An 82,351-nucleotide genomic window follows, 5' to 3' on the forward strand; every position below is an offset into this window, starting at 1 on the left:
TCACTAAACGGCTATTGCGACTACTTCCTGGAGAATTATAATATGAACTGGTCACTAAACGGCTATTGCGACCACTTCTTGAAGAATTACAGCATAAACTGGTCACTAAACGGTTATTGCGACTACTTCTTGAAGAATTACAGCATGAACTGGTCACAATACCTTCAGAGAACACTTTACCTGGACTAAACTAGCAAAGAAGCTGGGAGTTTAGTGTAACCTCAAAAAGTTAGACTTTCTGAGGTCACTATACTTTCTTCCCAGCTTCTTTAACTTTAAAATACAATTTGCTACCCTATTCGTTTTCCCACCACAATTTGATGAGTGCTTGCGTTCCATCTTCTGCATGGCCCTTCTGACTCAATTGCTCGTATAATTCTTTTGCTAACTTAGTGGACGGTAAGTTCAATCCCATCTTCTCTGCTTCATCCAGCGCTATACTCAAATCTTTTATAAAGTGTTTGACAAAAAAACCAGCCGAATAATCCTCTTTTAATATCCTCGGAGAATAATTTTCCAGCGACCAGTTACCTGCTGCACCGCCACTCAACGTTTTCACTACTTTTTTTAGATCCAGCTCAGCTTTTTCTGCATACACAAGCATCTCTGTCAGCCCAGTCATTGTGCCTGCGACCATTATCTGATTAGCCATTTTTGTATGCTGACCACTACCAGCAGGTCCATGCAGTTCCAGTGACGATGAGAAGAGCTGGAAAATCTCTTTCATATCATTGAATACTTGTTCATCCCCACCGACCATTATCGTAAGCGTTCCTTTTTTCGCACCGAGGTCTCCACCGGAAACCGGTGCATCCAAGGCCTCTGCATGCTTTTCTTTTGCTGTCTGATTGATCTTTTCTGCCAGAGAAGGTGTACTGGTCGTCAAATCGATCAGGACTTTATTCGCTACATCCGCCTTGAATATGCCTTTTTCTCCATAATAGACATCTTCTACATCTACAGGATACCCTACCATCGTAAAAATGATATCCGATGTTTCCGCAACATTCTGAGGGGTTTCAGCCCACACCGCACCTTTGGTTAAAAGTGTTTCGGCTTTTGCCTTTGTACGGTTATACACAGTAACGGCGTGATCATTTTTTAGCAGGTGCTCAACTACAGAAATTCCCATAACGCCTGTTCCTATGAATCCGATATTAGTCATATGCTCACTCCTGTATTTTTAATATAGAAAAACAGATTGAGCTCCAAATGGAACCCAATCTGTCTGATCAATCTTTTACATATTGGTTAACTAACTCAATAACTTCATCCACCGTTGTGCATTCTGTAACAGCTTTATGAGACAATTCTTTCATTTCATCAGAATCCAGCTTTTTAAGCAGACTTCTGGTTTTAAGAATACTTGTTGCACTCATTGAGAATTCATCTAATCCCAGTCCGATCAGTAATGGAACTGCGATTTGATCTCCAGCCATTTCTCCGCACATGCCGGCCCATTTACCTTCGTTATGAGCAGCATCTATAACCATTTTCACAAGACGCAGAATAGATGGGTTATATGGTTGATACAGGTAAGAAACCTGCTCGTTCATTCTGTCCGCAGCCATTGTATATTGAATCAAATCATTTGTGCCGATACTGAAGAAATCCACTTCTTTAGCGAACTGATCAGCTAACACTGCTGCAGCAGGAATTTCGATCATTATTCCGACTTCGATCGAATCAGAAACTTCCACACCTTTTTTGATCAACAAAGTTTTTTCTTCTTCCAGTATAGCTTTTGCTTCTCTAAACTCCTGCAGGGTCGCGATCATTGGGAACATGATACGTAGCGTTCCATGAACAGAAGCGCGAAGCAACGCTCTTAACTGGGTTCTGAAAATAGAATCCTGATCTAAACTGACGCGGATAGCGCGGTAGCCAAGGAACGGATTCATTTCTTTAGGCAATTCTAAATAAGGAAGCTCTTTGTCCCCACCGATGTCCATCGTTCTCACGACGACCGGCTTACCTTCCATACCTTCCAGAACTTTTTTATACGCTTCATACTGATCCTCTTCTGTAGGAAGTTCAGCAGAATCCATATATAAGAATTCTGTACGATATAGACCGATACCTTCTCCGCCGTTGTCTTTGACACCGACTAAGTCTTTTGGTGTGCCGATATTTGCAGCCAATTCGACATGTTTGCCGTCTTTGGTCACACTCGGCTCATTTAACAGCTGATCCCATTCCAGTTTCAGCTTGTCATAGTCTTCAGCTTTCTTGTTGAATGAAGATATTTCCTCTTCAGAAGGATTGATGTAAACATCCCCTTCTAAACCATCAACGATAAGCTGGTCATTTTCAGACACGCGTTCAGTGATATCTTTTGTCCCAACGATCGCTGGGATTTCAAGCGATCTGGCCATGATAGCAGAATGAGATGTACGTCCGCCGACATTCGTGACGAATGCTTTGACATATTTCTTATTTAACTGAGCTGTGTCACTCGGTGTTAAATCTTCTGCAATGATGATAACTTCTTCTTCAATGGTTGCTGGTGAAGGCAAGGTCACATTCAAGAGATTTGCGATCACACGTTTTCTGACATCGCGGATATCGGCAGCACGTTCCTGCATGTATGCGTTATCTTCCATCCCCTCAAACATAGTGATGAATGTATTCGTCACCTGTTTAAAAGCATATTCCGCATTTACGTTCTCACTGTCGATAACAGCTTTTGTCTGATCCATTAGATCTGGATCTGACAACACCATGATATGAGCATCGAATACTTGTGCTTCTTCTTCGCCTAACGATTCAGCAGCAATAGCTCTGATTTTAGTTAATTGTTCTTTAGCTTTATCAGTTGCTTCTGTTAAACGTTTCATTTCAGCATCAGTATCAGAAATTTCATTTTTCTCGATTGTTAAGTCTGGTTCAACGAGTAAGTAGGCTTTTGCGTGAGCGATTCCATCACTTGCTGCAATTCCGGATACTTTTGAAGTCATTATTCAGCCATTCCCTCATTTTTAATTGTTTCTTCGATTCCTGCGATGGCTTCTTTTTCGTCAGCTCCATCAGCTGTGATCGAAACTTCTGCACCTTTACCTACGCCTAAAGACATAACGCCCATGATAGATTTCAAGTTAACAGACTTACCTTTATAATCTAATGTAATATCTGAGTTGAATTTGCTTGCCTGCTGTACTAACAACGTTGCGGGTCTAGCGTGGATCCCTGTGTCTGCAATAATCGTGTATTCTCTTTTTTCCATTTGAACTGCTCCTTTTAAAAAAGTTTTTTTATTATGAAAAGAATAGAACCTCAGTCTGTTATGGATGTGTACTTTTTTTCCGTACTTTTCCATTAAACCGCCATTTTATTCTTTCTTCCTATACAGATTACCACTTTTCTCCTTTACCTACAACTGTTTTTTCTCAACTCATATAACTTATCCTTGAAAGTCAAAAATGGTCAATGTATAATAAATCTATCAAAGGTCAATATTGGTCAAGCTTTTTCGTGTGAACTCAAACCCTTTGAACTGACCTTTGAACAGATAATACGTATAATAAAATTAGAACTTTATATAGAAAGGAAGTTTTCTTATCATGATATGTCAACGCTGTATGGAGCGACCTGCAACAATTCATTTAACCACAAGCGTCAATGGACGACGACGAGAAATTGACCTTTGTCAGAAATGTTATCGTGAAATAAAACAGCAAGAACAGCAAGGACGTTTGAATCAGGGAAACAGCCAGGATCCGTTTGGCTTCAATCAATTTGATGACCTCTTCCGTGCCCTGTCTCAGAATCAGAATCCAAATACAGAGAGACCCACTCCCCCTAACAGGCAGTTCTCCGGCAATAATCAGCAGCCTCCGATAAACGGCGGAGGACGTGGCGGTTTACTTGGTGAATATGGTGTGGACCTCACTCAAATGGCTAAGGACGGGAAGATAGACCCGGTGATCGGGCGTGACAAGGAAATCGAACGTGTCATTGAAATTTTGAACAGACGAACTAAAAATAATCCTGTTCTAACGGGTGAAGCCGGCGTGGGTAAAACTGCCATCGTCGAAGGTCTTGCGATGAAGATAGTCAATGATGAAGTGCCGCATAAACTGCAGGATAAAGAAGTTATCCGTCTCGATGTTGCCTCCCTTGTTCAAGGAACAGGAATCAGAGGTCAGTTTGAAGAGCGTATGCAACAGTTGATGAATGAATTGAAAGATAACGACAACATTATCTTGTTCATCGATGAAGTGCATGAAATCGTCGGTGCCGGTTCTGCAGAAGGCAGCAGCATGGATGCCGGGAATATTTTAAAACCCGCTTTAGCCAGAGGCGAACTTCAAATGGTCGGTGCGACGACTTTAAACGAGTATAGAAAAATCGAAAAAGATCCCGCACTGGAACGCCGTTTACAACCTGTCAGAGTTAATGAACCGACCATAGAAGAAACACTGACGATTTTAAAAGGTATCCAGAAACAGTATGAGGATTACCACCACGTTAAGTATTCAGATAAAGCGATCAAAAGTGCAGTAGAATTATCTCACCGTTATATCCAAGACCGTTTCCTGCCTGATAAGGCGATCGATCTGCTGGATGAATCCGGATCTAAAAAGAATCTGACGATTCAATCTGTTGATCCGAAATCACTGGAAGAAAAAATTGATGAAGCAGAAAAGCAGAAACAGGAATCCTTAGAAAAAGAAGATTATGAAAAGGCTGCTTTTTATCGTGATCAAGTCACAAAATACAAAGAAATGATCGAACAGCAGACTCCTCAGTCCGAACAGCCCGAAGTGACAGAACAGGATATTATAAATATCATCGAAATAAAAACAGGTATCCCTGTAGGTGAGTTAAAAGAAAAAGAACAGGCTCAGCTGAAAGATCTGGACAAAGCGCTCAGACACCATGTCATTGGTCAAGATGAGGCTGTTGACAAAGTAGCTAAAGCCATCCGCCGGAACCGTATTGGTCTCAGACAGAAAAACCGCCCGATCGGTTCATTTATGTTCGTGGGGCCTACTGGTGTCGGAAAAACAGAATTGGCAAAAACTCTCGCTCTTGAATTGTTTGGAAGCAAAGATGCTTATGTTCGGCTGGACATGAGCGAATATATGGAAAAACACAGCACATCCAAACTGATCGGTTCGCCTCCAGGCTATGTTGGCTATGATGAAGCAGGACAGCTTACTGAAAAAGTCAGACGTAATCCATATAGTCTGATCCTGGTCGATGAAGTGGAAAAAGCTCATCCAGACGTCCTGCATATGTTCCTGCAGATCCTGGACGATGGACGCTTGACAGATGCTCAAGGGCGTACAGTCAACTTCAAAGAAACGATCATTATCATGACAAGCAATGCCGGAACGACCAATGTCGAATCAAGCGTAGGTTTTGGAGCTCAGATAAGCGGAGAACAGCATTCGATAAAAAATCGTCTTCAGGATTATTTCAGACCCGAACTGTTGAACCGCTTTGACGGAATCGTTGAATTCCATCCGCTCTCAAAAGAAAATCTGCTGGAAATCGTGGATCTGATGCTTGAAGATGTCAATGAAGCATTGAAGCAGCATGATATAACGGTACACGTCGATCAGTCAGCTAAAGAGAAACTTGTCGACTTAGGGTATGATCCTAAGATGGGTGCACGTCCTTTAAGACGGGTTATAGAAGAACACATCGAAGATAAAATCGCTGAGTTTTATATCAACAATCCAGAACCAGGTAAAATATCAGCAACAGTCGAAGATGATGCCATTGTGATCACTAAGAAATCAAAAGAACAGTCATCTAACGGCGAGTCGCAGAAAGCAAATGAAGAAACGAATAAAACTGACAGCACTGAACAGTAACCGACTTCCTGAAATTTAAAATAAAGTAAAAAACACATATCCCCTTCCGGTTCAGATGAATGAACGTGAAAAGGGATATGTGTTTTTCTGTTTTTTTATAGTAGAGAGGTCAATTCTACTTCAGGATATTTATCACTGAACCATCTCTCAGCAAACTTATTTTCGAATAAGAACAACGGCTGATCGAAACGGTCTCTGACAAGCATATTACGGCTCGATCCCATGTTCTCATCCAGTTGATCCGGATTTACCCAGCGGGCAATACGGCTGCCGATAGAGGTCATGACGACTTCAGAATTATATTCATTGCGCATGCGGTGCTGGAAGACTTCAAACTGGAGCTGGCCTACCGCTCCGATGATATAGGTTTCGGTGTGATACGATCTATACAGCTGAATGGCACCTTCCTGAACCAGCTGGTTGATCCCTTTGTGGAACGACTTCTGTTTCATTACATTTTTTGGTTCTACCTTCATGAAAAGTTCTGGTGTAAACTGTGGCAGTTCCTGGAATTCTATTTCATCTTTACCTGCGTACAGCGTATCTCCTATCTGGAAATTCCCTGTGTCATAAAGTCCGATGATATCTCCAGCAACTGCATCTGTCACTGTTTCTCTACTCTCTGCCATAAACTGAGTGGAATTGGACAACCTGATTTTCTTCCCAGTACGCGGCAGAGTAACGTCCATTCCCCGTTCAAATTTTCCAGAACAGATTCTCAAAAATGCAATACGGTCACGATGACGTGGGTCCATATTGGCTTGTATTTTGAAAACAAATCCAGAAAATGTTGGTTCTGTCGGTTTAATGATATCGTTCGCTCTCGTTTCGTGAGCAGACGGTTCTGGAGCAAACTGCAGGAACGTTTCAAGAAAAGTCTGGACCCCGAAATTAGTCAAAGCCGAACCAAAGAATACGGGGCTCAATTTCCCTGCAGCGATTGCTTCAGTTGAAAATTCGTTCCCCGCTTCTTTCAGGAGTAAAGCTTCTTCAAGCACTTGATCATAGAGTGATTCCTTTTTGATCCTGTGCTCTCCCTCTATCTCTCCCTCTTTATTCAACGGGATGAAACGTTCGCCATTATTGGTTTCTTCAGGTCTGAATGCTTCGATCCGATTGTGATAAAGGTCGTATAAGCCCAAAAGTGTCTTTCCGGAACCGATCGGCCAGTTCATGGGGTAGGCATCGATTTCAAGAACTTCTTCCAGTTCTTCTATCAGCTCAAGGGGTTCTCTACCGTCTCTGTCTAGTTTATTCATAAATGTAAAAATAGGAATGCCTCTCATTCGACAGACTTTGAATAGTTTTTTCGTCTGTTCTTCGATACCTTTTGCGCTGTCCACGACCATGACAGCCGCATCGACAGCCATCAATGTACGATAGGTGTCTTCAGAGAAATCTTCATGCCCCGGAGTATCCAGGATATTGATCCGTTTATTCTGATACTCGAACTGCATGACAGAACTCGTTACTGAGATCCCTCTTTGCTTTTCGATTTCCATCCAGTCAGATTTGGCGAATTTACCCGATTTCTTGGCCTTTACAGTTCCAGCCTGTCTGATTGCTCCGCCAAACAGAAGCAGCTGTTCGGTAATTGTCGTTTTCCCTGCATCCGGATGGGAGATGATAGCGAATGTCCGTCTTCTTTTTACTTCTTTAGTCAATTCATTACTTTTATTATCAGTCAATATAAACGTCCTTACTCTTTAAAATTATTTTTGTCTATTGAATACTTAATCAGTTTCTGTTCATGATACATTTTGATCAGGTATGTCCCGATCGTTTTCAGGATCGCAAAAACAGGGACCCCGACCAGCATACCGATAAGCCCTGCTATATTGGCAGATGCCAGCAGTACCAGTATGACAGTCAGCGGATGGATAGCCAGGGACTTCCCGACAAGGAACGGTGTGAATAAGTTACTATCCAGCTGCTGTGCAACGAGTACAAAAACAGCAGCCAGTATGGCCCGTGCAGGAGATTCGATCAGTCCGACAACGATTGCTGGTCCTGCTCCGATAAACGGACCGACATATGGTATGAAATTAGTGATAGCGGCAAAAAATGACAGCAGGAAAGCGGAAGGCAAACCTATGATGGAATACATAAAAAAGAGCAGTGCCCCAACCAGTAAAGAGGCCAAACCTTTTCCGCTGATATAGCTTGAAATGGTATTGTCTGTCTGAATGATCATTTCTTTTATATTTTTTTTGTATTTTGCAGGAGTCATGTCTACTACAAGAGGCAAAAATTTATGACCATCATGAAGCATATAGAATAAGATCACCGGTACTGTAATAAATAGAAAAGCCAGTTCCGTGAAGGCCTGGATAGCACTGCCGACACCTGAAGCCATTCCAGACAGGAAACGCGATCCGATATCTCTCAACCATATTTCAAGATTGTCAAGAGCCATAGTGATATCGATCTGCTGCATCCATGGCTCTTCAGCTAAACGATTAGCGTATATTTCCAGTTCACTGATAAACATTGGTATACCGGAAATCAGATTGGAAGTCTGTTCAATGAGCATAGGTATGCCGAGAAGGATCGATAGAGCAATAAATCCGATCAGTAAGATCATCACGACAGCCACGCCGATGATCCGTTTTACTCTAAAACGTTCCAGCAGTTCGACTAAAGGATTCAATAAATAATACAGAAATCCCGCTATCAGCAGTGGCATAAATAACGCAGTTAGAATGCCGACTAAAGGATTTAATATAAAATCAATACGTTGAAGCACGTAAATGAGTATGGCTGCTGCTAAGAGCCATACTGTCCAGAACATTAATTTAGATTCTCTCCAGTTGATCACTTTATCCCCCTCTTTTACTTGTTTCTCTTACATTATAAGCGACACAGCCTTCTATTGAAAGAGTAAGTTCGGTGATACATTGACGACAAACGTAAATATTGCTATAGTAAGACATAATTTCAGAAAAGAGGGATAGTATGGATTTTAAAACAACCACAGATATATTATCTGAAGTCTATCGTGATTCAATCGCTATCAGAGCAGAAGTATTTATCGAGGAACAAAAAGTGGATCCGTCCTTGGAGATAGACGAATTAGAAGATCAGACGCTGCATATCGTCGGTTATGAAGATGATAAACCTGTCTGTACCGCTCGTTTACTGAAAAAGGCTGATAATTCTGTCAAGGTTCAGCGGGTAGCCGTTCTTTCACCTTATCGTAAACGAGGTATGGGAAGACTGTTGCTTAAACATATCGAGAAAATCGCCAAAGAGCAGTTGCATGGTTCAAGCCTTATTCTGGATTCACAAGACCACGCCATTTCTTTCTATGAAAAAGAAGGATTTACAGTCCACGGTGAAGGTTTTTTAGATGCCGGCATCCCTCATCATTTTATGCAGAAAAAAATATAATCAGTGTTTATCCGGTTTCTTATTAAGTGACTTATTAAGAAGCCTTTTTCTTTTACAGCGGTTGACCTCAAGTCTTCTTTCTTTTTCTTTGATATCTCTCTTCAAGTAAACAGCTGCCCGGTCCTGTTTCTTCTCAACGAGAAAAACATCCCCGAGTTCGTAATCTTCGGGGAGTTCCCCAACCGGTACATATAGAGGCTCTTTAGATGAATCGGGAACGAGACGGGCGGTTTCGCCTTCTATTTCTTCTAACACCACATACATCAGTTTCCCTCCTCAGTTAAAATCTCCAGCTGATCATCCTTTGTCACGTTGATTTGGATCGTCCCATGTGTGTCTGTTCCAAATAACGCAGCGGAACGATCAGTAAATTTCTCTATCGTTTCTTTGTGAGGATGGCCATAATGATTATCAGGGCCTGCCTGATAGTCAGCCACTCTAGGCTCAACTGCTTCCAGCCACTCTATACTTGTACTGGTGCTTGAGCCGTGATGCCCTAAAACCATGATATCCGACTGCAGCGAGGCTGGATTATCTAATATCATGCGTTTTTCCACTTGCGCATCCACATCTCCAGAATGCACAAGAGATGCATCCCCTATTGCGATTCGCGTAACGATCGACTCGTCATTCTGATTCTCTTCTGTTTCATTTAAAAGAGGATGCAGGACCTGAATCGAGAAAGGTCCCACTTCGGCTTCATCTCCGGCTTTGGGTTCTCTGTATGCTACGTCTGTGTCCAGCATTGCATCCAATACATCACTGTAGGTTTGAGAGGTATGATCCATGCCATTCATCCAAACTTCTTCTACTTGAAAATATTCCAGGACGATATCCCCATTACCAATATGATCGGCATCATTGTGAGTGAAAATCATAAGGTCGATCTTACCCCCTACACCGATCTCATCATTAAGATAATTGATGATCCTAGGCTCGCTGTCATCATATCTTCCGGTATCGATCAGAATAGTTGTTCCGTCATGGGCCTGCAGCAGTGTCGCTGAACCTTGGCCAACGTCAAAAAAATGCAGTTCAGCTGTATTTCCTTTTATCTCATCGTCAGTAAATGGAATAGGGATGGACCTTATATACACTTTTATTTCACTTACATAAGTATCGATCCATTGAAAGGATAGGTTACTCCTTTCTGCCCACGATCCCAATAAAAAAGCAACACTAACAAGTAGTGTTGTCAGCAGAACAGATCGTTTGCCACTTTTCGTTGTTTTTTTTCGTTTAACTTTTCTTTTCACTGCTCACACTCTCCAATTGATTAGATAATCTCTTTAAATCATCTGGTAAGGGGGATTCCACTGAAAGTTCTTTGCCAGTGAATGGATGGTCAAAAACGACTTTAGCACAATGAAGAGCCTGTCTGTCTATCCACTTTTCAGCCGATCCCGGATTATAAAGGGTGTCCCCCAGCAAAGCATGGCCGATATCAGAAAAATGCACTCTGATCTGATGTGTGCGTCCCGTATGCAGTTGAATTTTAACCAGTGTCGAGTCCCTGTACCTCTTTTTTACCCAGTATTCAGTTTTTGAAGGTTTTCCGGTTTCAACCACTTGTCTTTTTATTATAGAATCCTCCATACGACCGATCGGTCTGTCTATGAGGTCCCATCGTTTCTCGAGTTTCCCATTTACAAACGCAACGTATTCCTTGTATAATTCTTTTCCTTTTAAGAGCTGGTCCAGATAAGAGTGTGCTAAGCCATGTTTGGCAAAAATCATAACTCCTGAAGTATCTTTATCTAATCGTGTAACGATGTGTATCGTTTTATGACGATAATCCTTTTTTTCAATATAACCTTTTACCCGGTTAGCCATCGTGTGATTCCTGTAAAGTGATGAGGGTACAGAAGGAACGTTGCTTGGCTTGTCGACCAGAAGAAAATGTTCGTCCTCAAACAAGACAACGATTTTCTTGTCTGAGATCTCCAAGTGGTCATTTGCAGGCTCATCCGGCAAGCTAAGAGAAACGAGATCCCCTTCTGACACCTGTTTTCTGACCCTGCTCAGCTCCTGATTAACTTCCAGACGACCTCCCTGAAACTTGACTTTCGCAAGCAGACGCTTGGAAATACGTTTCGTTTTTAAAAATGATTTTAATGTCATAGGGGACTGACTAGTGACTGTCCATTCGATTTTCATTATTCGTTTTAGCTCCTAAAAATGCGTCTTCCACACGATCCCAGAAATGCGTATGCTGATATTGAGCAAATCGGATACGTTCTTTTGCAATTTGAAAACGTATGTAATCAACATCAGTTTCTGATGAAACTAACTGATCTATCGTTAAAGTGAATGTGTTCGTATCGATCGGTTTGATTTTTATCCATTCATCCGGTGCTATGATCATCGGCGAACTGAGTGTTCGAAAAATGCGATTATTCAAAGACGCGATTTCAGTCAGCTGTAGGGCTTCCAGTCTTGGATGGAGGACTGCTCCACCGATCGATTTATTATAGCCGGTTGAACCTGTTGGCGTAGAAATACATAAGCCATCACCTCTAAACCGCTCAAAGTGTTCTTCTTTGATATAGACATCTCCAACAAGTGTGCCGTCAGTGATTTTGACGATGGATTCATTCAATGCCAGAAAATGCTTATTCTTGTGTCTACTTTTATATACGACCTCAACATCCAGAAGCGGATACTGGATGAATTCACCGTTATCGTTTTCCAGACTGTTGACTAGTTCTTTCAGGTTGTACTGTCTCCAATCGGTATAGAACCCTAAATGTCCTGTGTGCACACCGATGAAACGAACACTGTCCAGTAAATGTGCGTAACGGTGAAAAGCGGACAATAACGTCCCGTCTCCGCCAACTGAAATGATGATATCCGGTTTTTGAGTTACGATTTCCAATTCTGATTCATTTAGCAGTTCTCTAAGCTGCCTTACGACAGGTAATGATTCCTGAGTATTATTCTGTACAATGGCTATTTTCACGTTGATTTTCCTTCCTTTACGTCAATTACTCTTGAGAATAACGGAAGTTTTTTTGGATTTCTTTGATTTCTTCTCTGATCGTAGACATTTCTTCATCTAACTGAAAAGCTGATTCTGCCGCTTTCTGTAATCGGGTATTGATTTCTTCAGGAAATTCTCCCTGATATTTATAATTCAGCGAGTGCTCGATGGAAGCCCAGAAGTTCATAGCAAGGGTTCTGATTTGGATTTCCACTAAAACCACTTTTACTTCATCGATCAGCTGGACAGGATATTCACATATCAGATGGTAGGAACGATACCCGCTGTCTTTTTTATTGGTGACATAATCTTTTTCATAAACAACTGTTAAATCATTCCGGTTCTTCAGCATAGATACGACGTCATGAATATCTTCCACGAACGGGCACATGATCCTTATGCCTGCCAGATCCTCCATATCAGTCTCCAGTTTATCTAAAGAAATACCTCTTGTTCTTGATTTCATTATAATACTTTTTATCGGTTTCACTCTTCCGGTGACGAATTCAATCGGCCCGTGTTCTTTCCTCAACTGATACATTCCTCTCAGGCCGCGAAGTTTAACTTTCAGTTCATCCACTGTCTGTCTGTAAGGAAGCAGGAAAAGTTCCCAATCTCTATTCATATCCTATACCTTCTTTACTTTAATTTAGTCAATATTATTGATATCATTGTAACATATTTTTAAAAAATACCGTAGCAAGGGGTTTAATAATCAATATGAGACAAGAAGTAGAAATCGAGTACAAAAACCTTTTAACTCAGCAGGAATACGATAAACTAAAGACCATTTTTTTTGCTGATGTGTCCTCTCCTGTTATTCAGGAAAATTATTATTTCGATACGCAAGACGCCAAGTTAAAAGATGCACGTTGCGCACTCCGTATCCGTATAAAAGAAAGCTCAGCTGAAATGACGCTCAAAACACCTTTTGAAGGACATCACACTGAAACGACCCTGGATATGACTCCAGTAAAAGCCAGGGAACTGATTACAGCCGGATCATTTTCTCTTCCTGAAGCTATTCACAACGTTCTGGTTCAGGAAGGTATTAAGATCGATCAGGATGTTTTCAAGATTGCCCAGCTTAAAACCGAACGTCTTGAAGCTGAAAACCCCCATTCCATTATTGTACTCGATAAGAGTTATTACTCGAATCAGATCGATTATGAACTTGAAGTGGAATCCGATTCAAAATCTACGGGTGAAAAATTGTTTGCTCAGATCCTAAAAGAACATGCTATTCCAAAAAGAGAGACTCAAAATAAAATTGCCCGTGCCTTTAATGCTGCCCACTAGATTTCATACATTTATGATGTTTGTGACATTTTAGTCACAATAACAGTCTTTTTTAGGCTGTAATCAAGCAGAACATTACAAAATACCTGATATATTTGTTAGTCTATATAATGTAATCAACAAGATTTTACAGCTTACATTAAATAATCGAAACTCTATTACTACTGCCCGAGAATCCGTTTCATTTTAATCTGTTGGGTATCGGAAGTATATTAAGCAACCATTAAGAATCACAACTGTTATGACTGACAAAAATACAAATTAGGTGTGTGCTAAAGATGTTTTTTAATAATATGATCGAAGTTTTCTTATTTGTAAATCCCTTGGGGACAACATGTTATGAAACCGAAAAAATTATAGAGTCATTTTCCAATGAACGAGACGAAAAAGTTAAGGTGCGTTTTATTCCATTACTCAATTTCCATACAATAGGTAATATTATGAAAGAAAAAGAGAACCAAACGTTATCCAATCGCAATCAGCTTTACACTGATTCTTTTCATGCCAGCTTAGCTTTTCAGGCCGCTTCGATGCAGGGCAAGAAAAAAGGCAGAAAATTCCTGATGGCGCTGCAGGATAAAGTCATCAATGAAGGCAAAGATGTTACCAAAGAATTATTTACTCAGATCGCCGAGTTGATCAAACTGGATCTGGAAATGTTCGAAGAAGATTTCGAATCAGATTTTACAAAAGCAGCATTCAAAAAAGATCAGAAACTGGCACAGGAAATGGATATACAAAACGCTCCCTCCTGTGTATTGTATCCTAGTGGCGATGACGAATATGGTTATCGTTTAGATACCGTCATTACTAAACAGATACTTCACGGTTTCTCTGATGAAAAGATCCAGCTCAAGAAAACGACGCCAAAGCATCTGTCACTGATTCAGATGGTATAGGATCATTGATCTAAATATATAAAAACAACCCGCCTCAGCTATTGCGATCAGCTCGAGACGGGTTGTTTATTGTGTTCAAAAGATATAAAAGAGAAAACTAACTCATTGATGATTTAATGAGTTAAATAGAGTCCAGCGCTTTTTCCAGTTCATCCAGTCGTTCTTCAAAGACTTTCATGGCTCTTTCCAGATACTCTCTTTCCGTCATATCCACGCCTGCTTTTTTCATTACTTCGATTGGATAGTCACTGCTTCCTGCTTTCAGGTAAGACAGATATTTATCCAATGCCCCTTCTTCTTTGTTAAGGATCTTATCAGCCAAAGCTGTCGCGGCACAGAAGCCTGTAGAATATTGATAGACATAGTAGTTATAGTAGAAATGCGGGATACGCGCCCACTCATATTGAATGGCCTCATCTTTTTCAACAGCATCACCATAATACTTGCTGTTCAGTTCTCTGTAACTTTCGCTCAAATAATCGGCTGTAAGCGGCGTGCCTTTTGCAGCTTCTTCATGCATAAAATGTTCGAATTCTGCAAACTGTGTCTGACGGAATACCGTTCCTTTAAACCCATCCAGATAATGGTTCAGCACGTAAGCTCTTGCTTTAGGGTCTTCTGTTGTCTCCAAGAGATAGTCAGTCAGCAGATTTTCATTGGTCGTTGAAGCAATTTCAGCCAGAAAAATCGAGTAGTTCCCATAAACATAAGGCTGATTTTTTCTCGTGAAGTAGCTGTGGGCACTATGTCCAAGCTCGTGGACGAGTGTATATAGATGATTGAGTGAATCATGCCAGTTTAGCAGGATATATGGATTAGTATCATACATACCTGAAGAATAGGCACCACTGCGCTTCCCTTTATTTTCAACGACATCGATCCAGCGGCTGTTGAAGGCATCGTCGAGTACAGCTCTGTATTCAGGACCAAGAACATCCAGTCCCTCAAATGTTTTGTCTCTTGCTTCATCGTATGTGAACTTCAGGCTGGCTTCACCGGTGATTGGTGTATATAAGTCATACATATGCAGTTCATCCAGTTCCAGGACCTGTTTTCTCAGATCCATGTATCTGTGCAGCAGCGGCAGATGATCATTAACGACTTCTATCAGTGTATCATGCACAGCCTCTGGGATGTGATTGTCTGACAAGGCACTTTCTCTTGCAGAATTATAATGATGGACTTTAGCCTGATAATTATGATGCTTGACATTTGCTGAGAGCGTGCTGGCAAATGTATTCTTGAAACTTTCGTAAACCTCGTACATTTTTTCAAAGGCTTCTTTTCTTACTTCTCTGTCCGTGCTTTCCAGAAGTTCTCCATACATCCCATGAGACAACTGGACCTCTTCCCCGTCTTCTCCTTTGACCATTGGAAATTTCAGATCTGCGTTGTTCAGCACACTGAAGGTCTGACTGGAAGAGGTCAGGACTTCACTTGCTGCAGCCAGCAGTGCTTCCATTTCTGCTGAAAGAACATGTGCTTTGTTTGCAGTCAGCTGGGTAATATAATGTTTATATTGTTTCAGTTCTTCCTGTTCATCAAAATAACCGGATAGCTGTTCTTCAGGCAGTGCGATCAATTCAGGTTCAAACCAGGACGTCGCTTCCTGAGACAAGGCTGCAAGGTAGCGTGCCCGGTCATTCATCGCCTGATATGTACTATTCGCTGTATCCTGATCATTTTTAAGGTGCGCATAGACATAAAGAGCGCTTACTTTTCTTGACAGATTCAACATCGCTTCAAGTGCTTCAAGGAAAGTCCCGCTGCCGGAAGCTAATTGACCCTGATAGGCTTTCACTTCTTCTACTGATTTTTGAGTCTCATTAAAGTCTTCTTCCCACTTCTCATCGGATTTATAGATGACAGTAAGATCCCAAGTCTGTTCGACTGGTATTTCTTCTCGTAAGGGTAAAGCTTTTGATTCAGCCATTAAATATCCTCCTAAAATTTTATCAACATATTAATGATAACATAATTTGAAAACGAATAGAATATCTTTTTGTTTGTTAATCTTTTCGTTATCTTCACTCATTAAATATTCATAGTTATAAAATCGTTTCAGTGCGGACCCATTTACGCTCAGCTATTTCATCCAGATAACCTTTGTTACACAAAAGATCCATGAACTGAAACAATGGCTGGATCAGGACACTGTGCTCTATATCCGGCAAATAATGAAAAATGATTTCTCCCTCGTTCTCCCATTCTTTTATCTTTCGGCTGAGACCGGCGTCTGTAATGACCTGCGTCGGGTGCAGTTCGTCCAACCACAAAACGAGTATCAGTTTCCATTGATACGATAAGGTCCTGATGAACCATTCCTTTGATACACTGTAAAATAGTACATCAGGTAAGGTTTTTATATGCATATCATTACAATAGAGAAGTTCAAAAAAACGTCTTGCTCTTTTATCTTTATAAAATGAAAGTCGGTATAAGTTCTTTTCCTCATTTATTCTGGACTTTACAACAGGAACCCTGTTGTGGTTTGGTTGCTCAACTATTTTTAACATATAGACGATATCATCATCAAAATCGACTCTGCTTCTCTTAAATGCCTGTCCTGCATTGGAACATCTAATATCTGTAATAACTTCAAGCTGCTGCTTTTTTTCATTGAGCTGAAACAGAGTGAATGCCCCACTTTTATTCACGAAAAGATAGTCATAGTGACGCGTGGAAAGTGTATTATTCACTTTTAATTTTTCCCCAAGTATCCAGATCACTTTTATATTATTCTGTACATACCCAGCTGTCCTGCTTCTGATTTTTTCTATTGAGATAGGACTGCACTGGTACTCGACCGCCACAGAAACGCCGTTATATTGAATCAGCAGATCTGGTCTCTGATTCAATACAGGTAGATAGGCTTCCAGCTCAACTGTGATTTCTTCCTTTTTAAACCAGTGATACAGAAGTAATTTCCCCTCAATGTGTGCTGCTGTCTCACCTTCCGAGAACATCTGGCAGCGACTGTTGTTTTTATGAGCAAAATGAGCCTGATAGATTTCACCTTTTTTGAATATCACTTCTTCCCGGCATCCCGGGCAGTAGCATTGACTCTCTCTGGTGTACTCGTTCGCTGTTACTAAATTATGCTGCTTATCCACTGCTGTAAACATGCTATCCCTTCTTCACATTTTATTATCTTCACTTATTAATATTTACTGTTTATTTATTTTTTAACGAAAAAAGATCCCGCAGAAATAAATTCTGCAGGATCTTCATTGATTTTCAGTTTATTTGAAGTAATAGCGTGTCAATTCCAGTGCGTTTGTTTCCATTATTTTTTCAGCATATTCATTTAATACTTCAGGTGTTGTTTTGGTCTTGTTTCCATACTCAAGAGCAACTGCCAGTTCTTCATCACTTGTCTTTTCGACCATTTCTTCGACAAAGAATGTTATGTGGAGGTAATACTTGTTTTTATAGCTGTAAAGAGTCGACATCCCGCTTTCCAAATACAGAGATTTAGATAAAGCTATCAGTTGTTCAAAACTCTCTAAAGCAACCACTACTTCTTTGGTCGGGTTATTACCTTTAGTGTATTCATCAATTTCATCTAGTGTTTCCTCATTCTGATTAGCGTTCTTATTTAACTGGTCCTTCAGCGTGTCCAAAGAATTAATTTCCTCTTTAAAATTGGTCCCTTTACTGATAAATAATTCTAACCCATTATTATTCGGCATGACTTGAAAAGTGACTGCTTCAGATTCCTGAAATTCTTCATCGATATCCACTTCTTCTAATATACTATAAAAGAATTTTTCGATCTGTTTCTGATTTCCCAGCAGATCAAGAAAAGTGATACCACGTTCTTCTAAATCAGTATTTTCAATGACTACACGAATCGTATCATCGTTGATATGTTCAATTTCCATTATTCCACACCTCACATTTCCTTGGAATAAACGTCCCTGTGGGATAAATTTTCTTGTCTGGTAATGTACAGTCGAAAAGACTGCACTCCAATTATTATACAAAAGGTACAGTTTAAATACAAGTCACAACTTTCGTAATTGTCATAGCTTTCTCATTTTTATAAAAAGAATCGGCAATTGATTTGCCGATTCTTTTTTATATTCAGCTTTGTTTTAGTGCTACCAACTGCTGTGCTTTTTGAAGTTCTATTTCTCTGATTGCTCGAGGCACGAATTGGCGGATCTCATCTTCGTTATAACCGATCTGTAATCTTCTGTCATCGAGGATTATCGGTCTTCTGATCAAAGTCGGGTTTTCCTGGATCAGAACAAACAATTCTTTCATTGAAAGTTCGTCTATATCGATGTTCAGATCTTTAAACGCTTTTGAACGTGTAGATATGATATCTTCCGTCCCATCCTCAGTTAAACGCATGATTGCTTTGATTTCATTGATTTCGAGTGGTGTGTGGGCCATGTTTTTCTCTGTGTAAGGGATATCGTACTCCTCTAACCAGGCCTTTGCTTTTCGACAAGATGTGCAGCTGGGTGTTGTAAATAATGTAACCATTATGTATTTCTCCCTTCGCTTGTTTGATTAATAGTTTCTAATGAATCTGTCTACAGTTATAATAGTAGCTTAAATGTGACAAAATGTAAACCCCTATTTGTCTTTTTTTTGTCAAATTTACATATTGATTTTATATTATTTTTAAAAAAACCTTAACAACGGCGTTTATAAAATCAAATTTAAATTTGCGTGTTTTAACTATTTATAATTATTATAAATAAACGCCTATTCAAATAAAAAGAGGTGTACGCGACAGTCCATCGAATACACCTCTTCTTATTTTTATTGACGATCAGTAAAAGAGATCGACTAACTCCTCAGTTTCCACTTTACCGAAATATTTATTCACATCTACTTTACTGATTGCATCTCTTATCGCTTCTTTGGTATAGGGTATACCTTGCAGTTCTTTTTCTACGTCTTCGATTTCACCTAAGCCAAAGAAATCTCCGAAGATGCGGATATCTTCGATTTTACCTTTTCTGACATTCATCTTCACTTCCACTGTCCCTACAGATAGACGTTCGCTGCGCTCCATATCAAATGCAGGTGACTTGCCGTAATTCCAATTCCAGTTAGCTGTATATTCAGCAGCAAACGCATCGATTTTTTCCCAGTCTTCTTCTGTCAGGACATACTCCTTCACATTTTCTTTGGAATCTGTATCGTAGATATGCAGAAGCAGCTGTTCTCTGAAATCCTTGGCATTCATATACTGATATGAATCATCAAGGAAGGGTTTGATGTTCGTCACACGGCTGCGGATGGATTTTATACCTTTTGATTCCAGCTTATGCTTTTTGGGTTTCAGTGCTTTAACGACTGCCTCGATTTGAGAATCAAACATCAAGGTTCCATGCGCAGTCATTCTACCATTCTTGGAATACATGGCATTACCGGAGAATTTTTTCCCATCTATGATCAGATCATTTCTACCTTTTAATTCAGCCCCTTCTACCCCCATCTGGTGCAGAGCATCTATCACTGGCGATGTGAACTTTTTAAAGTCCCGGAAAGAATTACCATCATCTTCAGTAATGAAGCAGAAACATAAGACGCCCATGTCATGATACACGGCCCCGCCTCCGGAAAATCGACGGACAACATCTACTCCGTTCTCTTCCACATAAGCTGTATTGACTTCTTCATATGTGTTCTGGTTTCTTCCTATAATGATCGAATTGTCATTGATATAAAAGAGCAATATCGGTTCATCCAGTTTCACTTCATTGAGCAGATAATACTCTATAGCTAAATTTAATTTAGGATCGTGTATTTCCTTACCGTCACGTTCATTCTTAACATAATACATCCATATCTCTCCTCTTAAATAGTTACTGTCATATCTTTTTGTGCCAGTTGTACCGACACATCCGGTGCTTCTTCCCTTGCCTCTGCGACCAGCTGGTTCAGATCGCCTTTTTGCGGCAAATGAGTAAGCATCAGGTTCTGCACTCCGGCCCGAGCTGCAATTCTGCCACATTCTTTAGCCGTCATGTGGACAGAATGGTTTTCCATCCCTCTGAAGAAATTGCTGTCTGCAAGGAGTAAGTCAGCCTTTGTTGAAAAGGCTATAAAATCTTTTTTATAACCTGAATCAGCTGTGAACACTAATGCTTTACCTGTTTTTTCCTCCGTGATCCGAAAAGCATAGCAGGGTACAGGGTGAATCGTTTTCATATGTTCTATTTTAAATGGTCCGATCGTCAGCTCTGGTTCTTTTGTATAAGCAATTCCCTGACTGACATTTTCAAATGTCATTTTTGCAAAACTATCTTTATCTTCATCGTGACAATATATTGGCAGCAGATGGGGTTTATTCCCATGCTCGTCTTTTTTTAGTAATCGTGTGAACTGCAGAACACCCAGATCAGCAATATGGTCATGATGATAATGAGAGATCAGAACAGCATCCAGTTTTATAGGATCGACATATTTTTCCAAGGCAAGCAGACTTCCACTGCCGGCATCTAAGAGAAGATGAAATCCCTCTGATTCAATTAGGTAAGCACTCGTCCCCACGCCTTTGGTAGGATAACCACCATAGTAACCCAGCACTGTTAACTTCATAATATTGTCCCTTCTTTCCTTTATCTCTATTACTAGAATACGTTTCAGCATAAAAAAAAACAACTAAATCTCTTTTTCTTACAGAGAATTAGTTGTTTTTTTTCCATTCAACTCAATATCACGCTATAAAAATACTATATTGTTTTTTTAAGGTGTTCGAGAGCCTGCTGGCTAACTTCGTTCGCTTGAGCTATACAGTTATTGATTCCAAATCCTTTGATTCCATTCCCGGCCAAATATAGACCAGGATATTTTTCACTCAAAAACTCGAACAAGTTCTTTCTTTTTTCTTCGTGTGTCAATGTAAACTGAGGAATAGCATTCGGCCAGCGCTTAATTATCTTGTAGTTGGGTTCACTATCGATTTTTAACATGCTGGACACATCTTGGATGATTTCTTCTTCTATTTGCTTGTTACTTAAAGACATCATGACCCCGTCTACGCTACGCCCGAAGTAAATCCCCAAAAGCTCTTCGTCCTTATCTTTAAAATGGTTCCATTTTCTATTCAGCCACACAATGCTTTGAATATATGAATTATTCCTTCTGACAGACAGGACCCCGTTGCCTTTAGGCGGATTCTTCAAGGAACCTTTTGGAAAGCTGAGCAGCAAAAAACCCACGGACCCCATCTTGATTTCTTTGAAGTAATCACTTAACTCGATGTCTATGAACAGTTCATTATAAGATCCAGGATCCGTTGCCACAACGAGGGAATCTACTCTCAACTGCTCTTTCTTATTTATATCAAGGATGTACGTATTGTTGATACTTCTTTTTATTTCAGTGACCTTTTTGGAAAATCTTATTTTTCCGCTTACTTTATCGGTCAATTCTCTGGTCAGTGTTTCCAGTCCCTCTTTGAATGTAGCATACATACCATCTCTATCACGCATGTCAGGATGGTTCTCCAGAACTTTTGTCCAGGTTCCGTATTCCTGTTCCAGTTCTACGATGGGTTCATTGAATCCATGGATCCCGATCTCATCAATATCACTTGTATAGATTTTAGCAAAGTACGGTTCGGCTGCATATTCAGCCATTTCTTCCCCGATACGTTGTGCGAGGTACTCTTTGGTTGTGATTTCTTCATTCGCTTCTTTTCCGGAAAAATATGTATTCCTTAAAAAATCCAATTTCCCTTGGAACGAAATCAAGTCAAGCTTCCATATATCTGTCCGCCTGACGGGAATCCCTTTATACGTAGGACAATCAAAGTTATACAACTTATTGAAAGCATACACATCCTGTTTGCCATTCTGACTTAACTCTATCTCATCCTTGAGGCCTAATTCTTTAATCAGTTCCATTGCTTCAGGTAGCCGTGTATCGATCGACTCGGCTCCTAAATCAATAAACTCTTCTCCAAACTTCATGGTATACAGTTTTCCTCCAGAACGGATGGATGATTCTAAAACGATTATTTCCACAGGTAGCTCTTCCTTATCGACCTGCTGCTGTAAGCGATACGCAATAGTGAGGCCGGTCACTCCGCTCCCAATAATGGCGATTCGTTTTTTGTTTTTGTCCATTCGTCATACCTCACATACTATAATGATATTTTTACGATTCTACTTCATTACTAAAATCAATCCAGGCTTTCTTTATCTTATCTTAGAGCATTTGATTCTAAGAGGATTTTGAAAAGCACTTATAATTGAAGCAATCTTTTCTATTATACCATGAAGCAGATAAAATACATTAAAGTTATTTTACTATACGGTTAACATTATATTAATAAAAAACCATATGACTTTGAGCATTCGATGCTCAAAATCATATGGTCCAGTTTTATTATTTGTTTAATGCGTCTTTAGCTTGATCTGTCAATGATGTGAATGCTGCTGCATCATTGATCGCCAAGTCAGCCAGCATTTTACGGTTCATATCGATGCCCGCAACTTTTAGTCCGTGCATGAATTTAGAGTAGCTCAAACCATTCATACGTGCCGCTGCATTGATACGTGCGATCCATAATTTACGGAAGTTACGTTTGTTTTGCTTACGGTCTCTGTAAGAATACATATATGATTTCATTACTTGCTGTTTTGCAACTTTGAACAAGCGATGTTTTGCACCATAATATCCTTTAGCTAATTTTAATACGCGATTACGGCGTCTGCGAGTGACGACTCCACCTTTTACTCGTGCCATTGTTTTTCCTCCTTCAATACAATCCTAGAAATCTAAATTTTTATTTCATGTAAGCTAATTGCTGTTTGATGCGTTTGTAATCACTGTCTGAAACCATAGCAGATTTACGTAATTTACGTTTTTGCTTCTGCGTTTTGTTCGCAAACATATGGCTACGTTTTGCGTGACTTCTTTTTAGTTTTCCAGAACCTGTTCTTTTGAAACGTTTTGCTGATCCTCTATGCGTTTTTTGCTTAGGCATTATACTTTTCCTCCAATACTCTTCTCTAAAATTTTAAGCAGAATCATAAAGTGATGATTCTATTGCTTATTACTTCTCACTTTTCGGTGCGAGCATCAAGAACATGCTGCGGCCATCCATTTTAGCTTTAGATTCAACTTGTGAAATATCAGATGTTTCTTCCGCCATACGTTCTAATACTTCACGTCCAATTTCCTTATGAGTAATAGCTCGACCTCTAAAACGAATAGAAACTTTTACTTTATCGCCTTTATCCAAGAATTTACGAGCGTTACGCAATTTAGTGTTGAAATCGTGGTCATCAATGGTTGGGCTCAAACGAATCTCTTTAACATTGACGATTTTCTGATTTTTTCTTGCTTCACGTTCTTTTTTCTGTTGTTCATAGCGATATTTTCCGTAATCCATTATACGAGCCACTGGGGGTTTAGCATTAGGAGAAACAAGAACCAGGTCCATACTGGCATCTTCTGCTAATCTCAATGCTTCGTTACGTGAAATGACTCCTATCTGTTCACCGTCTTTACCTATCAACCGTACCTCATTAGCGCGAATACGATCGTTGACAATCATGTCTTTAGCTATGGTGGTCACCTCCAAAGTATTTGCGAGAAAAACACAGAAAAAGACGACATTTCTATTAGCTATAGAAATCCCGCCTTATCTCCGCATAAAAACACAAGTCATTGCGTTTAATTATATATACGTTCATATCTGCCCAGAGATTTGCATCACTTAGGCGAGAAGCGGGGGCTTCTGCTTTGTTTTCTCAACTTTCTAATAATACCATCAATGATCTGTGTTGTCAAATCATTATTTAACTCTTCATTTTTTACCTTCTGTTTTCAGTTTCTCAATGAATGCATCCAATGCGACAGTCTCTGTTTTATTCTCACCATACTTACGTACAGCAATCGTGCCCTCTTCCATCTCATTGTCACCAATGACAAGCTGATAAGGGACCTTGAGTGTCTGAGCTTCTCTTATTTTATAACCCATTTTCTCATTACGCATATCTACTTCCACACGCAGACCTTGTAATGACAATTTTTCCTGCAGGTCTTTGGCATAGTCGCCGTGGATATCCAGATTAACAGGAATGATTTTAGCCTGGACTGGTGCCAGCCAAGTAGGGAATGCCCCTTTGTAACGTTCGATCAGGTAAGCCACAAAACGTTCCATTGTCGAAACGATCCCTCTGTGGATAACGACTGGACGGTGATTGTCCTGGCCATCTTCCCCGACATATGTCAGATCAAAGCGTTCAGGGAGCAGGAAGTCCAGCTGAACGGTGGACAATGTTTCTTCTGTGCCTAAAGCTGTTTTCACCTGTACATCGAGTTTAGGACCGTAAAAGGCAGCTTCTCCCATGGCTTCAAAGTATTCCAGACCCATTTCGTCCAGAGTATCTTTCAGCATGGATTCTGCTTTCAGCCACATGGCATCGTCGTCGAAATACTTTTCAGTATTCTCAGGATCACGATAACTCAGGCGGAAACGATAGTCCGTTATATCGAAATCTTCGTATACAGCCAGCATCAAATTGACCACACGTCTGAATTCTTCCTTGATCTGATCTGGACGGACAAAGACATGCGCATCGTTCAGGGTCATTTCACGTACTCGCTGCAGACCGGATAGCGCCCCGCTCTTTTCATAACGGTGCATCTGACCAAGTTCGGCAATTCGGATAGGCAAGTCTCGGTAACTGCGAACATCATTTTTAAAGACCATCATGTGATGTGGACAGTTCATTGGACGCAGGACAAGCATTTCTCCATCACCCATGTCCATCGGCGGAAACATGTCTTCATGATAGTGATCCCAGTGACCTGATTTTTTATAGAAATCCACGTTGGCCATAATCGGTGTGTAGACATGTTCATATCCAAGGTTGATTTCTTTATCTGTAATGTAGCGCTCGATGATACGTCTGATCGTTGCCCCTTTAGGCAGCCAGAAAGGCAGACCAGAACCGACTTCCGGATTGAGCATAAACAGGTCCAGCTCTTTACCCAGTTTGCGGTGGTCTCTCTGCTTCGCTTCTTCACGCATCTTCAGATATTCTTTCAGTGCTTTTTTATCAAAAAAGGCAGTACCGTAGACGCGCTGCATCATTTTATTATCTGAATTACCTCTCCAGTAGGCGCCTGCCAGAGAAAGAAGTTTAAAGACCTGGATCCGTCCTGTCGACGGAACATGCACCCCACGGCAGAGATCGGCAAACTCACCTTGTACGTAAATCGAGATGACTTCATCTTCCGGCAAGTCATTGATCAGTTCCGTTTTATATGGATCATTTTTAAAAAATTCTAATGCCTCTTCCCGGCTGATTTCTTTTCTTACGATAGGAAGATTCTCTTTAACGATCGCCATCATTTCATCTTCGATCTTACCTAAATCTTCATCTGTGATGGGTTCGCTCGTATCTGTATCATAGTAAAAACCATTCTCGATAGCCGGGCCCACTCCAAATTTCGCATCCGGATACAGGCGCTTGATCGCCTGGGCCATCAGATGAGCTGTTGAATGGCGAAGGACTGACAAGGCATCTTCATGATCTTGTGTGATGATCTCGAGCATCCCGTCTTCGTCTAAAGAACGGCTGAAGTCTATGAGTTCACCATTCCATTTGGCGGCCAGCCCCTTCTTTTCTAAAGACTTGGCAATACTCCCGGCTATATCTTTCGGTGTTGAGCCCTGTTCCACTTCTTTAACTGTACCGTCAGGCAGTGTGACATTGATTTGTTCGACCATTTTTATTCCTCCTTATATATAAAAAACGTCCCATTGAATAAGTTTACCTCATTCAATGGGACGTCAGAATCATACGCGGTTCCACCCAAAATTTATAGAAAAGTACACGTGTACTTTCTATCTTCATTACTCGATAACGCTGAGGCTGCGACTATTTTTACTCAGGATTCAAAATAGTACTCGAAAGGGGTCTGCGGCAGTTAGTCTTAAGAATGTCCCAGCAGTCATTCTCTCTCTGAAAAGCTACGCTGTCACAGCTGTCTTTCTCTTCGTTTTATTGTAATGATCGTATCATAAGTTCATTCGTTTTACAATACTCTCACCCTATTTATGTCTTCTGTTTTCTCCGGACATCTCTACTTCTTCAGCCAGGAATCTGATTCTTTCCATGATACGCTTCGCCTTCAGCGGTTCGTTTTCTCCACGCTGTGAAAAAGTCAGGTGTTCATTCTCCAGCTGGTCCATATCGAAATTCGAAGTAAAGAACGTCGGAAGTTCTTCCTGCATACGGTATTGAAGGATCACACCTAAAACATCATCTCTGATCCAGGACGACATGGAGTCTGCTCCAATATCATCGATCATTAGGAGTTTAGCCCTTTTGAAGCTATCTAACTTGTCTTCTGTGGTATTTTTACCAATAGAATTTTTCATTTCAACAGCGAATGTTGGAAAATGGACGATTGTTGATGCAAATCCTTTTTCTGACAACTCGTGTGCGACAGCCCCGAGCAAATATGTCTTGCCAACACCGAAAGATCCATGAAGGTATAGTCCTTTGTGGAAAGCTTTAGGATTGCTAACGTATCTTCCAGTAAACTCCGTTGCTTTTCTTAAAGCAAGACGGCGATTTTTTGTTACTTCAAAAGAATCGAATGTTGCATTTTTTAAATCCTTCGGTAAAAAGACAGAATTGATTCTATTCTTGATTTTTTCTTCAGTTCGTCTGTTGATCAATTCAGGGGTGGGCTCATACGTCACATCTATACGATGATTATTCAAAATCAGCTTTGGCTCATACCCCGGAGCAAGACCCCCACTCATGTTTTCTGCTTTCTGCTTTTCAGAAACGAATTCATACAGTTTTGAGGCACTTCTTTCGATCGCGGATTTATCCAGTACCTCTTTATTTTCGGCAAGGAATCTTCTGACCTCAGGATCTTTAAATACCTGATTTTTCATTATATCCTGATAGGTTTGGTTTAATTTATTCTGATCCATCATTTTTCCAAGTTGATCTTTTAAGCTCTCCATTAAATGTCACCACTTTTCATTTCACGAATTTTTCTTAACTCTTCTCTGAAAGCTTCTTCCTCTTCTTTACTGACTCTCTCATCTTTCTGCTGATCTTCCTTTGCCCATGAGGGGAGTGTTTCTTTTCTACTGCTGGCAGAAGATTTATAGCCCGCTTTGTAGCTGGACTTAGACCGGGATTGTTTCTGACTGCTTTTATCCCGGGCCGAATCGTATAGTTCCTTGACTTTCAGCATAGCTTCTTCGGGCGAACTCACTTTATTCTGAGCCCAGTCATTTGCGATTTTACTGGCCAGATTTTTCTCCAGCATCGGAGCGTTTTTCACGACCAGTATATAATTCATCAATATATTGATCACAGCTGTGGATAAGGGGGCCTGTTCAACCAGTTCCTTTAACAGCCATGTTTCATTCGACGTGACATAGCCGCCTTTCTGCTGTTTGATGGATTTCAAGTATGCATAAGGTTGTGTCTTTTCAGCATGTAGAACGATTTCGATTTCTTCCTTTTTAAATCCTTTTGCTTTCAGTTCCTGAGCTCTTCTCCCTTCATCAGGGCTACCTTTAGAAGATGATTTAAGTTGTTTCGATTTACCTAAAAAATGATTATGGATAATGCGGGTCAGATTTTTTTCACTGACTTCTCCAGAAGTAATATCTGCTGATTCCATAACAAACTTCTGCATATCCAGTTCATTGATAGCATAGATCGAATGAAAGGTCTCGATCAGTTTTTTTATATCAGGGGTAAGTGATCTGGAACGGATAAAGTGTTTGTTTAATCCTGACATGAAAAAGTCCCAGTCAAAATCACTGTCTTTTAATACATCGTCCACCAGAGAGCGTTTTGTCGTTTGACTGGGCATATCGATAGAATTAAATGTTTCAGTATAGTTTTCCATATTGAAATGGACCACTTCATGGAAAGACTTTGTTATTTCCTGGTATCGATCTGTTGAATGAGCCGTTTTGATGTATTTTTTCTTTAATTCAGAAACGAGACGCTCCCCCACTTTTTCAGTAAGCAGCATTCTCAGCATCGTGTCCTGGAAGAACTGCTTGGGACTCAGGGGGGCTTCGATATTTAATAAATAAGTCTCTTCATTCTCCTTGTGCTTGTAGACTTTCAGCAGTCCATAGGCTTCAAGTTTGATACGTGACTCGTAATATTCCCGCAGGCCTATATCCAGTTGAGTGATGACATCTGAAAGGGTCAACTCTCTGACTTCAGATGTATCCAGATACTCTTTGATCAGCAGATACAGACTTGCTGCGTGCACGCCCATTAAAGGCTGATACAAAGAGAGAACAGTCGATACATTTAAATCAGATAAAATGTCTGTCTTACTCAGTATCAAACTGTCTTTCGGGCGAAGGTTTTTCCATGGGTAACTCATTATGTGTTTATCCTTTCACTTACTCTTTGTCTTTTCTCTTTTTCTCCAGTTCCTTCATCTCCTGCATGAAGACTTCGATATCTTTGAACTGACGGTATACACTTGCAAAACGAATATAAGCGACATCATCAAGATCGACAAGTTCTTCCATAACATATTCACCGATTTTTGTTGAAGGGACTTCACTAAGTCCAAGATCACGAATCTTCCGCTCTACTTTGTTTACGATATTTTCCTGATCTTCTGCTGTCACCGGACGTTTTTCACATGCTCGTCTAATACCTCTGAGCAACTTTTCTCTGCTGAATTCTTCACGGTTGCCATTCTTTTTGACAACTAAAATCGCACTTTGTTCGATTCTCTCAAATGTAGTAAATCTAAACGAGCAGTTCTCGCATTCACGCCGTCTTCTGATAGCCCGGCCATCGTCAGCCGGTCGACTGTCTATCACTCTGCTTCCATTGTGCTGACATCTAGGACAATGCATATATTTCAGCCCTTTACTTTGGATTTCTTAAGGTTATTATACCATATGACTAAAGTGGTGACGAATAGTCATTTTTTGTCAACCAGTCATCGATCTGCTGCTTTGTCTGCTCGCGTGTCCCACTGTTGTCGATAACGACATCCGCTTTATCTTTTTTTGATTTTAATGGTTCTTGCGCTTCTATGCGTTTGACAGCCGCTGATTCTGTCAGCTGATCTCGTTTCTTTAATCGACTCAGCTGGGTTGAATAATCCACATACACCACCATGACTTCATCCACTGCCTGATCATAACCGGCCTCATACAAAAGGGGGATGTCAAGAACGATCAGTTTATGTTCGTCTGCACTCAATTCACTCTTCTTCTTCATTATTTCAGCGAAAATCTCTTTTTGTACAAGCGCATTGAGCTGCTTCAGCTTCTCGCTGTCATTAAAAACGATATCCCCTAATGTCTTTCTATCTATGGACCGGTCCTTGTTCAGGATCTCCCGACCAAAGCATTCAATGACTTTTAAATAGGCAGGTTCTCCCGGTTCCATGACTTCTCGGGCGATCACATCCGCATCAATGACAGGAAAACCTGATTCTTTCAAATATCGGCTGACTGTGGATTTCCCGCTGGCAATGCCTCCCGTCAATCCTAATACGTGTGCTATGGCTTGTCACTCCCTGCTTTTTGGCATTGCGGACAATAATGAGTCCCCCGCTGGCCAACTTTGATTTTTCTGATCGTATGCTGACATCGCGGACACACTTCTTCGGTTTTTCCATAAACCGAAAGATAATTCTGGTAACTGCCCTCATCTCCATAAGCATTTGAATACGTACGGATGGTCGTTCCACCTTTTTCGACGGCTTTGTTCATGATACTGATGATCGAATCTCTCAGTCGCTTGATTTCACTTTCATTCAGTTCTTTTCCTTTTCTTTCAGGATGGATATAAGCATCATAAAGGATTTCATCAGCGTATATATTACCTATTCCCACTACGATCTTCTGATCAAGCAGACAGGCTTTTATGGGACGCTCCGTTTTTTTCAAAGCGTTTATTAAATAGGCTGTTTCCAAAGTATCATCTGTGGGTTCAGGGCCCAGATCTTTCATCGATGGATGCAACTCCAAGTCAGCTTTTTCAACTAGACTCATCTTTCCGAATTTCCTTACATCCAGATATCTCAATTCTTCCCCGCTGTCAAGTTCAAAGACGACGTGTGTATGCTTAGTCAAGGGGACTTCAGGTCTTTCCAGACGGTACTTCCCTTCCATCCTCAAATGACTGATCAGAACGTCACGACTCAAGACAAACAATAAAAACTTGCCTCGACGGCGGATGTCCTCGATTTTCTGTCCCTGTATCCTCTGCTGAAATTCAGAAACCTGAGGATCTTTAATTATATTATCCCACAGTACTCGGGTATTGACGATCCTTTTGCCGATGATCAGCTTTTTTAATCCGTTTCGAACATTTTCCACTTCGGGTAATTCAGGCATATTTTCAACTCTTTCTCTAGTGTTAAATTCAATAAAAGAAGCGGGAATCGATCCCGCTTCTTATCTTTATCATTTTGCGTCGTACCAGCTGTCTCCATAACTGCTGTCGACCTTCAAAGGCACAGAGAGCTGTACTGTATTTTCCATGACTTCTTCTACAAGTTTTTCCAGTTTTTCGATCTCGGCTTCAGGCACTTCAAATATCAGTTCATCGTGGACCTGCAGAAGCATCGTCGCCTGCATCTTTTCTTCTTTGATCCGTTTATTCATTTCGATCATTGCCATTTTCAGTATATCCGCAGCGCTTCCCTGTATAGGTGTGTTCATAGCGGTACGCTCAGCAAAGGAACGTAAATTGAAATTCCTTGAATTGATATCCGGCAGATAGCGTCGGCGATGGAACAGCGTCTCGACATAGCCTTGTTCCTTGGCCTGACGGATTATTTCATCTATGAATGTCTTCACGCCAGGAAAACGTTCAAAATAGGTGTCGATATACTCTTTTGCTTCTTTCCTCGTGATGTTCAGATTCTGTGACAAACCATAGTCACTGATACCATAGACGATACCAAAATTCACGGCTTTTGCGTCACGACGCATGTTGGGAGTGATCTTTGAAGCATCATCCACATCAAATACTCGCATAGCAGTCGTGGTATGAATATCCTCGTCATCATTAAAGGCTTTGATGAAATGCTCGTCTTCTGAAATATGTGCCAGAATGCGCAGCTCGATCTGAGAATAATCGGAAGCGTATATTTTCCACCCTTTTTCTCTAGGCACAAAGGCCTGGCGGATTTTCCTGCCCTCTTCCAGTCGGATCGGTATGTTCTGCAGGTTAGGATCCACCGAACTCAACCGGCCGGTCCGCGCAACAGTCTGCAGGTAACGGGTGTGTATCTTGCTCGTTTCCGGGTCGATCACTTTCAAGAGACCTTCGATATAGGTCGATTGAATTTTAGAAATCTGACGATATTCCAGAATATACTCAACGATCGGTGCCTGGTCTCTCAATTTCTCAAGGACATCCTGAGCGGTTGAATAGCCTGTTTTCGTTTTTTTGATCACTGGATAGCCCATTTTCTCAAAGAGAATCACACTCAACTGTTTGGGTGAATTGATATTAAATTCTTCTCCAGCCTCTTTAAATATCTGCTTTTCGACTCTATCAAGGGTTTCCTGGAACTCACCTTTCATTTTTTCCAGTCGCTCAGCATCTGCTGTAATCCCTTGAATCTCCATTTCTGCGAGCACCATGGCAAGCGGCAGCTCCATTTTCTTCAGTAGATCTTCCTGTTCGTTTTCTTTCAGTTCTTTGTCGAGCGTTTCTGAAAGAGTATTAATAGCTAAAACTTTTCGGGCTAAGTGATCATGCATCCGCGATTCGTCTTCCGGCCTGCTGATTTTCTTGCCTTTTCCATAAACCATTTCATCCGGCGAAACACCCTGATAATCATGTTTGACTGCAACATCCACAAGGTCACCACTGCTGCTGTCCTCAGCGGTGAGCAGATATGACGCCAGCATGATATCGAAGCTTATTCCCTTTATGGTCAACTCATTTCTATTCAGTGCAACATAGGTCTGTTTTGCATCATAGACGACTTTTTGCATGGCTTCGTCTTCGATCCAGTTTTTGAATGCGTCAGACTGGAAAACGGTCTTCGGATCTGCAACATATACATTGTCCTTGTTTCCCCAGGCCACACATATTATCTCCGAATGATGATAGTTCTCATCAAGCATTTCTGTATAAAGCGCCATACCATCTTTGAACATGGACGCATCGATTTCTTCCACGAAAGTAGAATCGATCTCCGTGAGCTCTTCAGCCAGTTCTTCCATATAGTCGGTCGTATCCAGCTTGCTTAAATGAGAATTGAAATCCATTTCCTTGTAAAAAGAGATGAGGGCTTCCATGTCCTGACCATCATAATCCAGCTCATCCAGAGAGATCTCAACAGGTGCATCCCGGTCTATCGTAGCAAGTTTCTTGCTTAAAAAGGCCGTTTCTTTTTCATCTATCAGATACTCTTTACGTTTTGATTTTTTCATTTCATCAATATGTTCATACAGATTTTCAACGGATCCATATTCATGCAAAAGTTTAAGTGCTGTCTTTTCTCCGATTTTAGTGACCCCGGGTATATTGTCTGAAGCATCACCGGCTAAACCTTTCATATCGACGATCTGCTCAGGCGTTATCCCCATCTCTTCCTGAATGGAATCTTTTGTGTGTTCTTTAAGGTCTTTGACACCTTTTTTGGTTATATCGATACGCACGTGGTCAGAAGCCAGCTGGGTCAAATCTCTGTCTCCTGTCAGAACGACGACCTCGAAGCCTTTTTCTTCCGCTTCTCGGGCCAATGTGCCGATAATGTCATCCGCTTCATAATCCGGCAGTTCATAGCTTTTCAGACCGAACCCCTTTAAAAGATCTTTCATATAGGGGATCTGTTCAGCAAACTCAGAGGGCATTTTAGAGCGTCCGCCCTTATACTCTTCAAAATATTTATGTCTAAAAGTGGTCTTCCCGGCATCGAATGCGACGAGTGCATGCGTCGGTTTTTCCTTGTCCACAATGACTTCAAGCATGTTATGAAAACCGTATAACGCATTGGTGTGCAATCCATTCCTGTTCTTCATTCTTTCCAGTTGGCTATGCAGTCCATAGAATGCGCGAAAAGCTACGCTATGCCCATCTATCAATAGCAGTTTTTTATTATCGGTCAATTTACTCCACTCCCAGTTGTTATTCCTATGACTATAGTACCAAAATTTCAGGGATAGAAAAAGAGAACGTACCTCGGAGCAGGAAACATCTCGAACACGCTAGGCGTTCCAGATACTCCGTCTTCTCTTCAGTACCTTCTCTAAATATTTTAATTCACAGCTTCAGACTGACTCAAAATCCGTTCAAAAGCATGTTCGAATTTTTCGACATCTCCTGCCCCCATAAAAATAACGACCTCATTTTTATGTTTTAAAAGTGGGGACATATCGTCTTCTGATATGATCTCTTTTCCTTTTTTTGTCTTTTCCAGCAGATCTTGGATAGTGACTTCACCATTCTGCTCTCTAGCAGATGTAAAAATGTCACACAGATAAACGGCATCTGCCAGATCGAGGGCTTCTCCGAATTCATCCATCAAAGCGATCGTCCGGCTGAATGTATGTGGCTGAAAAACAGCGACGATTTCTTTATCCGGATATTTCTGATGGGCAGCATCCAGAGTCGCTTTGATTTCAGCAGGATGATGGGCGTAATCATCAATGATCACAGTGTCCATCACCGTTTTTTCAGTGAAACGTCTTTTGACTCCTGCAAAAGACATCAGACGTTCTTTAACTTTGTCCTGATCCAGACCGTCATAGTGGGCAAAGGCAATAACGGATAAGGCATTCTGGATATTATGCTTACCGAACGAAGGGATAGTGAAGCGTCCATAAAAGTCGCCGCGCACGTAGACATCAAACGATGAACCGTGTGTCGACCGTTCAATATTTTTTGCCTGAAAATCATTATATTCATCAAAGCCATAATAAACGATAGGTACAGAAGCATGTAACTTCTGCAGTCTTTCATCATCCCCGCAGGCAAAGATCGCTTTTTTTATCTGCTGTGAAAACTGTAAAAAGGCGTCCTGAACATCATCGATACTCTTATAGTAATCTGGATGGTCAAAATCTATATTGGTGATGATTGCGTAATCTGTCGCATAAGCCAGGAAGTGTCTTCTGTATTCACAGGCTTCCAGAACAAAGTATTCCGCATCTTTCACACCACTGCCGGTTCCGTCGCCTATCAGGTAACTGGTATCTTTGATGCCGCTTAACACATGGGAAAGCAAACCGGTCGTACTGGTTTTACCGTGTGCCCCTGTGACAGCGATACTGGTATACTGATTACTTAACTCGCCCAAGAAGTCATGGTAACGTTTGATGGGCAGGCCCAGTTCTTTTGCACGGACGATTTCTTCATGCGAATCAGGGAATGCATTACCGGCAATAATGGTCATCCCTTCTTTGATATTATCCTTATCAAAAACGAACATCGGAATACCGGCTTCTTCTAGATTCTTTTGAGTGAAAAAATATTTCTTTACGTCAGATCCCTGTACGTCATAACCTTTATCATGCAGAATCAGTGCCAGCGCACTCATACCTGACCCTTTAATTCCAACAAAATGGTATAGCGTATTTTGTATCATTTTTGTAGTCCTCCAATTATCTCTAACAAGCTAAAATCACATCGTTATATACTATATGACAAATGAATGATAAAAGCTAGTCCTCAGATTCTAAAGTTAAAATATGCTAATGCGTTTGTAAAATCTCCGATACAATAGGACTACCGATCCTTTTTGTTTTCAAATAATCCGGGAACGTTCCGTCTATTCCGGTTATTCCCGCCTTTTTCCTCTTCCATGATCGCTTCCAGCGTACGGTTTAGGCCATAGGCTTTTCTGGTCATCTTTTTCTTCTTATTCAACCCTGGCTTGCTAGTCCTATCCTGTTCTGGAGGCTGTTCAACTTTCGCTTTTTCTGTGCGCCACTCATTTTCAAGTTCTTCTGTCAGGAACTCTTCGTATACAATCAGATCACGGGTCTCTTTTTTCATTTCTTCTTTTAATCTCTCGTAATCCACAGCCGGTTTCGTCTCTTTTTTTGGTTTATGGTAGCCATAGATAGGTGAAGGCACTTTGCTCACTTCAAAAGGAGGAGTAATATAACCTCTACGTCTATCTTCCTCTTTATGACTCAAGTATTCTTTAAACCCTTTTTCTACGGTTTCTCTGCTTTTGACATGCTTAGGAAGTGAATAGGCGTCATCAAAAGATACCTGTTTCGTCTTTTTGTTTTTCTGATTTTTTTCTGCTTTACTGCTGGTTTCAAAAAAATCTGTATATTTGGAAGACATCGTTTCCCTCCTCTATCTTAATGGAATGACTGGTTTAGAGTTTGAATTCAGCACCCGTTTCACGGTCATCATCCAGAACCATGATTCCTTTTGACTCCTGGGGAAGGCCGAGTTCTCTTGCTGAACATACCATTCCTTCACTCTTGACTCCTTTGAGTTCTCCAGGCCAGATGATCATTCCGTCGGGCATGACTGCGCCAACCTTTGCAACCACAACTTTCTGTCCTTCAGCAATATTGCCCGCACCGCAGACGATCTGAACGATTTTACCGTCATTGATTTCAGTTTGAGTGACATTTAAATGGTCAGAACCTTCTACCGGTTTACATGTTTGAACATGACCAACGACAAAGTTTGGTCCCTCCTGCAGTTCAAGTGTCACATTGAAGCCAGCTTTTTCGATCAACTTATTCAGTTCAGCGACATCTTCTTCTGATAAAGAAACTGGCCCGTTCGTCAGATCATTTATAATAGACGAAGCATTAAATACGTTGTAACCAACGACTCTTCCAGTTTCTTTATTCGTGATTTCGACCAGATCGTCGACTCTTTTGAATTCCTGTACATCACTTTCACTTTTTTCAAGTAAAACCATCAATACATCTTTCAAACCGTTATTATTATACGTACTTACAAACATTTTATGTTCTCCTTTAATCTTCTGTATTTTATTATTTCAGCTTTAATGTTTCCAGTGTGGAACGATCGAAGGCCTTTACGACACGATAAACCATTTCCCGCGCAGCTTCATAATCATCGATTCGAAACAGTGACTGGTGGGTATGGATATAACGTGCCGGAACACCAATGACAGCACTCGGGATCCCCTGATTCAGCTGATGTGCCGCAACTGCGTCTGTTCCGCCTTTTGAGACAAAATACTGATAAGGGATATCGTTCGTCTCAGCTGTATCAAGTAGAAACTCTTTCATTTCTTTCGACAATATCATCCCAGGGTCCTGGATCCTCAGCAAGAAGCCTTCACCCAAGCGTCCAAAAGCTTCCTTGTCACCATTTAAATCATTAGCAGGTGAACAATCCACAGCAAAAAAAGCATCTGGATCAAATTTCCTTACTGCCCCCTTTGTTCCACGGAGACCTACTTCTTCCTGAACATTCGCACCCGCGATCAGCGTACTCTTGAGTGATTCATCTTTCAGCATTTTAAGCAGTTCCAAGACCAAGGTGACACCAAAGCGATTATCCCAGGCTTTACCAATGAAGGATTTGCCATTTGCCATTTCTATCGTCTCTACGTCCGGTACAAGTGCATCTCCAGGTCTCACGCCAAACGACTCTGCTTCTTCTTTGGATTCAAAGCCACCGTCAAACAGGATATCTTCAATAGATAACTTGGATGCCTCTTTATTTTTCAGCAGATGTGGCGGGACTGAGGAAGAAACGACAGGGTAATTCCCCATACGGGTCTGTAGTGTGAACCGTTGAGATGAAACGACGTAAGGATTCCATCCACCCAGAGGCAGGACTCTGATCAGCCCTTTTTCCGTGATCGAAGAGACCATAAAGCCTACTTCATCCATATGAGCTGCCACCATCAGTTTTGGTGCCTCTTTTTCCGATGATTCTTTCACGCCAAAAAGTCCACCAAGTCCATCATAATCGATGCTGTCCACGTAGGGGGTCATTTCGTCACGCATAAACGCTCTCACATCATGTTCAAATCCACTTGTTCCCTGTAATTCAGTCGTCTTTTTTATAAGTTCTCTCGTATTCAGATCTGTGTGTGTTGATGTCATTTATCTGTTTCCTCTCACTAAACATAGTATTGTACCTATTCTTAATTATTATACACAAAAATCTGTTGGATTTTAAGCTTTCCTATTCCTTTTCTATTACACTTCACTCACTTGTGTGATAAAATAGACCTAACCTATAATTTTAAAGGAGGAGTCGCTGTGTTTCAGTCAGAAAAAATGAAAGGGTCCCGTTATTCTTCGCAAGAATGGGCACTGCTTTCCCTCGTTCTTGTGTTGTCCTTTCTAATTGGTGCTCTATCATTCAGACAATACAGTAAGAAAAAAGCTTTAAAAGCCGATGATATCTTAAAAGATGTTAAAAAGGATTTCCTCGAAGAAGGCCCATTAGACGGATCCTGGATAGAACTGACAAAAGTACCGTGGAAAAAATTTGCGCACAAAACAGATGTTTACTATGGCGGGATATCCCGTTATGAAGAGAACAAACTTGTCCAGTATGAATTCATCGCTGATGCCTACACAGGCAGTATCATCGATATCTACCGTGTGTGACAAAATTTATGAGCAGTTAGAGAGAGGGTGGGACTTTTGTCCCACCCTCTTCTGCATTTACTTATGTATAATCGCTAGCATTTATTTTCAACCCTTCATAGAATGCTCTGCACCAACTCACTACAACGGATTTGGCCTATTTAAATAAAAAATGCCGTTTCCAGCACTATCTTCTATCCTACCCTTACTCAAATCCTATGGATATATCTTTCGAGATCTGTTGTGACAAGTTTTGTTGCCGCTCCTCACAAAAAGGTGTGCCTATTTCGCTTTTGCGACAAGTTTTGTTGCCGCTCCTCACAAAAAGGTGTGCCTATTTCGCTATTGCGACAAGTTTTATCGTCGCTACTCGTAAAAAGGTGTGCCTATTTCGCTATTGTAACAAGTTTTGTCGTCTCTACTCGTAAAAAGGTGTGCCTATCTCACTATTGTGACAAGTTTTGTCGCCGCTACTCGTAAAAAGGTGTGCCAATGGCCTAGATCGACTGGTTCACTAGCAGATAGTAGATGGCTGCAATCTTACAGCAGGCATCGTACGGCCAGCTAACAAAACAGGCCGAATCAAGTTGAGCGGTACTGTGCTGATTTTAAAAAAAACGAAAGGAGCCTCGGACAAATGTCCCAGACTCCTTTCCTACGTTTATTCAGAGCTGTCAAAAGTAAGAACTGCTTTATATATCCTGTTGCCTTTTTTAGAGAATTTTTCTTCATACTCAGTCATGACGTTGTCTGTCACATCACTGTTGTGCAGATCAAGATACACTTCGTTCAGTTTTGCAGAATAATGCGAGAAGCTGACCAGAGAGTATTCAAACAGTTTCTGATTATCTGTTTTAAAATGAAGTTCGCCTTCCGGATTCAAAATCGTTTCGTATACCTTTAAAAACGACTTGTAAGTCAAGCGTCGTTTTTCATGACGGTTTTTTGGCCAAGGATCAGAAAAGGTGAGATAGATACGATCGACTTTATTTTCTTCAAAATACTCTGCCAGATCACTTGCATTTGCTTGAAGCAGCTGTACATTCGGCAAGTCTTCTTCTATCTGTTTCTCCAGAGCAGTGACGATGACACTAGTCTGCAGTTCGATACCAATAAAGTTTATTTCGGGATGCTGTTTCGCCATATTGATGATGAACTGGCCTTTTCCGCAGCCTATTTCCACATGTATCGGATTTTCATTCCCAAATCTTTCCTGCCAGCGTCCTTTAAGTCCTAACGCTTCTGTGACAACATACTGATCATACTCTGCCAGTTTCTCTTTAGCGTATGGTTTGTGACGTAATCTCATTTGAATTCTCCTTTAGTACTCATTAAAAAAGAGGCCAGATTGAAAGACCTGACCCAATTTTATGTTTTTATACGATTTAAGACTGTATTTAATTTAATCAAATCATTGTTCATTCTGATATAATCCTGTTTTTTATGATTATGTTTCAAGTCATTAAGCAGATTCAGCAGGCTATACCAGTATACTTTTTCTTTCGCATACCCTTCTGCAGCAAATTCGACTGATTCCAGCCAGGCATCCCATTTCTCTGGATGGATATACCGCTCCATAAGCTGACTGATATCATGACAAGGATCCGAGATAACGACAGAATCCCAATCCACGAGATAGAGATGATTATCAGTGGAAAGAAGTAAATTCTTGTGCGAGATATCGCCATGACAGACGACTTTATTCTCGGTACTTGTTTCATCAGGTAGATTCTCTTTTAAATAAACGATGGCTTCTTTGATTAAAGGATGGATTCTGAGGTCTGGAGCTAAATCGGCAAGCGATTGATTATAGAGATCAGTTGGATTTAAAACATTGCCCCCAAGTCGCATCAGCATGCGTTTTAAACTTTGGGATCCATGAACCTTGCGAATAATATTGAATACACTCGTCATGTGCATTTCTTCTTTATGAAGCGTACGCCCGCTGCACCATTCCTGAGCAGTCAGTACATCTCCGTTTCCTATTCTCTTTGTCCAGACGAGTTTAGGTGATATACCTTCCAGCGATAAAGCTGCTAAAAATGGAGAAGAATTGCGCTTTAAAAATAACCGTTCTTCATTTCGCGTCCCCATATATGCCTGACCTGTTTCTCCTCCGATAGGATGCAGTTGCCACCCCGATTCTCTCTCCAGCTCCATACTCACTCAATCCTTTTTTATCTCATTAGTCAAACAATGGTAAAGACATTGATGCACCTTCTATTGTAGAAAGAAAATCAGTTATCGTCAAGCGCATGCATGTTCTTTTTTATTTTTCAGTGTAGAAATGTCTCCATTAATTCGTTAATTCGTTAATTCGCCACATTGTTTAACGATCTCTTTTTCATAACAACTCTGTAACAAGCGAGTGATCGAGCCTTTTTTCGATACATCAAACGTTTTATCATCGATTTTACTGATCGGCATGACTTCTTTTGTTGTACTTGAAATGAACACTTCATCTGCATTCAGAAGTTCTTCGGTCGTAAAGGCTTGCTCATAGACTGGGATGTTCAACTTTTCTGCACAGGATTTCCAGACGATTTTAGTGATGCCGGGTAAAATAAGGTTGCCATCAGGATGCGTATATATAGCACCGTCTTTGACCATCGCAACGTTTGAAGACGAACACTCTGTGATGATATCGCCTCGGTGCAGAATGGCTTCATCTGCATTCTTTTTATGCGCTTCGTGTTTAAGCATGATGTTTCCGAGCAGGGAAATCATCTTAATGTCACATCTCAACCAGCGTATATCGTCTTCAAGGGTAGTTCTCATACCATTTTTCATTTTATCGATTTTTCTTTCACTTGCTGTTATAGATCCTGTCAGAAGCGGGACAACATCCTGAGACGGATAAGAATGATCTCTTGGTGAAGCATTCCCTCTCGTCATTTGAATGTAAATAGATCCATTTTTCACTGCAGACTCCCTTAGAAGATCCGTGATCAAAGCTTTTAATTCAGCTTTTGTAAGCGGCATGCGCATCTCTATTTTTTCTGCACTTGTAAAAAAACGATCGATATGTTCATCAACACAAAAATAGGTATGATTATATATTCTAATGACTTCATATACTCCGTCACCGAATTGGTAACCTCTATCTTCAAAATCGATATTAACTTTGTCTCTGTCTATTATTTCTTTTCCCCAAATGACTTTCATATAAAAATCCCCTTTTTATTTTTTTAATCGTCTCGGCATATAAATATAAGTAAAGAACAGGCTGAAGATACCATTCAGCAACAGTAACCTCATAAATGCCAGGATACCGCTATTGACAGAAGATATACTATAAATAATAGACCCACCTGTCAGTAGCAGCAAAATTAATTTTTGAATAGTTTTTATTTTATCAGTATCTGTATTAGGATACAAATTGAAATACACCGTTTTTTTGAATGTTTGTCTTAACGGTATCAGCTGGAACCCGATCAGATACAAAAAAAGTATGCTGATTAGACTATTGATGATCCAGTTCTCAGAAAAATAAATAACAACACCTCCAATCAGCAGCAGTCTTAGATACAAGCCGCTGAAATTGTAGTTTCTGACAAACATGCGCGACAGAAAATACATTTCGGTATTCCGGTCAAGTACAGGAAGTGTATACAAAAAGTCCATAAATTTTAGCCGTTTCACCTTATATTTTGAATAAGGGGTTTCTATAAACAGGTTGATGATGGAATATATCTTCTGTATTCGTCTCTGTTCCGTTTCGATCAGCGTTTCCCAGTTCCAGCTGTCTGACTGACTATATTGAAACACAAATAAAAAGAATAGTCCCAGCGTGACAACTGAAATAAGAAATCCTGTTATAACGGAAATAAAAAGACTCACCATGATACCCACTATAGAAACCGATCCAATGATGAGGCGGATAGTTCTGCCCCTTTCACTTCTGTGCTGCTTCAGTGAATAATAAGCATGGATGCCATGAATGACTTTCCAGCATACCAGCGTCAGCAGCCAGAAAACAAAACCATTGCTCTCCATATGACCGATCGCTGAAAGTAAAGGCGCAGCTAATACGCCTATTAACAAAGTATAGAAACTATGAAAAATAAGACTGTAGATCAGATTTTTTTTCATCACCTTATCAAAGGCTTTTTCTTTAGGCAAGAGGAACACGGCATCCGCAGGTTCAACAAGCGTGCGGATACTACCAGAAAAAACCGTGAGTCCGATAACTATAAGAAGCAGGAGCCTGGGAACCAACGCATTATACTCGACAGCTTCCAGATAGTTCTGGTAAGCCAGACCTGTAGCCCCGCCCAGAAAAAGCAGTAAGATGACAAAGTGATCATTCAAGACATATTTAAGATATTTACTCATTTTTTTGTAATAAATAGATTGTCTTGTTTTGAATAAATCTCCTATCGTCATTTTAAAAAACCTTCTTTATCCGCCAGCTGGGTATACATTTCATCCAGCGTGGCTCCCGGCATGCTAAATTTTTCACGCAGCTCATCTAGAGTCCCTTGAGCATAAACTTCTCCATTGTCGATGATCACAAATTTATCGCAGATTCGTTCTGCATTTGCCAGCACATGCGTCGACATCAGCAGCGAAGCCCCTTCTTTCTTCTTCTGTTCCATCATCTGGATAAGATCTCTGATCGCTATAGGATCAAGTCCTAAAAAAGGTTCATCAATGATATACAGCGACGGTTCAATGATGAAGGCACACACGATCATCACTTTCTGCTTCATGCCTTTCGAAAAATCGCTGGGAAACCATTCTAAACGGTCGGTCAGGCGAAATTTATCCAATAGAGGCATCGCTCTCTCCATAACTGTAGAAAGTGGCACATCATAGGCCATTGCCGTTATTTCGATATGTTCTTTCAAAGTCAGCTCATCATAAAGTAAGGGTGTTTCAGGAATGAACCCTATTTTCTTTCTATAAAGAGGAGGATCCTCTTTCAGCGTTTTACCATCCAACTGTATCTGCCCTTCAAAAGGATCCATCAATCCGATGATGTGTTTGATCGTCGTACTTTTGCCAGCCCCATTCAATCCGATCAGACCGATCAGCTCGCCATCGTCTAAATCGAACGATATACCTTTCAGGACAGGCGTCCGACTGTATCCACCTGTCAGGTTCGTGACTTTAAGACTCATTTAAACGTTCCTTCCTTGCATTTATTGTAATTATTTTACCATATCTCAACAGGGTAAAATGGATTTTAGGCTTCTTTTTATTATTTACCACTATTATATGATAAACTGAGTGTATACAAAATGACTGAAAGAGGGATTATATGGACGATTGTATTTTCTGCAAAATCATTGAAGGAGACATCCCTTCCCGTAAAATATATGAAGATGAAGATGTTATTGCGATTCTGGATATGTCTCAAGTCACCAAAGGTCATACACTGGTCATATCTAAAGAGCACGTCAGGAATATCCTGGACTACTCAGATGAACTGGCAGCTCGTGTTTTTTCAAAAGTACCCAAAATAGCCAGAGCAGTAAAATCCTTTGATCCGGACTGCAAGGGACTGAATGTGCTGATGAACAATGAAGAGATAGCCAGTCAGAGTGTTTTTCACAGTCATGTCCACTTACTGCCGAGATACGATGAGACTGATGGTTTTGGTTTGAAATGGGAAACCCATACGAATGATTATTCAGACGAAGACCTGGATCAAATCATGCACGCCATCAAAAAAGAATTGAACTGAAAGAGGAGGATTTAAATGAAACATTTCATATTAGGAAGTTTATCCGGTTTAGTCGCCGGGGGAATCTACGGATTGATCAAAACACCACGCTCGGGAAAAGAAAACCAGCAGGCGCTGAGAAATTATGCAGATGAAACATCAGACCACCTGCAGGATGTCTCGGATAAAGTGAGTGATTTAAAAGATTCCATCAACCAGTTAAAAGCTGAAGTATCATTCGTTCAAAATGATGTCATGGATGAAATGACACTCATTGCCAAAGAATTCCAGCATGAAGCTGAACCTCGTTTACGCAGGATTCAGGAAAAAACAAAAAAAATACAGACAGAAGCTCAGGAAACGACAGACAATATCAACTACTGACAATTAACTATGGTCATAAAAAACACCTTTTCACTTTCAGCAGTTTACTCAAGCTGAAAGGTGAAAAGGTGTTTTACGTTTGTTACGCTACTTCATTTATTACTCTGCGTCTTCTGTGTCTTCTTCCGATGTTTCTGTGTCTTCTTCCGATGTTTCTGTATCTTCTGCAGGTTCTTCATCTTCTTCTATAGCTGCATCCGGTGATTCTTCAGCGGGTTCTTCCACTTCAGGCATTTGCATGAACTGCTGCATAGCGCCTGATAATTCGTCGTCAGCAATCTGGACATTAGCATCCTGAACGACTTGGCTGATAGCCTGCTGGACCATTTCCTGATCCTGCATATAGCCTTCGATGATCATTGTTTCGATATTTTCACGTTCTTCTTCAAGTGTACCTTTCTCCCCTTCTTCTACCATTTTAATAATATGGTAACCGAATTGAGATTTCACTGGTTCTTGAGTGATTTCGCCTTCTTCAAGCTTTAATGCTGCTTCTTCAAATTCTGGAACAAAACGTCCAGGTTCAAGTGGTAATTCGCCACCGGCTTCAACTGTACCTGTATCGGTTGAGTATTCAGCTACGAGTTCACCAAAATCAGCGCCCTCATTCAATTGATCGATGATATCTTTAGCCAGTTCTTCTTCTTCGACAAGAATATGAGCAACTGTAGAATTAACAACATACTCGTCATATGCAGCCTGAACATCCTCTTCGGTCATTTCAGTATGCTGCATGATTGCTTCTTCCACATACAATGACGTGCGTATGTTCTCTTTTACATCATCAGCAGACATGCCTTGTTGAGTCAACATTTCTTCAAAAGCCTCAACGCCGCCATACTGTTCTGCTTCTTCTTCAAACGCTGCATCTACTTCTTCATCTGTGACATCTTCTTTAAATTCATTTTCAAGGATATCTTCTAAAAGAATTTGCTGAAGCATTTGCTCGCCGTATGTCATGCCGCCTTGGGTAGGTTCGCTTTTCATACGTTCATATAATTCACTTTCACGAACTCTTCCAGCTTCAGTTGATGCAACTTCTTCGCCTTCACTATTTGCGCAGCTTGCCAGCAATAAGCCTGAACAAGCCATAGCGCCTACTAACCATTTTTTCATACTAACTCATACACATCCTATTATATTCTTTTATTTCCTCTTATTAACGGATTAACAAGCGGTACCTAGATAAATATACCATAGGTCATTTAAAAATGAAAACGTATAAATCAAACTTTTGATTTTTTCATTAACAATTCATAAATCCTTCTTTTTTTATTTAGAATCTGAAGCTGGATTTATATACGTTTTCTTGTAGAATGAACGGTTATTCATTGCCCAGACGCGCTCTGAAAACTCACCTGGTTCTGTTTTTCTGAGAGCCGAAGAAATCATGTTCATTTTTGCATCGATCTGATCGATATAATGGATCATTTCTGCTTCAGGTATGAGTGGTCGTACGGGTGATCCATACTCCAGTTCCCCGTGATGGGCAAGGACTGTATGTTTCAGGAGCAGGACATCCTCGTGATCCTCATCGATTTTCAGTTCTCTGCATGCTCTGACAATGTCTTCATTGATCATCACGATATGTCCGATCAGTTTCCCTTCCAGAGTATAGTCAGTAGCCGTTGGACCACTGAGTTCGACTACTTTACCTACATCATGCAGGATGACCCCAGAAAACAGCAGTGAAACATCCAAGTCGGTGTAGATTTCGGAAAGTGAACGCGCGATACGCAGCATACTGACTGTGTGATATGCCAGTCCGCCCATAAAGGCATGATGATTGGTCTTGGCTGCCGGGCTCTGAAAAAAATCATGCTGATACTTTTTCATGATGAAACGAACGATACGATTCATATTGGCATTTGTGATATCAAAGAGAGCATGATTGAACTCTTCCACCATTTTATCTTTGTTGATCGGTGCCCGTTCGACGTAGAGTTCTGGATTGTTCGGTTCATCTTCTTTGGCAGGACGGATGGCATTGATGCGGATCTGAGGATTCCCTTTATATTCTTCACGTTTGCCTTCAAGTCTTATGACCGTCCCCGGCTTGAATTTTTCAATATCTTCAGGGGTGACATCCCAGTAATTGGCACTTATTTCACCGCTTGTATCCTGAAATGTAAAAGACAAATAAGGTTTATTGGTACGTGTTATTTTCTCGTCTGCTGATTTTATGAGCACATACAAATTGACTTGATCATCTTTTTGATAATCATAAATTTTCTTCATGGATCATCTCTCCTTTTCCAGCTTGTTTTGTTAAGTATACGCACTTATCTTCCTCGATGAAAGCCTGTATTCGAGAATCAAAAGAAAAGTAGATGACTTGAACGTCAGGATCAAATTCACTAAGGAGCTGATACATTTTTCTGACACGCTCATCATCAAGGTTGACAAAAGGATCATCGATCAATACAGGAAATCGTATGCTTTCTTTAGTCGCTTTTATAAAAGCCAGTCTCATCGAAATATACAGCGGTTCGACTGTTCCTCTGGATAAATCGTCGCTTCGCCATCTGCTGCCGAATCGGTCGATGATATACAGTACGTCATCCTCAAAAAACAATTTCTGATACCTGCCATTTGTCAAAAAACTGAAAAAGGATTCAGCAACTGAGAGTGCCTGAGGCAGTTTATCTTCTTTAGCATAATGCAGAGTTTTTTCGATGATCCCTGCTGCCGTTTTCAGTGATGACCATTTAGTTACCACTTCCTGATAATAGCTCTTTTCGTTTTCAAATTCCTGAAGAAGTTCAGTATATACTCCGCCATCTTCTAGCCGTCTGATCTTCATTTCATCCGTCATGATTTCTTTCATGCATTCTTTCTGTCGTTCACTTAATTTCTGATGCTGTTCGTTTAATTCATTCATATTTTTATTCACATCATTCAGTTTATATTGAATAGTTTCCTCGCCGTCTTTAACAGGGACTTTCGCTGACAATACAGACAACCTGGCTTCTTTTCCCTGTTTTTCTTTCTGTGTAGCGTAGAGTCTGTATACGTCTTCTTCGTTTACACTACTCAGCGAATCAATAAACTGCCGCTTGGTCTTTTTCAGTTCATTCAACTTCTGTACATAATAATTGATTTCATGCTGAACTGCTTCTGTCTGTTTGATGTACTCCTTCATTCCGCGCTGTTCTCTCTTTATCTCTCTAAAAATACTCCGCATTTCTTTGAATTTTTCAAGAACATTTCCAGACAGGAACTTACGGGCAAAGGCTTCTTCAAAAGCATCCAGTTGTGTCTTCAGTCTAGTTTCAATGTCGTCAGTCTGCTGTTGTAATGCAGATTTTCTTTTTTCAAGTTCTCTGAGTTTCTGATAAACAGTCCACTTGTCCTCGACGTCATCAAGAGCGACTTTCACTGAAAATGAATGGTTCAGTTTCCATTGGTTAAAGTCCTCTTCGATCGATGCTTGTGTCGTTTTTATGTTATCAAGTTCCTTGACGATATCTTCCTGTTTTGACTGATAATCATCATTCATGGCAAGAAGCTCTTTCCACTGATCACGCAAGTTTCTCTGCTGATAAAACAGATCCCGCTGATTATCAGAAGTGCTTTTTGAGGCTGTATTTTTTGTTCGAAAACCGGTATAAAAGGCTATTATGAGCACAAGTAATGAAGTCCCCAGACCTACCATCACATCTACTGTGATCAAATAGGCACTCAAAAGAAGAGCAGCTGAAAATACCGCCATTACAGGAAAATTAGTATTCTTCTCTTCTTTCTTAAGCTCCGAATCCTCTTCCATTGCATCGAGGGAATTGAATTCTGAAAGAGACATTAGTTTTGGTTCGATTTTATCCATCATATCATTATTTATGTTGATTCGATGCATGAGGTTTCGTTTGTCTTCCTCAAGCGCCAGGCGTTTCTTTTCCAGTTCCTTCCTCCGATTGCGAGTACTGTTCAGATAACTGATACCCGACTGTTCCAGTGCAGGTGGAATCTCGTCCGCAAGAGAGATATCTTCTCGGATTTTGATTTCAGTTATCATCTGTTCGAGATTTGATAAATCTTTCCTTTTCAGCTGCAGCGCCTGTACACTATCTTCCCAGCGATCCAGTTCTTTTTCGAACTGGCTTAATTCCTCTTCATTCTGCTGATACAGGATAAGTTCTTTAGACGGTTTGTATTGATGCTGCAAGGTTTTCTGTTTATCCTGCAGTTCATTGATTTTCTGCTGATATGTTTCGACTTCACTGTTTGTCTGCTTCAACTGATAAAGTCCATCTTCGGGCAGATCTGGATCCGGCATCTTTTTCAACTGATTTTTGAGCAAATCGATTTCCTCTAAGGTCTCTTTATACTTCGATAGCTCATTCAAGTGGTTCAGTTCATCCAGGGTACTGGCCAGTTCCTTTTCTATTTCTTTCATCGTTTCCTGTTTAGATAAGTGAGACTTTATCAGATTGATATAGGATTCATTCTTCTCTTTAGCTTTTTCTACTCCACGCTGCTTTTCTTTCAATTTCAGTTGCAGCTGATTGATTTCAGGTTTTCTTCCCATCGGCTTAAATAATTTTCCCGCCTGGACATGATAATGGTCCGCCTGCTTTAAGTATTTCTCATGGCCGAGTGCTCCAATACTCAAGAAAAAGCGATTCAACTGTTCTTTGCTTAAATCCTGAACATTTTCGATACCTTTCAGGTCAAATGAATAAATGTTTTCATAAAAAGAGCGGGACTTGCTGTAAAAGAGCATGGCTAACATTGCCTCATCACCGGTCGTCCCGTCCTCAAGCGTTACAGTGACATCCCCGGTCACTTTTCCAGAAACACGTTCAATGCTGACTTCCCCAAACCGTTCATCCTGGATGATTATTTTACCACCGTAACGGCTGCTTTCTTTTGGTTCGTAACGCTTGGCGGAGCTGTGCCGCGTGGGAAAGCCAAAAAACATACTATGGATGAATGACATCAATGTCGATTTCCCTGCTTCATTTTCTCCCATGAACAAATGAAAAGGAGCTTGTATATCAAACTCAGTATCGATCCATTTGCCATAGCCATAAATAATCAATTTCTTAATTATCATAACTGATCTCGTCTCCTAAATCCTGCACCAGTAACTGCTTGGCTGCATCAATGCTGTCATTTTTTATTTTTTCCTGATCATCATCAACATACCTGGCATAAGCATGCTGAGAAAACAGCTCCTGAGTCATTTCCTGAAACGTTTCGTCTTTGCTGACATCACTCACAGCCTTTTCCCAAGCGGAGGGAAAGGAACTTTCAAGCGAAAGCACCTGTTGATCAGTATTATTCACTTTGATTCGGGCTGAAACGATATAAACGAATGCTGACGGGCCGATTTTTTGGAAAACCTGATAAAAAGCTTCATCTTCCAACTTCTGAATAACTGTCTGCGGAGTATCTGGTGAAATTGACAGATTAAGACTGATCAGCGAATTGGTTAACTCTTCATTAGCCAGACCTTCTTTTATTTCATCAAAAATCCCGTTCATAGATTCATGAGAGGTGACATCCAGATCCACTGTCTGCCATCTGATATCTGCAGTTGGGATAAACGTCACGTCTTCATGAGATTTTGTCAGTTCCACGAGCAGACATCCTTTTTCACCGGCTTCATTTTTGTGTCTCCCTTGAGTATTTCCGCTGTAATAGACAAGCGGATCCTGTGAGAGCTGCTGTCGTTTGTGGATATGCCCCAGTGCCCAGTAGTCATAATTCTTTTCCTTAAGCTCTGACAAGCTAAAGGGAGCATACCGTGCATGTTCTGCGGCCTGACCTTCCATGAAGCCATGAAGCATTCCTATATGGAAATCGCATTTTACATTCCTGGATGGATAGTCGCTGATTTTTCTTTCTTCTATCCAGTTCCGGTCATAACTGAAGCCACTGACTGCCACATTTTCATGACTCGCTGTCTCCAGTATCTTCGTTTCGACTTCCGGACCGAACACAACGACATTCTCCGGCAGCGCAAGGTGTAGTTCATCATTGGTCAAAAAATCATGATTACCATGTATGAGAAAAACACTGATATCAGCTTCATTCAAACGGTCCAGTTCCTTTCTCAGGTGGACCTGTGCACGGATACTACGGTCTTCTATGTCGTAAATATCACCTGCAAGCAGAACAAAGTCGACGTGATGGGAAAGGGCTGCATCGACAATATTTCTTAGTGATTCAAATGTCGATGCTTTAATTTTGTTGAAAAGCTCTTCTGGTATGTTTATTAATCCTTTGAAAGGACTGTCTAAATGTAAATCAGCTGCATGTATGTATCGAACCATTTTCATCCATCCTTTTTCGGGCACGTATGTTCTTTATAGTTTTCAGGAAAAGGACTCACTCCACGAGTAAGTCCTTTCTAAAAACTCTTATTGATACAATTCTCTGACAGGTTTCAGAACTGTCTGATTGATATCATCGATCATTTGTCCAACACTTTTTTCAGCTTCGAGCAAGTTAGTGATCAGTTCGTTCTCACCGATCTTATTTGAAACTTCCTGTGCCTGTTGAGCTTCTTCTTCAGTGATTTCCTGACCACTCATTTGTTTCTGTTGAATCAGTTGCTGAACTTGTCTGAACTCATTGAATACCTGATTTGCTTCTTCATCTTCTTTTACAGCTTTGAATGCTGCATCAAGTTTTTGAAATTCATCAGTTTTTCTTAAATCTTGTTCCAATTGGTTAGCCGTGTCATAAATATTTACGGACATACTATCATCCCTTCAGTTTTCGTTCCTATACGAACGTTTTTTCTTCCTTTACAAGTGTATCATGAATAGAAAACAGATACCAGAAAAGATTCATTTTCGCTTTACCTACTCGTTTTGTGTTCTGTTTCTGAATCGTTCGAACAGCTCGCTGGTTTTATCTTTAAAGAGAGAGGCTCCCTCTTTTATTATTTCCCCAGCTTCTTCCATTCCGCCGGTGAACTGTTCAAAAATGGTTGAATCCTGTTCTTGCTGATAGCCTTCACCAGCCTCTTCAACTAAGAAAGTGGACTGTTCAGTGTGAGGAAGGATCCCTTCCATTTGAGCCTTTAACACCATACCGATACCTTGTGAACTATAAGTAGTCAGATGGTAGGCATTGCGGTCATAACCCGTCCAGCTTGCCAGCACGATATCAGGTGTATAGCCGACGATCCATTGATCATTGGAACCGACACCGGTTGCTGTCTGGGTAGTTCCAGTTTTGCCGGCAACTTTAAAGCCATCAGGCTGATTATTTCTTGCTGTACCTGATTCAAAGACACTCAACAGCATACTGTTCATTTCACTGGTCACATCCTTGGACAGGACACGTGTCATATTTGCTTCTGTATTGTCTACGATGATAGCCCCGGTAGCATCCACGATTTTTGTAATGAAACGCGGTTCGGCTCGCAGTCCGTCATTCGAAAAGACACTGTAGGCACTTGCGATCTCCAGTGGAGAAACGCCTTTATGCCATCCGCCGCCTAACGCAAGGGTACCAAGGGTCCGTTCCCCTTCTTCAACATCGATACCGAATCGTTCCAGTTTTCTGACACTTTTATCGATGCCTATTTCATTGAGCAGCCAGACTGTCGGTGCGTTCAAACTTCTGGATAAGGCATTATACATTGGGACTTCTCCCTCATATGTTCCAGATAGATTCGTAGGGGTATACTCTGTTTCTCCATATGACAGTTCTTCATCTACCAGCATGGAATAGGGATCATACCCTTCTTCCAGAGCAGGAGCATAAACACCAAGCGGCTTGATGACAGATCCTGGCTGCCTGTAACTCTGTGTCGCTCTGTTCAGACCTCTAAACGTGTACTCGCCACGCCCGCCAACAACAGCTGTCACCCCTCCCGTTTTCGGGTTCAATGCTATGGAGGCGCTTTGTGCTATCGTGCCATCTGGAGCCGTCTCAAACAGGCGGTTATTTTCATAGACAGCATCCATCTGCTGCTGATGTGTCTGATTGAGTGAAGTGTAGATCGTATAACCATTGTTCAGCAGATCTTCTTCTTCGATTCCATAGTCATTACTGGCTTCATTGATCACCGCATCAAAATAATACGGGTAACGGTAATTATCCTGCCTGTTATAGCCGTCTGACAAATCCAGCTCTGTTTTCTGATAAGCCAGTTTTTCCTCTGTGGTTATAACTTCTGTATCTTCCATTAATTTCAGAACGACATTTCGCCGTTCGATCGCCCGTTCATAGTCATCGATCGGGTTATAGTGACTCGGCGCTTTCAGCATAGCTGCTAGAGAAGCGGCTTCCGGAACCGTCACTTCATCAGCCGATTTCCCAAAATATTTAAGCGAGGCATCTTCCACGCCCCAAACGCCATTTCCGAAGTAGGCATTGTTCAAATACATTTCAAGGATATAATCCTTGTTGTAATTCTTTTCTATTTCGATGGCTAGGAAAAGTTCTTTCAGTTTCCTCATGATCGTCTGGTCAGCTGATAAATAAGCATTTTTTGCCAGCTGCTGCGTAATGGTACTCCCGCCACCGACGATTCTACCTCGGTTGACCACATAGCCTATTGCTGCCCGACCCAGACCGATAGGATCGAATCCTCTATGTTGACGGAATCGCTGATCCTCAGTAGCAATGACGGCATCGGTTATATTTTTCGATATTTCATCGATTTCACTATATGTTCCTTTTTGTGCATAAAGCTGTCCCGCTTCTTCTCCCGAGTCATCAATGACCGTTGTGGGCTGAGCCAGACCGGCGTGCAGAGAATCCACATCTGCCGCTTCTGCCAGGATGGCTAAATAAACACTAAATACTAAGGCTACTGTCAATCCGAAAAGCATCAGCAATTTAGTCATATGCAGCTTTTTCCACTTTCTTCTTAAAAGAAGGAACATGCGCTGGAGTCCTGGTGATACGTATGCATGGACTCGACTGAAACCTTTTTTAACCCTGTTCTTCATTTCATTTTTAGTCATAATAATCCCTCTATAGCTTTTATCATCTCTTATCTCAAGGTTACCATATTCACCGCATTAGTCTATCAGACCTTAGGATGATAAATGATGCGATCGATCAAACACTTTCCCTGAGCTCTTTTAGAATATCTTCTATTTCACCCATATCTTCCGCATGGGCACCGCTTGCCAGAGGATGGCCTCCACCGCGATGCTGTGAGGCTACGGTATTGATCACTGGTCCTTTAGATCTTAAGCGGGCGCGGAAAGCTCCTTCTGGCTGTTCCACGAATACAGCCCATATTTTAACACCTGCGATTTTTCCAAGAAAAGGCACGATCGGATGTGTATCTCCATCTTCATTTCCAAGTGACTTCAATATATCCTGTGTGAGAATGATATGTCCTACGCCATCTTCAGACAAGGTGAAATTTTCTAGAGCATACCCCATCAGTTTACTCGTATGCGGCTGGATCTCGTTCATTTTATTGTTCAATTCTGTATGTGAGAAATCAAACGTCATCAGTTCACTGGCTACCTTCATCGTATAAGGCGATGTCCCGTCATATAGGAAACGGTTCGTATCGCCGACGATCCCTCCATAAAGAAGGCGTGCCGCTTTACTGGTCATCGTTATTTCATCCGGGAATGTCAGCCATAAGTCGGCGATCATTTCACTGCAGCTGCTTGCTTGTGTGTTGACCCATTCGACTTCTCCATAAGGATCATCGAGCGGATGATGATCGATTTTGATCCACTGTTTGGCCAGTTTATAATGATCACCATCAATACGCTTTATGTTCGCTGTATCCGTTACAATGACCAGTGCCTCATCGTAAAGGTCCTGTTCGACATAATCCATTGTATCCAGATAATTCAAGTCATCCACTGAAGCTCCAGCAGCATAGACTGTTTTTTCAGGAAAATTGGCTTTTATGAGTTCCTTTAGTCCACATTGAGAACCAATAGCATCCGGATCAGGTCTGACATGCCGATGAATGATGATCGTATCCCATTTTTTTATGATATCCCAGACCGCTTTCTTCAGATCGAGATCCTGTAAATTCTCAGATTTCAATTTCATAGATATTGCTCCTTTTTCCTGCTATTTTTTTTGGATAAGCTGACATACGACCAGTGCTTTGGCCGCCAGTACTTTTTCTGAATAAACCTGCACATCCAATCGTGCTGAACGCCTGTTTTCATCAAATACAAGAGGTTTGATCGTCAGCGCGTTCCCTAAGTGTATCATATTGAAATAATGCAGGTTCATCTGTTCAACAACCAGATTTTTCTTTTTTAATTTTGATAAGTAATTGTACACAGACTCCGTGATCACTTCACTCAATACCCCGAAAGATATAGTTCCCATGCTATCTGTCGATTGTGGGGTGACTTGAAAAACATAACTTTCGTCATCCGATTCTTTGATCATCTGATTGATCTGATCGGCAATAGTATCACCAGACTGGGGCTGTTTCTGAACAGACTGCATGGCTTTCATGATATCCTGACGAGATATGACACCGACCAGTGTCATATCATCCGACACGACCGGCATGACCTCTAAACCGTCCCATATCATTGTATGCGCAACGGAAGCTACGCTCATATGTTTTTTTGCATAAGCCGGATTTCTTGTCATCACTTTCTCTATCTGAACAGAATCATCCTGTCCAACAACATCTTTCGCAGTGACAATGCCTGCCAGTCTCATATCCGGAAGTACCACAGGGAATCTGGAATGGGTGCTTTCCTGATTGAGCATGCGATACGTATAGACAGTGTTTTCTTTTTTCAGGTACTGCGTTCGTTCAAGGGGAGTGTATATATTGTGTATACGTAGTATTTCCTTTTTTATTAACTGATCCGTCATTGCCCGATTGATCATTGTTCCAACAGTAAAGGTATCATACGACGTACTGATCAGCGGCAGTTCTTTTTGATTTGCCAGCTGGATAACATGCTCACTCGGCTTGAATCCTCCAGTGATCAACACAGCTGCGCCGTGAAGTAATGAGAGTTCCTGAGCTTCGTCCCGGTTCCCGATGATCATCAGTGATTCCCCAGAGATATAGCGAAGCATCGCTTCTTCCGTCATGGCTCCAATGACAAATTTAGCCAATGTTTTTCTCAGTCCCCGAAAGCCGCCGTGAACCTCGCCATCAATGATTTTCACGATTTCTTCGTAAGTCAGATTCTCGATATTCTCACTATTTTTTGATTCGATCCGAACGGTCCCGACGCGTTCGATCGTTGAAACCAGGCCGAGATTGTCAGCTTCTTTGATCGCACGGTAGGCTGTCCCTTCACTGACATTCAATTCTTTAGCGATCAGACGTACAGATAATTTTTCGCCGACCGGGAGTGCTTCAATAAATGTTAAGATCTGCTCATGCTTAGTTTTCATTTTTAATCAGTATTCCTTTCATCAGGAAATTTTTGCCATAAAGGCAAGGGGATATTTTCAAAGACAACGGAGTCTAAACCAGTAACCGTTATTCCCAGGAGCCTAACACTCAAGTCCAGGCTTTCCTCTTCCCAGATGGAGACGGCGATCTGAAACAACTCCTCTTCATCATCAATATAATCAGGAAAAGTCCGCCGTCTGGTATAGGTCTGAAAATCTTCATAACGAATCTTCAGGACCACGGTTTTCCCATGTTTCTGCTTTTTACTCATATTCCTCATTACTTTAGCTGATAACTCTCTTAAAGCACCTATGACTTCATTTTCAGAAATCAGATTATGAGCAAAGGTCGATTCTTTACCTATGGACTTAGGTTCGCGGTCATTTTTCACTTCACTGTTGTCGATGCCTCTCACTTTTCTGTAGAGGGAATGTCCCATTTTCCCGAAATGCCTGACCAGCTCAAGTTCTTCTTTATCAAACAGATCCTGCCCGTTGTAAATACCTATGGCATGCATTTTTTCTACAGACTTCTCTCCGACACCATGGTATTTCTCAATGGGGAGATGAACCAGAAAATCATGCGCTTTATCCGGTGGAATCACCGTGATCCCGTTCGGTTTGTTGTAATCGGAGGCCAGCTTAGCCAGGAATTTATTATAAGAGACCCCGGCCGAACAGGTTAAGTTCAGTTCGGAGTGGATCTCTTTTCTTATCCTCTCCGCAATAAGCGTCGCACTTTTCTGATCGATACGATTAGTCGTTACATCCAGATAGGCCTCATCCAGGGATAGAGGCTGTATTTTATCTGTATAGCGCCTGAAAATCTGATGCATCTTGCTGGATGCTTCTCTGTACAAGTCAAAGTTAGGGGGAACAAACAGCGCTTTCGGACACAATTCGAAGGCTTTCTGTGCACTCATTGCAGAATGGATACCGTATTTTCGCGCTTCATAATTGGCTGTGGTCACCACTCCCCTTCCGCCAGTATCCTTAGGATGTCTGGCTATGACCACAGGTTTGTTTTTCAGAGAAGGGTCTTCCCTTATTTCTACTGAAGCATAAAAGGCATCCATGTCGATATGAATGATTTTTCGCGATGTATCTTTTTTTGGTTCATCGAATGTCAGGATGCCATAGCGCATTGTTCTCCCTCCCTGCCTTACTGCTTACACGTATTATACTAAAAATTTGTCGAAATAACGAACCTCTCAAAGGAATGACCCGTTGATTTTTATCTGATATAAGAAAAAACAAGCAGAGTCATAAACGCTCTACTTGTTCTTGTTTAGTTATTAGCTTAACAAATCATCGAATTCCATCTCATCAAGGGATGAGACACTATATACTTGAGCTTTAAGTGACGCATAATTAAAGTAATCATTAGCATTAATAGACATAATATCATTAACTTCCTGGTAATATCTCTCACGCTTATGATGTTTCCACATGAAACAAAGGCAGTATTCCCATAAGTCATCGAGACTGACCTGATCGTATCCATGCTTTTTGAATTCATTTAATTTCTGATTTAACCACACATCATATCGGGAAAAATCTTTGGATGTCATGTCCAAGAATTTACCTCCTTCACTTAATAGAAAAGGGAGTAAAACACGTGTCCCTCGATCTATTCGCCGTCAACTGAGTCTTCTGGAGTATTTGTTCCCAGCTCTTCAGTTTGTGTTGCCGTTGCGGTTTCTCCTTTTGTAACGATTCGTGCAATGGCACGACGTTCAAATGTCAGGTAGATCCCTTCGCAGTCGATCACGACTGTATTGTTTGCTTCAACGACTTCATCAACGATCCCGTGCAGGCCACCGATAGTGACGACTGAGTCACCTTTTTTAAGAGAACTCAACATGTTTTGCGTTTCTTTTGCTTTCTTCTGTTGCGGTCTGATCATCAGTAAATACATCAACCCCATAATAACGATAAAGGGCAGCATTGCTCCTATTAGTTCCATTTAAACATTCCTCCGTTAATTTGTTGATTTATATTCGTCAGTCTTAAACTGCGTACAGATTAATCTGTTTGATTAATGTGTCATTACTTACCTTAGCAAATTTCCATATGAATTACTAGGACAAATAGTAAACTTTAGAAGTTTTTCGCATTTGGCTCATTATATCCATATTCTTCAAAAAACTGTTCTTTAAATTCAAGCAAGTTATCTTCACGGATAGCCTGACGCACATTTTTCATTAAATTAAGCAGGAAGTATAGGTTATGGTAGCTTGTCAGTCTCAAGCCAAATGTCTCATTGGACTTGATCAAGTGTCTCAAATAAGCCCGTGAATAGTTACGGCAAGTATAGCAGTCGCACTTTTCATCCAAAGGTCTGAAGTCTCTGGCATATGCGGCATTCTTAACAACTAAACGGCCTTTGCTCGTCATCGTTGTCCCGTTTCTCGCAATACGCGTAGGCAGGACACAGTCGAACATGTCCACACCGCGCATGACCCCTTCGATCAGGGCATCTGGCGTACCGACACCCATCAGATAACGCGGTTTGTCTTCAGGCAGCAGAGGCGTTGTAAAGTCCAACACTCGGTACATTTCTGATTTTGGTTCTCCCACTGACAGACCACCGATGGAATAGCCGGCAAAGTCCATACTCGTCAGATCCTTGGCTGACTGTCTTCTCAAATCTTCAAATCCTGCACCCTGGACGATACCGAATAGTCCCTGTGTGTCTCGATTCTTATGCGCTTCAAGTCCTCTTTCCGCCCATCTGGATGTTCGTTCCACAGATTTTTTCACGTAGTCGTAACTTTCATCATAAGGTGGGCATTCATCGAAGCTCATCATAATATCCGGTCCCAGCTGATTCTGTACATTGATCGCTTTTTCCGGTGATAAAAAGAGCTTGGATCCGTCGAGATGGCTTCTGAAGTGTACGCCTTCTTCTTTGATATCCCGCAGGTCTGAAAGGGAGAAAACCTGAAACCCGCCTGAATCGGTCAGGATACCCTTATCCCAATTCATGAATTTATGCAGACCCCCGGCTTCTTCCACGATATCAGCACCGGGACGCAGCCATAAATGATAGGTATTGCTCAATATGATCCCTGCACCCATTTCTTCCAGTTCTTCGGGCGCTATGGTCTTCACTGTAGCCAGTGTCCCTACTGGCATGAACATGGGCGTTTCAAACGTACCGTGGGGAGTCGTTATCGTCCCCAGACGCGCCCCCGTATGTTTTTCTTTTTTTTCTAACTTATATGTGACCGGATGATTACTCATTTACTATTCTCCTAATCCTCTTTATACTCTTTTTTCTTAACAAACATGGCATCCCCAAAACTGAAGAATCTGTATTTCTCCTTCACGGCATGGTTATATGCCTGCAGTACGAACTCTCTGCCGGCAAACGCGCTGACCAGCATGATCAGTGTGGATTTAGGCAGGTGGAAATTGGTCAGGAACCCATCCACGACGCTGAATTCATACCCTGGAGAGATAAAAATATCTGTCCAGCCGCTTGTTGCTTTCAATAGGCCGTCGTTCGCTTTGCCAATGGTTTCCAGTGTCCGTATGGATGTTGTCCCCACAGCGATGATACGTCCGCCGCTCTTTCTTGTTTCATTCAATTCTTCTGCTGCCTCTTCTGACAGCTGATAAAATTCTGCATGCATTTTATGTTCATCGATATTCTCAACACTCACAGGACGGAAAGTACCCAGTCCGACATGCAGCGTCAGAAAGACGATTTTAACATCTTTAGCTTTGATTTTATCGAGGATGGCTTCAGTAAAGTGCAAACCGGCAGTCGGAGCAGCAGCAGAACCGTTTTCTTTTGCATAAACGGTCTGATAACGTTCCTGGTTTTCCAGACGCTCTTTGATATACGGCGGTAAGGGCATTTCTCCTAAAGATTCCAGAGTTTCCAGAAAAATCCCTTCATAAGAAAACTCCACCATTCGTCCGCCATGTTCCAGTTCTTCAACAACGGTTCCTTTAAGTCTACCGTCTCCAAAAGAAATAACTGTCCCTTTTTTGGCTTTTTTTGCCGGTTTCATCAGTGTTTCCCATGTATCGCCTTCAGTATTTTTTAATAAAAGGACTTCGATGTGGGCATTCGTTTCTTCCTTCGTTCCATATAAACGTGCCGGCAGGACGCGTGTGTTGTTCATGACCAGTGCATCCCCGGGATTGAGTTCATCCACGATATCTTCGAACTGCTTATCTTCTATTTTTTTCGTTTCTGTAGTCAGTACCATCATTCGTGATGATGATCGATCTTCTAATGGTGTTTGAGCAATCAGCTCATCGGGTAATTGAAAATCAAAATCTTTTGTTGATAAGGTCATCCTGTTTCTCCTTTTATAAATTAATCTGTCATTAAATGTGCCAGTTCCAGATGTTCGTAGGCTTTAGCTGTAGCCATACGCCCTCTGGAGGTACGCTGGATAAAGCCTTCCTGAAGCAGATAAGGCTCCACCATATCTTCGATGGTATCGACCTCTTCTCCGATATTGGCTGAAAGAGTATTCAGTCCCACCGGCCCCCCATTATAAAGTTTAATAAGGGTGGACAGGAATTTCTGATCCACGATATCAAGTCCCTCATGATCCACTCGCAGGAGATCGAGGGCCAAAGCTGCGATCGGCTCCGTTACGACCCCTTCACCTTTGACTTCTGCATAGTCGCGGACACGCTTTAATAAACGGTTAGCGATCCGAGGGGTTCCTCTGGATCGGCGGGCTATTTCATACGCGCCTTTTGTGTTTATGTCTGTCTGGAGGACACTCGCCGACCGAAGGACGATATCCTTAAGCTCATCTTTATGATAGTACTCCATATGAGCCAGTATGCCGAAACGGTCTCTCAAAGGCGCAGAAAGCGAACCGGCTCGGGTCGTTGCACCTATCAATGTGAACGGCGGCAGCGGAAAGTGCACCGGATGTGCCGTGTCACCTTGACCGATAATGATGTCGACATAGAAATCTTCCATTGCAGAATACAACATTTCTTCGGCGATACGCGGCATGCGGTGTATTTCGTCTATGAAAAGAATGCCGCCTGGCTCCAGATCGTTGAGCAACGCAACTAAGTCGCCTGGCTTTTCGATAGCCGGACCGCTTGTTGTTCTTATATCGGCATCCATTTCGTTGGCAATGACCATAGCCATAGTTGTCTTACCCAACCCTGGCGGACCATAAAGAAGGACATGGTCCAGCGCTTCTTCTCGCAGTCTTGCTGCTTCGATATATATCGCTAGCTCTTTTTTTATTTTCCCCTGACCAAGGTAATCGGCCAGCGTCTGGGGTCTTAGCGACCGCTCGAGAGAGTATTCATTCTCATTCAGTAGCTGGTCAGAAGTGACGTGCTGATTTTCTTCCATATCTTTCTCCTTTTAAACGAGTAGGACAGCTTTACTTTTTCATCAGTTTGCTTAATGCTTCTCTTATATAGGCATCTGTCGTGAGCTCTGAATCTGTATCCAGCTGCTTGCGTACCTTTTTCACATCACGGCTGGTATAGCCTAGAACAAGCAGTGCTTCCATCGCTTCTTCAAAAGCTGCATTGCCGGAATCGTCCGTTCGCTCTACAGAGATGTGTGTCTTGGTTTCTGATGTATCGAATTCCGACAGTTTCCCTTTCAGATCCAGAACGATCTGAGCCGCTGTTTTCTTGCCGACGCCTGGAAATTTCGTTAGATAGGTTTTATTTTCGTCTTCGATCGCCTGGACGAAGCCGTTGTGATCTTCATTAGCTAAAATGGCCAGCGCAGATTTTGGACCGATCCCTGAAACGTTGATCAGTTTTAGAAAAAGGTTCTTTTCCTGAAGCGAAACGAACCCGAACAGATTCATGGCGTCCTGTTTCACGTCATGGTATATATAGAGTGTTTCTTCATTATTCAGCTTTTCAGAGTAACGGAAAGGGTTGGCCATCAGTATTTTATAACCGATATTGTTTGCTTCCAGAACAACATAACCCGGGTAAATATGCTCGATCGTTCCTTTTATGTATTCGTACATATCATTTCCTCATTCCACTTATAGTCAATCTATAATATTATAACATAAAAACATCTGTTCATTAAACAACTCTATGAACAGATGTTTCTATATTTCTAGTTTCTATTATTCAAATTCAGCTAAATATTCTTCATATCCTTTTTCTTTCAACTCAGATTTCGGAACGAATCTCATTGCCGCAGAGTTGATACAGTACCTCAGCCCGCCTTTATCTTGCGGTCCGTCCGTAAACACGTGTCCCAGATGAGAATCTGCTTCTTGACTCCTCACTTCTGTCCGTTCCATACCAAAAGTACGGTCTCTTTTTTCTTTCACTGTGCGTTTCTTTATAGGTTTTGTAAAAGATGGCCAGCCACATCCGGCATCATATTTATCGTTTGAGGAGAACAGCGGCTCTCCGCTAACGACATCGACATAAATGCCCTCTTCGAAAAATTCATCATATTCCCCTGTGCCTGGTCGTTCTGTCGCGTTGTTCTGAGTCACTTCATATTGAATCGGAGTGAGTTTTTCTTTCAACTTTTCTTTATCTTGAGATCCTGCCATAGTAATTCTCCTTACTTGTTGAATAGATCGCCTAAAGCGTCTTTTGCCTTATCGACAGCACTATTGCTGCCTGAGCTGTTTTTATTATCAGATGAACCGCCAAGAACGGAAGACAAGATATCTCCATAACCAGAACTTGATGACTGCTGCTTCACATTATCTGTCAAACCGCCAAGCAGCTGGGAAACACCTGAACCAGTTAGTGACTGGCTATTCGTGCTTCGTTTAGCCACCATGCTCAATGCCAGAGGTGCAAGCATGGACAAAACAGATTTGACTTTAGATGAATCTGTGCCTGTTTTTTCAGCTACGCGTTTTTCTACTTCCTGTTCATTGGATCCGAATGCCATGTTCAGCAGGCGGTTCCCTTCGTTTTCGTCCGTGTTCTGCAGCAGGTGGTTCAGATTGTCTGTGTCATCGTCAGCATGTCGTGATGCGGTGCTGGCCAGTTCCTCTGAGGCTTTGGAATCTTCAGAAGTTCGCTTGTTCAAGCCGTCCATGATCATTGGCAGTCCCATTTGTGCAATCTTCTGCACGGTCGATGTATCCGTGTTGGCTCTTTTCGCTACTGAATCTACACTATTCTGGTTTCCTAACTGGCTCATGATCATTGATACGATATCCATAGTTGATTCCCTCTTTCTTATAATTTGTCTAAACGCTCTACTATAATTGTAAGTGAACAGCAGGCGAAATAGCAATTAAATCAACTTTTTACAGATCAAATAAAGAGGACCCTCGTTTTAATGAGGATCCTGGATACGTTTAAACATTTTCTCCATATCATTCGTTGTGAAGTTCACTGTGACCGGTCTGCCGTGCGGACAGTTATACGGGTTTTTTGTGTGTCTCAGCTGCCTCAGCAGTTCTCTTGCTTCTTCATCAGACAAATGATGATTGGCTTTTATCGAACGTTTACAGCTCATCATGATCGCTGTCGCTTCTCGAAATTTATTCACAGTCAGCGTTGACTTTTCAAGGAAAAAGTCGATCATTTCTTTTATCGTCTCTTCGACTTGTCCAGCAGGCATCCACGTTGGATGATGCCTTATGATGAAACTGTTCTGACCAAAATCTTCAAGGAAAACGGAAGCTTCGGCCAGCTTGTCTTTATTCTCTCTGATCGTGATCGCTTCGTTGGAAGGATACTCGACGACTATCGGTATAAGCAGTTCCTGAAGTTCCGTTCCGGACTGATCGATGGTGTCTCTGTAATATTCGTACTTGATTCGTTCCTGAGCAGCGTGCTGGTCAATGATATACAAGCCTTCCTCATTTTGAGCAAATAAATAAGTCCCGTGCATCTGCCCGATATACTCTAAATCCGGGAACTGTTCAATTTGTCCATTGAAACTATTCACTTTCTCTACTGTCTTAAGTACCGGTTCTTCATGAGTGTCCGCTTTATTTTCAGAAGGGAACCTGTATGTCTGGCTACTCTCTTGACCAGTGTCTTCGTAACTTCTAGAAGCCGATTCATCTACAAAATGCTTAAATGCCTGAGGCGTTGAATCCGACTCTTCTTTATCAGGATCATCTTGTTGAGGGATGTCGGATTCACCAGCTGATGTCTGAGAAACAGCCGATGTGTCTTCGCGGTCGAAAGTGAGCCGTGTCTGTTCATCTTTCGGATACTGCACTGAACGGTTTGTGCGCTGAGTCAGATTGTCCAGCGCATTCGGTATCCTGACTTCCTGATCCATTCTCTTTTCTATGGCCGAACTGATCAGCTGTCCAAGTTCTTTCTCATTACTGATACGGATCTGCTGTTTGGTCGGATGCACATTGACATCCAAAAGCTGTGGATCGAGCGTGACATTGATGACCGCAATGGGATAACGTCCGATCATCAGCTTGGATCCAAAACCCTCCACGATGGCTTTATTTAAGATAAAGTTCTTGATATACCTTCCATTGATGATCACCGTGATATATTTGTTGTTGGACCGGGTGATTTCCGGCAGAGATACATATCCTGTCACGTCAAAATCAAAAGATGTTTCTTTAATTTCACGCATCTTTTTAGCGATACTCACCCCGTACACACCGGCGACAGCCTGTTTCAGATCACCATTTCCGACCGTCTTGATCATGGTATTTCCATCTGAAACCAGTCTGAAGGCGATTTCCGGATGGGAAAGAGCCAATCGATTGACGGTATCATTAATGTGAGCCAGCTCAGTCTGCAAAGTTTTGACATACTTCAGTCGGGCAGGGGTGTTGTAAAAGAGTTCTTCAACTTTGATATTGACCCCTTGCCTGGAAGAAGATGTCCCCTGATCAACGATCTCTCCGCCGTGAATGACGAGCTGAGCACCTGGTTTTCCTTCTTCAGCCGATTCGAGGGTGATTTTGGAAACCGAAGCAATACTTGGGAGGGCTTCCCCTCTAAAGCCCAGTGTGCGTATCCTGAACAGATCTTCATCTGAAATCAGTTTAGATGTCGCATGGCGTTCGAAAGCTGACACCACTTCTTCTGAAGGGATCCCTTCACCATCATCAATGACCTGAATACTTTTCAGTCCCGCTTCTTCAACAAACACCTCAATACGTGAACTACCGGCATCGATGGCGTTTTCCAGAAGTTCTTTCACGACCGAAGCCGGACGTTCGATCACTTCACCGGCCGCGATCTGATTGGCCAGTGTGGAAGACATGATTTGGATTTTAGCTGTCATTTTACTCAACCAACTTTCATTTCTATTCCTGATCCTTCAATTTCTGCTGCAGTTCACTTAAAATCTGTATGGCATCCAATGGCGTCGTTGCCAGGATATTCATTTTCTCAAGCTGTTCGATCACAGCTTTTTCGTTTTTATCCAGTGATCCGAATAAGCTCAGCTGTTCCTGAGACGATGCTTGCGTCTCCACCTCAGTCGTTTGTCCTACTTTTTCATCCTCAAATAAGTGTTCTTCCTTCATTTCCAGCTCGTTTAAGATATTCTCAGCCCGCTTGAGTAAAGGATGCGGCAAACCGGCCAGCTTGGCAACCTGTACACCGTAGCTTTTATCAGCCGGTCCTGGGAGCATTTGGTGAAGAAAAACAAGGTCTCCGTCTTCTTCTACTGCTCCGACATGAACATTCTTCAGTTTAGGCAACCGTTCATCTAAAACAGTCAGCTCATGGTAGTGGGTCGAAAACAGCGTTTTGGCTTTGATTTTGTCATGCACGTACTCGATGATTGCTTCTGCCAGAGCCATACCATCGTAGGTTGCAGTGCCTCGTCCGATCTCATCGAATAGAAGCAGACTTTTCGGTGTGGCATTAGCCAGCGCCTGGTTCGTTTCCGTCATTTCGACCATAAAGGTACTCTGGCCGCCGATGAGATCATCCATGGCACCTATGCGGGTATATAACCGGTCAAAAATCGGCAGCTGCGCTTTCTCTGCCGGTACAAAACAGCCCATCTGCGCCATGATTATGGTAAGGGCGAGCTGACGCATATAGGTGCTTTTACCTGACATATTCGGACCGGTGATCAAAAGAACAGATGTCTCGTCGATCAGTTCCACGTCATTAGGCACATAAGCCTGCTCTCCCATGACTTTTTCTACTACAGGATGTCTGCCTTTATAGATCGCCACATCCTGACTATCCAGCGAAAATGACGGTCTGACGTAATTGTACTCTTCACTCACGGTCGCAAAGCTCTGCAAGACATCGATATGTGCGATGACTTTTGCCAGCTGCTGAAGGCGGTCGATTTGATTCTTCACTTGATTTCTGACTTCAACGAAAAGCTCATACTCAAGATTTTTGGACTTTTCTTCCGCTTCCAGGATCAGCGATTCTTTTTCTTTTAGTTCAGGCGTGCTGTAACGCTCAGCATTCGTCAGAGTCTGCTTGCGTTCGTAGCGGCCTTCTTCCAATTTAGGTACATTCGCTTTAGAGACTTCGATATAATAGCCGAATACCTTATTGAAGCCGATTTTAAGATTCTTGATGCCTGTTGCTTTACGCTCGCGCTGTTCCAGTTCAGCCATCCACTGCTTCCCGTTGGTCATCGCTTCTTTATATTCATCCAGCTGCTGGTGGTAACCCTCCTTTATTATCTCGCCGTCTGTGGTCGACAGGGGCGGCTCATCCTCGATCGCCCGTTCGATCAATTCTCTGACGTCCTGGATCGGATCCAGCTGGTTTAAGTAAGCTGACCAGTCGCCTGAGTCATTGAGCAGTTCCACGATTTCTTTGATCAAAGGAATCTGTTCCAAGGAATGCTTCAGTTGCACAAGGTCTCTAGCATTCACAGTCCCAAAGGCTGTTCGACCGGCCAGCCGTTCCAGATCATACACTTTTTTCAGTATCTCTTTTAAATCGCTTCTTTCGAAAAAGTGATTCAGCAGACTTTCTACAAGATCCAGTCGTTCTTCGATATTGTTTTTCTGTATCAGCGGCTTGTCCAGCCAGGACTTCAGCATGCGTCCGCCCATAGCTGTTTTCGTTTCGTCGAGCAGCCACAGCAACGTCCCGTTCTTGCTCCCGTCTCTTAAAGATGCAGAAAGCTCCAGGTTCCTTCTTGCTTCCTGACCAAATATCAAAAACTGGCTGGTCTCATACTCTTCGATCTCCTGAAGGTGATCCAGTCGGCGCATCTGCGTATCAGAAAGATAAGAGAGCAGCAGATCGATGACAGGTTTCAGCTTTGAATGTTCAAACTTCTGTGTGAGATGAGACAGCTTGTGACGGACTGTTTCTTCCCCAGCATGTGAAATGGACATGTTCCATCTGTTCTTCAGCGATTCCTGCATTTCCAGAAATTTTCCCGGCAGAAAGATGACTTCTCTGCAGTTCAGGGAGGTAAGTTCGCTGATCGCTGCACCTGTTTCTCCTACGTGCGTGACTTTCATCTCTCCCGTCGTCAGATCTGCCAGTGCGATCCCGATCGTTTCATCCAGCTCCATGACAGCCGCGATATAATTATTTTCCTTCGCATCGACCGCTTTCGACTGCATGACCGTTCCCGGCGTCACGACCTGTACGACTTCCCGTTTGACCATCCCTTTGGTCGTTTTGGGATCTTCCACTTGTTCACAGATCGCTACTTTGTGTCCCATGTCTATCAGGGTATCGATGTAGCCTTTTGCCGAATGATGAGGCACCCCGCACATCGGGATCTGTTCATCGGCATTTTTATTACGGCTCGTCAAAGTCAGTTCCAGCAAGCGGGAAACTTCGACAGCATCTTCAAAAAATAATTCGTAAAAGTCACCTAAACGGTAAAATAAATAGGCATGCGGATATTGCTTTTTAATATCCAAATACTGCTGCATCATAGGTGTCTGCTTTGTTTTCTGAGGCACTTCTATCACTCTCTCATTGATTTCTATAATTCAAACAATGACATATCATCATCGATTCGTATGGGCTTGATTTTCTTGGCTCTACCCGTTTTGTCGTCTATTTCGATAAAGCAGGCATTCAGTCTGCTTCTTCCTTTATCAGGCACTTCAAATCTTTGAGGCATCTGAGTCGTGAACTTATGTAGTATCGGCTCTTTTTTCATCCCCAGGATCCCGTCATAGAAACCGGTCATCCCCACATCGGTCTGATAAGCGGTCCCGCCTGGCAAAATACGTGCATCGTTAGTCTGAACGTGCGTATGTGTTCCGACCACTGCAGAAACCTTGCCGTCCATAAACCATCCCATGGCTTCTTTTTCACTCGTTGCTTCAGCATGGAAGTCGATGAAAATATGGCTGGTTCGCTTGGCTGCTTCTTCCACAAGCTCCTGACCGACCCGGAAAGGATCCTCATAATCTCCCATGAATGAACGTCCGTGCAGATTGATCACGGCCAGTTCCAGCTGGTTGATTTTAATGTAAGCTATCCCTCTTCCCGGAACCTTAGCCGCTTCGGGATAATTAGCCGGCCTTATTATTTTCTTTGCATCATCGATAAAGTCATAAATTTCTCTCTTGTCCCAGGTGTGATTGCCCATCGTGACCAGGTCTACCCCTGACTGGAGTATTTCTTTGTAGATTTTTTCAGTGATCCCGCGGCCATCTGCGGCATTTTCACCGTTCGCTATCGTTGCCTGTGGCTTGTATTTATCTTTTAATCTGGGAAGCCATTCGCTTAATTTTTCTCTCCCCAGTGAACCAACTATATCTCCGATAAACAGCAGTTTCATCATCATTCCTCATTTCTCGTCGCTTTATTCATTTTACCAGTTTTCGGTCCCTAAAATCAAAACAGAGTGAGCAAGCTCTTCTCTTTAGAAAGCAGTCTTATTGCACCCCGCTTGCCAGGCCATTGATAAAAGCAAAGAGTAGTCAGGACCTATGAAGACATTTTGCTTGAAGTGCTTAGTCACCGACCTGATCTGCATTGAGTTCGACAATTTTATATGAAATCTGTTTGCTCAGAACTTTTATGGGACTGAGTAAGACATTTCAGCGTAAAAACTGTCCGCTCAGAACTTTTATAGAGCTGAGCAAGACATTTCAGCGTAAAAACTGTCCGCTCAGAACTTTTATAGAGCTGAGCAAGACATTTCAGCATAGAAACTGTTCGCTCAGAACTCTTCAATGACCTGAGTAAGACATCATTACTCAAAAAGTGTTCACTTATTTGCGGTTAGGATCGTGAGCAATACATTTTAGAGTTTATAATGCTCGCTCGTCGATTTCTTAATGGCTGAGTAAGACATTTTGCTGATTCATGTGCTTACCCAGTGAGACCCGGCATAGCGAGCATGTCATTGTCCACTGGAGCCAAAAGACGCTGAATAGAAAAAGGTCAGCCAAGAAGTAGCACGACTTCTTTGACTGACCTTATGATTCAACTCTTATTTAGCATATTCAACTGCTCTAGTTTCGCGTATAACCGTTACTTTAATATGTCCAGGATAGTCCATATCATCTTCGATTTGTTTACGTACATCTCTAGCTAACTTGGATGCCATGCTGTCATCCAATTCATCTGGTTTAACGATGATTCTAACTTCTCGTCCAGCCTGAATTGCATAACTTTCTTTAACACCTTTGAAGCTGTTAGAGATTCGCTCTAGATTTTCAAGTCGTTGTAAATAATGCTCCAAGGATTCACTTCTTGCGCCCGGTCTGGCAGCAGAAATAGAATCTGCCGATTCGACTAAGACAGCAATGACTGAAGTTGCATCAACATCACCGTGGTGAGATGCAATCGCATTGATAACTGTTTCATTTTCCTGATATTTCATTGCTATTTGTGCGCCGATCTCAACATGCGAACCTTCTACTTCACTATCTAGTGCTTTACCTATATCGTGAAGCAAGCCGGCACGTTTCGCCAGTTGAACATCTTCGCCTAGCTCAGCAGCCATTACACCAGCAAGTTTTGCGACCTCGATTGAATGATTCAATACATTTTGACCATAACTTGTTCTAAAGTGCAAACGTCCGATAATTTTCATCAAATCAGGGTGGATCGAGTGAATACCAAGCTCAAACATGGCTTCTTCACCGATTTCTCTAATTCGTTCGTCCATTTCTTTTCGTGATTTTTCTACAGCTTCTTCAATCCTGCCTGGATGGATACGTCCGTCAGAGATCAATTTCTCTAACGCCATCTTAGCCACTTCTCGTCTAATCGGATCATATCCGCTTAGAACGACAGCTTCAGGTGTATCATCGATAATTAGGTCCATACCAGTCAGACTTTCAAGCGTTCGGATATTACGTCCTTCGCGTCCGATAATACGTCCTTTCATATCATCATTCGGCAGATTGATGACACTAACAGTCGACTCAGTGACCTGGTCGGCAGCACAGCGCTGGATCGCTTGAGTGACAATGTTTTTCGCTTTTCTATCAGCTTCAACTTTTGCCTGATCCTCATAACGTTTCACCATGATGGCCATATCACGTGTCAACTCTTGTTCTGCTTGTTTGAGCACGACAGATTTTGCCTCTTCTTCTGATAAACCTGCAATACTTAGAAGTTTTTCGTTCTGCTCTTCTAATAAGTCTTTTGCAGCTTGCTCCAGCTCTTCCACTTTTTTCTGACGAGCAGATAGTTTATCTTCTCTGCTTTGCAATGAACTTTCTCTTTTATCTATAGTAGTCTCTTTACGCTCCATGTTGTCTTCACGCTGCGCAATTCGGTTTTCTTGACGAGACACCTCAGATCGGCGTTCTTTTAGCTCCCACTCAATTTCTGTTCGATAAGAATGGATTTCTTCCTTTGCCTCCAGCAACGCTTCCTTTTTCAAAGTTTCAGCTTCTTTGTTTGCGTCTTCAATAATGTCTTCAGCTGTTTGTTTAGAATTAGCTAATCTTTTTTCATAACTTTGTTTCGTAAAATAAGATCCTGCGACTAAACCAATAATTAAAGTAACGATAGCGGCGGCTGTTGAAAGTATTATATCCATCTCATCACCTCCGTATCATTATTTAGTTTTTTCATGCAATAAAAAATAATCAGATATCTCATTAACTGATAATATCGTATTTAATTTGTAGTACACGATGACGTTTGCTTTGATAATTAAAGCAACATACTACTCTAATTTTATAGTTCTTTCGTTCTTCTGTCAACATAGATTTTACTCTGCCCGTTTTATTTCAATGATGAGACTGACAAAAACGGCGTTTTCTCAAAAAAAGATTGAATTCCTATCTCACCCGGTAAGCGAGTATAGAAATTCAATCCAGAGATCAATCTATCAATCTAATTCTAAGGCTTCCGGTGCAGCTTCTGCATCTTCTGCACTTTCTTCAACAGGAAATTCATCACCGACACCATAAGCCGTTCTGACTTTTTTCTCGATCTCGATTCTTAATTCAGGGTGGTCCTTAAGATACTGTTTAGCATTTTCTCTACCCTGTCCGATTCTTTCATCACCATAAGAGTACCATGCGCCGGCTTTTGTGATAATATCCACTTCTGCACCCATATCAACGATTTCTCCGATTTGGGAAATACCTTCACCATACATGATATCGACCATAGCTGTTTTGAATGGGGGCGCGATTTTATTTTTAACTATCTTGATTTTCGTACGGTTCCCTGTCATATCAGAACCGGATTTAATGGATTCACCACGTCGGACCTCTAAACGAACGGTAGAATAGAATTTCAGCGCACGTCCACCAGGTGTTGTTTCCGGGTTACCAAACATAACGCCGATTTTCTCACGGACCTGGTTAATGAATAAGGCGATCGTCTTCGTTTTATTGATAGATCCGGAGAGTTTACGCAGTGCCTGAGACATCAAGCGTGCCTGCAAGCCCATATGAGAGGCACCCATTTCTCCATCGATCTCTGCTCTAGGAACCAGTGCCGCTACCGAGTCGATAACAACGATATCCACCGCTCCACTTGAAACCAGGGCATCGGCGATTTCCAGCGCCTGTTCCCCTGTGTCAGGCTGAGATAAAAGTAATTCATCGATATTTACACCTAATGCAGTAGCATATTTTGGATCCAAAGCATGCTCCGCATCGATAAACGCGGCAATACCGCCATTGGCCTGAACAGATGCAATAGCATGGAGTGAGACCGTCGTTTTACCGGAACTCTCGGGTCCATATACTTCAATGATCCTTCCACGAGGATACCCGCCTATACCTAAAGCTACATCCAATGCGAGTGAGCCACTTGAAACACTTTTGATCTGTGTATCGACTTTTTCTCCCATTTTCATTATAGAACCCTTACCGTAAGCTTTTTCTATTTTTTTCAGTGCTGTTTCTAACGCTTTTGCGCGATCATCTGCCATTTATTTTCCTCCTGTAATCATCACTATCTAATACGAGATTATCTTGTTCTTTACTCTCTATATTTTAAGCTTCAAGGAGTAAAAAATCAAGTGTTTTTCGAACATTTATTCGCTTTACTGATCTTCGTCATAATTTAGCCGTTTTTCGATCGGCTTATCTAATATAAGACGTCTTACCATATCATGAGTATTCAGAACAGCGAGTCGCCGGTTTTTGTTGCGCTTGTAACCGAAATGAAAATGCTTGGCAAAGGAGGCGTTTCCCTTGTATGACAGGCCAATATAAACAGTACCTGGTATCTGCCCTTCCAAAGACCCCGGACCTGCTACACCAGTCAAGCCCACTCCAATATCTGCCTCAAACATTTTCCTGGAATTTTCAGCCATTTCTATGGCACATTCCGGGCTGACTACTCCAAAGTTGTCGATGGTTTTTTGAGAAACATTTAAAACATCATGTTTTTTTTCTGTACTATAAGTAACTATGCCTCCTTCAAATACTGAGCCAGCTGATATATCCGACGTAATCGAGCTCAGAAAGGCTCCGCCAGTCAGACTTTCTGCTGCAGTAATGGTCAAGCCCTGCTCCATGAGTAAATCTCTTACAACTTCATCCAGCTTTTTTTCTCCATAGCCAAAAAAGTAATCAGTCAGAGGTTCCAGTATCTGCGACTCGACTTCATCAATGCACCGGTTACCTTCTTTTTCCGTTTCTGCCCGTGCAGTGATCCTTACAGTTATTTCTCCCTCATTGGCATACACAGCTACTGTAGGATTTGTCTGACCTTTAACTACTGCTTCGATTTTCTTCGCTAACTGAGCTTCAGTTATGCCGAAAAAGCGAAGCACACGTGACACAAGGACCTGCTTGTCAAGAAGCCGTTTGATCAGTTCATCTTTCAAATGATTCTCGACCATAGGTTGAAGTTCATCAGGGGGCCCTGGAAGTAGGACATACTGATGGTCACCATGATCCAGCATCATACCTACAGCTAGTCCTGTATCGTTTTTCAGCGGAGTGGACTCAGCCAGTATCAGTGCCTGGAGCTGATTGTTTTCAGGCATTTCAAAATCTGAGTTCTTGTGATAAGTAATGATCCGGTCCTCTGTCTCCTCGTGCAGGATCAGATCCATATCCAAATGATTAGACATCGTCTGTTTCGTGATATCGTCTTCTGTCGGTCCCAGTCCTCCTGACAGAACAATCAGATCCGCACGTTCTTCTGCCTCTTTCACAGCTGCAGTCAGGCGGTCGGGGTTATCACCAACAGTGACATGATGATAGACTTCTATTCCCAATGCCGCCAGTTCCCTGGATATAAAGGCCGCATTCGAATTCACGACCTGCCCGAGTAAAAGTTCTGTTCCGATCGAGATGATTTCAGCTCGCACTGTGATTCCTCCTAATATAACTATTGTCCAGTTAAATAATTTCTCACTTTTTATTTTAGCATAAGCGCAAACTTTTTTTCGATTTTAGCTATTTCAGTATGTGTAAAGTTAATCTCGGAAATTCATTCTAGAAATCTGAAACGCTGTTTTTATTTTTTCTCTTTCTCAATCGCTTGATCGCTCTTTGAGCTCCCAAAACGATTGAGAAAGAGGGTTCTAACTAAACATTTTTTGCAATTGTCCTATAGGACTTGATGAAGAGCTGTAATTAGCTATACTCCCAATTTTTACACCGATTGATGGTTTTGTCTTGCTCTTCTTCAAAGCTGCTCGTACAGCGCCTTTGAACTCCGGTCGGAGTTCCGTTAATAGTTTGGGAATCTTTTCGGTTAGCGCTCGGAGAAACGTTCCGTTCTTTCGTGCAGAAATGATCGCTGCGACATTTCCAGCACCTTTAGCTGAAAACCCTCGGCCTTGCCGTTTCATGCGATAACTATAAGGGCGATGATTACTTTCACATACACCTAGTCCTCTGTTTACAGGTAAGTTTCTCATTTTTAAGGGTTTAAGACTGTCCCAATTTCTATATAGGTAGGCTTTTAATTTTGAAAGTTCTTCTTTATATTCCGTTGCTTTTTCATCGTTGCCTTTGATACGACTCTCAGTCGTCGCTATAATCGCTTCAACCAGATCCAGATTGTATGTACGCACAGCTTTCCTCATTTTTTCTTCCATTTTTTTATCAAAATACATCCGTTGTTTGATTTTTTCATTGACATGATAGGCATCTCTAAAATGCTCATGACGCTGGCATTTTCCGATAATCCGATAGAATTTATCTTTATCGTAACCACTACCTCCATCACTGTTAGAGATGACAATCGTTTCCCGTAAGTCATAGATTGATTCCAGCCATAGACTTGCGCGTTTAAATGCTTCTGAACTCGATATAGTGCTCTCGAACATTCTCGAATTAATTAAAACGGGCCTTTTCTGTTTGCCTTTATACTCAACACCTTCATGGAACTGAACACGATGAATTTCAGGACGTTTCTTTTCTTTACCTTTAGTGAGCATTAAACCATCACCTTCGATAAACAGTACTGGCGTCTTAGTCTTGTCCTTTTGAGCCGTTTCGTCTTGAAGAGGGGCCGTATCCGTCCATTCTTGGATAGTTGTACCTATTTTTTGAGTCATCTTATGTATAGTCGTATGGCTCAATGAAAACGGCGTAAGCAGATCAATCGCTTCTTCGGCTTTGCGATAAGTTCCATCAGAAGCTATTTGAGCTGCTTTCATTTCGACAAGAGGAGAATGGCGTTTACGTGGCTCTAGGCCGACAGCTTGATCAAAAGGAATGACACTTTTTTCGCCTTCTTTTCGCATACGATGTCTTGCAATCTCTACAGGACCAACGGTCATGTGAAGTGTACGCTTAGGTACATTATCAATTTCATATCCCTGCTCTTTATATTTCGGAAGCAATTCTAAATCAATCTGTTTAAAGGCTGCGTTAAGCAATTGTTGATTCACCTGTTGTAAAAGTCTTTCCAGGGCTAATTCTCCTTCTAATAATGTGGAAGAAGCCTTTATCGTTTCGATGATTTCTGTTATAATTTCATTCATAAGAAGACCTCTTTCTCTAGCGTTGTCGTTATCTCTAGATTAAGGGTCTTCTTTCTTTTTGTCTAGGTCGGATTTTCCCTCTTCCGATATTTATTTTACACATAGGCTATTTCAATTAAAAAAGCTCAAAAAGTACAAATGACTTTTCGAGCTTCTTTTTTATTTAATTTTTATTTTGAAAATGTTCCTTTAAAAACGAAACGGGCTTCATAGAAATATAAAACACCCGAGTAGATGGTGAAAAATAGACAGATGTATAATAACAAGATACCTACAGGGATCCCTGTAAAGGCAAGCGGAAAATCATCCAGGAATAAAAAGATGATCGCCAGCATCTGTGTATTTGTTTTTATTTTACCAGGCCAGCCGGCGGCCATGACCTGCCCACCCTGCTCTACCAGCAGCAGACGCAGACCGGTCACCGCCAGTTCACGGGAAACAATGATGGCAACGATCCAGGCTGGAGCCAAAGAAAATTCGATCAGGAAGACCAGCGCCGTCATGACCAGCATTTTATCAGCCAGAGGATCGGCAAATTTGCCGAAGTTCGAGACGATATTCATTTTTCTTGCTAAGTATCCGTCCAGCCAGTCAGTAAAACTTGCTACTGAAAAGACGATAGTTGCAATCAGATAATTGATTTCTATATTTGAAGAAAGCACTTCAAGCGTTCCCCATTCAAAGGGTAAAACCAAAATAATGATAAAAATCGGAATTAAAAATATACGAAAAAGGGTTATTTTATTCGGTAAATTCACTGTCAAAACCTCCGGATTCCTAAAAAACAGACCAGTTGTCAAGCTTCAAACACTGGTCTAAAAGGACTGTTTATTCAAATTCTATAGTAACTTCTTGTCTCACTGCTTCAGCTTCTGACGTGTTATATGGCACTTCCTGTCCGTTCAACTCGATAGTCGTGACAGCAGCATTCCCTATAACGATACTTACTTCAGCTACATTCTCGTCAAAGGAACCTGAAAGGGATTCACCATCAGCGATGAGCCCTGAAGCTGTTTCCCCGTCGATAGTGATGCTTGACCAGGAATCGCCGCCTTCAGCATTCAAAATAATGGTCTGTTCAGAAGGATGTGGTCCGGATACAGTGTATGTTGTGGACGTTTCTGTACTGCTGACTTCAGTCAACGTCTGTGACTGGTCTTCAACAGACTCTTCTTCATCTGCAGTTTCTTCAGTATCAGTGTCAGTCTGTTCGTCATTCACTTCTTCAGTTTCAGATTCTTCCTCCGGATCACTAGCAGCTTCCTCATTGTCATCCACTTCAATGACTGTTGAGGGTTCGTCTTCATTGATAAAAGAATCAAGGTCAGAATCGCTACCCGTTGTAATGGCCAAATATATTGCAAATACAATCGCAACAACCAGCAGAACGATAAGCAGCGTCGGAAGACTATCTCTAAGAGTAGCTACAAAGCCACTGTTTTTAGTTTTTGATCGTGTCTGTGTTTTATGAACACTTTTTGAGTAATTACTGTTGTTGGTCTGAGGTAACGCATCCATATGTTCTCTTATCAGATCGTCACCATTTAAACCGACAGAATCAGCATATTGTTTGATGAAAGCACGAGCATAAAAGTTGCCGGGCAAAACATCAAGGTTGCCTTCTTCAACAGCGATTAAATAGCGTTTTTGAATTTTAGTCTTTTGTTGTAAGTCATCAAGTGTGTATCCTTTTGCTTTTCTTGCTTCTTTAAGTTTATCTCCTATTTCGTTCAATCGATTTCACCTACCTAGCATAATACTTTAACGAAATATTCTGATTGAGAAAAATACTAAATGAAAGATTCCATTTAATCGGATCCCATCTCTCAAAGTATACCATACGAAATAAAGCGAGTATAGAGCATCCAAAGGATTAAAACTAAAGGTTTTTTAAAATTGTTTTACAGACTTTTTAATTATTCAAAAATGAGTGAATCATCAGTTCGAACTTATACGTCCCTCAATCCATCTTTGGTTTGACTGTAAAGACAGAAATACGTTCAGATTTAAAGTAATCTTCAGCAACCACCTTCAACTCTTCAAAAGTAATCGACTTCAATACAGAGAGATAGTCAAAAACAGAGACCTTATCAGAGGGCAGGTCGATAAACTGATGCGCGATGTAACCAAGAGAATTCAGATCCTGAATGTATTCACCGATCAGTTTTTTCTTTACTATAGAATAGTGTCCAAACGTCAAATCAGGATTTAAGCCAGTATTCAACAGTATATTTTGAATACTTCCAGCCAGCTCTTCCGGATTTCTGGAATCTCCACCTATACTGACATAATCAAATCCTCTCTCAAAAACATAATCATAACTGAAACTATCATCGATCAGGTTATCATTATACAAGGATAAGTAAGTAGCCGAGGTTTCACCAAAAAGTAAATCCAGGATAATTTCCATACAAATGACATGCCGGAAAGCCTCTCTCTCATTCAACTTATAGTAATGACCTTTGACCCCCACACTTACCTTCGCCAGGTTTACGGTTAAATGAACTTCTCTGGACTTTGTGATCGGCTCTTTTGCCTCAGTTTTTATACGGCGCTCTATTTTCATTGGCAGTGGAAAGACTTTCTTTGTCTGATTATCCTTGATCCATTGAAGTGTTTCAGCTGGATCTATGTTCCCGACTATGATCATCTGCATATTGTCTGGATGATAAAATGTCTGATAATTCTGTTTCAACATCTCTACAGTAACTGACTGAACACTTTCAGTTGTCCCTGCAACATCAATACGTACAGGATGCTCAGGATATAAGTTTTCAATCAATCCTTGGGTCAGGGCCCACTCCGGATCATCTTTATACATCTGGATTTCCTGTGATATGATACTCTTTTCATCTTCAACTGATTGATGAGAGAAGAAAGGGTCTTGGATGAAATCCAGAAGCGTTTCGATATTTTGCCTGCCATTAGTGGTAAACGAGCAAAGAAAGGCCGTCTTTGTATTACTTGTATAGGCATTTACTGATGCCCCTTGAGAAGAGAATACCTGTGAAATATCTCCTTTCCTGGTCTCAAAAAGTTTATGTTCCAGAAAGTGTGCGACACCGTAAGGAAAGGCATGATATTCTCTTTCTCCTCTTGGTATGAATCGATGGTCAATGGATCCATATTCAGTAAACAAAACAGCGTAGACACTATTATAGTCACTTTTCGGTACAAGCTTAACGGTCAGTCCGTTTTTTAATCGTTCACTGTAAATAACCTCATTTAATTCTGCGTATGTCTTTATATCCACTAGTTGTTCTCCCCAATTAAATTAAATATCGCTTCAAGATTTATCGATTCTGCCAGATGAGACACGTCTTCTCTCTCCACACTGTCGATCCTTCTTATCCAGTCTTTTATGGTCAAATCCCCTTTTCCGATCAAAGACAAACTGTAACGATTCTCGATCATTGCATGGGGAGAATCATCGATTTGATGCAGTTCACTCTTAAGTAATTCTTTTGTCTGAAACAGCTCATAATCTGTAAAACGCCCCTCACGCATTTCCTTCAGTTGTTGCAGTATGATTGTCTGAGTCTTTTCCATATCCTTAAATTCGATACCTGCTTCAACAGATAATAACCCTCTAAATGCATCGATATCACTTGAAATGGCATAAGCGATATTTTCTTCTTCTCTTATAGTCTGAAAGAGCTTTGAATGAGTCATCCCGCCAAACAGTCCATTAAACACTAAACCTGTGCAATAAAAATCCTCTTGGTAATAGACAGGTGTCGAAAACCCCATAGTCAGTATAGTCTGATTGATATCATGACTCTCTGTTTCTTCTTTTAACTCTCTATGTCTATTTATTTTATAAAAAGGGTCTCTCCACTCAGGGTCTCTAGGATGAAAATCAAATGCCTGCGAGGATGAGAGGACTTCCTGTTCAGACACATTTCCCACAATAAAAATATCGATTTGATCTTCATGGATCATTTTTAGATACGTCTCATAAACTTCTGATGAAGCCACATCATTCAAATCAGAAATCTGGCCATAGCTCAGCATTTGATGCTCAGGTGAATCAAAATACAATGTGTTCAATTTATCATCTGCATACAATGCTTTATCATCGTACCTTGATAAATAGTCATCTCTTAACTTTTCTACTTCTCTTTTAAAAGTGGCATCATGAAATGCCCCATTATATACGTTAGGGAAAAAAATCACCTGACGCATAAAATCCATCACCTTTTCAAAAACACCAGTTTCTTGAATGATTTCCTCATCTATACAGTCCATGTGTAGTGATAAAACATGGTAGTTGCCATATCGTGAAACATCAGTAAAAAAACTTGCTCCATACAACTCACTTAGCTTTTTTCTAAAGTCTATCTGTGTCGGGTAATATTTACTGTTGATATCCATCATATTGGCTAATAGCGTGCGCCTGGTGATCTGATCAGCTCCAAGTGGTGATCTGAATTTCAGTTGTATCGATAAAGTCTTGAATTTAGTCGTAGGTAGAATATGCAAGTATATTCCCTGTTTTAGTTTTATCATATTTTCCTCCGTTAAGATGCTGATCAATTCTAATTTAAAGTACTAAAAATACGGGATCCCTTAAGAAATCCCGTATCCCAGTGACTTTATTTTACGAACCTGACCAGTTCATCAACTTTATCTGTCTCTTCCCATGGCAGTGAAATATCGGTTCTGCCAAAATGACCGTATGCAGCCGTTTGTCTGTAGATCGGTCGTTTTAGATCCAGCATTTTTATGATTCCGGCTGGTCTCAAATCAAATATATCTCTGACAGCATTGATCAATACTGAGTTAGCTACCTTCCCTGTTTCGAAAGTGTCAATAGAAATGGACACCGGTTGAGCCACACCGATTGCGTAAGCTAACTGCACTTCAACTTTCTCAGCCAGATTTGCAGCAACTATATTCTTGGCAATATACCTTGCAGCATAACTCGCTGATCGATCGACTTTCGTGGCGTCTTTACCAGAGAAGGCCCCCCCGCCATGACGTGCATATCCACCATAAGTATCCACAATAATCTTTCGGCCTGTCAAGCCGGCGTCTCCCTGTGGCCCTCCTATGACGAAGCGACCTGTTGGATTAATATAATACTTAGTATTTTCATCGAGGTATTCTTCAGGAATAACTGGTTTGATCACTTTTTCCAATATGTCTTCCTTAAGTATTTCATAAGTGATATCCGGATGATGCTGAGTGCTGATAACAATAGCGTCTACACGGAACGGTTTATCGTCTTCATCATACTCAACGGTCACTTGTGCTTTGCCATCAGGTCTGAGGTAACCAAGTTCCTTGCTTTTTCTCACTGAAGCCAGCTGTTTTGTCAGTTTATGACTTAAAGAGATTGGAAGAGGCATCAATTCCTCTGTCTCATTCGTTGCATAGCCAAACATTAGTCCTTGATCTCCGGCACCTATCTTATCTAATTCATCATGAACTTTAGATTTATATTCTACCGAATCATCAACACCCACTGCAATGTCGGGTGACTGATCATCTATGGAAACGAGCACCGCACATGTATCCGCATCAAAACCATATTTGGCTCGGGTATAGCCAATTTCTCTGATCGTATCTCTTGCAACTTTCTGCATATCTACATAGGTTTCGGTTCGGATTTCTCCCGCTATCAGTACAAGGCCAGTCGTCACTATCGTTTCACAAGCGACGCGGGCTTCCGGATCCTTAGTCAGTATCTCATCTAAAATAGCATCACTGATCTGGTCCGCTATTTTATCCGGATGTCCTTCAGTAACTGATTCAGAAGTAAATAGTCTTTTTTCTGTCATTTTTATTCCCCCTTAATTTGCGGTTACAAGGCTTCCGACCGGTTGTGGCCGTCCTATCGGGAATTCATTGTAAACCTCTACCATTTTAACATATAATACATCAATATTCATTGAAATTTAAATAAGATTCAGTATCAAGTCGCCTTATTATTTAACTGAAAAATATGGTAAAATGAAAAAATAGTTCAAAACAAGTTCTTTTGAAAGTAGTGAATACATGTCTCAAAACCATACCCTAACCAAATTCGATAGACTCTATCCATTGACCACAACAATCATAGGCGCTCTATTTGCATACATGCAAACTGAAATTGCAATACTGCCTTTAGCGGTATTGATGATCTATACAACTACACAAGTATTGTTAAAGCGACTACACGATCATCCAGAATCTGAAAAAGTAAGAGCCTTCGTTATATTTATGAATGTTGTGATTTTACTTTATTTTAGTATGCGTTTTTCTTTCTTTCTCTTACCTATTTTTCTGATTCTGACATTCTTTATACAGACAAAGACAATTTTTAATACCATGAAGCTACAACACCTGTATACTTTTCTGTACTCGTATGTAACAGTCATCATCTTCAATCTATTGTCCTATTATCTCCAGGTCCGTTATCTCTCATTATCAGTGACTTTAAAAATAGCTGCCGTTGTCACAACATTTTTACTAATTACAGCACTCGTTAAACTCTTTCTAAAACGAAAAAGTACTTGATAGACAAAAAAAAGACGACAAGTAAGAGGCGGATTGCCAGTTACTGTCGTCTTTTTTGTATGATGGCGCAGGACAGAGTCGAACTGCCGACACACGGAGCTTCAATCCGTTGCTCTACCAACTGAGCTACTGCGCCAAATAAAAAAACGGTCCCGACGGGAATCGAACCCGCGATCTCCTGCGTGACAGGCAGGCGTGATAACCGCTACACTACGGGACCAGTTAAATCTTTATAGGTAACACTGCAAGCTGACGCTCGAGTGTACCATGTCTGTAAATTGCTAAAGCAATAACAGCCATGATAAAGGAGGATGTGGGATTCGAACCCACGCGCGCTTTGACACGCCTGACGGTTTTCAAGACCGTTCCCTTAAGCCGGACTTGGGTAATCCTCCGTTATACTATTAAACAACACATTTTGTGCTGCATCATGACCCCTACGGGATTCGAACCCGTGTTACCGCCGTGAAAGGGCGGTGTCTTAACCGCTTGACCAAGGGGCCTTGCATATATATAAAAGAAAAAACGGAGAAGGAGGGATTTGAACCCTCGCGCCGGCTAAACCGACCTACACCCTTAGCAGGGGCGCCTCTTCAGCCACTTGAGTACTTCCCCATACCAATAATAATTATTGATATAAATGGGCCTAAGTGGACTCGAACCACCGACCTCACGCTTATCAGGCGTGCGCTCTAACCGGACTGAGCTATAGGCCCTAAAAATTCTTATACATTTTGTATAAAGCGGGTGAGGAGAATCGAACTCCCGACAACAGCTTGGAAGGCTGTGGTTTTACCACTAAACTACACCCGCATATCAACGGTCCCGACGGGAATCGAACCCGCGATCTCCTGCGTGACAGGCAGGCGTGATAACCGCTACACTACGGGACCTTGAAATGCTTTAATTCGGACACACTGCGAGCTGACGCTCGAGTGTATCATGTCTGTAAGCTTCTAAAGAAGCAACAGCCATGACATTGCGGAGGCAGGACTCGAACCTGCGACCTCCGGGTTATGAGCCCGACGAGCTGCCAACTGCTCTACTCCGCGATAATAGTAATGGTTAAAATGGACCTTGCAGGACTCGAACCTGCGACCGAACGGTTATGAGCCGTTTGCTCTAACCAACTGAGCTAAAGGTCCGTTAATCAGCATTATTTATAGCGGCGGAGGGAATCGAACCCACGACCTCACGGGTATGAACCGTACGCTCTAGCCAGCTGAGCTACACCGCCATTTTAATACATCGGGAAGACAGGATTCGAACCTGCGACCCCCTGGTCCCAAACCAGGTGCTCTACCAAGCTGAGCTACTTCCCG

At 41.5% G+C, this 82,351-nt stretch carries 73 protein-coding genes, 12 tRNA genes, 1 riboswitch and 1 other annotated feature; of the genes, 8 read left to right on the top strand and 77 right to left on the bottom strand.

Going from position 1 to position 82,351, the window contains the following annotated elements; translation table 11 throughout:
- A partial coding sequence (locus BMX84_RS12620; protein WP_218142333.1) for a hypothetical protein occupies positions 1-189 on the top strand: 189 nt, incomplete at its 5' end.
- Positions 190-295: 106 nt separating this feature from the next.
- On the opposite strand, the gene BMX84_RS04530 is transcribed toward BMX84_RS12620, so the two are convergent.
- The 3 genes from BMX84_RS04530 to BMX84_RS04540 all read right to left on the bottom strand — a co-directional run bounded on the left by BMX84_RS04530 (position 296) and on the right by BMX84_RS04540 (position 3,223).
- Positions 296-1,165 carry an NAD(P)-dependent oxidoreductase gene (locus tag BMX84_RS04530; RefSeq protein ID WP_091487609.1) on the bottom strand — a complete coding sequence of 290 codons (870 nt, stop codon included), beginning with the start codon at positions 1,163-1,165 and terminating at the stop codon, positions 296-298.
- Positions 1,166-1,232: 67 nt separating this feature from the next.
- A complete protein-coding gene (gene ptsP, locus BMX84_RS04535) occupies positions 1,233-2,957 on the bottom strand; it encodes a phosphoenolpyruvate--protein phosphotransferase (protein WP_091487610.1) in 1,725 nt (574 codons plus the stop codon).
- Entirely contained in the window at positions 2,957-3,223 is a 267-nt protein-coding gene (locus tag BMX84_RS04540; RefSeq protein WP_091487722.1) for a phosphocarrier protein HPr, read from the bottom strand. Before BMX84_RS04540 ends, ptsP begins: the two co-directional genes overlap by 1 nt.
- A 337-nt stretch (positions 3,224-3,560) precedes the next feature.
- Here BMX84_RS04540 and BMX84_RS04545 point away from each other — a divergent pair, with 337 nt between their 5' ends.
- Positions 3,561-5,822 carry an ATP-dependent Clp protease ATP-binding subunit gene (locus BMX84_RS04545; RefSeq protein ID WP_091487612.1) on the top strand — a complete coding sequence of 754 codons (2,262 nt, stop codon included), beginning with the start codon at positions 3,561-3,563 and terminating at the stop codon, positions 5,820-5,822.
- A gap of 95 nt (positions 5,823-5,917) precedes the next feature.
- On the opposite strand, the gene BMX84_RS04550 is transcribed toward BMX84_RS04545, so the two are convergent.
- Both BMX84_RS04550 and BMX84_RS04555 read right to left on the bottom strand, forming a co-directional pair.
- Positions 5,918-7,510 carry a peptide chain release factor 3 gene (locus BMX84_RS04550; protein WP_246119109.1) on the bottom strand — a complete coding sequence of 531 codons (1,593 nt, stop codon included), beginning with the start codon at positions 7,508-7,510 and terminating at the stop codon, positions 5,918-5,920.
- 11 nt (positions 7,511-7,521) lie between these two features.
- A complete protein-coding gene (locus tag BMX84_RS04555; protein ID WP_091487614.1) occupies positions 7,522-8,640 on the bottom strand; it encodes an AI-2E family transporter in 1,119 nt (372 codons plus the stop codon).
- A gap of 137 nt (positions 8,641-8,777) precedes the next feature.
- On the opposite strand from BMX84_RS04555, the gene BMX84_RS04560 reads away from it, so the two are divergent.
- Entirely contained in the window at positions 8,778-9,212 is a 435-nt protein-coding gene (locus tag BMX84_RS04560) for a GNAT family N-acetyltransferase (protein WP_091487616.1), read from the top strand.
- On the opposite strand, the gene BMX84_RS04565 is transcribed toward BMX84_RS04560, so the two are convergent.
- Genes BMX84_RS04565 through yjbM form a run of 5 tightly spaced genes read right to left on the bottom strand, consistent with a single transcriptional unit; the run spans position 9,213 to position 12,817 of the window.
- Positions 9,213-9,476, bottom strand: a complete 264-nt coding sequence (locus BMX84_RS04565) for a DUF3006 family protein (RefSeq protein WP_091487618.1) — start codon at positions 9,474-9,476, stop codon at positions 9,213-9,215. It abuts the gene before it with no gap.
- Positions 9,476-10,468 carry a ComEC/Rec2 family competence protein gene (locus BMX84_RS04570; protein ID WP_091487619.1) on the bottom strand — a complete coding sequence of 331 codons (993 nt, stop codon included), beginning with the start codon at positions 10,466-10,468 and terminating at the stop codon, positions 9,476-9,478. Before BMX84_RS04570 ends, BMX84_RS04565 begins: the two co-directional genes overlap by 1 nt.
- Positions 10,452-11,369 (bottom strand): RluA family pseudouridine synthase, encoded by a 918-nt coding sequence (locus BMX84_RS04575; protein WP_091487621.1) that lies wholly within the window; start codon positions 11,367-11,369, stop codon positions 10,452-10,454. The genes BMX84_RS04570 and BMX84_RS04575 overlap by 17 nt, the downstream gene beginning before the upstream one ends.
- Positions 11,344-12,171 carry an NAD kinase gene (locus BMX84_RS04580; protein WP_177165464.1) on the bottom strand — a complete coding sequence of 276 codons (828 nt, stop codon included), beginning with the start codon at positions 12,169-12,171 and terminating at the stop codon, positions 11,344-11,346. Before BMX84_RS04580 ends, BMX84_RS04575 begins: the two co-directional genes overlap by 26 nt.
- A 25-nt stretch (positions 12,172-12,196) precedes the next feature.
- Entirely contained in the window at positions 12,197-12,817 is a 621-nt protein-coding gene (gene yjbM / locus BMX84_RS04585) for a GTP diphosphokinase (protein ID WP_091487625.1), read from the bottom strand.
- Between the two features lie 95 nt (positions 12,818-12,912).
- Between yjbM and BMX84_RS04590 the strand changes: the two genes are divergently transcribed.
- The gene (locus BMX84_RS04590) at positions 12,913-13,491 is read left to right on the top strand and encodes a CYTH domain-containing protein (protein WP_091487626.1); all 579 of its coding nucleotides are present in this window, start codon (positions 12,913-12,915) and stop codon (positions 13,489-13,491) included.
- A 293-nt stretch (positions 13,492-13,784) separates the two neighbouring features.
- Positions 13,785-14,390, top strand: a complete 606-nt coding sequence (locus BMX84_RS04595; RefSeq protein WP_246119112.1) for a DsbA family protein — start codon at positions 13,785-13,787, stop codon at positions 14,388-14,390.
- A 121-nt stretch (positions 14,391-14,511) separates the two neighbouring features.
- Here the strand turns inward: BMX84_RS04595 and pepF are convergent, their stop codons facing one another.
- The 21 genes from pepF to pepA form a co-directional block, all read right to left on the bottom strand.
- The gene (gene pepF, locus BMX84_RS04600) at positions 14,512-16,323 is read right to left on the bottom strand and encodes an oligoendopeptidase F (protein ID WP_091487630.1); all 1,812 of its coding nucleotides are present in this window, start codon (positions 16,321-16,323) and stop codon (positions 14,512-14,514) included.
- 115 nt (positions 16,324-16,438) lie between these two features.
- Positions 16,439-17,515 carry a competence protein CoiA gene (locus BMX84_RS04605; RefSeq protein WP_091487631.1) on the bottom strand — a complete coding sequence of 359 codons (1,077 nt, stop codon included), beginning with the start codon at positions 17,513-17,515 and terminating at the stop codon, positions 16,439-16,441.
- 117 nt (positions 17,516-17,632) lie between these two features.
- On the bottom strand, positions 17,633-18,274 hold the full coding sequence (locus BMX84_RS04610) for an adaptor protein MecA (protein ID WP_091487633.1): 642 nt from the start codon (positions 18,272-18,274) through the stop codon (positions 17,633-17,635).
- A gap of 202 nt (positions 18,275-18,476) precedes the next feature.
- Entirely contained in the window at positions 18,477-18,884 is a 408-nt protein-coding gene (spxA, locus tag BMX84_RS04615) for a transcriptional regulator SpxA (protein WP_091487634.1), read from the bottom strand.
- Positions 18,885-19,176: 292 nt separating this feature from the next.
- On the bottom strand, positions 19,177-20,196 hold the full coding sequence (gene lplA / locus BMX84_RS04620) for a lipoate--protein ligase (RefSeq protein WP_091487636.1): 1,020 nt from the start codon (positions 20,194-20,196) through the stop codon (positions 19,177-19,179).
- Positions 20,197-20,210: 14 nt separating this feature from the next.
- Entirely contained in the window at positions 20,211-20,954 is a 744-nt protein-coding gene (locus tag BMX84_RS04625) for an MBL fold metallo-hydrolase (protein ID WP_091487638.1), read from the bottom strand.
- A 134-nt stretch (positions 20,955-21,088) separates the two neighbouring features.
- Positions 21,089-22,486, bottom strand: a complete 1,398-nt coding sequence (hemG, locus tag BMX84_RS04630) for a protoporphyrinogen oxidase (RefSeq protein ID WP_091487639.1) — start codon at positions 22,484-22,486, stop codon at positions 21,089-21,091.
- A gap of 262 nt (positions 22,487-22,748) precedes the next feature.
- Positions 22,749-23,108 carry a 50S ribosomal protein L20 gene (gene rplT, locus BMX84_RS04635; protein WP_091487641.1) on the bottom strand — a complete coding sequence of 120 codons (360 nt, stop codon included), beginning with the start codon at positions 23,106-23,108 and terminating at the stop codon, positions 22,749-22,751.
- A 40-nt stretch (positions 23,109-23,148) separates the two neighbouring features.
- The gene (rpmI, locus tag BMX84_RS04640) at positions 23,149-23,349 is read right to left on the bottom strand and encodes a 50S ribosomal protein L35 (RefSeq protein ID WP_091487643.1); all 201 of its coding nucleotides are present in this window, start codon (positions 23,347-23,349) and stop codon (positions 23,149-23,151) included.
- A gap of 69 nt (positions 23,350-23,418) precedes the next feature.
- Entirely contained in the window at positions 23,419-23,922 is a 504-nt protein-coding gene (infC, locus tag BMX84_RS04645) for a translation initiation factor IF-3 (RefSeq protein WP_091487644.1), read from the bottom strand.
- 252 nt (positions 23,923-24,174) lie between these two features.
- Complete coding sequence (gene thrS, locus BMX84_RS04650; RefSeq protein ID WP_091487646.1) at positions 24,175-26,106, bottom strand: threonine--tRNA ligase; 1,932 nt, start codon at positions 26,104-26,106, stop codon at positions 24,175-24,177.
- Between the two features lie 53 nt (positions 26,107-26,159).
- Positions 26,160-26,385 (bottom strand) — a binding site (T-box leader).
- A gap of 45 nt (positions 26,386-26,430) precedes the next feature.
- Entirely contained in the window at positions 26,431-27,360 is a 930-nt protein-coding gene (gene dnaI, locus BMX84_RS04655; RefSeq protein ID WP_091487648.1) for a primosomal protein DnaI, read from the bottom strand.
- A complete protein-coding gene (locus BMX84_RS04660; RefSeq protein WP_091487650.1) occupies positions 27,360-28,757 on the bottom strand; it encodes a replication initiation and membrane attachment family protein in 1,398 nt (465 codons plus the stop codon). Before BMX84_RS04660 ends, dnaI begins: the two co-directional genes overlap by 1 nt.
- 19 nt (positions 28,758-28,776) lie before the next feature.
- Positions 28,777-29,244 carry a transcriptional regulator NrdR gene (gene nrdR / locus BMX84_RS04665; RefSeq protein ID WP_091487652.1) on the bottom strand — a complete coding sequence of 156 codons (468 nt, stop codon included), beginning with the start codon at positions 29,242-29,244 and terminating at the stop codon, positions 28,777-28,779.
- Between the two features lie 49 nt (positions 29,245-29,293).
- A complete protein-coding gene (gene coaE, locus BMX84_RS04670; RefSeq protein ID WP_246119110.1) occupies positions 29,294-29,884 on the bottom strand; it encodes a dephospho-CoA kinase in 591 nt (196 codons plus the stop codon).
- A gap of 14 nt (positions 29,885-29,898) precedes the next feature.
- Positions 29,899-30,738, bottom strand: coding sequence for a DNA-formamidopyrimidine glycosylase (gene mutM / locus BMX84_RS04675; RefSeq protein ID WP_091487655.1), 840 nt, complete (start codon positions 30,736-30,738; stop codon positions 29,899-29,901).
- A 69-nt stretch (positions 30,739-30,807) separates the two neighbouring features.
- On the bottom strand, positions 30,808-33,471 hold the full coding sequence (gene polA / locus BMX84_RS04680) for a DNA polymerase I (protein WP_091487657.1): 2,664 nt from the start codon (positions 33,469-33,471) through the stop codon (positions 30,808-30,810).
- Positions 33,472-33,620: 149 nt separating this feature from the next.
- A complete protein-coding gene (gene murC / locus BMX84_RS04685; RefSeq protein ID WP_091487658.1) occupies positions 33,621-34,949 on the bottom strand; it encodes a UDP-N-acetylmuramate--L-alanine ligase in 1,329 nt (442 codons plus the stop codon).
- 140 nt (positions 34,950-35,089) lie between these two features.
- Positions 35,090-35,659, bottom strand: a complete 570-nt coding sequence (locus tag BMX84_RS04690) for a hypothetical protein (RefSeq protein ID WP_091487660.1) — start codon at positions 35,657-35,659, stop codon at positions 35,090-35,092.
- Between the two features lie 34 nt (positions 35,660-35,693).
- Entirely contained in the window at positions 35,694-36,299 is a 606-nt protein-coding gene (gene ytpR / locus BMX84_RS04695; protein WP_091487662.1) for a YtpR family tRNA-binding protein, read from the bottom strand.
- Between the two features lie 31 nt (positions 36,300-36,330).
- The gene (gene pepA, locus BMX84_RS04700) at positions 36,331-37,416 is read right to left on the bottom strand and encodes a glutamyl aminopeptidase (protein ID WP_091487663.1); all 1,086 of its coding nucleotides are present in this window, start codon (positions 37,414-37,416) and stop codon (positions 36,331-36,333) included.
- Between the two features lie 159 nt (positions 37,417-37,575).
- Between pepA and BMX84_RS04705 the strand changes: the two genes are divergently transcribed.
- Positions 37,576-37,929 carry a hypothetical protein gene (locus BMX84_RS04705; RefSeq protein WP_246119111.1) on the top strand — a complete coding sequence of 118 codons (354 nt, stop codon included), beginning with the start codon at positions 37,576-37,578 and terminating at the stop codon, positions 37,927-37,929.
- A gap of 640 nt (positions 37,930-38,569) precedes the next feature.
- Here the strand turns inward: BMX84_RS04705 and trmB are convergent.
- The 5 genes from trmB to BMX84_RS04730 all read right to left on the bottom strand — a co-directional run bounded on the left by trmB (position 38,570) and on the right by BMX84_RS04730 (position 43,031).
- Positions 38,570-39,217, bottom strand: a complete 648-nt coding sequence (gene trmB, locus BMX84_RS04710) for a tRNA (guanosine(46)-N7)-methyltransferase TrmB (protein ID WP_091487665.1) — start codon at positions 39,215-39,217, stop codon at positions 38,570-38,572.
- 59 nt (positions 39,218-39,276) lie between these two features.
- Entirely contained in the window at positions 39,277-40,068 is a 792-nt protein-coding gene (locus tag BMX84_RS04715) for a phosphotransferase family protein (RefSeq protein WP_091487666.1), read from the bottom strand.
- 144 nt (positions 40,069-40,212) lie between these two features.
- Positions 40,213-41,073, bottom strand: a complete 861-nt coding sequence (gene dat / locus BMX84_RS04720) for a D-amino-acid transaminase (RefSeq protein ID WP_091487668.1) — start codon at positions 41,071-41,073, stop codon at positions 40,213-40,215.
- A 15-nt stretch (positions 41,074-41,088) separates the two neighbouring features.
- The gene (locus BMX84_RS04725; RefSeq protein WP_091487669.1) at positions 41,089-42,294 is read right to left on the bottom strand and encodes an ABC transporter permease; all 1,206 of its coding nucleotides are present in this window, start codon (positions 42,292-42,294) and stop codon (positions 41,089-41,091) included.
- Complete coding sequence (locus BMX84_RS04730) at positions 42,291-43,031, bottom strand: ABC transporter ATP-binding protein (RefSeq protein WP_091487671.1); 741 nt, start codon at positions 43,029-43,031, stop codon at positions 42,291-42,293. Before BMX84_RS04730 ends, BMX84_RS04725 begins: the two co-directional genes overlap by 4 nt.
- Positions 43,032-43,171: 140 nt before the next feature.
- Between BMX84_RS04730 and BMX84_RS04735 the strand changes: the two genes are divergently transcribed.
- Both BMX84_RS04735 and BMX84_RS04740 read left to right on the top strand, forming a co-directional pair.
- Entirely contained in the window at positions 43,172-43,597 is a 426-nt protein-coding gene (locus tag BMX84_RS04735; protein WP_091487672.1) for an HIT family protein, read from the top strand.
- A gap of 15 nt (positions 43,598-43,612) precedes the next feature.
- Positions 43,613-43,960, top strand: coding sequence for a YtxH domain-containing protein (locus tag BMX84_RS04740; RefSeq protein ID WP_091487674.1), 348 nt, complete (start codon positions 43,613-43,615; stop codon positions 43,958-43,960).
- Between the two features lie 99 nt (positions 43,961-44,059).
- Here the strand turns inward: BMX84_RS04740 and BMX84_RS04745 are convergent, their stop codons facing one another.
- From BMX84_RS04745 to BMX84_RS04950, 41 genes are all read right to left on the bottom strand, one after another.
- A complete protein-coding gene (locus BMX84_RS04745) occupies positions 44,060-45,076 on the bottom strand; it encodes a peptidylprolyl isomerase (RefSeq protein WP_091487676.1) in 1,017 nt (338 codons plus the stop codon).
- 156 nt (positions 45,077-45,232) lie between these two features.
- Positions 45,233-46,198: a 3'-5' exoribonuclease YhaM family protein gene (locus tag BMX84_RS04750; RefSeq protein ID WP_091487677.1), complete on the bottom strand. Its 966-nt coding sequence runs from the start codon at positions 46,196-46,198 to the stop codon at positions 45,233-45,235.
- Positions 46,182-49,013 carry an ATP-binding protein gene (locus BMX84_RS04755; RefSeq protein ID WP_091487679.1) on the bottom strand — a complete coding sequence of 944 codons (2,832 nt, stop codon included), beginning with the start codon at positions 49,011-49,013 and terminating at the stop codon, positions 46,182-46,184. Before BMX84_RS04755 ends, BMX84_RS04750 begins: the two co-directional genes overlap by 17 nt.
- Entirely contained in the window at positions 49,003-50,235 is a 1,233-nt protein-coding gene (locus tag BMX84_RS04760; protein WP_177165465.1) for a metallophosphoesterase family protein, read from the bottom strand. The genes BMX84_RS04755 and BMX84_RS04760 overlap by 11 nt, the downstream gene beginning before the upstream one ends.
- Before the next feature lie 87 nt (positions 50,236-50,322).
- Entirely contained in the window at positions 50,323-50,664 is a 342-nt protein-coding gene (locus BMX84_RS04765) for a YlbF family regulator (RefSeq protein ID WP_091487682.1), read from the bottom strand.
- 105 nt (positions 50,665-50,769) lie between these two features.
- Positions 50,770-52,887, bottom strand: a complete 2,118-nt coding sequence (locus tag BMX84_RS04770; protein WP_091487683.1) for a PBP1A family penicillin-binding protein — start codon at positions 52,885-52,887, stop codon at positions 50,770-50,772.
- A gap of 97 nt (positions 52,888-52,984) precedes the next feature.
- On the bottom strand, positions 52,985-53,950 hold the full coding sequence (locus BMX84_RS04775; protein ID WP_091487685.1) for a DHH family phosphoesterase: 966 nt from the start codon (positions 53,948-53,950) through the stop codon (positions 52,985-52,987).
- A 21-nt stretch (positions 53,951-53,971) separates the two neighbouring features.
- On the bottom strand, positions 53,972-55,276 hold the full coding sequence (locus BMX84_RS04780) for a DRTGG domain-containing protein (RefSeq protein WP_091487687.1): 1,305 nt from the start codon (positions 55,274-55,276) through the stop codon (positions 53,972-53,974).
- Between the two features lie 2 nt (positions 55,277-55,278).
- A complete protein-coding gene (gene dinB, locus BMX84_RS04785) occupies positions 55,279-56,421 on the bottom strand; it encodes a DNA polymerase IV (RefSeq protein WP_091487688.1) in 1,143 nt (380 codons plus the stop codon).
- 150 nt (positions 56,422-56,571) lie between these two features.
- Complete coding sequence (locus BMX84_RS04790) at positions 56,572-56,847, bottom strand: post-transcriptional regulator (protein WP_091487727.1); 276 nt, start codon at positions 56,845-56,847, stop codon at positions 56,572-56,574.
- Positions 56,848-56,906: 59 nt separating this feature from the next.
- On the bottom strand, positions 56,907-57,242 hold the full coding sequence (gene yajC / locus BMX84_RS04795; protein WP_091487690.1) for a preprotein translocase subunit YajC: 336 nt from the start codon (positions 57,240-57,242) through the stop codon (positions 56,907-56,909).
- 134 nt (positions 57,243-57,376) lie between these two features.
- Positions 57,377-58,522: a tRNA guanosine(34) transglycosylase Tgt gene (tgt, locus tag BMX84_RS04800; protein ID WP_091487692.1), complete on the bottom strand. Its 1,146-nt coding sequence runs from the start codon at positions 58,520-58,522 to the stop codon at positions 57,377-57,379.
- Between the two features lie 11 nt (positions 58,523-58,533).
- Positions 58,534-59,589, bottom strand: a complete 1,056-nt coding sequence (gene queA, locus BMX84_RS04805) for a tRNA preQ1(34) S-adenosylmethionine ribosyltransferase-isomerase QueA (protein WP_091487694.1) — start codon at positions 59,587-59,589, stop codon at positions 58,534-58,536.
- A 20-nt stretch (positions 59,590-59,609) separates the two neighbouring features.
- Positions 59,610-60,623 carry a Holliday junction branch migration DNA helicase RuvB gene (gene ruvB, locus BMX84_RS04810; protein WP_091487695.1) on the bottom strand — a complete coding sequence of 338 codons (1,014 nt, stop codon included), beginning with the start codon at positions 60,621-60,623 and terminating at the stop codon, positions 59,610-59,612.
- A 31-nt stretch (positions 60,624-60,654) separates the two neighbouring features.
- Positions 60,655-61,263 (bottom strand): Holliday junction branch migration protein RuvA, encoded by a 609-nt coding sequence (ruvA, locus tag BMX84_RS04815; protein WP_091487696.1) that lies wholly within the window; start codon positions 61,261-61,263, stop codon positions 60,655-60,657.
- Between the two features lie 105 nt (positions 61,264-61,368).
- Entirely contained in the window at positions 61,369-61,809 is a 441-nt protein-coding gene (msrB, locus tag BMX84_RS04820) for a peptide-methionine (R)-S-oxide reductase MsrB (protein WP_091487698.1), read from the bottom strand.
- 11 nt (positions 61,810-61,820) lie between these two features.
- Positions 61,821-62,435, bottom strand: a complete 615-nt coding sequence (locus tag BMX84_RS04825; RefSeq protein ID WP_091487700.1) for a DUF937 domain-containing protein — start codon at positions 62,433-62,435, stop codon at positions 61,821-61,823.
- Between the two features lie 117 nt (positions 62,436-62,552).
- A complete protein-coding gene (gene mutL / locus BMX84_RS04830; RefSeq protein WP_091487701.1) occupies positions 62,553-64,487 on the bottom strand; it encodes a DNA mismatch repair endonuclease MutL in 1,935 nt (644 codons plus the stop codon).
- Positions 64,488-64,509: 22 nt separating this feature from the next.
- Entirely contained in the window at positions 64,510-67,110 is a 2,601-nt protein-coding gene (gene mutS / locus BMX84_RS04835; protein WP_091487703.1) for a DNA mismatch repair protein MutS, read from the bottom strand.
- Positions 67,111-67,133: 23 nt separating this feature from the next.
- A complete protein-coding gene (locus BMX84_RS04840; RefSeq protein ID WP_091487704.1) occupies positions 67,134-67,940 on the bottom strand; it encodes a TIGR00282 family metallophosphoesterase in 807 nt (268 codons plus the stop codon).
- A gap of 657 nt (positions 67,941-68,597) precedes the next feature.
- Positions 68,598-70,154, bottom strand: coding sequence for a ribonuclease Y (gene rny / locus BMX84_RS04845; protein WP_371860949.1), 1,557 nt, complete (start codon positions 70,152-70,154; stop codon positions 68,598-68,600).
- A gap of 300 nt (positions 70,155-70,454) precedes the next feature.
- On the bottom strand, positions 70,455-71,510 hold the full coding sequence (gene recA, locus BMX84_RS04850; protein WP_091487707.1) for a recombinase RecA: 1,056 nt from the start codon (positions 71,508-71,510) through the stop codon (positions 70,455-70,457).
- A gap of 114 nt (positions 71,511-71,624) precedes the next feature.
- Complete coding sequence (locus BMX84_RS04855; RefSeq protein WP_091487709.1) at positions 71,625-72,902, bottom strand: competence/damage-inducible protein A; 1,278 nt, start codon at positions 72,900-72,902, stop codon at positions 71,625-71,627.
- A gap of 216 nt (positions 72,903-73,118) precedes the next feature.
- Entirely contained in the window at positions 73,119-74,528 is a 1,410-nt protein-coding gene (locus tag BMX84_RS04860; protein WP_091487711.1) for an ISLre2 family transposase, read from the bottom strand.
- 170 nt (positions 74,529-74,698) lie between these two features.
- On the bottom strand, positions 74,699-75,286 hold the full coding sequence (gene pgsA, locus BMX84_RS04865; protein ID WP_091487712.1) for a CDP-diacylglycerol--glycerol-3-phosphate 3-phosphatidyltransferase: 588 nt from the start codon (positions 75,284-75,286) through the stop codon (positions 74,699-74,701).
- 70 nt (positions 75,287-75,356) lie between these two features.
- Positions 75,357-76,262: a helix-turn-helix domain-containing protein gene (locus BMX84_RS04870; RefSeq protein WP_091487714.1), complete on the bottom strand. Its 906-nt coding sequence runs from the start codon at positions 76,260-76,262 to the stop codon at positions 75,357-75,359.
- A 226-nt stretch (positions 76,263-76,488) separates the two neighbouring features.
- Positions 76,489-77,781, bottom strand: a complete 1,293-nt coding sequence (gene yfmH / locus BMX84_RS04875; RefSeq protein WP_091487715.1) for an EF-P 5-aminopentanol modification-associated protein YfmH — start codon at positions 77,779-77,781, stop codon at positions 76,489-76,491.
- Positions 77,781-79,037 carry an EF-P 5-aminopentanol modification-associated protein YfmF gene (gene yfmF, locus BMX84_RS04880; RefSeq protein WP_091487717.1) on the bottom strand — a complete coding sequence of 419 codons (1,257 nt, stop codon included), beginning with the start codon at positions 79,035-79,037 and terminating at the stop codon, positions 77,781-77,783. Before yfmF ends, yfmH begins: the two co-directional genes overlap by 1 nt.
- A gap of 86 nt (positions 79,038-79,123) precedes the next feature.
- Positions 79,124-80,311, bottom strand: coding sequence for a methionine adenosyltransferase (gene metK, locus BMX84_RS04885; RefSeq protein WP_091487719.1), 1,188 nt, complete (start codon positions 80,309-80,311; stop codon positions 79,124-79,126).
- Positions 80,309-80,389, bottom strand: a riboswitch (SMK box riboswitch). (Overlaps the previous gene by 3 nt.)
- A gap of 703 nt (positions 80,390-81,092) precedes the next feature.
- Positions 81,093-81,165, bottom strand: a tRNA-Phe gene (locus BMX84_RS04895).
- Between the two features lie 11 nt (positions 81,166-81,176).
- Positions 81,177-81,249, bottom strand: a tRNA-Asp gene (locus BMX84_RS04900).
- A gap of 85 nt (positions 81,250-81,334) precedes the next feature.
- A tRNA-Ser gene (locus tag BMX84_RS04905) sits at positions 81,335-81,424 on the bottom strand.
- A gap of 36 nt (positions 81,425-81,460) precedes the next feature.
- Positions 81,461-81,532 (bottom strand) — tRNA-Glu (locus BMX84_RS04910).
- Between the two features lie 23 nt (positions 81,533-81,555).
- Positions 81,556-81,644: transfer RNA gene (locus tag BMX84_RS04915), tRNA-Ser, on the bottom strand.
- A 26-nt stretch (positions 81,645-81,670) separates the two neighbouring features.
- Positions 81,671-81,745 (bottom strand) — tRNA-Ile (locus tag BMX84_RS04920).
- A 26-nt stretch (positions 81,746-81,771) separates the two neighbouring features.
- Positions 81,772-81,842 (bottom strand) — tRNA-Gly (locus BMX84_RS04925).
- Positions 81,843-81,849: 7 nt separating this feature from the next.
- Positions 81,850-81,922, bottom strand: a tRNA-Asp gene (locus BMX84_RS04930).
- A gap of 86 nt (positions 81,923-82,008) precedes the next feature.
- Positions 82,009-82,081, bottom strand: a tRNA-Met gene (locus BMX84_RS04935).
- 19 nt (positions 82,082-82,100) lie between these two features.
- Positions 82,101-82,174, bottom strand: a tRNA-Ile gene (locus tag BMX84_RS04940).
- Positions 82,175-82,192: 18 nt separating this feature from the next.
- Positions 82,193-82,266, bottom strand: a tRNA-Met gene (locus tag BMX84_RS04945).
- Positions 82,267-82,277: 11 nt separating this feature from the next.
- Positions 82,278-82,351, bottom strand: a tRNA-Pro gene (locus BMX84_RS04950).

The organism is Alkalibacterium putridalgicola (assembly GCF_900109825.1).
GTDB classification, from domain to species: domain Bacteria; phylum Bacillota; class Bacilli; order Lactobacillales; family Carnobacteriaceae_A; genus Alkalibacterium; species Alkalibacterium putridalgicola.

Excerpts from the sequence above, each read along its gene's own strand:
- BMX84_RS04750 (WP_091487677.1), bottom strand. The coding sequence starts at position 46,198 with ATGAAGAAAATTTATGATTATCAAAAAGATGATCAAGTCAATTTGTAT.
- tgt (WP_091487692.1), bottom strand. The coding sequence starts at position 58,522 with ATGAGTAATCATCCGGTCACATATAAGTTAGAAAAAAAAGAAAAACAT.
- BMX84_RS04765 (WP_091487682.1), bottom strand. The coding sequence starts at position 50,664 with ATGTCCGTAAATATTTATGACACGGCTAACCAATTGGAACAAGATTTA.
- BMX84_RS04530 (WP_091487609.1), bottom strand. The coding sequence starts at position 1,165 with ATGACTAATATCGGATTCATAGGAACAGGCGTTATGGGAATTTCTGTA.
- thrS (WP_091487646.1), bottom strand. The coding sequence starts at position 26,106 with ATGGTCGAACAAATCAATGTCACACTGCCTGACGGTACAGTTAAAGAA.
- murC (WP_091487658.1), bottom strand. The coding sequence starts at position 34,949 with ATGATACAAAATACGCTATACCATTTTGTTGGAATTAAAGGGTCAGGT.
- BMX84_RS04790 (WP_091487727.1), bottom strand. The coding sequence starts at position 56,847 with ATGACATCCAAAGATTTTTCCCGATATGATGTGTGGTTAAATCAGAAA.
- yjbM (WP_091487625.1), bottom strand. The coding sequence starts at position 12,817 with ATGAATAGAGATTGGGAACTTTTCCTGCTTCCTTACAGACAGACAGTG.
- BMX84_RS04860 (WP_091487711.1), bottom strand. The coding sequence starts at position 74,528 with ATGAATGAAATTATAACAGAAATCATCGAAACGATAAAGGCTTCTTCC.
- BMX84_RS04730 (WP_091487671.1), bottom strand. The coding sequence starts at position 43,031 with ATGAGTCTTAAAGTCACGAACCTGACAGGTGGATACAGTCGGACGCCT.
- pepF (WP_091487630.1), bottom strand. The coding sequence starts at position 16,323 with ATGGCTGAATCAAAAGCTTTACCCTTACGAGAAGAAATACCAGTCGAA.
- BMX84_RS04840 (WP_091487704.1), bottom strand. The coding sequence starts at position 67,940 with ATGAAACTGCTGTTTATCGGAGATATAGTTGGTTCACTGGGGAGAGAA.
- BMX84_RS04625 (WP_091487638.1), bottom strand. The coding sequence starts at position 20,954 with ATGAAGTTAACAGTGCTGGGTTACTATGGTGGTTATCCTACCAAAGGC.
- BMX84_RS04740 (WP_091487674.1), top strand. The coding sequence starts at position 43,613 with ATGAAACATTTCATATTAGGAAGTTTATCCGGTTTAGTCGCCGGGGGA.
- lplA (WP_091487636.1), bottom strand. The coding sequence starts at position 20,196 with ATGTATTATGTTAAGAATGAACGTGACGGTAAGGAAATACACGATCCT.
- BMX84_RS04610 (WP_091487633.1), bottom strand. The coding sequence starts at position 18,274 with ATGGAAATTGAACATATCAACGATGATACGATTCGTGTAGTCATTGAA.
- msrB (WP_091487698.1), bottom strand. The coding sequence starts at position 61,809 with ATGGCAGGATCTCAAGATAAAGAAAAGTTGAAAGAAAAACTCACTCCG.
- yfmF (WP_091487717.1), bottom strand. The coding sequence starts at position 79,037 with ATGATAAAACTAAAACAGGGAATATACTTGCATATTCTACCTACGACT.
- BMX84_RS04760 (WP_177165465.1), bottom strand. The coding sequence starts at position 50,235 with ATGGTTCGATACATACATGCAGCTGATTTACATTTAGACAGTCCTTTC.
- trmB (WP_091487665.1), bottom strand. The coding sequence starts at position 39,217 with ATGAGATTACGTCACAAACCATACGCTAAAGAGAAACTGGCAGAGTAT.
- BMX84_RS04775 (WP_091487685.1), bottom strand. The coding sequence starts at position 53,950 with ATGAAATTGAAATCTGAGAATTTACAGGATCTCGATCTGAAGAAAGCG.
- queA (WP_091487694.1), bottom strand. The coding sequence starts at position 59,589 with ATGACCTTATCAACAAAAGATTTTGATTTTCAATTACCCGATGAGCTG.
- BMX84_RS04545 (WP_091487612.1), top strand. The coding sequence starts at position 3,561 with ATGATATGTCAACGCTGTATGGAGCGACCTGCAACAATTCATTTAACC.
- recA (WP_091487707.1), bottom strand. The coding sequence starts at position 71,510 with ATGGCAGATGATCGCGCAAAAGCGTTAGAAACAGCACTGAAAAAAATA.
- ruvB (WP_091487695.1), bottom strand. The coding sequence starts at position 60,623 with ATGGAAGAAAATCAGCACGTCACTTCTGACCAGCTACTGAATGAGAAT.
- BMX84_RS04770 (WP_091487683.1), bottom strand. The coding sequence starts at position 52,887 with ATGACTAAAAATGAAATGAAGAACAGGGTTAAAAAAGGTTTCAGTCGA.
- rplT (WP_091487641.1), bottom strand. The coding sequence starts at position 23,108 with ATGGCACGAGTAAAAGGTGGAGTCGTCACTCGCAGACGCCGTAATCGC.
- BMX84_RS04780 (WP_091487687.1), bottom strand. The coding sequence starts at position 55,276 with ATGAAAACTAAGCATGAGCAGATCTTAACATTTATTGAAGCACTCCCG.
- BMX84_RS04590 (WP_091487626.1), top strand. The coding sequence starts at position 12,913 with ATGAGACAAGAAGTAGAAATCGAGTACAAAAACCTTTTAACTCAGCAG.
- mutM (WP_091487655.1), bottom strand. The coding sequence starts at position 30,738 with ATGCCTGAATTACCCGAAGTGGAAAATGTTCGAAACGGATTAAAAAAG.
- BMX84_RS04540 (WP_091487722.1), bottom strand. The coding sequence starts at position 3,223 with ATGGAAAAAAGAGAATACACGATTATTGCAGACACAGGGATCCACGCT.
- metK (WP_091487719.1), bottom strand. The coding sequence starts at position 80,311 with ATGACAGAAAAAAGACTATTTACTTCTGAATCAGTTACTGAAGGACAT.
- BMX84_RS04595 (WP_246119112.1), top strand. The coding sequence starts at position 13,785 with ATGATCGAAGTTTTCTTATTTGTAAATCCCTTGGGGACAACATGTTAT.
- infC (WP_091487644.1), bottom strand. The coding sequence starts at position 23,922 with ATGATTGTCAACGATCGTATTCGCGCTAATGAGGTACGGTTGATAGGT.
- yajC (WP_091487690.1), bottom strand. The coding sequence starts at position 57,242 with ATGGAACTAATAGGAGCAATGCTGCCCTTTATCGTTATTATGGGGTTG.
- BMX84_RS04715 (WP_091487666.1), bottom strand. The coding sequence starts at position 40,068 with ATGGAGCTGGAGAGAGAATCGGGGTGGCAACTGCATCCTATCGGAGGA.
- BMX84_RS04825 (WP_091487700.1), bottom strand. The coding sequence starts at position 62,435 with ATGGATATCGTATCAATGATCATGAGCCAGTTAGGAAACCAGAATAGT.
- BMX84_RS04605 (WP_091487631.1), bottom strand. The coding sequence starts at position 17,515 with ATGTTTACAGCAGTGGATAAGCAGCATAATTTAGTAACAGCGAACGAG.
- pepA (WP_091487663.1), bottom strand. The coding sequence starts at position 37,416 with ATGACATCAACACACACAGATCTGAATACGAGAGAACTTATAAAAAAG.
- rpmI (WP_091487643.1), bottom strand. The coding sequence starts at position 23,349 with ATGCCTAAGCAAAAAACGCATAGAGGATCAGCAAAACGTTTCAAAAGA.
- nrdR (WP_091487652.1), bottom strand. The coding sequence starts at position 29,244 with ATGCATTGTCCTAGATGTCAGCACAATGGAAGCAGAGTGATAGACAGT.
- mutL (WP_091487701.1), bottom strand. The coding sequence starts at position 64,487 with ATGACAGCTAAAATCCAAATCATGTCTTCCACACTGGCCAATCAGATC.
- spxA (WP_091487634.1), bottom strand. The coding sequence starts at position 18,884 with ATGGTTACATTATTTACAACACCCAGCTGCACATCTTGTCGAAAAGCA.
- BMX84_RS04565 (WP_091487618.1), bottom strand. The coding sequence starts at position 9,476 with ATGTATGTGGTGTTAGAAGAAATAGAAGGCGAAACCGCCCGTCTCGTT.
- dat (WP_091487668.1), bottom strand. The coding sequence starts at position 41,073 with ATGAAAGTCATTTGGGGAAAAGAAATAATAGACAGAGACAAAGTTAAT.
- BMX84_RS04745 (WP_091487676.1), bottom strand. The coding sequence starts at position 45,076 with ATGAAAAAATGGTTAGTAGGCGCTATGGCTTGTTCAGGCTTATTGCTG.
- BMX84_RS04560 (WP_091487616.1), top strand. The coding sequence starts at position 8,778 with ATGGATTTTAAAACAACCACAGATATATTATCTGAAGTCTATCGTGAT.
- dnaI (WP_091487648.1), bottom strand. The coding sequence starts at position 27,360 with ATGGAGAGCTTAAAAGATCAACTTGGAAAAATGATGGATCAGAATAAA.
- BMX84_RS04755 (WP_091487679.1), bottom strand. The coding sequence starts at position 49,013 with ATGATAATTAAGAAATTGATTATTTATGGCTATGGCAAATGGATCGAT.
- dinB (WP_091487688.1), bottom strand. The coding sequence starts at position 56,421 with ATGCGCTATGGCATCCTGACATTCGATGAACCAAAAAAAGATACATCG.
- ruvA (WP_091487696.1), bottom strand. The coding sequence starts at position 61,263 with ATGTACGAATACATAAAAGGAACGATCGAGCATATTTACCCGGGTTAT.
- BMX84_RS04575 (WP_091487621.1), bottom strand. The coding sequence starts at position 11,369 with ATGAAAATCGAATGGACAGTCACTAGTCAGTCCCCTATGACATTAAAA.
- ptsP (WP_091487610.1), bottom strand. The coding sequence starts at position 2,957 with ATGACTTCAAAAGTATCCGGAATTGCAGCAAGTGATGGAATCGCTCAC.
- hemG (WP_091487639.1), bottom strand. The coding sequence starts at position 22,486 with ATGGACAAAAACAAAAAACGAATCGCCATTATTGGGAGCGGAGTGACC.
- BMX84_RS04725 (WP_091487669.1), bottom strand. The coding sequence starts at position 42,294 with ATGACGATAGGAGATTTATTCAAAACAAGACAATCTATTTATTACAAA.
- BMX84_RS04660 (WP_091487650.1), bottom strand. The coding sequence starts at position 28,757 with ATGAGTTACCCATGGAAAAACCTTCGCCCGAAAGACAGTTTGATACTG.
- BMX84_RS04690 (WP_091487660.1), bottom strand. The coding sequence starts at position 35,659 with ATGTCTTCCAAATATACAGATTTTTTTGAAACCAGCAGTAAAGCAGAA.
- BMX84_RS04735 (WP_091487672.1), top strand. The coding sequence starts at position 43,172 with ATGGACGATTGTATTTTCTGCAAAATCATTGAAGGAGACATCCCTTCC.
- ytpR (WP_091487662.1), bottom strand. The coding sequence starts at position 36,299 with ATGTTTGTAAGTACGTATAATAATAACGGTTTGAAAGATGTATTGATG.